General features: G+C 59.6%; 109 protein-coding genes and 1 pseudogene (1 of these 110 only partly in view). 49 read left to right on the top strand and 61 right to left on the bottom strand.

What is annotated here, in order from left to right; genetic code table 11:
- Positions 1-108: 108 nt before the first annotated feature.
- Positions 109-426: pseudogene (locus VY732_RS29920) on the top strand (type II toxin-antitoxin system HipA family toxin); the annotation flags it as partial.
- Positions 427-502: 76 nt separating this feature from the next.
- On the opposite strand, the gene VY732_RS06795 reads toward VY732_RS29920, so the two are convergent.
- Positions 503-865 (bottom strand): DUF6124 family protein, encoded by a 363-nt coding sequence (locus VY732_RS06795; RefSeq protein WP_331695026.1) that lies wholly within the window; start codon positions 863-865, stop codon positions 503-505.
- A 564-nt stretch (positions 866-1,429) separates the two neighbouring features.
- Between VY732_RS06795 and VY732_RS06790 the strand changes: the two genes are divergently transcribed.
- Positions 1,430-2,158, top strand: coding sequence for a class I SAM-dependent methyltransferase (locus tag VY732_RS06790; RefSeq protein WP_331695025.1), 729 nt, complete (start codon positions 1,430-1,432; stop codon positions 2,156-2,158).
- Positions 2,159-2,366: 208 nt separating this feature from the next.
- Here VY732_RS06790 and tam read toward each other — a convergent pair whose 3' ends face one another.
- The gene (tam, locus tag VY732_RS06785) at positions 2,367-3,137 is read right to left on the bottom strand and encodes a trans-aconitate 2-methyltransferase (RefSeq protein WP_331695024.1); all 771 of its coding nucleotides are present in this window, start codon (positions 3,135-3,137) and stop codon (positions 2,367-2,369) included.
- Between the two features lie 164 nt (positions 3,138-3,301).
- On the opposite strand from tam, the gene VY732_RS06780 reads away from it, so the two are divergent.
- Positions 3,302-3,712 carry a low affinity iron permease family protein gene (locus VY732_RS06780; RefSeq protein ID WP_123594790.1) on the top strand — a complete coding sequence of 137 codons (411 nt, stop codon included), beginning with the start codon at positions 3,302-3,304 and terminating at the stop codon, positions 3,710-3,712.
- Between the two features lie 87 nt (positions 3,713-3,799).
- On the opposite strand, the gene VY732_RS06775 is transcribed toward VY732_RS06780, so the two are convergent.
- The 12 genes from VY732_RS06775 to VY732_RS06720 form a co-directional block, all read right to left on the bottom strand.
- Positions 3,800-4,303 (bottom strand): DUF4142 domain-containing protein, encoded by a 504-nt coding sequence (locus VY732_RS06775; RefSeq protein WP_331695023.1) that lies wholly within the window; start codon positions 4,301-4,303, stop codon positions 3,800-3,802.
- Between the two features lie 76 nt (positions 4,304-4,379).
- Positions 4,380-4,535, bottom strand: a complete 156-nt coding sequence (locus tag VY732_RS06770; protein ID WP_007911485.1) for a KGG domain-containing protein — start codon at positions 4,533-4,535, stop codon at positions 4,380-4,382.
- A gap of 117 nt (positions 4,536-4,652) precedes the next feature.
- Positions 4,653-6,002: a sensor domain-containing protein gene (locus tag VY732_RS06765; protein ID WP_116028847.1), complete on the bottom strand. Its 1,350-nt coding sequence runs from the start codon at positions 6,000-6,002 to the stop codon at positions 4,653-4,655.
- Between the two features lie 79 nt (positions 6,003-6,081).
- Positions 6,082-6,720, bottom strand: a complete 639-nt coding sequence (locus VY732_RS06760; RefSeq protein WP_077571496.1) for a LysE family translocator — start codon at positions 6,718-6,720, stop codon at positions 6,082-6,084.
- A gap of 60 nt (positions 6,721-6,780) precedes the next feature.
- A complete protein-coding gene (gene fos / locus VY732_RS06755) occupies positions 6,781-7,197 on the bottom strand; it encodes a fosfomycin resistance glutathione transferase (protein WP_331695022.1) in 417 nt (138 codons plus the stop codon).
- A 4-nt stretch (positions 7,198-7,201) separates the two neighbouring features.
- The gene (locus tag VY732_RS06750; protein WP_331695021.1) at positions 7,202-7,930 is read right to left on the bottom strand and encodes a hypothetical protein; all 729 of its coding nucleotides are present in this window, start codon (positions 7,928-7,930) and stop codon (positions 7,202-7,204) included.
- 29 nt (positions 7,931-7,959) lie between these two features.
- Positions 7,960-8,694 carry a hypothetical protein gene (locus VY732_RS06745; protein WP_137218076.1) on the bottom strand — a complete coding sequence of 245 codons (735 nt, stop codon included), beginning with the start codon at positions 8,692-8,694 and terminating at the stop codon, positions 7,960-7,962.
- A 370-nt stretch (positions 8,695-9,064) separates the two neighbouring features.
- Complete coding sequence (locus VY732_RS06740) at positions 9,065-10,396, bottom strand: MFS transporter (RefSeq protein WP_212622786.1); 1,332 nt, start codon at positions 10,394-10,396, stop codon at positions 9,065-9,067.
- A 172-nt stretch (positions 10,397-10,568) separates the two neighbouring features.
- Entirely contained in the window at positions 10,569-11,495 is a 927-nt protein-coding gene (locus VY732_RS06735) for a hydroxymethylglutaryl-CoA lyase (protein WP_331695020.1), read from the bottom strand.
- On the bottom strand, positions 11,492-12,685 hold the full coding sequence (locus VY732_RS06730; protein WP_331695019.1) for a CaiB/BaiF CoA transferase family protein: 1,194 nt from the start codon (positions 12,683-12,685) through the stop codon (positions 11,492-11,494). The genes VY732_RS06735 and VY732_RS06730 overlap by 4 nt, the downstream gene beginning before the upstream one ends.
- Before the next feature lie 249 nt (positions 12,686-12,934).
- Positions 12,935-13,846 carry a LysR family transcriptional regulator gene (locus VY732_RS06725; protein ID WP_331695018.1) on the bottom strand — a complete coding sequence of 304 codons (912 nt, stop codon included), beginning with the start codon at positions 13,844-13,846 and terminating at the stop codon, positions 12,935-12,937.
- 83 nt (positions 13,847-13,929) lie between these two features.
- Positions 13,930-15,204: a hypothetical protein gene (locus VY732_RS06720; RefSeq protein ID WP_331695017.1), complete on the bottom strand. Its 1,275-nt coding sequence runs from the start codon at positions 15,202-15,204 to the stop codon at positions 13,930-13,932.
- Positions 15,205-15,228: 24 nt separating this feature from the next.
- On the opposite strand from VY732_RS06720, the gene VY732_RS06715 reads away from it, so the two are divergent.
- Positions 15,229-16,053, top strand: a complete 825-nt coding sequence (locus VY732_RS06715; protein ID WP_331695016.1) for a hypothetical protein — start codon at positions 15,229-15,231, stop codon at positions 16,051-16,053.
- A 24-nt stretch (positions 16,054-16,077) separates the two neighbouring features.
- Here the strand turns inward: VY732_RS06715 and yiaY are convergent, their stop codons facing one another.
- Positions 16,078-17,226, bottom strand: a complete 1,149-nt coding sequence (gene yiaY, locus VY732_RS06710; RefSeq protein ID WP_331695015.1) for an L-threonine dehydrogenase — start codon at positions 17,224-17,226, stop codon at positions 16,078-16,080.
- Positions 17,227-17,382: 156 nt separating this feature from the next.
- On the opposite strand from yiaY, the gene VY732_RS06705 reads away from it, so the two are divergent.
- The gene (locus VY732_RS06705) at positions 17,383-18,402 is read left to right on the top strand and encodes a DUF4917 family protein (protein WP_123594798.1); all 1,020 of its coding nucleotides are present in this window, start codon (positions 17,383-17,385) and stop codon (positions 18,400-18,402) included.
- Positions 18,403-18,504: 102 nt separating this feature from the next.
- Here the strand turns inward: VY732_RS06705 and VY732_RS06700 are convergent, their stop codons facing one another.
- Positions 18,505-19,047, bottom strand: coding sequence for a helix-turn-helix domain-containing protein (locus tag VY732_RS06700; RefSeq protein WP_102900220.1), 543 nt, complete (start codon positions 19,045-19,047; stop codon positions 18,505-18,507).
- Between the two features lie 106 nt (positions 19,048-19,153).
- On the opposite strand from VY732_RS06700, the gene VY732_RS06695 reads away from it, so the two are divergent.
- Both VY732_RS06695 and VY732_RS06690 read left to right on the top strand, forming a co-directional pair.
- The gene (locus tag VY732_RS06695) at positions 19,154-19,936 is read left to right on the top strand and encodes an aldolase (RefSeq protein ID WP_077571483.1); all 783 of its coding nucleotides are present in this window, start codon (positions 19,154-19,156) and stop codon (positions 19,934-19,936) included.
- A 22-nt stretch (positions 19,937-19,958) separates the two neighbouring features.
- Positions 19,959-20,840 (top strand): dihydrodipicolinate synthase family protein, encoded by an 882-nt coding sequence (locus VY732_RS06690; RefSeq protein WP_331695014.1) that lies wholly within the window; start codon positions 19,959-19,961, stop codon positions 20,838-20,840.
- 129 nt (positions 20,841-20,969) lie between these two features.
- Here the strand turns inward: VY732_RS06690 and VY732_RS06685 are convergent, their stop codons facing one another.
- The 3 genes from VY732_RS06685 to VY732_RS06675 form a co-directional block, all read right to left on the bottom strand.
- Positions 20,970-21,314 carry a YegP family protein gene (locus VY732_RS06685; protein ID WP_116028834.1) on the bottom strand — a complete coding sequence of 115 codons (345 nt, stop codon included), beginning with the start codon at positions 21,312-21,314 and terminating at the stop codon, positions 20,970-20,972.
- 172 nt (positions 21,315-21,486) lie between these two features.
- The gene (locus VY732_RS06680) at positions 21,487-21,792 is read right to left on the bottom strand and encodes a ribbon-helix-helix domain-containing protein (RefSeq protein ID WP_007916314.1); all 306 of its coding nucleotides are present in this window, start codon (positions 21,790-21,792) and stop codon (positions 21,487-21,489) included.
- Positions 21,793-21,805: 13 nt separating this feature from the next.
- A complete protein-coding gene (locus VY732_RS06675; protein ID WP_331695013.1) occupies positions 21,806-22,387 on the bottom strand; it encodes a DJ-1/PfpI family protein in 582 nt (193 codons plus the stop codon).
- 269 nt (positions 22,388-22,656) lie between these two features.
- On the opposite strand from VY732_RS06675, the gene VY732_RS06670 reads away from it, so the two are divergent.
- The gene (locus tag VY732_RS06670) at positions 22,657-23,562 is read left to right on the top strand and encodes a DMT family transporter (RefSeq protein WP_331695012.1); all 906 of its coding nucleotides are present in this window, start codon (positions 22,657-22,659) and stop codon (positions 23,560-23,562) included.
- Between the two features lie 65 nt (positions 23,563-23,627).
- Here VY732_RS06670 and VY732_RS06665 read toward each other — a convergent pair whose 3' ends face one another.
- The 4 genes from VY732_RS06665 to VY732_RS06650 all read right to left on the bottom strand — a co-directional run bounded on the left by VY732_RS06665 (position 23,628) and on the right by VY732_RS06650 (position 27,184).
- A complete protein-coding gene (locus VY732_RS06665; RefSeq protein WP_331695011.1) occupies positions 23,628-24,845 on the bottom strand; it encodes a class I SAM-dependent methyltransferase in 1,218 nt (405 codons plus the stop codon).
- A 310-nt stretch (positions 24,846-25,155) separates the two neighbouring features.
- Entirely contained in the window at positions 25,156-25,773 is a 618-nt protein-coding gene (locus tag VY732_RS06660) for a TPM domain-containing protein (RefSeq protein ID WP_007916305.1), read from the bottom strand.
- 33 nt (positions 25,774-25,806) lie between these two features.
- Positions 25,807-26,562: a TPM domain-containing protein gene (locus VY732_RS06655; protein WP_331695010.1), complete on the bottom strand. Its 756-nt coding sequence runs from the start codon at positions 26,560-26,562 to the stop codon at positions 25,807-25,809.
- 13 nt (positions 26,563-26,575) lie between these two features.
- Complete coding sequence (locus VY732_RS06650; RefSeq protein ID WP_093438567.1) at positions 26,576-27,184, bottom strand: LemA family protein; 609 nt, start codon at positions 27,182-27,184, stop codon at positions 26,576-26,578.
- A 261-nt stretch (positions 27,185-27,445) separates the two neighbouring features.
- On the opposite strand from VY732_RS06650, the gene bglX reads away from it, so the two are divergent.
- Positions 27,446-29,737: a beta-glucosidase BglX gene (gene bglX, locus VY732_RS06645; RefSeq protein ID WP_077571476.1), complete on the top strand. Its 2,292-nt coding sequence runs from the start codon at positions 27,446-27,448 to the stop codon at positions 29,735-29,737.
- Between the two features lie 126 nt (positions 29,738-29,863).
- On the opposite strand, the gene VY732_RS06640 is transcribed toward bglX, so the two are convergent.
- The 5 genes from VY732_RS06640 to VY732_RS06620 all read right to left on the bottom strand — a co-directional run bounded on the left by VY732_RS06640 (position 29,864) and on the right by VY732_RS06620 (position 34,207).
- The gene (locus tag VY732_RS06640; RefSeq protein WP_331695009.1) at positions 29,864-31,021 is read right to left on the bottom strand and encodes a phospholipase D-like domain-containing protein; all 1,158 of its coding nucleotides are present in this window, start codon (positions 31,019-31,021) and stop codon (positions 29,864-29,866) included.
- Position 31,022: 1 nt separating this feature from the next.
- A complete protein-coding gene (locus VY732_RS06635) occupies positions 31,023-31,613 on the bottom strand; it encodes a YceI family protein (RefSeq protein WP_038358250.1) in 591 nt (196 codons plus the stop codon).
- A 181-nt stretch (positions 31,614-31,794) separates the two neighbouring features.
- Positions 31,795-32,091 (bottom strand): amidase, encoded by a 297-nt coding sequence (locus VY732_RS06630; RefSeq protein ID WP_077571474.1) that lies wholly within the window; start codon positions 32,089-32,091, stop codon positions 31,795-31,797.
- Positions 32,088-33,161, bottom strand: coding sequence for a serine hydrolase domain-containing protein (locus VY732_RS06625; protein WP_331695008.1), 1,074 nt, complete (start codon positions 33,159-33,161; stop codon positions 32,088-32,090). Before VY732_RS06625 ends, VY732_RS06630 begins: the two co-directional genes overlap by 4 nt.
- 167 nt (positions 33,162-33,328) lie before the next feature.
- On the bottom strand, positions 33,329-34,207 hold the full coding sequence (locus VY732_RS06620; protein ID WP_331695007.1) for an acyl-CoA dehydrogenase family protein: 879 nt from the start codon (positions 34,205-34,207) through the stop codon (positions 33,329-33,331).
- Positions 34,208-34,360: 153 nt separating this feature from the next.
- Between VY732_RS06620 and olsB the strand changes: the two genes are divergently transcribed.
- Both olsB and VY732_RS06610 read left to right on the top strand, forming a co-directional pair.
- A complete protein-coding gene (olsB, locus tag VY732_RS06615) occupies positions 34,361-35,116 on the top strand; it encodes an L-ornithine N(alpha)-acyltransferase (protein ID WP_016982801.1) in 756 nt (251 codons plus the stop codon).
- Complete coding sequence (locus VY732_RS06610; RefSeq protein ID WP_331695006.1) at positions 35,116-35,910, top strand: lysophospholipid acyltransferase family protein; 795 nt, start codon at positions 35,116-35,118, stop codon at positions 35,908-35,910. The genes olsB and VY732_RS06610 overlap by 1 nt, the downstream gene beginning before the upstream one ends.
- A 104-nt stretch (positions 35,911-36,014) precedes the next feature.
- Here VY732_RS06610 and VY732_RS06605 read toward each other — a convergent pair whose 3' ends face one another.
- Positions 36,015-36,599: an acyl carrier protein phosphodiesterase gene (locus tag VY732_RS06605; protein ID WP_331695005.1), complete on the bottom strand. Its 585-nt coding sequence runs from the start codon at positions 36,597-36,599 to the stop codon at positions 36,015-36,017.
- 169 nt (positions 36,600-36,768) lie between these two features.
- Between VY732_RS06605 and VY732_RS06600 the strand changes: the two genes are divergently transcribed.
- Genes VY732_RS06600 through VY732_RS06590 form a run of 3 tightly spaced genes read left to right on the top strand, consistent with a single transcriptional unit; the run spans position 36,769 to position 39,350 of the window.
- A complete protein-coding gene (locus VY732_RS06600; protein WP_007917068.1) occupies positions 36,769-37,071 on the top strand; it encodes an ArsR/SmtB family transcription factor in 303 nt (100 codons plus the stop codon).
- 34 nt (positions 37,072-37,105) lie between these two features.
- Positions 37,106-38,272: an MFS transporter gene (locus VY732_RS06595; RefSeq protein ID WP_007917078.1), complete on the top strand. Its 1,167-nt coding sequence runs from the start codon at positions 37,106-37,108 to the stop codon at positions 38,270-38,272.
- Between the two features lie 28 nt (positions 38,273-38,300).
- Complete coding sequence (locus tag VY732_RS06590) at positions 38,301-39,350, top strand: alkene reductase (protein ID WP_077571469.1); 1,050 nt, start codon at positions 38,301-38,303, stop codon at positions 39,348-39,350.
- 380 nt (positions 39,351-39,730) lie between these two features.
- Here VY732_RS06590 and emhR read toward each other — a convergent pair whose 3' ends face one another.
- Positions 39,731-40,363 carry an efflux system transcriptional repressor EmhR gene (emhR, locus tag VY732_RS06585; RefSeq protein WP_077571468.1) on the bottom strand — a complete coding sequence of 211 codons (633 nt, stop codon included), beginning with the start codon at positions 40,361-40,363 and terminating at the stop codon, positions 39,731-39,733.
- Positions 40,364-40,629: 266 nt separating this feature from the next.
- On the opposite strand from emhR, the gene VY732_RS06580 reads away from it, so the two are divergent.
- From VY732_RS06580 to VY732_RS06560, 5 genes are all read left to right on the top strand, one after another.
- The gene (locus VY732_RS06580; RefSeq protein WP_331695002.1) at positions 40,630-41,787 is read left to right on the top strand and encodes an efflux RND transporter periplasmic adaptor subunit; all 1,158 of its coding nucleotides are present in this window, start codon (positions 40,630-40,632) and stop codon (positions 41,785-41,787) included.
- 3 nt (positions 41,788-41,790) lie between these two features.
- A complete protein-coding gene (gene emhB, locus VY732_RS06575; RefSeq protein WP_123594812.1) occupies positions 41,791-44,940 on the top strand; it encodes an efflux RND transporter permease subunit EmhB in 3,150 nt (1,049 codons plus the stop codon).
- The gene (gene emhC, locus VY732_RS06570; protein ID WP_331695001.1) at positions 44,937-46,397 is read left to right on the top strand and encodes an efflux RND transporter outer membrane subunit EmhC; all 1,461 of its coding nucleotides are present in this window, start codon (positions 44,937-44,939) and stop codon (positions 46,395-46,397) included. The genes emhB and emhC overlap by 4 nt, the downstream gene beginning before the upstream one ends.
- 414 nt (positions 46,398-46,811) lie before the next feature.
- Positions 46,812-48,071: an OprD family porin gene (locus tag VY732_RS06565; RefSeq protein ID WP_077571464.1), complete on the top strand. Its 1,260-nt coding sequence runs from the start codon at positions 46,812-46,814 to the stop codon at positions 48,069-48,071.
- 277 nt (positions 48,072-48,348) lie between these two features.
- The gene (locus tag VY732_RS06560) at positions 48,349-49,152 is read left to right on the top strand and encodes a methyltransferase domain-containing protein (RefSeq protein WP_331694999.1); all 804 of its coding nucleotides are present in this window, start codon (positions 48,349-48,351) and stop codon (positions 49,150-49,152) included.
- A 106-nt stretch (positions 49,153-49,258) separates the two neighbouring features.
- On the opposite strand, the gene pcaC is transcribed toward VY732_RS06560, so the two are convergent.
- The 11 genes from pcaC to pcaR all read right to left on the bottom strand — a co-directional run bounded on the left by pcaC (position 49,259) and on the right by pcaR (position 60,269).
- Complete coding sequence (gene pcaC / locus VY732_RS06555; RefSeq protein ID WP_025110738.1) at positions 49,259-49,651, bottom strand: 4-carboxymuconolactone decarboxylase; 393 nt, start codon at positions 49,649-49,651, stop codon at positions 49,259-49,261.
- A 13-nt stretch (positions 49,652-49,664) separates the two neighbouring features.
- A complete protein-coding gene (pcaD, locus tag VY732_RS06550) occupies positions 49,665-50,453 on the bottom strand; it encodes a 3-oxoadipate enol-lactonase (RefSeq protein ID WP_331694998.1) in 789 nt (262 codons plus the stop codon).
- A 12-nt stretch (positions 50,454-50,465) separates the two neighbouring features.
- Positions 50,466-51,830: a 3-carboxy-cis,cis-muconate cycloisomerase gene (locus tag VY732_RS06545; RefSeq protein ID WP_331694997.1), complete on the bottom strand. Its 1,365-nt coding sequence runs from the start codon at positions 51,828-51,830 to the stop codon at positions 50,466-50,468.
- A gap of 46 nt (positions 51,831-51,876) precedes the next feature.
- Positions 51,877-53,172, bottom strand: a complete 1,296-nt coding sequence (locus tag VY732_RS06540; protein WP_095049154.1) for an MFS family transporter — start codon at positions 53,170-53,172, stop codon at positions 51,877-51,879.
- 191 nt (positions 53,173-53,363) lie between these two features.
- A complete protein-coding gene (gene pcaG, locus VY732_RS06535) occupies positions 53,364-53,930 on the bottom strand; it encodes a protocatechuate 3,4-dioxygenase subunit alpha (protein WP_095119179.1) in 567 nt (188 codons plus the stop codon).
- Position 53,931: 1 nt separating this feature from the next.
- Positions 53,932-54,636, bottom strand: coding sequence for a protocatechuate 3,4-dioxygenase subunit beta (gene pcaH, locus VY732_RS06530; protein WP_102902709.1), 705 nt, complete (start codon positions 54,634-54,636; stop codon positions 53,932-53,934).
- Between the two features lie 36 nt (positions 54,637-54,672).
- A complete protein-coding gene (pcaF, locus tag VY732_RS06525) occupies positions 54,673-55,878 on the bottom strand; it encodes a 3-oxoadipyl-CoA thiolase (protein ID WP_331694995.1) in 1,206 nt (401 codons plus the stop codon).
- A complete protein-coding gene (locus VY732_RS06520) occupies positions 55,875-56,654 on the bottom strand; it encodes a CoA-transferase subunit beta (protein WP_064393051.1) in 780 nt (259 codons plus the stop codon). The genes pcaF and VY732_RS06520 overlap by 4 nt, the downstream gene beginning before the upstream one ends.
- On the bottom strand, positions 56,654-57,511 hold the full coding sequence (locus tag VY732_RS06515; RefSeq protein WP_077571457.1) for a CoA transferase subunit A: 858 nt from the start codon (positions 57,509-57,511) through the stop codon (positions 56,654-56,656). Before VY732_RS06515 ends, VY732_RS06520 begins: the two co-directional genes overlap by 1 nt.
- Positions 57,512-57,785: 274 nt before the next feature.
- Entirely contained in the window at positions 57,786-59,132 is a 1,347-nt protein-coding gene (locus VY732_RS06510) for an MFS transporter (protein WP_331694994.1), read from the bottom strand.
- 294 nt (positions 59,133-59,426) lie between these two features.
- Positions 59,427-60,269 (bottom strand): pca regulon transcriptional regulator PcaR, encoded by an 843-nt coding sequence (gene pcaR / locus VY732_RS06505; protein ID WP_007917109.1) that lies wholly within the window; start codon positions 60,267-60,269, stop codon positions 59,427-59,429.
- A 651-nt stretch (positions 60,270-60,920) separates the two neighbouring features.
- Here pcaR and VY732_RS06500 point away from each other — a divergent pair.
- The gene (locus tag VY732_RS06500; RefSeq protein ID WP_008080067.1) at positions 60,921-61,121 is read left to right on the top strand and encodes a hypothetical protein; all 201 of its coding nucleotides are present in this window, start codon (positions 60,921-60,923) and stop codon (positions 61,119-61,121) included.
- A gap of 141 nt (positions 61,122-61,262) precedes the next feature.
- Here the strand turns inward: VY732_RS06500 and VY732_RS06495 are convergent, their stop codons facing one another.
- Positions 61,263-61,436: a hypothetical protein gene (locus VY732_RS06495; RefSeq protein WP_331694990.1), complete on the bottom strand. Its 174-nt coding sequence runs from the start codon at positions 61,434-61,436 to the stop codon at positions 61,263-61,265.
- Between the two features lie 59 nt (positions 61,437-61,495).
- Between VY732_RS06495 and VY732_RS06490 the strand changes: the two genes are divergently transcribed.
- Both VY732_RS06490 and VY732_RS06485 read left to right on the top strand, forming a co-directional pair.
- A complete protein-coding gene (locus VY732_RS06490) occupies positions 61,496-62,971 on the top strand; it encodes an inorganic phosphate transporter (RefSeq protein ID WP_034153067.1) in 1,476 nt (491 codons plus the stop codon).
- A 1,214-nt stretch (positions 62,972-64,185) separates the two neighbouring features.
- Positions 64,186-65,487, top strand: coding sequence for an IS4 family transposase (locus VY732_RS06485; protein ID WP_331695843.1), 1,302 nt, complete (start codon positions 64,186-64,188; stop codon positions 65,485-65,487).
- Between the two features lie 164 nt (positions 65,488-65,651).
- Here the strand turns inward: VY732_RS06485 and ccoM are convergent, their stop codons facing one another.
- The 3 genes from ccoM to VY732_RS06470 all read right to left on the bottom strand — a co-directional run bounded on the left by ccoM (position 65,652) and on the right by VY732_RS06470 (position 66,510).
- A complete protein-coding gene (gene ccoM / locus VY732_RS06480) occupies positions 65,652-65,765 on the bottom strand; it encodes a cytochrome c oxidase subunit CcoM (protein ID WP_003222396.1) in 114 nt (37 codons plus the stop codon).
- 145 nt (positions 65,766-65,910) lie between these two features.
- Positions 65,911-66,072, bottom strand: a complete 162-nt coding sequence (locus tag VY732_RS06475) for a hypothetical protein (RefSeq protein WP_007918490.1) — start codon at positions 66,070-66,072, stop codon at positions 65,911-65,913.
- Between the two features lie 96 nt (positions 66,073-66,168).
- Entirely contained in the window at positions 66,169-66,510 is a 342-nt protein-coding gene (locus tag VY732_RS06470; RefSeq protein ID WP_003222394.1) for a hypothetical protein, read from the bottom strand.
- Between the two features lie 241 nt (positions 66,511-66,751).
- Between VY732_RS06470 and rapA the strand changes: the two genes are divergently transcribed.
- Entirely contained in the window at positions 66,752-69,598 is a 2,847-nt protein-coding gene (gene rapA, locus VY732_RS06465) for an RNA polymerase-associated protein RapA (RefSeq protein ID WP_008082238.1), read from the top strand.
- A 162-nt stretch (positions 69,599-69,760) separates the two neighbouring features.
- On the opposite strand, the gene VY732_RS06460 is transcribed toward rapA, so the two are convergent.
- Positions 69,761-71,110, bottom strand: coding sequence for a spinster family MFS transporter (locus VY732_RS06460; RefSeq protein WP_331694987.1), 1,350 nt, complete (start codon positions 71,108-71,110; stop codon positions 69,761-69,763).
- 301 nt (positions 71,111-71,411) lie between these two features.
- Between VY732_RS06460 and VY732_RS06455 the strand changes: the two genes are divergently transcribed.
- Both VY732_RS06455 and VY732_RS06450 read left to right on the top strand, forming a co-directional pair.
- A complete protein-coding gene (locus VY732_RS06455; RefSeq protein ID WP_007918504.1) occupies positions 71,412-71,780 on the top strand; it encodes a YkgJ family cysteine cluster protein in 369 nt (122 codons plus the stop codon).
- A gap of 149 nt (positions 71,781-71,929) precedes the next feature.
- Positions 71,930-74,212 carry a putative bifunctional diguanylate cyclase/phosphodiesterase gene (locus tag VY732_RS06450; protein ID WP_331694986.1) on the top strand — a complete coding sequence of 761 codons (2,283 nt, stop codon included), beginning with the start codon at positions 71,930-71,932 and terminating at the stop codon, positions 74,210-74,212.
- On the opposite strand, the gene VY732_RS06445 is transcribed toward VY732_RS06450, so the two are convergent.
- Entirely contained in the window at positions 74,103-74,999 is an 897-nt protein-coding gene (locus tag VY732_RS06445) for an NAD(P)-dependent oxidoreductase (protein WP_331694984.1), read from the bottom strand. The two genes, VY732_RS06450 and VY732_RS06445, sit on opposite strands and share 110 nt — an antisense overlap.
- A 197-nt stretch (positions 75,000-75,196) precedes the next feature.
- Between VY732_RS06445 and VY732_RS06440 the strand changes: the two genes are divergently transcribed.
- Complete coding sequence (locus VY732_RS06440) at positions 75,197-77,395, top strand: hypothetical protein (RefSeq protein ID WP_007918508.1); 2,199 nt, start codon at positions 75,197-75,199, stop codon at positions 77,393-77,395.
- A 277-nt stretch (positions 77,396-77,672) separates the two neighbouring features.
- Here VY732_RS06440 and VY732_RS06435 read toward each other — a convergent pair whose 3' ends face one another.
- Complete coding sequence (locus tag VY732_RS06435; protein WP_212622817.1) at positions 77,673-77,993, bottom strand: DUF2288 domain-containing protein; 321 nt, start codon at positions 77,991-77,993, stop codon at positions 77,673-77,675.
- A gap of 352 nt (positions 77,994-78,345) precedes the next feature.
- Between VY732_RS06435 and VY732_RS06430 the strand changes: the two genes are divergently transcribed.
- The 9 genes from VY732_RS06430 (at position 78,346) to VY732_RS06390 (ending at position 86,085) form a co-directional block, all read left to right on the top strand.
- A complete protein-coding gene (locus VY732_RS06430; protein WP_016986598.1) occupies positions 78,346-79,473 on the top strand; it encodes a branched-chain amino acid ABC transporter substrate-binding protein in 1,128 nt (375 codons plus the stop codon).
- Positions 79,474-79,704: 231 nt separating this feature from the next.
- Entirely contained in the window at positions 79,705-80,628 is a 924-nt protein-coding gene (livH, locus tag VY732_RS06425) for a high-affinity branched-chain amino acid ABC transporter permease LivH (protein WP_116028816.1), read from the top strand.
- Positions 80,625-81,881 (top strand): high-affinity branched-chain amino acid ABC transporter permease LivM, encoded by a 1,257-nt coding sequence (locus tag VY732_RS06420; RefSeq protein WP_093438700.1) that lies wholly within the window; start codon positions 80,625-80,627, stop codon positions 81,879-81,881. Before livH ends, VY732_RS06420 begins: the two co-directional genes overlap by 4 nt.
- Entirely contained in the window at positions 81,878-82,645 is a 768-nt protein-coding gene (livG, locus tag VY732_RS06415) for a high-affinity branched-chain amino acid ABC transporter ATP-binding protein LivG (protein ID WP_077571419.1), read from the top strand. The genes VY732_RS06420 and livG overlap by 4 nt, the downstream gene beginning before the upstream one ends.
- Positions 82,646-83,347 carry an ABC transporter ATP-binding protein gene (locus tag VY732_RS06410; protein WP_008082262.1) on the top strand — a complete coding sequence of 234 codons (702 nt, stop codon included), beginning with the start codon at positions 82,646-82,648 and terminating at the stop codon, positions 83,345-83,347. It abuts the gene before it with no gap.
- Between the two features lie 291 nt (positions 83,348-83,638).
- On the top strand, positions 83,639-83,944 hold the full coding sequence (locus VY732_RS06405; protein WP_077571418.1) for a BufA1 family periplasmic bufferin-type metallophore: 306 nt from the start codon (positions 83,639-83,641) through the stop codon (positions 83,942-83,944).
- 25 nt (positions 83,945-83,969) lie between these two features.
- On the top strand, positions 83,970-84,857 hold the full coding sequence (gene bufB / locus VY732_RS06400) for an MNIO family bufferin maturase (RefSeq protein WP_331694982.1): 888 nt from the start codon (positions 83,970-83,972) through the stop codon (positions 84,855-84,857).
- Positions 84,854-85,612, top strand: a complete 759-nt coding sequence (locus tag VY732_RS06395) for an HvfC/BufC N-terminal domain-containing protein (RefSeq protein ID WP_331694980.1) — start codon at positions 84,854-84,856, stop codon at positions 85,610-85,612. The genes bufB and VY732_RS06395 overlap by 4 nt, the downstream gene beginning before the upstream one ends.
- Entirely contained in the window at positions 85,609-86,085 is a 477-nt protein-coding gene (locus VY732_RS06390; protein ID WP_331694979.1) for a DoxX family protein, read from the top strand. Before VY732_RS06395 ends, VY732_RS06390 begins: the two co-directional genes overlap by 4 nt.
- A gap of 109 nt (positions 86,086-86,194) precedes the next feature.
- Here VY732_RS06390 and VY732_RS06385 read toward each other — a convergent pair whose 3' ends face one another.
- A complete protein-coding gene (locus tag VY732_RS06385) occupies positions 86,195-87,109 on the bottom strand; it encodes a LysR family transcriptional regulator (protein WP_331694978.1) in 915 nt (304 codons plus the stop codon).
- A 104-nt stretch (positions 87,110-87,213) separates the two neighbouring features.
- Between VY732_RS06385 and VY732_RS06380 the strand changes: the two genes are divergently transcribed.
- The 3 genes from VY732_RS06380 to VY732_RS06370 all read left to right on the top strand — a co-directional run bounded on the left by VY732_RS06380 (position 87,214) and on the right by VY732_RS06370 (position 90,237).
- A complete protein-coding gene (locus VY732_RS06380) occupies positions 87,214-87,813 on the top strand; it encodes a short chain dehydrogenase (RefSeq protein WP_331694977.1) in 600 nt (199 codons plus the stop codon).
- 59 nt (positions 87,814-87,872) lie between these two features.
- Positions 87,873-88,526 carry a COG3650 family protein gene (locus VY732_RS06375; protein WP_331694976.1) on the top strand — a complete coding sequence of 218 codons (654 nt, stop codon included), beginning with the start codon at positions 87,873-87,875 and terminating at the stop codon, positions 88,524-88,526.
- A gap of 97 nt (positions 88,527-88,623) precedes the next feature.
- Entirely contained in the window at positions 88,624-90,237 is a 1,614-nt protein-coding gene (locus VY732_RS06370) for an NAD(P)/FAD-dependent oxidoreductase (protein WP_122591545.1), read from the top strand.
- A gap of 123 nt (positions 90,238-90,360) precedes the next feature.
- Here VY732_RS06370 and VY732_RS06365 read toward each other — a convergent pair whose 3' ends face one another.
- Complete coding sequence (locus VY732_RS06365) at positions 90,361-91,455, bottom strand: PLP-dependent cysteine synthase family protein (protein WP_331694975.1); 1,095 nt, start codon at positions 91,453-91,455, stop codon at positions 90,361-90,363.
- Positions 91,456-91,705: 250 nt separating this feature from the next.
- Between VY732_RS06365 and nhaA the strand changes: the two genes are divergently transcribed.
- The 3 genes from nhaA (at position 91,706) to VY732_RS06350 (ending at position 94,512) form a co-directional block, all read left to right on the top strand.
- Complete coding sequence (gene nhaA, locus VY732_RS06360; RefSeq protein ID WP_077571409.1) at positions 91,706-92,896, top strand: Na+/H+ antiporter NhaA; 1,191 nt, start codon at positions 91,706-91,708, stop codon at positions 92,894-92,896.
- Between the two features lie 160 nt (positions 92,897-93,056).
- On the top strand, positions 93,057-94,250 hold the full coding sequence (locus VY732_RS06355) for an S-type pyocin domain-containing protein (protein WP_331694974.1): 1,194 nt from the start codon (positions 93,057-93,059) through the stop codon (positions 94,248-94,250).
- 10 nt (positions 94,251-94,260) lie between these two features.
- Positions 94,261-94,512 carry a pyocin S6 family toxin immunity protein gene (locus VY732_RS06350; RefSeq protein ID WP_064119793.1) on the top strand — a complete coding sequence of 84 codons (252 nt, stop codon included), beginning with the start codon at positions 94,261-94,263 and terminating at the stop codon, positions 94,510-94,512.
- A gap of 73 nt (positions 94,513-94,585) precedes the next feature.
- Here VY732_RS06350 and VY732_RS06345 read toward each other — a convergent pair whose 3' ends face one another.
- The gene (locus VY732_RS06345; protein ID WP_016771369.1) at positions 94,586-95,050 is read right to left on the bottom strand and encodes a glycine zipper 2TM domain-containing protein; all 465 of its coding nucleotides are present in this window, start codon (positions 95,048-95,050) and stop codon (positions 94,586-94,588) included.
- Between the two features lie 179 nt (positions 95,051-95,229).
- Between VY732_RS06345 and VY732_RS06340 the strand changes: the two genes are divergently transcribed.
- The gene (locus VY732_RS06340; protein WP_331694973.1) at positions 95,230-95,466 is read left to right on the top strand and encodes a hypothetical protein; all 237 of its coding nucleotides are present in this window, start codon (positions 95,230-95,232) and stop codon (positions 95,464-95,466) included.
- A 5-nt stretch (positions 95,467-95,471) separates the two neighbouring features.
- Here the strand turns inward: VY732_RS06340 and pdxH are convergent, their stop codons facing one another.
- The 5 genes from pdxH to dinG all read right to left on the bottom strand — a co-directional run bounded on the left by pdxH (position 95,472) and on the right by dinG (position 103,456).
- Positions 95,472-96,119, bottom strand: a complete 648-nt coding sequence (pdxH, locus tag VY732_RS06335; RefSeq protein ID WP_077571407.1) for a pyridoxamine 5'-phosphate oxidase — start codon at positions 96,117-96,119, stop codon at positions 95,472-95,474.
- A gap of 24 nt (positions 96,120-96,143) precedes the next feature.
- The gene (locus VY732_RS06330) at positions 96,144-97,244 is read right to left on the bottom strand and encodes an OmpA family protein (RefSeq protein ID WP_077571406.1); all 1,101 of its coding nucleotides are present in this window, start codon (positions 97,242-97,244) and stop codon (positions 96,144-96,146) included.
- A gap of 113 nt (positions 97,245-97,357) precedes the next feature.
- Positions 97,358-98,503, bottom strand: coding sequence for a serine hydrolase domain-containing protein (locus tag VY732_RS06325; protein ID WP_331694972.1), 1,146 nt, complete (start codon positions 98,501-98,503; stop codon positions 97,358-97,360).
- A 232-nt stretch (positions 98,504-98,735) separates the two neighbouring features.
- Positions 98,736-101,216 carry a beta-galactosidase gene (locus tag VY732_RS06320; protein ID WP_331694971.1) on the bottom strand — a complete coding sequence of 827 codons (2,481 nt, stop codon included), beginning with the start codon at positions 101,214-101,216 and terminating at the stop codon, positions 98,736-98,738.
- Positions 101,217-101,311: 95 nt separating this feature from the next.
- Entirely contained in the window at positions 101,312-103,456 is a 2,145-nt protein-coding gene (gene dinG / locus VY732_RS06315; protein ID WP_034154974.1) for an ATP-dependent DNA helicase DinG, read from the bottom strand.
- A 99-nt stretch (positions 103,457-103,555) separates the two neighbouring features.
- Here dinG and VY732_RS06310 point away from each other — a divergent pair, with 99 nt between their 5' ends.
- Positions 103,556-104,020: a DUF2269 family protein gene (locus VY732_RS06310; RefSeq protein ID WP_331694970.1), complete on the top strand. Its 465-nt coding sequence runs from the start codon at positions 103,556-103,558 to the stop codon at positions 104,018-104,020.
- A 195-nt stretch (positions 104,021-104,215) separates the two neighbouring features.
- On the opposite strand, the gene VY732_RS06305 is transcribed toward VY732_RS06310, so the two are convergent.
- The 4 genes from VY732_RS06305 to VY732_RS06290 all read right to left on the bottom strand — a co-directional run bounded on the left by VY732_RS06305 (position 104,216) and on the right by VY732_RS06290 (position 106,920).
- The gene (locus tag VY732_RS06305) at positions 104,216-104,974 is read right to left on the bottom strand and encodes a collagen-like protein (protein ID WP_331694969.1); all 759 of its coding nucleotides are present in this window, start codon (positions 104,972-104,974) and stop codon (positions 104,216-104,218) included.
- Positions 104,967-105,248, bottom strand: coding sequence for a DUF1145 domain-containing protein (locus VY732_RS06300; RefSeq protein ID WP_077571401.1), 282 nt, complete (start codon positions 105,246-105,248; stop codon positions 104,967-104,969). The genes VY732_RS06305 and VY732_RS06300 overlap by 8 nt, the downstream gene beginning before the upstream one ends.
- Before the next feature lie 162 nt (positions 105,249-105,410).
- Entirely contained in the window at positions 105,411-106,133 is a 723-nt protein-coding gene (locus VY732_RS06295; RefSeq protein WP_331694968.1) for an OmpA family protein, read from the bottom strand.
- A gap of 91 nt (positions 106,134-106,224) precedes the next feature.
- Positions 106,225-106,920 (bottom strand): OmpA family protein, encoded by a 696-nt coding sequence (locus VY732_RS06290; RefSeq protein WP_007918596.1) that lies wholly within the window; start codon positions 106,918-106,920, stop codon positions 106,225-106,227.
- 199 nt (positions 106,921-107,119) lie between these two features.
- On the opposite strand from VY732_RS06290, the gene VY732_RS06285 reads away from it, so the two are divergent.
- From VY732_RS06285 to VY732_RS06270, 4 genes are all read left to right on the top strand, one after another.
- The gene (locus VY732_RS06285) at positions 107,120-107,617 is read left to right on the top strand and encodes a DUF6231 family protein (RefSeq protein ID WP_137217580.1); all 498 of its coding nucleotides are present in this window, start codon (positions 107,120-107,122) and stop codon (positions 107,615-107,617) included.
- Between the two features lie 4 nt (positions 107,618-107,621).
- Positions 107,622-108,098 carry a YchJ family protein gene (locus VY732_RS06280; RefSeq protein ID WP_331694967.1) on the top strand — a complete coding sequence of 159 codons (477 nt, stop codon included), beginning with the start codon at positions 107,622-107,624 and terminating at the stop codon, positions 108,096-108,098.
- A gap of 115 nt (positions 108,099-108,213) precedes the next feature.
- Positions 108,214-108,708, top strand: a complete 495-nt coding sequence (locus tag VY732_RS06275) for an LEA type 2 family protein (RefSeq protein ID WP_034154968.1) — start codon at positions 108,214-108,216, stop codon at positions 108,706-108,708.
- The gene (locus tag VY732_RS06270) at positions 108,705-108,908 is read left to right on the top strand and encodes an SEC-C metal-binding domain-containing protein (protein WP_003198420.1); all 204 of its coding nucleotides are present in this window, start codon (positions 108,705-108,707) and stop codon (positions 108,906-108,908) included. The genes VY732_RS06275 and VY732_RS06270 overlap by 4 nt, the downstream gene beginning before the upstream one ends.
- A gap of 397 nt (positions 108,909-109,305) precedes the next feature.
- On the opposite strand, the gene VY732_RS06265 is transcribed toward VY732_RS06270, so the two are convergent.
- Positions 109,306-109,863 (bottom strand): cysteine hydrolase family protein, encoded by a 558-nt coding sequence (locus tag VY732_RS06265; protein ID WP_331694964.1) that lies wholly within the window; start codon positions 109,861-109,863, stop codon positions 109,306-109,308.
- A 146-nt stretch (positions 109,864-110,009) separates the two neighbouring features.
- On the opposite strand from VY732_RS06265, the gene VY732_RS06260 reads away from it, so the two are divergent.
- Positions 110,010-110,654 carry a glutathione binding-like protein gene (locus VY732_RS06260; RefSeq protein WP_331694963.1) on the top strand — a complete coding sequence of 215 codons (645 nt, stop codon included), beginning with the start codon at positions 110,010-110,012 and terminating at the stop codon, positions 110,652-110,654.
- Between the two features lie 191 nt (positions 110,655-110,845).
- Positions 110,846-112,873: the 5' portion of a penicillin acylase family protein gene (locus tag VY732_RS06255; protein WP_331694962.1), read on the top strand. Its footprint extends 423 nt past the window's final position; 2,028 of the gene's 2,451 nt are visible here — the first part of the coding sequence; its start codon is at positions 110,846-110,848; the stop codon falls past the right edge of the window.

The following is a 112,873-nucleotide window of genomic DNA, read 5'->3' as shown; positions in this document are numbered from 1 at the left end:
ACGACGAAAGCCCTGACCGGTCGCCCGCAGGTCATGTTTGAGTACAGCGATGAGGCAAAAAACAGAGGGCTGGAACTCTCCTCCTTGAGGCTTCCATTACAGGGAGCCTTTGCTTACATCATGTCGCCTGGCGGAGACTGGAAATTAGCGCCGGCCTATGACGTCACGTTCTGCGAGGGGCCGGGAGGCTATCACCAGATGGACGTGATGGGTGAAGCCTTGGAAATTGGCAGAAAAAACCTGCTCAACCTTGCAGTGGAGGCTGAAGTAAACGCCGCTACGGCCGCCGACATCATTGACAGATTTTGCGAGGTAGCTAGCCGATTCTCAGCCATGGCTGAAAGTTTGTATCCGGGTGTGATCACCCAGGAAACCTTGCGCACCATTCAACAACGCATCGACCAAAACATCGGGCTACTTGCCTGAATTCGTGCTGCCAGGTAGCCGTCTCGAGAAACCGGCACTCATTGGCCGGTTTCTTTGGCGTCTTAAAGCGATCGGGTTAACCCGCTGGCACGACCTTATCCAGTGCCTGATTCACCGCCAATTCGCCCAGCATGACCACCTGTGCAATGCCGAGTGCAGTCTTGCGGTGTGAGGTGTCGAGCAGCGCGGCGAAGTTGTTGAGCATGGTGGTGGCCGAGCCGAGTGTTTCGCTGGCGTTGGCCAACAGGGATTCGGTGTCGTATTTCGGGTTGGCGAGGTACATCGGTTCGGGTTCGTGGGTGGAACCCATGATTCTGGCCGTGGGGCTGAGATAGTGGTCGAGCGCGCGTTCGGCGGCTTCGTGGAATTTCTTTGAGTTGGGTGATTCGTAGGGGGATGCCGGATCGGTTTCCGGCGGATTTGGCGTTACTTTGAACATTTGGTGTATTCCAAAATAGGGCTACGACCATTCCGCTGCTACACGAAAGGGTGGCGGCTGTACGCAAGTTAGCAGACCGGGCGAATCCACCAAAATCCCGGCGCACCCGAGGGTGCCATGCGCACAGCCACCATTAAGCACAGGAGATCCTGGCTAAATGACGCTCGTACGATTTGGTGGAAACGCGTGGCTGCTAAACCCGATCACTGGAAATCAGTGAAGTGAACCAAGTTACCGACCGCCTCCCAAGCGCACAAGCCGGCGGATTCTGGCGTAGCGGTAGGCAACGGCGCAAGGATTTGTAGGCTTCAGGACGTAACACCGAACGCTTATAAACACTGGCCACCGAATGCGTTTAAGCAGACAAAAACCTTGCAGCATTGTCTGACATTACAGATCCACAACACTCCATCGTTTTTCACCTTCCTCTCGACCGACTAGCATTTCCCTATCAGCCACCACCCTCCCCCTGCGCGGCCATCGACGAATACGCGCCATCACTTTCGAGGGATTCCAATCGCGGCCACGTTGCCGCTGACGATCGAACTCAAAAGAGCCTTCACCATGACGCAAAACATTTACGACGATCCCGAATTCTTCCAGGGCTACAGCCAGATGAACCGTTCAATCGGCGGCCTCGACGCGGCGCCGGAGTGGCCAGCGCTCAAGGCGCTGTTGCCCTCCATGCACGGCCTGAACGTGGTGGATCTGGGCTGCGGTTATGGCTGGTTCAGTCGCTGGGCCATTGAGAATGGTGCGGCCAGTGTCTTGGGACTGGATGTCTCGGAGAAGATGCTGGAGCGGGCGCGGGAGACCACGACGGCGGCGAATATTCGCTATGAGCGCGCCGATCTGGAACAGCTCGATCTGCCCACCTGCAGTTTTGATCTGGCTTACAGCTCGTTGGCGCTGCATTACATCAAGGATTTGCCGGGGCTGTTTGCTCACCTGTACGCGGCGCTGAAACCGGGTTCGCACTTTGTGTTTTCCATTGAGCATCCAATCTTTATGGCGCCGCGTAATCCGGGTTGGTTGATTGACGCTGAAGGTAACAAGCGTTGGCCGCTGGACAGCTATCAGTTGGAGGGTGAGCGGGTGACCAATTGGCTGGCCGAGGGTGTGATCAAGCAGCATCGTACGGTCGGGACATTGCTCAATTCGCTGATCGATGCAGGTTTCACGATTCGACATGTCAATGAATGGGGGCCGAGTGATGCTGAAGTGGCGGCGCAACCGGCGCTGGCAGAAGAGCGGGAGCGGCCGATGATGATGTTGGTGGCGGTGCAGCGGTGACCTTAAAGCCCCTCACCCTAGCCCTCTCCCAGAGGGAGAGGGGACTGACCGCAGTGTCAGTACGATCTACGCCGACGTGCGAAATCGAGGCGAACTCAGGTTTTGGAAGCGACACGCATCGGCTCCCTCTCCCTCGGGAGAGGGCTGGGGTGAGGGGGAGTCCGCAACCGCACCCAAAATCTCCAGCCGAACAATGGTCAAATTTATTTCAGCGAGTCGCAACGATAAACAAGCGTGGAAATGGCAAAAGCACCGAACCATCCGCCAGCGCCGGATAAGCCTTCCCAACCTCAGCCAGATACTGCTCCAGGTACTGCGCCTTTTCCGCCTCGGTCAGCGGATTCAAAAACGGAATCAACCCGCTCCCCTTGAACCACTCCACCACCCCCGCCGCCCCGCCTGACAGTTGATGGTGATAGGTCGTACGCCACACATCGACCCGCGTACAGTGTGGTCGCAGCATCGAGAAATAATCGCTGGCACTCGCCATGTCGGTGCGCTGCCCCGCAGCGCCTGAAAGCTTGCTCGCCCACGGACCATTCGCAGCGACTTCACGCATCAAACGGTGAGACGGTTCATTGAGGTTATCCGGCATCTGGATCGCCAGACTGCCGCCTGCCGACAACTTGCGGGCCAACGCCGGCAACAACGTCGCGTGATCCGGCACCCACTGCAATACGGCATTAGCGAAGATCACATCAAACGGCCCTGCATCGGCCCACTGATCAATCTCGGCGACAGCGAAGCGCAGATCCGGCAAGCGCTTGCGCGCCGCGTCGATCATGTCTGCCGAGCTGTCCAGCCCGCTGACCTTCGCACCGGGAAAACGCTGCACCAGCAGCTCCGTCGAATTGCCGGGACCGCAACCGATATCGACCACTGTTCGCGCTTCAGGCGTGGGAATCGCCGCCAGCAGATCGCGGGCCGGGCGGGTGCGTTCATCTTCGAAAGCGACGTATTGTTTGGCGGACCAACTCATTGCGTTCTCCTGTCGGGACATTTTGGCGGCTCGTCACGATACCGCGATCTAGCGCGCCTGCCTGCCCTACCAAGGTCCGGTGACGTGGGCGGATTTGTAATTAGAATTTTCCACCAGCCACAGATGTCTGAATTTCAAGACTCTTCCCAATAAGGAACACCGCTATGAAATTCGCAAAAATCTCCCAGAAGCTCGCGATGGTGGCCGGTAGTCCCAAGACCTTCATGGGCGCATTGATCCTGATCGGTCTGTGGGGCTTGAGCGGGCCGATTTTTCATTACAACGACACCTGGCAACTGATCATCAACACCTCGACTACCATCATCACCTTCCTGATGGTGTTCCTGATCCAGAACACGCAGAACCGCGACACCGACATTCTCCATTTGAAGATCGATGAGTTGTTGTTGGTGACCAAAGAAGCGCAAAACGCGATGCTTGGGCTGGAGGCGCTGGATTTGAAGCAACTTGAGGCGTTGCGCAGGCACTACCGCTCGTTGGGCGAGGGTGAGGTGTTCAATCTTGAGGGGCTTGGCGAGAAGAGTAAGTCGAAGCAGGATTTGAATGAGTGTTGAGGATTGAAATCAAAAGATCGCAGCCTTCGGCAGCTCCTGCAGAAACAGGTGTAGGAGCTGCCGAAGGCTGCGATCCTTTGATCTTGATTAGCGACTGGCCTGTAACTGGCGAGCCCTTTCCAGATGACTCTGCAGCTTCGGCAGTGTCTCGTCGGCGAAGGCTTTGATCTCCGGCACGTTGGTGGTCTGCGCTTCCTGCTGAATCTGCTCGATGGCCTCTTCAGTGGCTTTGACCTGACTGGCGGCATAGGCCTGATCGAAGGAGGCGCCGTCGGTCACTGGCGGCATCAACTCCTTGGCCTTGTCGGCCAGTTCTTCACGCGGCGCAACGGGCAGGTCGAGCTTCTTGGCGATTTTCGCCAGGTGCTGGTTGGCCGTGGTGCGGTCGTTGATGACGACGATGGTGTAGTCCTTGACCTCTTTCGATTCGGCCTTGCTGTGGGCCAGACGACTGGCCTCGATGTCGGCCATGCCTTTGGCGGAGGCATCGTTGATGAAATCGGCGGGCGACTGGGCAAAAGCGCTGCTGGCACACAGGCCCAACAGCGATGCAAAACTCATGTTGCGTATACGGGTGGCCATCCGGCTCATGGTCGCGCCCTCCTTACTTGCGAAATTCAAGCGGGAGCTTACGCCCCCGCCTCTCAATCAAAACTACCTTCACCGACTATTTCGATTTCTGAGCGGGCTTGCGGCCCATATCGGGTTTTGGCTCTTTGTCGACAGTCGTTGTGGTGGTTTTCCCACCTTTGCGACCTGCTTCAGAGGCCTTGGTTCGATCGTTGGCGAAGTTTCCCGAGTTCGAGTTTCTTGAATTAGGCATGATTCTCTACCTCTTGGTAATGATCGTGGCGAGCAGGTGCCCGCCTAACATTGAGAATTTTCTCGCCGACAAAGGTTTAGAAAAGTTGCAGTTGCCGCGACGAACGGCTCCATCGGATTAGCGACTGAGCGAAAGCTGACTCAAACGTTTGGCGGCGTACATTGCCTGATCGGCATGGCGAAACAGTTGCTGTTCCTCACGGCCGTGCTCTGGATAGCGAGCGACGCCAATGCTCGGTTCGATGTGCAGGTTGTGACCATCGAGGCGCATCGGTTGCACCAGCACCTGTCGGATTTTTTCCGCCACGCTGTCAGCGTCTTCCGAGGCCTGAACGCTGTGCAGCAGCACGACAAATTCATCACCGCCAATTCGAGCCACGGTGTCGGTTTCCCGCACGCAGCCCTTGAGGCGGTTGGCCACGGTTTGCAGAAGCATGTCGCCGACGGCATGACCGAAGGTGTCGTTGACCTGTTTGAAGCGATCCAGATCGACATACAACAACGCCATATGCCCGGATTGCTCGCGAGCGCCGGCCAACGCGGCTTTCAAGCGATCACGCAGCAATTCACGATTGGGCAGTTGCGTCAGTTGATCGTATTGCGCCATGCGCCGCAGCCGGGCGTGCAATTGCTGACGCTCGATGGCCGTGGCGACCTGGGCACAGACGTATTGCAGCAGTTCCTTGTCCTGCTCGGTGTAGCGCTCGCCGCCGGGAAGGCTTTTGACGATCAAGGCGCCGATAGTGCCGTTTTTCGAATTCAACGGCACGCCGAGCCAGCACGGCGCGTTCTGCCCGGCCACCAGTTCGGCGAAATCGGCTGGTGAATCCGCACTGTCCGGCGTCAGAAGAATCGGCTGGCCGCTACGGATAACTTCCGCACACAGGCGCCCGGTGACGGTGCCCGGTCGCTCGGGCTGCAATTCGTGATCGTCGACGTGATACGGGAAATTCAGTTGTGCGCAGTGTTCGTCGTACAGCGCCACGGAAAAATTCATCGCTGGCAGCCATTCGCCGATGATCAGGTGGATGCGCTTGAACAACGCCAGCAGATCTTCCGCCGCATGGGCCGCTTCGGATATCGCGTACAACGCCGCCTGGCGCGATTCGGCCTGTTTGCGCTCGGTGATGTCGCGCGCCACGGCAATGCGCAGTTGATCGACTTCCGACCAGCGCGCCGACCAGAGGATATGCACGACGCTGCCATCCTTGCGCAGGTAACGGTTTTCAAAGTTGAGTTTGGGTTCGCCGCCCATGATTTCGTTGGCGGCAGCCAGAGTGCGCTGACGATCCGCCGGGTGCACCAGCTCGATCATTTGCCGGCCGATCAACTCTTCAGGCGAATAACCGAAAACCCGTTCGCAAGCGGCACTGACAAAAACGAAGCGACCCTGCTTGTCGACCGCGCAAACGGCGTCCAGCAACAGATCGATAAAACTCGCCAACGGCGCGGAATTTCGGCTTTCCATGGTTCAGCGTGGGTGTCCGGGCAATGCAGCACTGATCAACCATCCCTGACCTTTTGATTGCGCATCCCTGCACACACTTTCAAGCCTTGTTCGGCATCAGTCCCGGCAGCGCATGCATCAGCGCGTTGATGGCAAAACCGATGAACATCACGCCGCACAAGCGGGTGATAAGCAACTCATGACGCTGATACAGGGTCCGAACCCGCTGCGCGCCAACCACGCCAATCAGAATAGCGTAGGCCAGCAAGCCACCGAGGAAACTCAGGGCAATCAGCGCCGGCAGCATCGACCAGTTGAGCAGTTCGGCACGGCTCGACAGCAGCGCGGTGAACGTGGCGACCGCCACCGGATAAGCTTTGGGGTTGGTCAAGCCGAACAGAATGCCGTGCCAGAACGGATTGCGCGCCGCGCCCTGGGGTTCGTCACCATTGCGACGCTGGGCCCGCACCGCGCGCCAGCCGAGCCAGAACAGGTACAAGCCGCTGAGCACACCGAGGACATCAAACGCAGTGCTGCCGATTTCCCGGGCGCCGACAATCGCGATCAGAGCCGTGCTGCACCAGACCACATCGCCGAGCAGATGCCCGCAAAGAAACCCCGCCCCAGCCCGCCGCCCATGGGCTGCGCCGATGCCGAACACCGCCAGCACACCCGGCCCGGGCGTTATCCCGTAAATGAAACCCGAGGCCAGCACGGCCATTAGCAACGATGGAGTCATGGAAAACCTGCAAGCGCCAGAACGCGTGGCCGCCAGTCTATAACAGACAAATGTGTCTGATCATGACTCGTCGTAAAAACGCATGCCGGCGTACGGTTTTTGCCGACACGCTGCCAGTCGTGAAGTGAGATCGCCGACATGCGCTTCGAGCTTGTGGCCGTCGGGATCGAGAAAGTAGAACGAGGCACCTTCGCTACGGTTATCTCGCCATTCCTGCACGTTCGCCGCTTTTAGCTTTGCTACGAACGTGGAGAAATCGGCTGCATTGAGGCTGAACGCGTAATGAGTGTAATCGGCGCACGGTTGACTCGAGCGCAGCGGATCAAGCGACAGACACAACCACAGCCCCGGCAGCGACAGGTAGGCACCGGCGTCCCACGTGGCTTCGACGCGCAACTGCAACACATCGCAATAGAACGCCAGGCTGCGCTGCAAATCGTTGACCGCGAGTGTCAGGTGGTTGAGGCCGGTGAGCATCGGGTCAGTAGCCTCTGAGGTCTTCGGGGACGATGTATTGTTGGCCGTCGTAGGTCAAGGTGACGCGAGTTTTCTTCATCTCGATCGTTTTCGAGATGCAGTCTTTGCCCGACAGGAAGGATTTGTAAACTGAACCATTTGAGCTGACGATCAGATCGGCGAAACCATGGTGGCTCGTCGGGCCGAGATCGATAGTTCTGCGGATTTGCGTGTCCTCGGTTCCACACTCATCCGTCCCTTCGCCGAACTCCTTGCGAATCACCAAGCCTTCCAGCACAGGGCGCAATTTGTTGCCTTCGCGCACATACAACGCCAAATCAGTTTTTGCGTAAGGATTGGCTCTGGAGCCGTGACTGGCGAATTTTGAACGCAAACCGAATGCACGGACATCAGCAGCCAATCGGTAACGGGCCGTATCGATCGTCAGATCGTCGAAACTAATGGCATCGGAATTGTAGGCACCCGGCTTTGCATAGGTAGCGAGGCTCTTGCCACTTGTCGAACTGACGAGCGCCAGTTCCAGATCGAATACCCCCATCTCATCGTCGCCCGAATCCGAGAGAAATGAAGATTTCGCCGCAATCGATTGGTCATTGAAAGCAGGCCACGCTTTGCAGCGCGAAAGGGAATGGCCGTCGAACTTCTTCACTTCGCAGGCGGCCTGGGCTTGAGCGGCCATCGTCAAAAGGCCCATCGCGATGAAAGAGCCCAGCAATGTGGAACGCGAAATCATTGTTCTTCCTTGAGTAAAAGACATCGGTCTTAGAGGCCTTTGAAATCTTCAGGCACTACGTAGTTTTTGCCGTCATAGCGAAGTGTCGTCAAGACCGGTTTTTGCGTGACGGTATTGGATACACACGCCTCGCCCTCGCCCTCGCCAACGGTCGAGCTACGGATCGTTTTGATCATCAGATCGGCAAAGCCATGGCTGCTGGTCTTGGCCAAAGCTACGGTTCGCGTAGTCTCGTAGCGCTCTCCCGCACAATTGCCATCCCACTCCCCGCCATATTCATAAACCACCAGCCGATCCATGACAGGACGCAATGCGTTGCCGTCTTTCACATAGAGCGACAACCAGGTTTCATCCAGAGGATTCAGACGGGAAGAGCCTTTGAATCGAACCCGAACGCCAAAAGCCTGCAATTGCGGCGTGAGCTTATAGCGGGCGGTATCGAATTTCAGTTCGTCCAGCGCGATTGCATCTACAGAGAATGCCGAGGGCTGATAAAAGCTCGCTAACGGCTTGGAGTCTGCACTCGCCACCAAGGCCAAACGCAGATCGTAAAGCCCTACAGTCCCTGACTCGCCATACACCGGATCGGGCGAGAAATTGGCAGCAGCGGTGAGCGTCAGCCCGGGATACGCCGGCCAATCCCTGCAGAGGGAAAAATCCACCTCATGCGCCTTTGGCGCCGGCGTGCAATCGGCAAATGCCTGCCCCGCCAGTAGCCATCCGCACAATACCGCACACCCGATCCAGCCAGACTTCACTGTCACTTCCCGCTCCTTGATTACTTTTTCAGCCGCGCACTATCCCCTGCTGTATCGACCCTTTCAACCGAATCATCAGTAAACCAAAGTGCATTTCCCGCTTGGTAGCGAGAAGTCGTTGACGGCGTTGCGGGCGATGTTGGCGATGTTGGCGATGTTGGCGATGTTGGCGATTGCCAGGGTGGTGTCGATTCGTGTGTTTGAGAAAAATGGGGTGGCTGTTAACTGATGGAATCAATCCGTGATTTATCAGTGTCTGGAAGTCAGTCTTCGCGAGCAGGCTCGCTCCCACAGGTGCCGAATTCCAACTGGAGAAATGCGATCACATGTGGGAGCGAGCCTGCTCGCGAAAGCGTCATTGCAGGCGCCGCCAATCTCAGAACTTGTCGAGCGTGCGCAATTTCTGCGGCAAGCCCCACAACAGCAACGCCGCCGCAATCAGCGCCGCCACACCGATCACATACAGCGCCGGCGTGGTGCTGCCGGTCAGGTCTTTGATCCGCCCGACCATCACCGGGCTGACAATCCCGCCGAATTGCCCCAGCGTGTTGATCACCGCAATCCCGCCCGCCGCACCAGCGCCCGCCCCGGCCAGCAACTTCGGTGGCAAGGTCCAGAAGCTCGGAATCGAGGCAATGATCCCGGCGCCGAGCAAGCCAAGAGCGACGATCAGAAACGTCGTGTGGCTGGCGAAAATCCCCGCACTGAAAAAGCCGATCGCGCCCACGATGACCAACCCGGCAACAAACTTGCGCCGCTCACCGGTGGCATCCGACAAACGCCCGATTACTACCATGCTAATCGCCCCGCAAATGTACGGGATGGCCGTCAGCAGACCGATCATCACCGGGCTCTCGGTGCCGGCGCTGCGGATCAATTGCGGCGCCCAGAAATTCAAACCGTAGGACGCGACCTGGATCAGAAAATAGATCAGACCCAAAGTCAGAAAACCTGGAATCTTCAACGCCGCGAGCAGCGAACCACCACTCTTGTGCGGTTCATGTTGAGCGATGCGACTGGACAGCAGTTTCTTCTCGTCCGCAGTCAGCCAGTGCGCATCCTCGATACGATCCTTGAGCAGCATCAGCACCAGAAAACCGAGGCCGATGCACGGTACGCCGCCGAGCAGGAACAGCCAGTGCCAGCCGCGCATTTGCAGCACGCCGTCGAGGTGCTCCAGCACCAGCCCGGAGAACGGCGCGCCAACCAGCCCGGCAAATGCCGAAGCGAGAAACAGCATCGAGGTAATGCGACCACGGAAATGCTGCGGGAACCACAGCGTCAGGTAATACAGCACGCCCGGGGCAAACCCGGCTTCCATCGCGCCGATGACAAAGCGCAGCGCGTAGAACTGCCATTCACTGTTGACGAACACCATCGCCGCCGTCGCCACGCCCCAGGACATCATGATTCGGGCGATCCAGCGGCGTGCGCCAACCTTGTAGAGCATCATGTTGCTCGGCACTTCGAACAGCACGTAACCGACCACGAACAGCCCAGCGCCGAGGCCGTACGCGGTGTCGCTCAGGCTCAAATCGGTCTGCAACTGGAACTTGGCGAAGCTGATGTTGATGCGGTCGAAAAAGGCGAACAGGTAGCAGACCATGATCAGCGGCATCAGGCGCCAGGCGACTTTGCTGACCAGGGCTTTTTCGGCGTCGTGATCGACGGACGGACTAGCGCCCGCCTCCATTACATTGAGGCTCATGGCTTTTCTCCAGGCGGACTGCCGGTGGGCGTCCGATTGTTTTTGTTGTCTGGTATGCGTTTTTAACTGTAGGAGTGAGCCTGCTCGCGATAGCGGTGTGTCAGGCAACATTTGCGGTGATTGATACACCGCTATCGCGAGCAGGCTCACTCCTACAAAGGGATTGGTGTTGTCAGGTCGGGATCGGGTGCAGGTCGCAGTTGCGTCCGGCCTTGGCCAGTTGGCCGGGGACTTCGTGGCCCAGCAGATCCGGCAAGCCACGCGAGAGTTTCAGCAGCAAAGGCAAATCGATGCAGGTGTGAATACCGATCTCATCGCACAGGTTCACCAGATCTTCAGTGCAGATATTGCCCGACGCGCCCGGCGCAAACGGACAGCCACCGAGACCACCGAGCGCCGAATCGAAACGCCGCCCCCCCGCCTCATAGGCCGCCAGCACATTGCACAGACCCAGACCCCGGGTGTTGTGGAAATGCAGGGTCAGATCAGCCGGTGAAACCCGCTGCAACACCCGCCGCACCAAGCGATCTACCTGACGCGGATTGGCCATGCCTGTGGTGTCGGCGAGGGTGATGCCGGCAATGCCGAGTTCCTGATAAGCATCGACGATTTGCAGTACGCGATCCTCGTCGATCTGGCCTTCGAACGGGCAACCGAACGTCGTCGCGATACTGCCGTTGAGGCGCACGCCGGAACCGCTGGCGAACGCGACAATCTCTGCAAACGCCGCCAGCGAATCCTCGCAGCGCATGCGCATGTTGGCCATGTTGTGCGTCTGGCTGGCGGACATCACCAGATTCAGTTCATCGGCACCCGCCGCCAACGCACGCTGCGCACCTTTGAGGTTGGGAATCAGCGCGACGTAAATCACCCCCGACTGTCGTTGAATGCCGCTGAAGACTTGCTCGCCGTCACGCAGCGCCGGAATGGCTTTCGGCGAGACGAACGAGCCGGCTTCGATACGGCTGAAACCGGCCAGCGACAGCTGATCGATCAGGGCGATCTTGTCAGCGGTTTCCACCCAGGTCGGCTCGATCTGCAAACCATCGCGCGGCGAGACTTCCTGGACGATCAGGGTTTGCGAATAGTCCGTGATCATTGCACCACCCCTTGGCTTTTCAGGCGTTCGATGTCGAGTTCAGTCAGGCCGAGGCCGGCAAGAATACCGTCGGTGTGCTGGCCGAGTTTTGGCCCCGACCAGTTCACGCCGCCGGGGGTTTCCGAGAGTTTCGGGACGATGCCGGGCATTTTCACTGTTGCACCGCCGGGCAACTCGGCACTGAGCAGCATGTCCCGTGCCTGATAGTGCGGGTCGGCAACGATATCGGCCACTGAATAAATTCGCCCGGCCGGCACTTCAGCGGCCTCCAGCGCCGCGAGCACGTCGTCGATCGGCAGGCTGCTGGTCCAATGGGTAATCGCGGCGTCGAGCAAACCGCTCTTGGCCGCACGGCCATCGTTGTGAGCGAATTCTGCTGCTTGCGCCAGGTCATCACGGCCAATGGTTTGCATCAGACGTTTGTAGATCGGGTCGCTGTTGCCGGCGATCACCACGTAAGCGCCATCCGCCGTGAGGTAAGTGTTCGACGGTGCAATGCCTGGCAAGGCGCCGCCGCTGCGTTCGCGGACATGGCCAAGCATGTCGTATTCCGGCACCAGGCTTTCCATGACGTTGAACACGCTTTCGGCCAGCGACACATCGACAATCTGCCCGCCGCCCTGCCCGGTCTTGACCCGCAGCAGCGCCATCAACGCGCCGATCACCGCGTGCAGCGAGGCCAGCGAATCGCCGAGGCTGACGCCGACCCGTGCCGGTGGTGAACCGGGGGTGCCAGTGGTGTAACGAATGCCGCCCATGGCCTCGCCGATCGCGCCGAAACCAGGGCGATCGCGGTACGGGCCGGTCTGGCCATAGCCAGAAATGCGCACGAGGGTGAGATTGGGGTTCAGCGCGTGGAGCACGTCCCAGCCGAGGCCAAGTTTCTCCAGCGCACCGGGGCGCAGGTTTTCGATGATGACGTCGGCATCGCTGGCCAGTTGCTTGACCAACTCGATGCCTTCGGCGGATTTCAGATTGAGTGCCAGCGATTTCTTGTTGCGTGATTGCAGGTACCACCACAGCGACGTGCCTTCGTGCAGCTTGCGCCATTTGCGCAGCGGGTCGCCCTGACCCATGGCTTCGATCTTGATCACCTCGGCGCCGAACTCGGCGAGCATGCGCGCGGCAAACGGCGCGGCAATCAGCGTGCCGATCTCGATCACTTTGATCGCACTCAAAGGGGCAGTCATCGCGGGGTACCTCCTGTTCTTGGAATATGCGCCAAGGCTAGAGGAACGATGATCGGGCAATCCAGCCGTCTCTCGGCAATGGGCGTTCGCGAAATGCGAACGCTCAAAGGTGATGTGGTGAATTCAAGTCAGTCATCGCGAGCAGGCTCACTCCTACAGGGTTTTGTGTGGCTCATACATTCGGAGTCAACACATATCCAGTGTAGGAGTGAGCCTGCTCGCGATGAGGCCGGCCCATTCACCGAAAATCTATGAGGCTCGCCCCCGCAAATGCTCAAACAACATCCGGCTCACCGGCGACAATCCCGCCTCATCGCGCACCACCACAATCAACGCGCGATCCGACCAGTCATCCGTCAACGGCACCGCGTGCAACCCCAACGCCTGACCAAACAGTTCATAAGCACGCTGCGGCAAGATGCCGATACCCATGTTGGCCTGAACCATCCGGCACACCGCATCGAACCCCGGCACATGAATGCGAATGCGCAGGACTTTGCCGGCCTGTCGCGCCGCCGCGTGAGTACGCATGTTGATTGAACTGGCGGCATGCAATCCGACGTAGTCGCTGTCGAGCGTTTCAGCGAACGCCACCGACTCGCGCGCCGCCAAGGGATGTTCCGGCAGCATCACCACCAGCAGTTTGTCCTGACGGTACAACACGCTGTGCAGGCCTTTGGTGTCGCTGTCGTTGGAACAAATACCGAGATCTGCCACGCCATCGAGCACGCCTTGAATCACTCCGGCGCTGGGCCGCTCTTCAAGGTCGGTCTTGACCTGCGGGTGCTGCGCGGAGAAGTCGCGCAAGTCTTCGGGAAGAAACTGAATGATCGCGGAGAGGTTCGCCAGCATGCGCACATAACCGCGCACACCGTGGCTGTGTTCGCCGAGTTCCAGGCCCATTTTCTCGACGTTGAACAGCATCTGCCGGGCATGATGCAGCAAGGTTTCCCCGGCCGGGGTCAGCGTCATGCCTTTGGCCTGACGCACGAACAAACTGATCCCGAGCGCCTCTTCCAGCTCCATCAGGCGCTTGCTGGCCGCCGACACCGCGATGGCTTCGCGCGAGGCCGCGCGGGTCAGCGTGCCCTCTTCGTGGACGGCGACAAACAGTTGCAGGGTGATGAGGTCGAGGCGGCGGATCAGGCTTTTTTGCAGCATGGAGGGCTCGCTGACTGGGGTTCGTCCGAGTCGGCAGGATAGCCCGGATTTCAATCACGCCGAAAATGTGATGTACCTGCCCGTCAGCTCGCCGCTGTCAGCAATCGCACCAGATGAGCCGCTTCATTTCTATGCCCCAGCACCAGCACTGACGATCCCTGCAGACAGGCATACTGCGCAATCCACGGGATCTTGGCTCCCTCGACATCGAACAGCGGATCCACGGCACCATCGACCAAAAAGCTCCCCGCAAGCAACCGTCGTGTGCCGTCCGAGGTCTGGCCGACCGTGACGATTCGCGGGTCGGGGGAGCCATTCAGCGCGAATCCTGCGCTCCAGCTTTTCAGATCCAGTGGCTGCGCGGCAACGGTAAGGACTGGTGCCCCGCGGTTGAACGCTGGATCAGTCTTGCCAGTGAGATCGATCCCGCTGATCAAGCCATGCTGACGCTTCTCCCCCGCGGACGACTCGACAGCAGACCCAATCAGCAACAAACGCTGCGCCGATTGCACGACGATACGATTCACTGAGCTTTCAAGCGGTGCGCCGGCATTGTCCAGATTCAACAGCAGGGTACCGTCCTTGCCGAACGGCTTGGCAACCTGGCCGGAACTGTCGTAAGCCATGACCAGTCCCTGATTGGTCACTTCGGTCTTGCCATGGACAAGAATCTGTCCATCGCTTGACTGCGTGACCCCGTGCAACGTGATCGCCACATTTGGAAGCGTCAGGGGTATCCAGCCATTTTCAGCGAAGTCGACATCATCTTTGCCATTCAAAAGGAAGCGCGCCAACAACCCGCTCCCCCGTTGGGACGTGACGAAAAGCAATCTGTCCGGCATCGCTTTCGCTGGAGTGGATTGCGCCAATATCAAACGGCCGCCCGTGGCATTGTCGAGCAGAGGAATACGCATCGGCACGACTCGGTAGCCAGTCTGTCCATCACCAAATTCGGGATCGAGCGTACCGTCCGGTTTGAATCGAGCGATGATTTGCTCAAGCTTGCCTGCTGCATCTGCAAGCACTGCGCACAACCAGAATGCGCCGCTCGCATCAACTAACAGATGCCCGCCTTGTGACAATCGACCACTGACAAACTGACCACTCCGGTAACCGCCCTGGCCAAAGCTGGTGTCGTGATGACCGTCCGCGAGCAGTCGTGCCAGGCCGTAATGCGAGGCTCCCGATGCGTCGATAACCGTTGCGCTGATCATGATCAGACCCGAGGGCAACACGGCCACACTTTTGCCGATCGTTTTGCGCGCGGCAGGAAACTGCAGCGTTTGAAGGCCTGAATGGGCAAACGTCTGATCCAGCTCACCGGCTGATTGTGCTTTACGGGCATTGGCTTTCGGCATGTTCATGTGCTCCTTGAGAGATCGATGTCGACCCCCGTCGTCAGAGCATTCGATCCGAAGCAGCCATGCCGGACAACTGACAGAAATGACAGTTTTTTAGAAGAAAATGAAATTATCCATCAATCGAAAAAAGCTAAAAAACTGGTAGTTCTTACAGGTTCGAAACTGGAGAACCCATGCCAGTCTTCCGTTCAAATCCGTTTGCAACGAGAGACATTCATGAAGGTTCCCAACAAACGCAAACCGAAACCACAACGGGAGCCATGGGCAGCACCGTTCATTGCTTACCCCGAACGCAATAAAGTCGTTGGACCGGCAACTTTGTTCCTCGGCAGCGGTATTCCAGAGGCCACCGTCGAGGTCTGGAGCAGCGACGGAAAACAGTTGCATGCCCACGGCAAAATCAACCAAAACGGGCGATGGGCATTGAGTGCAAGCGGCGACCTGTCACCAGGCCCATCCGTGATAAAGGCCCGGCAAACGTACGAAAACATTGATTCAGTCTGGAGTGACGATCGCGCGTTCAAGGTAGAGGTTGAGGCGGGCGACAAAGTGCCGGCGATTGCTGAACCGCGAGAGGGTCAGGAGTTGGATAAAGCGGTAACTCTCAAAGGCGATGTGTCTGCACCCCATGGCATGGTCGATCTCTTTGATCTGATCCAGCAGAAGTGGATTACTTATGCACCGGTTGACCAGAAAGGCCAATGGACTACTGACCAAGCGGTTGTCTTCTCCGCCGGTAAGCAACAGGTTTCGGCCATCCACCGTATTGACGGCCAAGTCTCGGACTGGGCGCGCGTTCGAACATTTACAGTAACTGCAACACGAAAGGGCAAGCATAGCGATTAAACCTGTTCGCCCAGTCGCGACCTGTCAAAACGCGTTGCGGAAAATCTCCTCGATCTGGCGCTGATCCGCCGCCCGAGGATTGGTCAAACCACAGGCGTCTTTCAGGGCATTGGTGGCCAGCACCGGGATGTCGCTGAGCTTGGCGCCGAGCTCACGCAGGCCACCGGGGATCTCGACATCTTGGGCCAGGCAACGGATCGCAGTGATCGCCGCTTGCGCGCCCTCCTCCGGGCTGAAACCTCGGATATCAGCGCCCATGGCGTGAGCAACATCGGTCAGACGATCGGCGCAAACCAACGCATTGAACGTCTGCACATGAGGCAGCAGCACCGCGTTGCACACACCATGGGGCAAGTCATAGAAACCGCCCAACTGATGCGCCATCGCATGCACATAGCCGAGGGAAGCGTTGTTGAAAGCCATGCCGGCGAGGAACTGCGCGTACGCCATGTTTTCCCGCGCGGCGAGGTCGCTGCCGTCGCGCACGGCCAGGCGCAGGTTGTTGCTGATCAGGGTCATGGCTTTCAGCGCGCAGGCATCGGTGATCGGGTTGGCAGCGGTCGAGACGTAGGCTTCGATGGCGTGGGTCAGTGCATCCATGCCGGTGGCGGCGGTCAGGCCTTTGGGCATGGCGACCATCAATTCCGGGTCGTTGACCGACAGCAGCGGTGTGACGTTACGGTCGACGATGGCCATTTTCACGTGGCGCGATTCGTCGGTGATGATGCAGAACCGGGTCATCTCGCTGGCGGTGCCGGCGGTGGTGTTGATCGCGATCAGCGGCAATTGCGGTTTGCTCGATTGATCGACGCCTTCGTAATCGCGAATCTCACCGCCGTTGGTCGCGCACAGCGCAATACCCTTGGCGCAGTCGTGGGGCGAACCGCCGCCCAGCGACACGACGAAATCGCAGCGACTTTCCTTGAGCAGCCCCAGGCCCGACTCGACATTGGCGATGCTCGGATTGGGTTTGGCGCCGTCGAAGATCACCGAATCGATGTCCTGCATCGCCAGTTTCTCTGCGACCATGGTTGCCACGCCGGCCTTGGCCAGCCCGGTGTCGGTGACGATCAGCGCCTTGCGAAAACCATAGTTGCGAATGGCAACCATGGCTTCGTCGAGGCAACCATTGCCCATGATGTTTACCGCCGGAATGAAAAAGGTACTGGTCATGCGCGCGTCTCCTGACTGGGGCCGAGTCGACTGCTCCGGTTCGGCGGATAGACACAGCATCGACCGATCGGTCACGAGCGATGTTGATCTGGCTCAATGCCCGCTCGTGATAAAGTCGCCGCCCATCAGCCCCTTTGTTTTGAGACCGCCTACGCAATGACCGATTTTCTCGATGTCGACGCCAGCCTTGAAGACTGGAACACCCTGCGCGCCGCGACCGACTTCAACGGCTTGCTGGTGGGCAATGGTGCCAGCCGTGCGGTATGGGACGATTTCGGCTATGACTCGCTGTTCGAAAACGCCCGCACCGTGGAAGAAAAACCACTGAGCCCGTCGGAACTGGCGGTGTTTGACGCCATGCAGACGCGCAGCTTCGAGCAGGTCCTCGGCGCGCTGAAAACCACCAGCCGGGTCAACAAAGCGTTGGCCGTCAGCTCAGCGGCGCCGCGCAACCGCTATTACGCGATCAAGGAAGCGCTGATCAACACCGTGCACGCCGTGCACATTCCGTGGCGGCTGGTTAAGCCTTCGACGCTGGCGACGTTGAACGAAGAACTGGCGCGCTATCGCACGGTGTTCACCACCAATTACGACCTGCTCAACTACTGGGCGCTGCAACACCAAAGCGATGCCATCGACGATCTGTTCAACGGCGCCAATGCGAGTTTCGATCTGAGCGAAACGGCCACCGACAAACCGCGCCTGCTGTACCTGCACGGTGGTCTGCATCTGGTGCGCAACCAGGACGGCACCGCGCGCAAGCTGACCTCGACCGAAGGCACGCTGCTCGGCAGTTTCGCGATCAACAATACGATCAAGACGCTGGATGACGTGCCGCTGTTCGTTACCGAAGGGCCGAGTGCAGACAAGCTCAAGACCATTCGCAGTTCGGATTATCTGTCGTTCTGTTATGAGCAATTGCTCGGGCATGGCGGCAGTCTGTGCATTTTTGGCCATGCGTTGGGCGAGCAGGATGCGCATATCGTTCGGGCGCTGCGCTTGGCGAAACCTGCGACGGTGGCGATCTCGATTTACCCGCGCAGTGCGGCGTTTGTTCAGCATCAGAAGCGGCATTACGCGCAGGTGTTTGAGGGGACGGGGGTTGAGTTGCGGTTTTTTGATGCGAAGAGCCATGCGCTCGGCAGCCCGAAGTTGTCGGTGCCGGTCGAGGTTTGATGGTGGGGCTACCGACGCTATCGCGAGCAGGCTCACTCCTACAGGGGATCGCATTTCAACTGTAGGAGTGAGCCTGCTCGCGATAGCTTTAGCCCAATCAACTCATTCTTCGGCGCTGTGTACCACCACCAGCAACTGCGCCTGCACATCCCCCACCGATCTGATCCGGTGCGGTTTCTGCGCATTGAAATGCAGCGCATCGCCGCGCTCCAGCAGCACCTTCTCGTTCATGAAATCCACTTCGACCTGCCCTTCGTGGACGAACAGAAACTCCTCGCCCAAATGCTCCTTGAAGGTCTTGTCGCTGAACTCTTTTGGCGGGTAGATGATGAACGGCAGCAGGTTGCGCTCGCTGACCTGATGCGCCAGCACGGCATACCCCGGGCTCTGATCATTCGCCGCCAATGACTGACGCTCGTGGCTGCGCACCAGGCTGTAGCTGTCGAGGCTGACGTTGTCTTCGGAGAACAATTCCTCGACTTTCACATTCAGCGCTTTCGCCAGTTTCAACGCAGCAGCAATCGACGGGGTGTTCAGCCCGCGCTCGACTTTCGACAGATAACTCTTGGTCATGCCGGATTTTTCGGCCAATGCCTCAAGAGTAACGCCAAGTTTTTTTCTCAATAATTTCAAACGGATAGACATGCGCGGCGGTTATTCCAGCAAGGAAGCGACGATTTGTGCTTGCCAATGACACTTTGTGTCATATAGCCTCTTTCGTGTCATTTGCTCTCACCCAAAGGACACAGACATGGCCAAGACATTAGCACTACCCAAAGACCAACTGGTCAAGCAAGCGCTGACCCAGATGCAAAAAAGCCTGGCGGATAATACGTGGACGGACCGGCAAAAGCTGGCCCTGACCTGCCGGATTCTCTTCGAGAACGGTCACGACTCAGGTCTGGCCGGGCAAATCACCGCCCGTGGGCCGCAACCCGGCACCTATTACACTCAGCAATTGGGCCTGGGCTTCGACGAAATCACCGCGAGCAATCTGTTGCTGGTCAACGAGGATCTGGAAGTTCTCGAAGGTCACGGCATGGCCAACCCGGCCAACCGTTTTCACAGCTGGGTGTACCGCGCCCGGCCGGATGTGAACTGCATCATTCACACCCACCCGACCCACGTCGCGGCGCTGTCGATGCTGGAAGTGCCGCTGCAGATTTCCCACATGGATCTGTGCCCGCTGTACGACGACTGCGCGTTTCTCGAAGGCTGGCCGGGTGTACCGGTGGGTAACGAAGAAGGCGAGTTGATTGCCGGTGCGCTGGGCGACAAACGCGCGATTGTGCTTTCGCACCACGGTCAGCTGTCGACCGGCACAACGATTGAAGAGGCGTGTGTCATCGCCCAATTGATCGAACGCGCGGCCAAGCTGCAACTGCTGGCGATGGCGGCGGGCACGATCAAGCCGATCATCCCTGAGCTGGGCCGCGAGGCGCACGACTGGATCGCCAAGCCGAAACGCCACGCCGCCGCTTTCAACTACTACGCCCGGCAGAACCTGCGTCAACACGCCGATTGCCTGAACTGAAACCTGTTACGGAGAGATTCCCATGTCCACTATTCACGGCATCATCGGCTACACCATCACCCCGTTCGGCGCCAACGGCGAAGGTCTGGATCTGCCGGCGCTCGGGCAATCGATCGATCGCCTGATCGACAGCGGTGTCCACGCCATCGCGCCATTGGGCAGCACCGGCGAAGGCGCTTACCTGAGCGATGCGGAGTGGGATCAGGTCGCCGAATTCAGCATCAAGCACGTGGCCAGACGCGTACCGACCATCGTCAGCGTTTCCGACCTGACCACCGCCAAAGCCGTGCGCCGCGCGCGTTTTGCTGAAGCCCATGGTGCCGACGTGGTGATGGTACTGCCGGCTTCGTACTGGAAACTTACTGAAGCGGAAATCCTCGCGCACTACCGCGCCATCGGCGAGAGCATCGGCGTGCCGATCATGCTCTACAACAACCCGGCCACCAGCGGCACCGACATGTCGGTGGATTTGATTCTGCGCATCGTCAATGCCGTGGAAAACGTGACCATGGTCAAGGAGAGCACCGGCGATATTCAGCGCATGCACAAGCTGCAATTGCTCGGCGAAGGCCAGGTGCCGTTCTACAACGGCTGCAATCCGCTGGCGCTGGAGGCGTTTGCCGCCGGGGCGAAGGGCTGGTGCACAGCGGCGCCCAATTTGATTCCACAACTGAATCTGGACTTGTATGAGGCCGCCATGGCTGGGGATCTGGATCGGGCGCGGGATCTGTTCTACCGCCAATTGCCGCTGCTGGATTTCATTCTCAAGGGTGGGTTGCCGGCGACGATCAAGGCCGGGTTGCGGCAGACCGGGCTTGAATCGGGCGATCCACGTTTGCCGGTATTTCCGCTGAGTGAAGCGGGCCAGACTCAGCTGCAAGCAATCCTCAAGACCCTGCGCTGATCTTACTGACACCACAAAAAACAATGTAGGAGTGAGCCTGCTCGCGATAGCGGTGGATCAGTTGAGCATGTATCGACTGACCCACCGCTATCGCGAGCAGGCTCACTCCTACAAAGGAATGTGGTGAATTTAGAGGACAGGCAAAGTCTTGTCCTTGATCACCTTGCTCGGCCCGTTCGCCTTGACGCTGGCAATGCCTTTATCGCACGCCGCATCCGATGAATACGCTTCGCTGCTGCCGATGACCTGGTGATTGGCCGCTTTCAGATTGAAGTACGGGTGGCCGTCCTTCGTCGATTTCTTCTCGTAGCGCTCATCCAGCGGGCTGTTGGTTTGCACCGCCGCGATGCCGCCGTCGGCCGCTGCGCGAGTGGTGTACAGCTCGCTGGTCAGAATCGTTTCGGCGTTTGCCGCTTTCAGCACGAACCTGAACTGGCCGTTGCTGCTTTTACTGAGTTCGTACCATCCGGACATGCTCGTTGCTCCTTGGCGATTGAGAGATTTCGCGCTTCAGAGTAAAGACCAGTCCTGACTATCTGTCGCTTGTACCGGCCTCTTCGCGAGCAGGCTCGCTCCCACTTTCGACCGAGTTTTCCAAGGACATGTGGGAGCGAGCCTGCTCGCGAATGAGGCAACTCGGTGCCGGCTATTTCACCACCGCCCGCACCACCGACAACTCCGGCGCACTCACCCGCCGCTGACTCAGATAGCGCATACAACTCACCCGCAGGAACGAGGCGAAGTTCACGACCTCCCCGCGATAATCCATCACCTCTTCATACAGCTTGGCGATCAATTGGTTGGTGGTCATGCCATCGACTTCGGCGATTTCGCTGAGGATGTCCCAGAACTGATTCTCCAGGCGTAACGTGGTCACCACGCCGCAGATGCGCAGCGAGCGCGAGCGTGACTCGTAGAGAATCGGGTCAGCCTTGACGTAGAGCTCGCACATCGGCGAATCCTCGTTACAGGTTGATTTTAGTGCCGAGCAAGCCGAGGAAACCGGCCAGCCAGTTCGGATGTGCCGGCCACGCCGGTGCAGTGGCCAGATTGCCTTGAACGTGGCCGTCCGTCACCGGAATGTCGATGTACGTACCGCCCGCCAGTCGCACTTCCGGCGCACAGGCCGGATAGGCGCTGCATTCGCGACCTTCAAGCACGCCCGCCGCTGCCAGCAGTTGTGCGCCGTGGCAGACGGCGGCAATCGGTTTACCGGCCTTGTCGAAGGCGCGCACCAGATCGAGGACTTTTTCGTTCAGGCGCAGGTATTCCGGGGCACGGCCGCCGGGGATCAGCAGCGCGTCGTAATCGGCCTCGCTGACCTTGGCGAAGTCGAAGTTGAGGGCGAACAGGTGACCGGGCTTTTCGCTGTAGGTCTGATCGCCTTCGAAATCATGGATCGCGGTGCGCACGGTCTTGCCGGCAGCCTTGTCCGGGCATACGGCGTGGACGGTGTGACCGACCATTTGCAGGGCCTGGAACGGCACCATCACTTCGTAGTCTTCGACGTAATCGCCGACCAGCATCAGGATCTTTTTCGCGGCCATGGGGAGGACTCCTCTGGGAATTGCCTGGGAGTGTTCAAGGTAGACCTATTCGAGAATGACGGGTAACAACGGGCTACTACCGAGTTGACGCCATCGCGAGCAGGCTCACTCCTACAGAAGTACGCATTTCAACTGTAGGAGTGAGCCTGCTCGCGATGGCGTCCGCAAACTGTACGCCTAAGTCCGTGCCTAGCTGTAACACCCAGAAATTCGCGGATTATGGCTAGATGAGGACACCTTCCAATTCCCTACGATTCTGGTCTCCCCTCATGTCCTCGCGCGAAAACACCGGCATGGCCCTCGGCCTGCTCGGCGTGGTGATTTTCAGCCTCACCCTGCCCTTCACCCGCATTGTGGTGCAGGAATTGCACCCGCTGCTCAACGGTTTGGGCCGCGCATTGTTCGCAGCGATTCCGGCAGCGCTGCTGTTGTTGTGGCGCCGCGAAAAGTGGCCGACATGGCAGCAAGTCAAAGGCCTGAGCCTGGTGATCGCCGGGGTGATTCTGGGTTTTCCGGTGTTGTCGGCGTGGGCCATGCAAACGTTGCCTGCTTCCCATGGTGCGCTGGTCAACGGGCTGCAACCGCTGTGCGTGGCGCTGTACGCCGCGTGGTTGTCCCACGAACGGCCGTCAAAAGCCTTCTGGGCCTGCGCGGCGTTGGGCAGTGCGTTGGTGCTCGGTTATGCGTTGTACACCGGAGCCGGCAGTATTCAAGCGGGAGATTTGCTGATGCTCGGCGCGATTGCCGTCGGGGGGCTGGGCTACGCCGAAGGCGGCCGATTGGCCAAGGAGATGGGCGGTTGGCAGGTGATCTGCTGGGCGCTGGTGCTGTCGACGCCGTTGTTGATCGGGCCGGTGCTGTATCTGGCGCTGCAACATCAGGGCGCGGTGTCGGCGAAGACCTGGTGGGCGTTTGGCTATGTCGCGCTGTTTTCGCAGTTTCTCGGATTCTTTGCGTGGTACGCCGGACTGGCCATGGGTGGCATTGCCCGGGTCAGTCAGATCCAGTTGTTGCAGATCTTCTTCACCATCGCGTTTTCGGCGTTGTTCTTTGGCGAACATGTCGAGCCGATTACCTGGGTGTTTGCGTGTGGCGTGATTGCCACCGTCATGCTCGGCCGCAAGACTGCGGTGAAATCAAATGTGGGAGCGAGCTTGCTCGCGAAGGGTCCGTAACAGCCAACATCATCGTTGACTGTCAGTCCGCTTTCGCGAGCAGGCTCGCTCCCACAGGGTCTAGGTCAGGCCAGGAAACCGTCGGCGCGCAGCAGGGTTTCCAGGCAGTGCTCGCTGATGTTGTAGAAGGCTTTCAACTCTTCGATCTTCACCAACAGCTGAGCCGGGTCCACCGGCTCGGCGCGCTTCACTGCCAGAATCATCTTGTTCTTGTTGGTGTGATCCAGCGAGATGAACTCGAAGACCTTGGTCTCGTAACCGCAGGCCTCAAGGAACAGCGCACGCAAACTGTCGGTGACCATTTCCGCTTGCTGACCGAGGTGCAAACCATATTGCAGCATCGGTTTGAGCAGCGCCGGGCTCTGGATTTGCAAGCGGATCTGTTTGTGGCAGCACGGTGAGCACATGATGATCGACGCGCCCGAGCGGATGCCGGTGTGGATCGCGTAGTCAGTGGCGATGTCGCAGGCATGCAGGGCGATCATCACATCCAGCTCGCTCGGCGCCACGCTGCGCACGTCACCGCACTTGAACACCAGCCCCGGATGATCGAGCTTCGCGGCGGCAGCGTTGCACAGGTTGACCATCTCTTCGCGCAGCTCGACGCCGGTGACTTCGCCCTCGGCCTTCAAGGTGTTGCGCAGGTAATCGTGAATCGCAAAGGTCAGATAACCCTTGCCCGAACCGAAATCCGCCACGCGCACCGGTTTGCCCAGCGCCAGCGGCGACGAGGTCAGGGCATGGCTGAACACTTCGATGAACTTGTTGATCTGCTTCCACTTGCGCGACATCGCCGGGATCAACTCATGTTGCGCATTGGTCACGCCGAGGTCCTTGAGGAACGGCCGGCTCAATTCGAGGAAGCGGTTTTTCTCGCGATTGTGCTCAGCGGACGGCGCTTCGCGCAGTTGCTGAGGTTTGCTCTTGAACAGCGAACTCTTGCCCTTTTTGCTGTATTCGAGCTGGGCTTCATCAGTCACCGCGAGTAAATGCGCATTTTTGAACGAGACCGGCAACAGCTCGGCAATCGCCGTCACACCGTCAACCAAGGGCAGGTTTTTGGTGATGTCGCGGGTTTTGTAGCGATAAACGAATGACAGATTCGGCTGCGCTTTGACGGTCACCGGTTTGATGATGACCCGCTGCAGATCCGCTTCGTCACCGACGTACTTGGCCAGCACCAGTTTGATGAAGCCGTTCTGCTCAAGGCTGGTTTGCAGCAGCTCGATGAACTGGGCGTGGTGATCGGGCGCAGGCTTGCTGGAAGGGGCAGTAACGGACATGGAAAAGCGGCCTCGGACGGGCGATATCGGGAATGGCGGGTATTTTAGGGGGGATGGGGGTTGGGGACACGCTCTTATTTACCCAACGGTTGGTTAAAGCGGCCCTCACCCTAGCCCTCTCCCAGAGGTAGAGGGGACTGATTGGGGGATATTGACGAGATACACCGACTTGAACGATTTGCTTTGAATCCATAATCGATACGTTTTTCCAAGTCGATGTCCAGCGCAAGACACCTCGGTCGGCTCCCTCTCCCTCTGGGGAGGGCTGGGGTGAGGGTATGGCCCTCAAGCCGAATAAAAAATCTGCAACCTAACCCAAAACCACCAACCGATTCGGCAACTCATTCCTCACCTGCGTCACCGGCACATGCACTTTCAGCAACTCCCCACACGCCTCGATGCAAGTGACAAACCCCTCAAGCGTGCGCCCCTGCCGCACCTGCTCGGTAAACGCCGCAACAATCGCATCCCAGGATTTATTGTCCAGCCGTTTGGAAATCCCCTCATCCACCAGAATCTCCACATACCGCTCAGCCTCGCAAACAAAAATCAGCATCCCCGTACTGCCCACCGTGTGATGCAGGTTCTGTTCGAGAAACTGCCGCCGCGCCAGGTTCGACGCGCGCCAATGCCGCACGCGGCGCGGAATCAGATGGGTGGTGATTTTCGGCAAACGAAACAGCAGGCACAGCACGATAAACGCCCCCCACTGCACCAGCAGCAAGCTGCGCAGGGTCAACCACCCGGTCAGGTAGTGCACAACGCCCGGCACCACCAGCGCCAAAAGGCTCGCCCACAACAGCGGGATGTACGCGTAATCGTCGGCGCGGGCGGCCAGCACCGTCACCAGTTCGGCGTCGGTGTCGCGCTCGACCCGGGCGATCGCCTCGGCGACTTTGCGTTGTTCGTGTTCGGTCAGTAGTGCCATGTTGAAAAGTGCCTGCTCATTATTCTTCTGATATCACCAGCCGCCGGACGAACCACCGCCGCCGAAACTGCCCCCGCCGCCGCTGAAGCCTCCGCCTCCACCGCCGCCGCCAAATCCGCCACCACCGCCGAAGCCGCCCCCTCCTCCGGAGCCACCCCGGCCGGCAGGCAGGATACCGAGCATCTGGCAGACAAACACCGTCAGGATGAACAACATCACCAAAAACACGAACAATGCCGGATGCCGCGAGATGAAATCAGCGGACGGATCACCGCTGGACTCATACACCGTCGACGGCTCGTCGAGCGGATTACCGCCGAGCACCACCAGCATCGCCGCGACGCCATCGCTGATGCCTTTGCTGAAATTGCCAGCCTTGAAGGCGGGCGTAATGACTTGATGGATGATCACTGAAGTCTGCGCGTCGGTCAGCCGGTCTTCGAGGCCATAACCAACTTCGATGCGCAGTTTGCGCTCGTCACGGGCAACGATCAGCAGCGCGCCGTTGTTCTTGTCCTTTTGCCCGATGGCCCAATGTCGACCGAGTTGAACGCCAAAATCCTCAATGGTCGTGCCCTGCAGATCCGGCACGGTAACCACGACCAATTGCTCGCCGGTCGCCTGTTCGTGGGCCTGCAACTGCTGGGTCAGTTGCGTGCGCACCGACGGCTCGAGCATCTGCGCTTCGTCCACCACCCGCCCGCTCAGCGCCGGGAACATCAACTCGGCCCGGGCGCTGACGGCGAACAGCCACAGCATCAGCACCAGGCCCATTTTCAACACACGCATGGACAACCTCGAATCAGAATTTCACTTCCGGGGCCTTTTCCGCGCCGGGCGTGGTGGCTTCGAAGGTTTCGCGGATCGGCAGGTCGCTGTACATCACGCTGTGCCAGAGACGACCGGGAAAAGTGCGGATCTCGGTGTTGTATTTCTGCACCGCCAGAATGAAATCGCGACGCGCCACGGCGATGCGGTTTTCCGTGCCTTCGAGCTGCGATTGCAGGGCGAGGAAGTTCTGGTTGGCTTTCAGATCCGGATAGCGCTCGGAGACCACCATCAAGCGGCTCAACGCACCGGTCAGTTGATCCTGCGCCTGCTGGAACTGTTTGAGCTTCTCGGGATTGTCGAGGGTGCTGGCATCGACCTGGATCGACGTGGCTTTCGCCCGCGCCTCGATCACTGCCGTCAGGGTTTCCTCTTCATGTTTGGCGTAACCCTTGACCGTTTCCACCAGATTGGGGATCAGATCGGCGCGGCGCTGGTACTGGTTCTGCACCTGGCCCCATGCGGCTTTGGCCTGTTCGTCGAGGGTCGGGATATTGTTGATGCCGCACGCGGTCAACAGCGTGGCCAGCACCAGCAGTGTGGCGACCTGCAAACGCGAGCGATTGGTTGGGCTAACATTCATCGCAGTGATGCTCCTTGGCACATTTCATTATAAAAACCGAGCGCGAAACATTCTCAGCGGGCTCTTGGGGCATAATCGGCCGCGTCGCTGGATTACGACGGGGCAATGGGCTAAAAAGTGCCCTGCGTGATCATGCTGGCAAGTGTCGGCTGCCGTTTTTGGCTCTGTTTCTTTGAGCCTGTACCCGAACAACAATAGTCGCTCCCTAAATTTTGGCTGGCCGGCGTTGCATTGCCGCTTGGGCCCTTGAGAAAAATATTCATGAAGAAGCTGTGTTTGCTGGGTCTGTTCGTCAGCCTGGCCAGTCATCAAGTATTGGCCGCCACGACCCCGGTACCCCTGGAAAACAAGGACGCGTTCATCAGCAACCTGATGAAGCAAATGACCCTCGATGAAAAGATCGGCCAGTTGCGCTTGATCAGCATCGGCCCGGAAATGCCTCGCGAGTTGATCCGCAAAGAGATCGCGGCCGGCAATATCGGCGGCACGTTCAACTCGATCACCCGTCCGGAAAACCGTCCGATGCAGGACGCGGCGATGCGCAGTCGGCTGAAGATTCCGATGTTTTTTGCGTACGACGTGATCCACGGTCACCGTACGATTTTCCCGATTCCGCTGGCCCTCGCCTCGAGCTGGGACATGGACGCCATCGGCCAGTCCGGCCGCGTTGCCGCCAAGGAAGCCGCCGCCGACAGCCTCGACATCACCTTCGCGCCGATGGTCGATATCTCTCGCGACCCACGCTGGGGCCGCAGCTCCGAAGGTTTCGGTGAAGACACCTACCTGACCTCGCGCATCGCCGGCGTCATGGTTCGCGCCTATCAGGGCGCCACCCCGAGCGCCGCCGACAGCATCATGGCCAGCGTCAAGCACTTCGCCCTGTACGGCGCGGTCGAGGGTGGTCGCGACTACAACACCGTCGACATGAGTCCGGTGAAGATGTATCAGGATTATCTGCCGCCGTACCGCGCCGCGATCGATGCCGGCGCCGGTGGTGTGATGGTCGCGTTGAACTCGATCAACGGCATTCCGGCCACCGCCAACACCTGGCTGATGAACGATCTGCTGCGCCGCGACTGGGGCTTCAAAGGCCTGGCGGTCAGCGACCACGGCGCGATCTTCGAACTGATCAAGCACGGCGTCGCCCGCGACGGTCGTGAAGCAGCGAAGCTGGCAATCAAGGCCGGCATCGACATGAGCATGAACGACACCCTCTACGGCAAGGAGCTGCCGGGCCTGCTCAAGTCCGGTGAGATCGAGCAGAAAGACATCGACAACGCGGTGCGCGAAGTGCTCGCCGCCAAGTACGACATGGGCCTGTTCAAGGACCCGTACCTGCGCATCGGCAAGGCTGAAGATGATCCGGCCGACACCTACGCCGAAAGCCGTCTGCACCGTGCCGAGGCCCGTGAAGTCGCGCGTCGCAGCCTGGTGCTGCTGAAAAACCAGAATGAAACCCTGCCGCTGAAGAAAGACGCAAAAGTCGCACTGGTCGGCCCATTGGCCAAAGCACCGATCGACATGATGGGCAGCTGGGCTGCAGCGGGTAAGCCTGCGCAATCGGTGACCCTGTTCGACGGCATGAGCTCGGTGATCGGCAACAAGGCGAACCTGATCTACGCCCGTGGCGCCAACATCACCAGCGACAAGAAGGTCCTCGACTACCTGAACTTCCTCAACTTCGACGCGCCGGAAGTGGTCGATGACCCGCGCCCGGCCAACGTGCTGATCGACGAAGCAGTGAAAGCTGCAAAAGACGCTGACGTGATCGTTGCAGCGGTAGGTGAATCCCGTGGCATGTCCCACGAATCCTCCAGCCGTACCGACCTGAACATCCCGGAAAACCAGCGTGAGCTGATCCGCGCGTTGAAAGCCACCGGCAAACCGCTGGTGCTGGTGTTGATGAACGGCCGTCCACTGACCATCCTGGAAGAGAACCAGTCAGCTGACGCGATTCTGGAAACCTGGTTCAGCGGCACCGAGGGCGGTAACGCCATCGCTGACGTGCTGTTTGGCGACTACAACCCGTCGGGCAAATTGCCGGTGACCTTCCCGCGCTCCGTCGGCCAGATCCCGACCTACTACAACCACCTGAGCATTGGCCGGCCATTCACGCCGGGCAAACCGGGCAACTACACCTCGCAGTATTTCGATGACACCACGGGCCCGCTATTCCCGTTCGGGTATGGCCTGAGCTACACCCAATTCGCCCTGAGCGACATGGCGCTGTCGTCGACCACCCTCAACGCCACCGGCAAGCTCGACGCCAGTGTCATGGTGAAAAACACCGGCAAGCGTGACGGCGAAACCGTGGTGCAGTTGTACATCCAGGACGTCACCGGTTCGATGATCCGCCCGGTGAAGGAACTGAAGAACTTCCAGAAAATCATGCTCAAGGCCGGCGAACAGAAAGTCGTGCACTTCACCATCACTGAGGATGACCTGAAGTTCTACAACGCCCAGCTCAAATACGCCGCCGAGCCTGGCAAGTTCAACGTGCAGATCGGCCTGGATTCCCAGGACGTCACGCAGCAGAGCTTTGAGTTGCTGTAACTGACAACGCAGTTCCCTTGTAGGAGTGAGCCTGCTCGCGATAGCGGTCATTCAGCTAATTCAATGCTGACTGACACACCGCTATCGCGAGCAGGCTCACTCCTACATTGGTTTTGCAGCGTTAATTTATCCGCGTCTATCGAGTATGTTGACCACCACCCGATCCACCCAGCCCCACACCCGCTGCTTGACCCGTCGCCACAACGGTCGGCGCTGCCACTCTTCCAGACTCACCTGCTGACTCAGCCCGAAGTCCTTCACAAAACTCGCCTGCACCGCTGCCGTCAACGACGGGTCCAGCGCCTCCAGATTCGCCTCCAGATTGAAGCGCAGGTTCCAGTGGTCGAAGTTGCACGAACCGATGCTCACCCAATCGTCCACCAAGACCATTTTCAAATGCAGAAAGCACGGCTGGTATTCGAAGATCTGCACCCCGGCCTTGAGCAGTCGCGGGTAGTAGCGATGCCCGGCGTAACGCACCGACGGGTGATCGGTACGCGGCCCGGTCAGCAGCAGGCGCACGTCGACACCACGCGCGGCCGCCTTGCGCAGGGAGCGGCGGATTTTCCATGTTGGCAGGAAGTACGGCGTGGCCATCCAGATGCGTTTTTGCCCACTGTTCAAGGCGCGGAACAACGACTGCAGAATGTCGCGGTGCTGGCGGGCATCGGCGTAAGCCACGCGGCCCATGCCCTCGCCCTTGTCCGGCACGCGCGGTAATCGTGGCAGGCCGAAATGCGCGGCCGGGCGCCAGGCGCGGCGGTAGCGGTTGGCGATCCACTGTCGATCAAAGAGTAATTGCCAGTCGATCACCAACGGCCCACGGATCTCGACCATCACCTCATGCCACTCGCTGCTGTCGTGGCCCGGCGTCCAGAACTCATCGGTGACACCGGTGCCGCCGACCACCGCCAGACATTGATCGACCAGCAACAATTTGCGGTGGTCACGATAGAAATTACCGACCCAGCGCCGCCAGTTCAGCCGATTGTAGAAACGCAGTTCAACCCCGGCATGGGTCAGGCGCTGACGCAGATTGAGGGTGAACGCGAGGCTGCCGTAATCATCGAACAGGCAGCGCACACGCACACCACGTTCGGCCGCCAGCACCAGCGCCTGGACGATGGTTTCGGCACAGGCGCCAGCCTCGACCAGATACAACTCCAGTTCAATCTGCTCCTGCGCACCAGCAATCTGCTCGAGCATGCGCGGGAAGAATTGCGGGCCGTCGATCAACAGCTCGAACCGGTTGCCGTCCCGCCACGGGAACACCGCGCCGCGCATGTCAGCGCGCCGTGAAGATCAGCACCGCACCCACCGGCACCGACAGACTGATCGCCGACAAGTCGGCGAGTTTACGCAGGCTTTCCAGCCCCGGCAGCAGATCGAAATCTTCAGCGTTGATCACCAGCGGCTCAAGCGTGACCACTTGAAAACGACGATCATCGAGACGCGTCGCCAGCAGTTCGGCGGGGTATTCGTGTTGCTTGCCGTGCAGGTTGACGGTCAGCGGCAGACGCAACTCCAACTGCGCACCGGGGGCCAGATCGTTGATCGGGCGCAGGTCAATCTGGGTGGTGATGGTCGCTTCGGGAAATTGCTCGATCTGGAACAGCTCCTTGCGCATGCGCTCATCGCGCAACGGGATGCCGCTGTTGATCGAGTCCAGCTCGACCTCGACTTCGGCGCGACCATTTGGGTCGACCTTGCCGTGCAGCACCAGAAAGCGCTGCACTTCGGAGACATTGGCGTTCTTCGTGCTGACGAACGACAGCCGCGACGACTCGCCGTCCAGATACCAATTGGCCTGCGCCGGCAGCGCGACAGCGGCGAGCAACAGGCTGGACAGGGTTGCACAGAGGGAGCGGTTGAACATTGAACACTCGTGGGGCCGATAAACCTGCACGAACCTTAACCGCCCCCGCCGTTATTGCAAACTGAAGATCTAACTCTGTAGGAGTGAGCCTGCTCGCGATAGCGCACTTAGACTCGAAGAACATGTTGGAACTGATACCGCCATCGCGAGCAGGCTCACTCCTACAGGGGAACCGCGTACATCAAAGGCTGAGGCGGCAGCCCTGCCGTTCGCTTTGCCACTGGGCGCGATTGCTGCGGCCCATTCCGCTGACGGTGATGGTTTTGCTGGCAGGGTCATCGGTGAACTGGCTGGTCGGCAGCCACTGTTTCACATAACCACGGCAATACTCGGCGTCGTTGTTCATCACATACCGGCACGAACAATATTCCTTGGCGGTGTAGGCGCTGATGATGTCGGGGAAGGCCCACAGATTTTCGCGCTCGTAAACGACCCAGCCGAGCAACAAAACAAGCAGCAACAGCAAAAAGCGCTTCATGGCTGCACCGCCTTCAACACGCGTTTGAGCAGTTCGTTATGGCGGTAGCTGCCATCGCGATCATCGGCGTAACGCACGATCACCAGGTTGGCGCTGGGGATTACGTACAGCGCCTGGCCCCAATGACCAAGCGCGGCGAAGGTGTCGGGCGGTGCGTCGGGCCACGGTGACAAGGCGCCATCGGCCGGGCGATTGAGCCACCATTGACCGCCGGGCACCGCTTCGTCCTGATGGGCCTTATAGCCGGCGAAGGGCTGCCGATTGAAGTCGACCCAGTCCTTGGGGAGTAGTTGTCGATCATTCCATCGTCCGTCGCGGGCCATCAGCAATCCGACTCGCGCCAGATCCCGCGCAGTGAGATAGACATAAGAAGAAGCGACAAACGTGCCGCTGGCATCGGTTTCCCACACGGCGTGACGGATGCCCAGCGGCTCGAACAACGCCGTCCATGGATAATCCGCATAACGCTGCGGGCCGACGATCGTTTTCAACGCTGCTGCCAAGAGATTGCTGTCGCCGCTGGAATAGCGGAAGGCCCGCCCCGGTTCGGCGTAGGCATCGTGATCGGAGGTAAATGCAGCCATGTCGCGATGGCCACGGGTGTAGAGCATCGCCACCACCGAGGATTTCAGCGGGGCGTATTCATAGTCTTCCTGCCAATCGATACCAGAGGCCCAGTGCAGCAGGTCGGCGATTTTGATCGCCGGGTGTTTGGTCAGTGGCGGGTAAAACTTCGTGGCCGGATCGTCGAGCTTGAACAGGCCCTCGCCGTAGGCCACACCGAGGACGGAGGCCATCAGGCTTTTGCTGATCGACCAGGTCAGGTGCGGGGTTTGTGCTGTGGTCGGGCCGGCGTAGCGTTCGTAGAGGATCTGGCCGTCGCGGATGATCAGCAGGGCATCGGTGCGGATGCCTTGGCGGGTGGCGTCGTCGCGGGGTGGGAAGGCGTAATTCTCCAGCGCTCCTGTATCGGTGATCGTCGTGCCAGTTGGCCATTGTTCGCCGGGCCATGGTTCGGCCTGAACGGTGAAGCAGATCAGCAGCAGAAACAGCGACAGGCCTTTGCGCATGGTGAGGGCTCTGGGAATGAACCTGCTGAGACTAGTCGGGGTTGATGACAAGTATGCGGTGTTATTTAGATTGCTATCGCGAGCAGGCTCACTCCTACAGGGGATCGCATTTCAACTGACGAAACTCGATCAACTGTAGGAGTGAGCCTGCTCGCGATTAGGCCCCTTCAGCCCGCCGCCAAAGCCTTGGCCAACCGCTTTGCCCTGGCCCCCGCCGCCAACTGCATCACCCCCTGATCGCGCTGCCACATCTGCGCCCATTCTGTCGGCCCATCAGCCAGCGCCCGACTCACCTCCCCCTCCAGCGCCTCAAACTGCGCAAACAAACCACCCAGCAACACATGCCCGGCCGGATTGTTCGGTGGCTGCCGACTCGCCTCCGCACACCCGGCCAACAGCGCCAGCAAACGCAATTGCAAGGCCTGCTGCCAGTCACTGTCCTGGCCGACGCCGTACAACCAAGCGGTCATCGCGCTCAGTACATACACGTCCTCAAGCGTGCGAAACGGTTTGACGTAAGCATCCCAACCATCACCGGCGAGCAATTCGCACAACGCGCCATCAAGCTGCAGCCGACCATGACTGATGTCCGGCATCAACGGCAGCGCCGGCAGCTTTTCCACGGTCACGCCGGGCTCGCCGGGATACACCACCGCCAAGCTCAGGCGCGGCGCTTCACCAGGCTCTTCACTGCGCGCAGCAATCAACAGCCAGTCCGCCGCATCGCCAGCGGTGACGAAATCCTTGCGCCCACTCAGGCGTAAATCGGTGAGCCGCGTCTGCATATCAGCCGGGCGCAAACTGCGCTGTTCGGTCGCACACAAAGCACCGAGGCTCAGCGGCGCACTCGGCCACAACATGCGCAATGCCGCCTGATAACCAACCAGAAACGCCAGCCCCGGCGTCGCCATCCGCCGCCCGCCCGCGACCGCCAATTCGAACGGTGTGACGTTGCCCAGTTGCTGCAACAACGTCGCAAAACCCTCGGCCAGGTCAGCAACGGCGGGCAATCGTTCACGGCTGTGCAGCAGATCTGGCCAGGGCATAGGAGGCTCCTTGTGGGCTGTCATATAAGCATCACCGAACGTTCATGGCGATGACACCGGGGCTACATAGCCTGACTTTGCACAACACGGCTGCATAAAGAAAGTCGATCGGCTGCAACCCACGACGGGTTAAAGGCCCGTACGGAGATTCACATGACTCAGATCGCCCGCATCAGCGACACCGGCAATGAACGCCGCCTGCAAGCCGAACGCCTGATCGGCGCCGAGGCCTTGCAGCAAGCCCAAGCCTTGCGCTTCAACGTCTTCAGCGGCGAGTTCAACGCCAAACTGAAAGGCGCGGAACTGGGTCTGGACATGGATGATTATGATGTTCACTGCAGCCACATCGGCGTGCGTGACTTGAACACCGGCCGTTTGGTCGCGACCACGCGTTTGCTCGATCACACCGCCGCCAGCAGCCTCGGCAAGTTCTACAGCGAAGAAGAATTCAGCCTGCACGGCCTCGCGCATCTGCAAGGCCCGATCCTCGAAATCGGCCGCACCTGCGTCGACCCGGCGTACCGCAACGGCGGCACCATCGCCGTGTTGTGGGGCGAGTTGGCCGAAGTGCTGAATCAGGGTGGCTACAGTTATCTGATGGGTTGCGCGAGCATCCCGATGCAGGACGGCGGTATTCAGGCCCACGCGATCATGCAGCGCCTGCGCGAACGTTATCTGTGCACCGAAAACCTGCGCGCCGAGCCGAAAAATCCTCTGCCGACGCTGGATATTCCATCGAACGTGATCGCGGAAATGCCGCCACTGCTCAAGGCTTATATGCGCCTGGGCGCGAAGATCTGCGGCGAGCCGTGCTGGGACGAAGACTTCCAGGTCGCCGACGTGTTCATCCTGCTCAAGCGCGACGAACTCTGCCCGCGCTACGCCAAACACTTCAAGGCGGCCGTGTGATGAGCCGGTTGCGGGTGTACGCGCGGATCGCGCGGGTGCTGCTGGTGGTGGCGCTGGGCTTGACCATGGCCACTGTCTTTGGCGTGTTTGAACGGATTGGCCTGGCGCATTCGATGGAACGGCGTCAGCGCTGGTCGCGCTTCTTCATGGCGCGCCTGAGCAATGCCCTGCCCTTTCGCGTGACGGTGCACGGTGAGCTGCCGAAACAGCCGATGCTGTGGGTCAGCAATCATGTGTCGTGGACTGATATTCCGCTGCTCGGCATGCTCACGCCGTTGTCGTTTTTGTCGAAGGCCGAAGTGCGCACCTGGCCGGTGGCCGGTTGGCTGGCGGCGAAGGCTGGCAGCCTGTTCATCCGTCGCGGTTCAGGTGACAGCCAGTTGATCCGCAAGCAGATGACCCGTCACCTGCAAACCGAGCACGCCTTGCTGATGTTCCCGGAAGGCACCACCACCGACGGCCGTTCGCTACGCACCTTTCATGGTCGCTTGTTGGCGGCGGCGATTGATTCCGAGGTGATGCTGCAACCGGTGGCGATCCGTTATCTGCGCGATGGCGAAATCGATGGGCTGGCGCCGTTCATTGGCGACGACGATTTGCTCTCGCATCTGATGCGCTTGTTCAGCAATGACTGCGGCGATGTCGAAGTGCACCTGCTCAAGCCGCTTGCCTGTCAGGGGCGCGAACGTGCGGCGTTGGCGTTTGAAGCGCAGCAAGCGGTGCAGAAGGCGTTGTTTGGCGAAGTGGCGAAACCGGCCGAACCGCGTCGTGCAGGCGAATTGATTGCCGCCTGAAAACACAAATCCCCTGTAGGAGTGAGCCTGCTCGCGATAGCGCTGTGTCAGTCAATACTAATGTCGACTGACACACCGCTATCGCGAGCAGGCTCACTCCTACATTAGATTTTCTGTGTCTGGGGGTTTTGGGCGAAGTCCTGGAGTTGGGGGTAGAACAAGCGGAAGTCGTCACTCAACGGCTCATACAACCGCCGCAATTCCTCCATCGCCCCCGCCAATTCTTCCGGCCGGGTCAAGCGCCGCGAGATCCCGCGCAACACCTGCTCCAGCACTTCAAACTCCTGATATGAACCCAACCAGTCATTGGCAACCATGTGCGGGGCAATCCTCGCCAGTCGCTCGGGCAGTTGCCGCTCGTGGGTCAGCACCCGATACACATCAGCGGTGAAAACCTCCAGCGGCTGCTCGGCATACAGCTTCCAGTCCCGCGCCAGGCAGTGGTCGAAAAACACATCGAGCACGATCCCGGCATAACGCCGGCGCGTGTCGGAAAATCGCCCCAGCGCGATGTCCACCAGCGGATGACGGTCAGTGAACACGTCAATCCGCCGATGCAGTTGAATGGCCGCCTCCACCTCCGGCGCAAACTGCCCTTGCAGCCGACCTTTGACGAAATCGCCATACAGACTGCCGAGCAGTTGCCCGGGGCGCTGGCCACCGAGGTGTAAATGTGCGAGATAGTTCATGGGCGCAGCTTAGCACTGCGGCCCATAAGCCATACACCCATGTATCGTTATAACGCGATATACCAATTTATGCTGACGTCAGATCAAAATCATATTGGTGTATCGCGATCTAACGATTTATATTTCGCCACATCGCGATATAGCGTTGTACACATTGTGAGCACCTGCCATGAACCTCGACCTCGACGAAATAATAAAAGCCCTGGCGCACCCAGTACGGCGAGACATCCTCAACTGGCTGAAAGACCCGAAGAACGAATTTCCGGAACAGTTGCACAACCACGAGTACGGCATTTGCGCCGGGCAGATCGATCAGCGCTGCGGCCTGTCGCAGTCGACCGTTTCGGCACACCTCGCGACGTTGCAACGCGCCGGTCTGATCAGCAGCCAGAAGGCCGGTCAATGGCACTTTTTCAAACGTAACGAGGACGTGATCCAGGCGTTCCTCAGCACCCTCAGTAAAGAGCTCTGACCCTTAACGTCAGCCAGCCGACAAGGAAACCTGCATGCCCCTCTCGCTCCTCATCCTCGCCTTGAGCGCCTTCGCCATCGGCACCACCGAATTCGTCATCATGGGCCTGCTGCCCAATGTGGCGGCCGACCTCGGTGTGTCGATCCCCGGCGCCGGCTGGCTGGTGACCGGTTACGCCCTCGGCGTGGCCATCGGTGCGCCGTTCATGGCAATGGCCACGGCCAAACTGCCGCGTAAAGCAGCACTGGTCGCGTTGATGGGCATTTTTATTGTCGGCAACCTGCTCTGCGCCATTGCCAGTGATTACAACGTGCTGATGTTTGCCCGAGTGATCACCGCGCTGTGTCACGGTGCGTTCTTCGGTATCGGCTCGGTAGTGGCGGCCAATCTGGTGCCAGCCAACAAGCGAGCGTCGGCGGTGGCGTTGATGTTTACCGGTTTGACCCTGGCCAACGTCCTCGGTGTGCCGCTGGGCACTGCGCTGGGTCAGCAATACGGCTGGCGCTCGACCTTCTGGGCGGTGACTGTCATAGGCGTGATTGCGCTGATCGGCCTGATCCGTTTCCTGCCGGCCAAGCGTGACGAAGAGAAACTCGACATGCGCGCCGAACTCGCCGCCCTCAAAGGTGCGGGGATCTGGCTGTCGCTGAGCATGACCGCGTTGTTCGCCGCTTCGGTATTTACCTTGTTCACCTACGTCGCACCACTGCTCGGCGAAGTCACCGGCGTGTCGCCACGTGGCGTGACCTGGACGCTGATGCTGATCGGTCTGGGCCTGACCGTCGGCAACATCATCGGCGGCAAACTCGCCGACAAAGGCATGGCCGCCACGCTGATTGGCGTATTCATCGCCATGGCCGTGGTCTCCACCGTGCTGACCTGGACCAGCGTCGCGCTGATCCCGACTGAAATCACCCTGTTCCTCTGGGCTACCGCGTGTTTCGCCGCCGTGCCGGCGCTGCAAGTCAACGTGGTGACCTTCGGCAAAGCTGCACCGAACCTGGTGTCGACCCTGAACATCGGCGCCTTCAACGTCGGTAACGCGCTCGGCGCCTGGGTCGGCGGCAGCGTCATCGCCCACGGCTACGGCCTGACCAGCGTACCGCTGGCAGCCGCCGCCCTGGCAGTGCTCGCCCTGCTGGTGACCCTGATTACTTTCCGTCAGAACGGCAATGCCGATCTGGCCCCGGCAACTAACTGATTACTTTCCACTTACGAGGGTTGTAGACATGGCAACTATTTTTGATCCGATCAAACTCGGCGACGTCGAGCTGGCCAACCGCATCATCATGGCCCCACTGACCCGCTGCCGCGCCGACGAAGGCCGCGTACCGAACGCGCTGATGGCTGAATACTACGTACAACGTGCTTCCGCTGGCCTGATCCTCAGCGAAGCCACGTCGGTGACGCCAATGGGCGTTGGCTACCCGGACACCCCGGGCATCTGGTCCAACGATCAAGTGCGCGGCTGGGCCAACGTCACCAAAGCCATTCACGGCGCCGGCGGCAAGATCTTCCTGCAACTGTGGCACGTCGGTCGCGTCTCGCACCCGTCGTACCTCAACGGTGAAGCGCCGGTGGCACCGAGCGCGATCCAGCCGAAAGGTCACGTCAGCCTGGTGCGCCCACTGGCCGACTACCCAACCCCACGCGCTCTGGAAACTGCTGAAATCGCCGACATCGTCGACGCCTACCGCACCGGCGCCGAAAACGCCAAAGCCGCCGGTTTCGACGGCGTGGAAATCCACGGCGCCAACGGTTACCTGCTCGACCAGTTCCTGCAAAGCAGCACCAACCAGCGCACTGACAACTACGGCGGCTCGCTGGAAAACCGTGCGCGCCTGCTGCTGGAAGTGACTGACGCCGCGATCGAAGTCTGGGGCGCAGGCCGTGTGGGTGTGCACCTGGCACCGCGCGCCGACTCCCATGACATGGGCGACGACAATCTTGCGGAAACCTTCACTTACGTGGCTCGTGAACTGGGCAAGCGCGGCATCGCGTTCATCTGCTCCCGTGAGAAAGAAGGCGCCGACAGCCTCGGCCCGCAACTGAAAGAAGCGTTCGGTGGCCCGTACATTGCCAACGAAAAATTCACCAAGGACAGCGCCAATGAATGGCTGGCCAGCGGCAAGGCTGATGCGGTCGCGTTTGGTGTGCCGTTCATTGCCAACCCGGATCTGCCGGCTCGTTTGAAGGCGGATGCGCCGCTTAATGATGCGCACCCGGAAACCTTCTACGGCAAAGGCCCGGTCGGTTATATCGACTATCCAGCGCTGTAAGGCATCACGCAGAAACGCGAAAGCCCCCGACTTGTGAAAGTCGGGGGCTTTTTTGTGTTCGCCTGGAGAGCGATTGCGCGTTTTCGTACGTAGCCCCTCACCCCAGCCCTCTCCCGAGGGAGAGGGAGCCGATTTGTGTGCGTTTCAAATCTGGAGTTCGACCTGATATCTCAGGTCAGCGTATCTCGAAAGAACACCTCGGTCAGTCCCCTCTACCTCCGGGAGAGGGCTAGGGTGAGGGCAAGCGGCTCACACTCATTCACACAGAAGACACAAATTCCCTACAAAATGCCTAGCTCGCTACGTTTAAACTCCCCCCGTTGCGAAGCTATTTAAAGGCAGGCCAACTGACATAAGCTGTGCCAATTACGCATTTTGTTTCATTTGCGCAGGCTGGGGCTCAGGCGCAGCATATCCAACCCTGTATCGACCCAACGCTCGGCCTCGGCATGCAGCTCAAAGCTGTCCGGCGCCAGAAGCCATCCATACAGAAGGCCATCGATATAGCTGTGAATACTGATGGCCGCGCGGGCGGTGTCGAGATCTTCCGGCAACTGGCCACGATTGACCGCATTACGCAACGTCAGAGCGATGCGCTCATTGCAATCGAGACTGACGTCCCGGCGCTGCTGGCGCAAATCGCACATTTCATCGGTGAACTCGCACTTATGAAACAGAATTTCGTTGATACGCCGGGTTTTCGGGTCCAGCGCAACTTGATGAAACAAATGAATCAGCAGTTGGCGCATGCAGCCCAGCGGATCGAGTTCATCCTCACTTTCGCTGGCCTTGGCCAATTCATCCAGCGGCTCACGCAGCGAATCCAGCATGGCCTGGACCAGATCCGCCTTGTTGCTGAAATGCCAGTAGATGGCACCGCGCGTGACGCCGGCCATTGTCGCGATGTCGGCCAGCGTCGTACGGGCGACACCCCTTTCATAAAAGGCTTTCTCCGCCGCTTCCAGAATCTGGCTACGGGTTTCTTGAGCTTCCTCTTTGGTACGACGGACCATGACAGTAAAACCTCAAACAGGATGTTTCAGGGATGGCTGAATATCCGCTGAATAAAGAGGGGGCGATCTCTCACGGATCAGCTCCCCGGCCTACAATTTCAAACCTTGCAACGACTTTTGTAACGGGTTGGGTACGCGGCAAAGGTATTTACAAACAACCATGAACGTAAGTATATTCCTTAGCAAGCTACTTATCCACCCGGTATCCTTTTTTTACCCTTACACACTTCTTGTGCGCTCTTTGCGCGCCTGACCCGAGGATCTTCATGCAATTCAAGCCAGCTGTTACCGCTCTGGTCACTGCCGTCGCCCTGGCATCGCTGCTCAGCGGATGTAAAAAGGAAGAAGCGGCACCGGCCGCTCCACCGCCTCAGGTCGGCGTCGTCACCCTGCAACCACAAGCGTTTACCCTCACCTCCGAACTGCCGGGCCGCACCAGTGCGTTCCGCATCGCTGAAGTGCGTCCACAGGTCAACGGCATCATTCTCAAGCGTCTGTTCAAGGAAGGCGGCGATGTCAAAGCCGGCCAGCAGCTGTATCAGATCGATCCGTCGGTCTATGAAGCGACCCTGAAAAGCGCCGAAGCCAACCTGCGTTCGACCAAGTCGATCTCCGACCGCTACAAGCAACTGGTCGACGAGCAGGCCGTGAGCCGTCAGGAATACGACACCGCCGTGTCCAATCGCATGGAATCGGAAGCGTCGTTGCAGAGCGCGCAGATCAACGTGCGTTACACCAAGGTTTATGCGCCGATCTCTGGCCGTATCGGTCGTTCGTCGGTCACCGAAGGTGCACTGGTCAGCAATGGCCAGACCGACGCGATGGCAACGATCCAGCAACTTGACCCGATCTACGTCGATGTCACCCAGTCCTCGGTTGAATTGCTGGAACTGCGCCGCGAGCTGGAAAGCGGTCGTCTGCAGAAATCCGGTGAAAACTCGGCAGCGGTCAAACTGACCCTGGAAGACGGCAGCCAGTACAAGCTCGACGGTAAGCTGGAATTCTCCGAAGTCACGGTCGACCCGACTACCGGTTCGGTAACCCTGCGCGCGGTGTTCCCGAACCCGGATCACACCCTGCTGCCGGGCATGTTCGTCCGCGCCCAGTTGCAGGCCGGCGTCAACGCTGCGGCCATTCTGGCGCCGCAACAAGGCGTGACCCGCGACCTCAAAGGCACCCCGACCGCACTGGTCGTCGGCGCCGACAACAAGGTCGAGCTGCGTCAGCTCAAGGCCAGCCGCACCGTCGGCAGCCAGTGGCTGATTGAAGACGGCTTGAAGGCGGGCGACCGTCTGATCACCGAAGGCCTGCAATACGTGCGCCCGGGTGTTCAGGTCAACCCGACCGAAGCCACCAATGTCGGCAACAAGAACCCGGCCCCCGCTCAGGCAGCTGACAAAGCCGCCGGCGGCAAAGGGGAGTAATCCATGTCAAAATTCTTCATCGACCGTCCGATTTTCGCCTGGGTAATTGCCCTGGTGATCATGTTGGTCGGGGCACTTTCGATCCTGAAATTGCCGATCAACCAGTACCCGAGCATTGCGCCACCGGCCATTGCGATCTCCGTGACCTACCCGGGCGCTTCGGCGCAAACCGTGCAGGACACCGTGGTCCAGGTGATCGAGCAGCAGCTCAACGGTATCGACAACCTGCGTTATGTGTCCTCGGAAAGTAACTCCGACGGCAGCATGACCATCACCGCGACCTTCGAGCAAGGCACCAACTCCGACACCGCGCAGGTACAGGTTCAGAACAAGCTGAACCTCGCCACCCCGCTGTTGCCGCAGGAAGTGCAGCAACAAGGTATCCGAGTGACCAAGGCAGTGAAAAACTTCCTCTTGGTCATCGGCGTGGTCTCGCGTGACGGCAGCATGACCAAGGACGACTTGTCCAACTACATCGTGTCGAACATGCAGGACCCGATCTCGCGGACTGCCGGTGTCGGTGACTTCCAGGTCTTCGGTGCCCAGTACGCGATGCGCATCTGGCTCGACCCGGCCAAGTTGAACAAGTACAACCTGACCCCGGGCGATGTCAGCACCGCGATCTCGGCGCAGAACGTCCAGGTGTCCTCCGGTCAGCTCGGCGGTTTGCCGGCGCTGCCAGGCCAGCAACTGAACGCCACGATCATCGGCAAAACGCGTCTGCAGACGGCCGAGCAGTTCAAGGCGATTCTGCTGAAGGTTAACCAGGACGGCTCGCAAGTGCGCGTCGGCGACGTCGCTGACGTCGGTCTGGGCGGTGAAAACTCGAGCATTTCCGCGCAGTTCAACGGCAGCCCGGCTTCTGGTCTGGCGGTAAAACTGGCCAACGGTGCCAACGCCCTCGACACCGCCAAGGCGCTGCGCAAGACGATTGACGACCTCAAGCCGTTCTTCCCGCAAGGCATGGAAGTGGTGTTCCCGTACGACACCACCCCGGTGGTGACCGAATCGATCAAAGGTGTGGTTGAAACCCTGGTCGAAGCGATCGTGCTGGTGTTCCTGGTGATGTTCCTGTTCCTGCAGAACTTCCGCGCCACCGTCATCACCACGATGACTGTGCCGGTGGTATTGCTCGGTACGTTCGGCATCCTCGCGGCGTTCGGTTTCAGCATCAACACCCTGACCATGTTCGGTATGGTGCTGGCCATCGGTTTGCTGGTGGACGACGCCATCGTGGTGGTGGAAAACGTCGAGCGGGTGATGAGCGAAGAAGGCTTGTCACCGAAGGAAGCGACCAAGAAGTCCATGGGCCAGATCCAAGGCGCACTGGTCGGTATTGCGCTGGTTCTGTCGGCGGTACTGTTGCCGATGGCGTTCTTCAGCGGTTCCACCGGTGTGATCTACAAGCAGTTCTCGATCACCATCGTTTCGGCCATGGCCCTGTCGGTTCTGGTTGCACTGATCTTCACCCCGGCACTCTGCGCAACCATGCTCAAGGCGATTCCGAAAGGCGAGCATGGCACGCCGAAGAAGGGTTTCTTTGGCTGGTTCAACCGCAATTTCGACCGTGGTGTGCAAAGCTACGAGCGCGGTGTCGGCAACATGCTGTCGCGCAAAGCACCGTACCTGCTGGCCTATCTGCTGATCGTGGTCGGCATGATCTGGCTGTTCACCCGCATTCCAACCGCGTTCCTGCCGGAAGAAGACCAAGGCGTACTCTTCGCCCAGGTGCAGACCCCGGCCGGTTCGAGTGCCGAGCGTACTCAGGTGGTGATCGACGAAATGCGCAGCTACCTGCTGGATAAAGAAGCAGGCGCAGTGTCCTCGGTGTTCACCGTAAACGGCTTCAACTTCGCCGGTCGCGGTCAGAGCTCTGGTCTGGCGTTCATCATGCTCAAGCCTTGGGACGAGCGTAACGCGGACAACAGCGTGTTTGCCCTGGCCCAACGTGCCCAGCAACACTTCTTCAGTTTCCGCGATGCCATGGTGTTCGCTTTCGCCCCGCCCGCGGTACTGGAACTGGGTAACGCCACCGGTTTTGACGTGTTCCTGCAGGACCGCGCCGGTATCGGTCACGAAAAACTGATGGAAGCGCGCAACCAGTTCCTCGGCCTCGCCGCTCAGAGCAAGGTGCTCTATCAGGTGCGTCCGAACGGTCTGAACGATGAACCGCAATACCACCTGGAAATCGACGACGAGAAAGCCCAGGCCCTTGGCTTGAGCCTCACCGACATCAACAGCACGCTGTCGATCTCCTTCGGTAGTAGCTACGTCAACGACTTCATCGACCGTGGTCGCGTGAAGAAGGTTTACGTGCAAGGTCAGGCCGGTGCTCGCATGAGCCCTGAAGACTTGAAGAAATGGTACGTGCGCAACAACGCCGGGACCATGGTGCCGTTCTCCGCGTTCGCCAAAGGCGAGTGGATCTACGGTTCGCCGAAGCTGGCCCGCTACAACGGCGTGGAAGCGATGGAGGTGCTCGGTTCGCCAGCGCCGGGTTATTCCACCGGTGAAGCGATGGCCGAAGTCGAAGCGATTGCCAAGAAGCTGCCGGCCGGTGTCGGTATCTCCTGGACCGGTCTGTCCTATGAGGAACGTCTGTCGGGTTCGCAAGCGCCAGCGCTGTACGCCCTGTCGCTGCTGATGGTGTTCCTGTGTCTGGCGGCGTTGTACGAGAGCTGGTCGATTCCGATCGCGGTTATGCTCGTGGTACCGCTGGGGATCATCGGTGCGCTGCTCGCTACCAGCCTGCGCGGGCTGTCCAACGACGTGTACTTCCAGGTGGGGCTGTTGACGACCATCGGTCTGGCGGCTAAAAACGCCATTCTGATCGTCGAGTTCGCCAAGGAACTGCATGAACAGGGACGCAGCCTGCGTGACGCGGCGATCGAAGCCTGCCGCATGCGTCTGCGACCGATCATCATGACCTCGCTGGCCTTCGTCCTCGGTGTTGTACCGTTGGCGATTTCCACTGGCGCAGGTTCAGGCAGTCAACATGCGATCGGTACCGGCGTGATTGGCGGTATGCTCACGGCCACGATCCTGGCGATCTTCTGGGTCCCACTGTTCTTCGTTACGGTTTCGTCCATCGGCCAGCGTAAGATCGCTGACGAGGATGAAGCTACTGAAACTCCTAAAGAGGCTGGCCAATGAGCAAGTCGCTACTCTCCATCGCAGTCGCCGCCTTCGTGCTGAGCGGTTGCTCGCTGATACCTGACTATCAGCAGCCTGAGACTCCGGTCGCAGGTCAGTTCCCGCAGGGGCCGGCGTACTCGCCGGCCCAGGCTCCGGCGCAGGCCGCTGCCGAGCAAGGCTGGAAGCAGTTTTTCCATGACCCTGCCCTGCAACAGCTGATCCAGGTGTCCCTGGAAAACAACCGTGACCTGCGTGTCGCGGCGCTGAACATCGATGCTTACGCGGCTCAATACCGCATCCAGCGTGCCGATCTGTTCCCGGCGGTTTCGGCCAACGCCAGCGGCAGCCGTCAACGTCTGCCGGCTCGCGCATCGACGACTGGCGACTCGATGATCAGCAGTTCGTATTCCGCCACCGTCGGCATCAGCGCTTACGAACTCGACCTGTTCGGTCGCGTTCGCAGCCTGAGCGAACAAGCGTTGCAACAGTACTTCGCCACTGAAGAAGCACGCCGCAGCACCCAGATCAGTCTGGTCGCCAGCGTCGCCAACGCTTACCTGACCTGGCAGGCGGACAAGGAACTGCTTAAGCTGACCCAAGACACCCTCGGTGCCTTTGAAGAAAGCTACAAGCTGACCAGCCGCAGCAACGAAGTCGGTGTGGCTTCGGCGCTGGATCTCGCGCAGTCGCGCACTTCCGTGGAAAACGCCCGGGCACAACTGGCGCGTTACACCCGCCAGGTCGCGCAGGACGAAAACAGCCTGACCCTGCTGCTCGGCACCGGTATCCCGGCCAACCTGCAAGCGGCCAAACCGCTGGCGGATGACCTGCTCAGCGATGTACCGGCCGGTCTGCCTTCGGACTTGCTGCAACGTCGTCCGGACATTCTGCAAGCCGAGTACAACCTGAAAGCGGCCAACGCCAACATCGGCGCGGCCCGTGCAGCGTTCTTCCCGAGCATCAGCCTGACCGCCAACGCGGGTAGCCTGAGCCCGGACCTGTCCGGTCTGTTCAAGGGTGGTTCGGGAACGTGGCTGTTCCAGCCGCAGATCAACCTGCCGATCTTCAACGCCGGCAGCCTGCGCGCCAGCCTCGACTACGCCAAGATCCAGAAGGACATTGGCGTGGCGAACTACGAGAAGTCCATTCAAACGGCCTTCCAGGAAGTCGCCGACGGCCTGGCCGCCCGCCAGACCTACACCGAGCAGTTGCAAGCGCAGCGTGACTTCGTGCAGGCCAACCAGGATTACTACCGCTTGGCCGAGCGTCGCTACCGCATCGGCGTCGACAGCAACCTGACCTTCCTCGATGCCCAGCGTCAGCTGTTCAGCGCGCAACAAGCGCTGATCACCGACCGCCTCGCGCAACTGACCAGTGCAGTCAACCTGTACAAGGCCCTGGGTGGCGGCTGGAATGCGCAAACCGCGCAGAACGAACCGCTGAAAGAAGAAGCACCGAAGATGAAGTTGTTCTGATCATCAGCTGAATACAAGGAGCCCACCGATTGGTGGGCTTTTTGTTGCCTGTCTGAAAGTTGTGTTGTCTGGGCTGGCCCCTTCGCGAGCAGGCTCGCTCCCACAGGGGATCGCATTCCAAATGTGGGAGCGAGCCTGCTCGCGAAGAGGCCGGCATTAGCACCAAAAAATCCGGCTCAATCTTGCGTTCGATAATCGCCCAAAACCCGCTTTTACCAATTGAATCAAAACATCCGCGCCCCGCACCATTCGCTCCACAAAACCAATAACAACAGGTTCGATACCATGCTCCCGCGCCCTGCCCCGTCCGGCTGATTGCCTTCGTTTCACCCCTGAACACTTTTCATGTCTGCACCCCGAAAACCGGTGGCAGCGCCCCCGTTCGCCTTAAAAAAACAAGAGAGACCCGAGCCCATGACAACCTCCCCTGCGCCTTACGCATTTCCCGGTCTGATCGCCCTGGCCTTGGCCGGCGCGGCAATGCCCGCTGCGGCTGAAGAGGCCGGTTTCATCGAAGGGGCCAAGGTCAACCTGAACCTGCGCAACTTCTACATCAACCGCAACTTCACCAATCCGACCAAAGCTCAGGGCAAGGCTGAAGAGTGGACGCAGAGCTTCATCCTCGACGCCAAATCCGGTTTCACCCAAGGCACCGTCGGCTTCGGCATGGACGTGTTGGGTTTGTATTCGGTAAAGCTTGATGGCGGCAAAGGCACGGGCGGCACCCAGTTGTTGCCGCTGGACCATGACGGTCGTCCGGCGGACAACTTCGGCCGCACCAACGTCGCCTTCAAAGCCAAACTTTCGCAGACCGAAGTGAAGGTCGGCGAGTGGATGCCAGTGCTGCCGATCCTGCGTTCGGACGACGGCCGCTCGCTGCCGCAGACCTTTCGTGGCGGGCAGATCACTTCGAAGGAAATCGACGGCCTGACCCTCTACGGCGGCCAGTTCCGCGCCAACAGCCCGCGCGACGACAGCAGCATGAGCGACATGTCGATGACCGGCAAAGCGGCGTTCACCTCTGATCGCTTCAATTTTCAGGGCGGTGAGTACGTTTTCAACGAAAAACGCACACAGATCGGCCTGTGGAATGCCGAACTCAAGGACATCTACAGCCAGCAATACGTCAATTTGATCCACAGCCAACCGCTGGGAGACTGGACGCTGGGCGCCAACCTTGGCTTCTTCTACGGCAAAGATGACGGCAGCGCCCGCGCCGGCGATCTCGACAACAAGACCTGGTCCGGCATGTTCTCGGCGAAGTACGGCGGCAACACCTTCTACGTCGGCCTGCAGAAGCTCACCGGCGACAGCGCCTGGATGCGCGTCAATGGCACCAGCGGCGGCACGCTGGCCAACGACAGCTACAACGCCAGCTACGACAATGCGCAGGAACGCTCCTGGCAACTGCGTCACGACTACAACTTCGCCGCCATGGGCGTGCCGGGCCTGACGTTGATGAACCGCTACATCAGCGGCGACAACGTGCACACCGGGACGATCACCGACGGCAAGGAATGGGGTCGCGAATCGGAACTGGGCTACACCGTGCAGAGCGGCGCGCTGAAGGATCTGAACGTCCGGTGGCGCAACTCGACCATGCGCCGGGACTTCAGCAACAACGAGTTCGATGAGAACCGCTTGATCGTCAGTTACCCGATCAGCCTCCTCTAAACACCGCATAAAATTGTAGGAGTGAGCCTGCTCGCGATAGCGGTTAATCAGTGACATTTAAAGTGACTGACACACCGCTATCGCGAGCAGGCTCACTCCTACAGGGGTTTTGTGCCATTGGTCAGGAGAAGTGGTGATTTGCCGGCCGGCAGGTAAAGTGACAAAACCTGAAGGACTCAGGTGCTTCACCTTTGCGCTTCCGTCGTCGTAGTCGGTCCTCAAGCTGGGAGCCAGGTTGTCATCGGAAGACACCAACGATCACTGGAGGACCACCTCAATGATCTCTCGTCTCGCAACACCCGACTGGGACGCCAAGGCGTACCAGCAGTTTTCCCGTCTCAGGCAACGCCCGGTCGATGAATTGCTCGACCGTGTCGACTTGCAAAACCCGCAACGCATTTACGATCTGGGCTGCGGCACCGGCATTGCCACGCAGTTGTTGGCCAAACGCTGGCCGCGTGCGCAATTGCAAGGGATCGACAGCTCGGCGCAGATGCTCGCTGAAGCGCGCAGTCTGCCGGTCAAAGCGTTGTGGAAACATTGCGATCTGCTCGATTGGCAACCGGAGCAGCCGGCGGATCTGCTGCTCGCTGCCGCCGTGCTGCACTTTATCGATGGCCATGACACCTTGCTGCCGCGCCTGCTCGGCCATATCAACCCCGGCGGTTGTCTGGCGGCGCACATGCCGGACTGGCGCGATGCGTTGTGGTATCGGCTGATGCTCGACACCCTTGAAGACGGCGGCCTTGGCGGCACGCCATTGGGCACACCTGAACTGCGTCAGCGCATGGCGGCGCGGCCGTTGTTGGCACTGGAGGATTACTACCGGTTGCTCGCGCCCATGACCTCGTCGCTGGATATCTGGGAGACCGAGCAACTGCAAGTGGTCGACGGCAAATCGCCGGTGTATGACTGGGTGAAGGTCTCGGCGCTGCGGCCGGTGATGCAGGCGCTGGATTCAGCGGAACAGGCGCGGTTCATCTACCACTACCTGATGCGGGTGCATAAGCATTATCCGCAGGAGGGGGATGGGCACACGTTGTTTGCGTTCAAGCGGATATTTATTATCGCCACCGTCTGATTTGTCGCGGCCACTATCGCTATCGCGAGCAGGCTCACTCCTACAGGAGAGCGCATTCCAAATGTAGGAGTGAGCCTGCTCGCGATGGCGTCAGCCCGGCCAACGACTATTCTCGGGATTCGACTCCTAGCTCATCCCACACCGATTCAGCCAGATGAAACGTCGCATTCGCCGCCGGAATCCCGCAATAAATCGCACTCTGCATGATCACTTCCTTGATCTCACCACGGCTCACGCCGTTATTGGCCGCCGCACGCAGATGCAGTTTCAGCTCACCCTCGCGGTTCATGCCGATCAGCATGGCGATGGTGATCAGGCTGCGGGTATGCCGAGGCAAGCCCGGACGCGTCCAGATATCGCCCCAGGCATGCCGGGTAATCATCTCCTGAAACTCCGAGTTGAACTCGGTCAGCGTGGTCAGGCTGCGATCGACATGGGCATCACCGAGTACCGCGCGGCGCACTTGCATGCCGTCGTCGTAACGTTGTTTCTCGTCCACGAAAATCCCCTTATCAGGCGTTTAGAAACGCCAACACGCGATCACTGAAATCTGCACCGGCCTGCACGTTGGACAGATGCGCCGCATAGAACTCGGCGTATTCGGCACCGCGTACATGCTCCTGAATAAAGTGCCCACCAGACGGCGGCGTCACCGCATCTTCGGTGCCGGCAATCACCAGCAACGGCACATTGATCGACGCCAGTTGCTCGCGGAAATCGGCATCACGCACCGCCGCGCAGTTGGCCGCATAACCTTGCGGCGAAGTGGCCGCGAGCATGTCGGTAATCTGTTTGGCCGCCGCCGGATGCGCCGCCGAAAAGTCCGGAGTAAACCAGCGGGCAATCGACGCATCACGCAGGGCAACCATCGCCGCTGCGCCGTCGCGCAGCACGGTTTCGATGCGTGGATTCCACACCGACGGATCGCCGATTTTTGCCGCTGTGTTGCAGACGATCAGCTTATTCAAACGATGACCGGCATTGATGCCCAACCATTGTCCGATCAGGCCGCCCATCGACAATCCACAAAAATGCGCACGGTCAATGTGCAGAGCATCGAGCAAGCCGAGCACGTCATGCCCCAGTTGCTCAATGCTGTACGGGCCCGGCGTCACCAGCGATTGGCCATGGCCACGGGTATCGAAACGCAGCACGCGAAAATGCTCGGTGAACGCCGGCATCTGCACGTCCCACATGTGCAGATCAGTGCCCAGCGAGTTGGACAGCACCAGCACCGGCGCATCGACCGGGCCCTCGATTTGATAGTGCAGTTCGCCATCGGCGAGTTGAACGAAAGCCACAGCCCTCTCCTTTCAGTCAGACAATGCGTTGTGTTCGGCCACCGCGCGCTCGACCCAGGTTTTCGCCTGACCGAGGTAATGGGCGGGGTTCAAAAGATGATCGAGTTCAGCGTTGCTCAATTCGGCGGTGACTTGCGGTTCGTCACCGAGCACGGCGCGCAAATGACGCTGCTCGGCCACCGCGCGTTTGCAGCATTGCTCAAGCAGATGATGCGCGGTGTCGCGGCCGACCCGCTGGGCGAGGACGATGCTCACGGCTTCAGCCAGCACCAGCCCTTGGGTCAGTTCGAGATTGCGCGACATACGTTCAGCGTCGACTTCGAGCCCTTGCGCCAACAACCGAGCCTGTTGCAGCGAACCGGAAACAAGGCAGCAAATCTCCGGCAAGGTTTCCCATTCGGCATGCCACAAACCGAGGCTGCGTTCATGTTCCTGCGGCATCGCGCTGAACAGCGTCGAGACCAGACCCGGCACCCGCGTCGCTGCGCCGATCAACACCGCCGCGCCGACCGGATTGCGTTTGTGCGGCATGGTCGACGAACCACCCTTGCCCGGCGCTGAAGGCTCGAAAACCTCAGCGGCTTCGGTCTGCATCAACAGGCTGATGTCGCGGCCGAATTTGCCAAGGCTGCCGGCGATCAAACCGAGCACCGCGCCGAACTCGACCACGCGATCGCGCTGGGTGTGCCACGGTTGTTCCGGCAAGGTCAGTTGCAGTTCTTCAGCCAGCGCTTGGGCAATCGGCATCGCCTGTTCGCCCAACGCGGCAAGCGTCCCCGATGCACCGCCAAATTGCAGCACCAGTAAACGCGGCTTGAGTTCGCGCAGACGCTGACGGCTGCGAGTGATAGCGCCCAACCATCCGGCGATTTTCATACCGAGGGTCACCGGCGTCGCGTGTTGCAGCCAGGTGCGTCCGGCCAACGGCGTCGCCGCGTGGCGTTGTGCTTGAACAGCGAGAGAGTCAGCCAGTTGCGCCAGATCGCTTTCAATCAACTCCAGCGCCTGACGCAATTGCAGCACCAGCCCGGTATCCATCACGTCCTGACTGGTCGCGCCCAGATGCACATAACGCTCGGCTTCTGCATCGGTGGAGGCAATCTGTTTGCCCAACGCCTTGACCAGCGGAATCGCCGAATTGCCCGCCGTGGCAATCGCCTCGCCCAGCGCCACGAAGTCATACAACCCCGCGTTACACGCCGCAGTAATCGGTGCGACAGCCGAAGAAGGAATCAAACCAACCCGCGCTTCGGCCCGGGCCAATGCGGCTTCAAAGTCGAGCATCGCCTGCACACGGCCCTGATCGCAGAACACTTCACGCATATTGCGGGCAGTGAAGTAGGCATCGAACAATTGATTGCCCGGTCGCTGAGTCATAAACAGTCCTTGCCGGCGCGGGCCATGACGGCCCGCGCGCATCGGGTTAGAGATCGTGGTGCAAATACGCCGCCTGTTTCGGCAAGCGCAGACTGAACAGGAAGGCGATCGCCATCATCGCCGTCACGTACCAGTAGAAGGAGTTTTCCATGCCGATGTTCTTCAGGCTCAGGGCGACGAATTCCGCCGAGCCGCCGAAGATCGCATTCGCCACCGCATAGGCCAGACCAACGCCAAGTGCACGGACTTCCGGCGGGAACATTTCGGCTTTCACCAAGCCGCTGATCGAGGTGTAGAAACTGACAATCGCCAGCGCCACGGTGATCAGCACAAAAGCGAGGAACGGGCTGCTGACGCTTTTCAGGCTGAGCAGAATCGGCACGGTGAACAGCGTGCCGAGCGCGCCGAACCAGAGCATCGAATTACGTCGACCGATCTTGTCAGCGAGCATGCCGAACAGCGGCTGCATGCACATATACAGGAACAGCGCGCCGGTCATGATGTAGCTGGCGGTCTTGGCGTGCATGCCGGCGGTGTTCACCAGGTACTTCTGCATGTAGGTGGTGAAAGTGTAGAAAATCAGCGAGCCACCGGCGGTGTAACCGAGCACGGTAATGAACGCGGCTTTGTGATCGCGAAACAGTGCGCTGATGCTGCCAGCGTCTTTGTGCGCGCGGGTTTCCTTGTTGGTGGTTTCTTTCAGGCTGCGACGCAGGAACAGCGAAATCAATGCCGCCACCGCACCGACCACAAACGGAATCCGCCAGCCGTAGGCGCGCAGGTCTTCTTCGGTAAGGAATTGCTGCAGCACTACTACCAGCGACACCGCCAGTAGTTGCCCGCCGATCAGCGTCACGTACTGGAACGAGGCGAAAAATCCGCGCTGCCCCTTGAGGGCAACTTCGCTCATGTAGGTGGCGGTGGTGCCGTACTCGCCGCCGACCGACAGGCCTTGCAGCAAGCGTGCGAACAACAGCAAGACCGGCGCCCAGACGCCGATGTCCTTGTAGGTCGGCAGGCAGGCGATCAGCAACGAGCCGAAGCACATCATCAGAATCGAGATGAGCATCGAGTTTTTGCGACCGTGTTTGTCGGCGACACGGCCGAAAATCCAGCCACCGATCGGACGCATCAGGAAGCCGGCAGCGAACACGCCAGCGGTGTTGACCAGTTGCACGGTCGGGTTGTCGGAGGGGAAAAACGCCGGGGCGAAATAGATCGCGCAGAAGGCGTAGACGTAGAAGTCGAACCATTCGACGAGGTTGCCGGACGAGGCGCCGACAATGGCAAAGATGCGCTTGCTGCGCTCTTCACCGGTGTAATGGGAGGTGGTGGTTGTCATTGTTTTTCACTCGATAGGGACAGTGAGAGTCTAGACATACTTTGCAACAGTCCCGTTCCACAGTTCCATCTGCAACACAGTTCCCTTGTAGGAGTGAGCCTGCTCGCGATGGCGGTGTGTCATTCAGACCATTTAAATCTGACACACCGCCATCGCGAGCAGGCTCACTCCTACAGGGATTGGGGTGTTCTTCAGTAATCGAAGAACACCGTCTCGGCATCAGTGCCTTGCAGAATCACATTCCACTGGTAAACACCCGAGGCGTCCTGCTTGGCCAGCAACGTACTACGACGTTCGGCCGGCACACATTCGAGCAACGGATCATCGACGTTGGCCGGCTCGCCTTCAAAGTAGATCCGCGTCAGCAAATGCTTGACCAAGCCACGGGCAAACACCAGCACCACCAGATGCGGCGCCTGGGTCGAGCCCTTCAGCCCTTCAACCGTGCCCGGTTTGATCGTGGTGAAACGAAAGCGCCCTTCAGCATCCACCGGTACCCGGCCAAAGCCTTCAAAATTCGGATCGAGCGGTTTGTCCTGCTCGTCTTCCGGGTGGTCGTATTTGCCGGCGGCATTCGCCTGCCAGACTTCAAGCATGGCGTCGTTGACGACATCGCCGTTGCCATCCACCACTTGCCCGGTGATCGCCACGCGCTCGCCGAGGGTCTGCTCGACGGTGAGGTTTTCGCGGTTCAGCCAGGTCAGGCCGATGTGGTAGTACGGCCCGACGGTGTGGGACGTGGTCGCAGTCAGCGTCATCTTATTTCTCCATCGGCGTGGCTTCACGCCCGCGCAGCACGATGTCCCAACGATAACCGAGGGCGTAGGACGGAATGGTTTTTTCCAGATCGAAACTGGCGATCAGGCGTTCCTTGGCCGAAGTGTCCGGCACGCAGTTGTAGATCGGGTCGTAGGCCAGCAGCGGATCGCCCGGGAAATACATTTGCGTGACCAGGCGCGTAAGAATGCTCGGCCCGAACAGCGAAAAGTGGATGTGCGCCGGGCGCCAGGCGTTGTGGTGGTTGCCCCACGGGTAGGCGCCGGGCTTGATGGTCTGGAACTGATACCAGCCGTCAGCATCGGTGACGGTGCGGCCGGTGCCGGTGAAGTTCGGGTCCAGCGGCGCATCGTGCAGGTCGCGCTTGTGGTTGTAGCGGCCGGCGGCGTTGGCCTGCCAGATTTCCACCAGAATTCCCGGCACCGGCAGACCGTTTTCGTCGAGCACGCGGCCGTGAACGATGATGCGCTCACCTTGCGGCTCGCCTGCATGCTGGGCGGTCAGGTCGTTATCGGTGTCGCCCACACGCTCGGCGCCGATGGTCGGGCCGGTGATTTCCGACAGCGAGTGCGGCAGAAACACCAACGGCTTCGACGGCGAGCGCAGGTTGGTGGATTGATACGTCGGGTGCAGATACTCAGGCTGAGTGCCTTCCTGCGGACGACGGTAACCAGGCTTGTCAGACATGTCGCTTTCCTCTGTTCTTTTTCGTCACGGCTTGCGTCAGACGCGTTCGATGGCCAGGGCCAGACCTTGGCCGACACCGACGCACATGGTCGCCAGACCTTTCTTGCCACCGGTCTTTTCCAACTGATGCAGCGCGGTCAGCACCAGACGCGCACCGCTCATGCCCAACGGGTGACCGAGGGCGATCGCGCCGCCATTCGGGTTGACCTGCGCAGCGTCATCGGCCAGACCCAGTTCACGCAGCACCGCCAAGCCTTGGCTGGCAAATGCTTCGTTGAGTTCGATCACGTCGAAATCGCTGACCGCGACGCCCAGGCGCTCGATCAATTTGCGCACCGCCGGCACCGGGCCGATGCCCATCACTCGCGGCGCCACACCGGCGCTGGCCATACCGAGCACCTTCGCGCGGGCGGTCAGGCCGTGTTTTTTTACGGCTTCAGCGGAGGCGAGAATCAGTGCCGCAGCACCGTCGTTGACGCCGGAAGCATTGCCGGCGGTGACGGTTTTGTCCGGGCCGTTGACTGGCTTCAGCTTGGTCAGCGCTTCGATCGTGGTATCGGCGCGCGGATGTTCGTCCTGGCTGACCACGGTTTCGCCCTTCTTGTGGACGATCCGCACTTCGACGATTTCTTCGGCGAAGTAGCCCGCAGCCTGCGCGGCGGCGGTACGTTGCTGACTGCGTAGAGCAAAAGCGTCTTGATCGGCGCGCGACACTTTATAGTCGTCGGCGACGTTGTCGGCAGTCTGCGGCATCGCGTCGACGCCGTACTGCGCCTTCATCAACGGGTTGATGAAACGCCAGCCGATGGTGGTGTCTTCCAGCTTCATGTTGCGCGAAAACGCCGCGTCAGCCTTGCCCATCACGAACGGCGCGCGGGACATCGATTCGACGCCACCGGCAATCGCCAGCTCCATCTCGCCGCTGGCAATCGCCCGGAATGCCGTGCCGATCGCGTCCATGCCCGAAGCGCAAAGACGATTGAGGGTCACGCCCGGTACGCTGTCCGGCAGGCCGGCCAGCAGCAGCGCCATGCGCGCAACGTTGCGGTTGTCTTCGCCGGCCTGGTTGGCGCAACCGAGGAACACTTCGTCGATGGCGTTCCAGTCCACCGAGGGATTGCGTTCCATCAGGGCTTTGATCGGCACGGCGGCCAGGTCATCGGCGCGGACGGCGGACAGTCCGCCACCGAAACGGCCAATGGGTGTGCGAATCGCGTCGCAGATATAAACCTCACGCATCATGCTTCTCCCGGCGCCTGGCCGTGGGCGGCGGCGGTGCGCGCTTCGAGATCGCGCAGCGCGGTCAGTTCGACTTCAGTCGGTTCAGCGGTGTTTTCAACATGCTCGGCAAAACGAATCGCCCAACCGGTGGCCGCGACCACTTGCTCGCGGGTCACGCCCGGGTGCAGTGCGGTGACCACAAATTCGTGGGTGCCTTCTTCCGGTTCCATGATGCACAGGTCGGTGATGATGCCGACCGGCCCGGCGCCCGGCAGGCCCAGACGTTTGCGCGAATCGCCGCCCTCGCCGTGACCGACCGAGGTGATGAAATCGAGCTTGTCGACAAACGAACGCGCCGACTGTTTAAGGATGATCAACACGCTTTTCGCCGAACCGGCAATCTCCGGCGCGCCACCGGCACCCGGCAGGCGCACTTTCGGCGAGAAGTAATCGCCAACCACGGTGGTGTTGATGTTGCCGAAACGGTCGACCTGCGCGGCGCCGAGAAAACCGACGTCGATGCGCCCGCCCTGCAACCAATAGCGAAAAATCTCACCGGTCGGTACGACAGTGTCAGCGGTTTCAGCGAGTTCGCCGTCACCAATGGACAGCGGCAGCACGCTCGGCTTGGCACCAATCGGACCCGATTCGTAGATCAGCACCACGTCCGGCGACGAGGTCAGGCGCGCAAGGTTGGCGGCTTTCGACGGCAGGCCGATACCGACGAAGCATACCGAGCCGTTCTTCAGGCGACGAGCCGCCGCGACGGTCATCATTTCATTGGTGGTGTAAGTCATTACTTGGCCTCCGAAGCAGCGGCCAACTTGGCCTGGAACGCGCTGAAGTCAGCGCAGCCATGGATGTATTCGTTGATCCACGCGGTAAACGTCTCACGGTCGCGGGCGATCGGATCCCACGCTTGATAGAAACGATTGTCACGCTCGGTGTAACCGTGGGCGTAGGACGGATGCGCGCCACCGGGTACGTGGCAGACCGCGCTCAAGGCCCAGGTCGGCAGTACGCAGGCGTTCATCGGTGCGTTGAGGTTGTCGACGATTTCTTCGACGGTAACGATGCAGCGCTTGGCGGCCAGCGCGGCTTCTTTCTGCACGCCGAGAATGCCCCACAGCAGCACGTTGCCTTGGCGGTCGGCTTTCTGTGCGTGGATCACGGTCACGTCCGGGCGCACCGACGGCACCGCCGCCAGCACTTCACCGGTAAACGGGCAGGTCACGGTTTTGATCAGTGGATTGACCTTCGGCAGGTCGGAGCCGGCGTAAGCACGCAGCACCGCGAATGGCAGGCCGGACGCACCGGCGACGTAGGCATTGGCCAGGTCGGCGTGACTGTGCTCTTCGATTTCCAGCGCGTGCGGCCATTGCTTCTCGACCGCGTCGCGCAGACGGTGCAGCGAACCCACGCCCGGGTTGCCGCCCCAGGAGAAAATCAGTTTGCGTGCGCAACCGGCACCGATCAGTTGGTCGTAGATCAGGTCAGGCGTCATCCGCACCAGCGTCAGATCTTTCTTGCCCTGACGAATGATTTCATGACCCGCGGCCGTAGGGATCAGGTGAGTGAAGCCTTCGAGTGCGACGGTGTCGCCGTCGTTGACGAATTGCTTCACCGCGTCGTGCAGCGAAAGGATCTCAGCCATGGAGCGGGCTCCTGTTTTTGTAATGAATCGCCAGTGATAAAAAGGCGCGAGGTTCAGCGCCGGAGTCACTGAAGATTAAGCCTGGGGAAATGGCCAAACAATCCGATAATCGACTGAGTGTTCGTTTATCGAACAGATTGTTGTTTGCCTAACAATCAAGAACAAAGGCTTCGCGAGCAAGCTCGCTCCCACATTTTGAAATGCATTCCAATGTGGGAGCGAGCCTGCTCGCGAAGGGGCCGGAACATTCGACGAACATTCCTACGCATGAAACTCAGGTCGCATCCGCATGACTGACCATGCCCTTGATCAGCACCGCAGCTGTCGCCAACGCCGCCGGAATCACCAACGCCGTCAGCACCTGCTCGAAATTCCAGCCCAGCCCCAGCAAGGTAGCGCCCATCCACGCTCCGAGAATCGCGCCAAAGCGGCCAATCCCGAGCATCCACGAGACCCCGGTCGCCCGCCCTTGGGTCGGATAAAACCGCGCGGCCAGCGACGGCATTGCCGATTGCGCACCGTTCACACACATCCCCGCCACCAGTACCAAAGTCGCCAGCAAGGTGATGTTGCCCAGGCTCTGCCCGACCGCGTAGGCAAACACCCCGGCCAACAGGTAGAAAATGCCGATGACCTTGTGCGGATTGAAGCGATCCATCGCCCATCCCACCGCGACCGCGCTCAATACCCCGCCAAACTGGAACAACGCTCCGATAAACGCGGCTTGCTCCATGCTCGCGCCGCTGTCACGCATCAGCGTCGGCAGCCAACTGGTCAGCAGGTAAACGATCACCAGGCCCATGAAATAGGTCAGCCACAGCAGCAAAGTGCCGGTGCTGTAAGTGCCGGAGAAGATCACCGCAAACACGTTGCGCGCCTTGACGGTCTTCTGTTCAGGCACGCTGAAACTGGAGGCTTGAGCGACGGTGACCGGGTCGATCGGTGCCAGGGTCTTGCGCACTTTGTCAGTGCCGCGGTTACGCACGACAAGGTAGCGCGCCGACTCTGGTAGCCAGAACAGCAGCACCACGGCAAGAATCAACGGCAGAATCCCGCCGATCAGCAGCAAACTGTGCCAGCCAAACGCCGGAATCAGCTTGGCGGAAATGAACCCGCCACCGGCCATGCCGAGGTTGAAGCCGCAGAACATGCTGGTCACCAGCAGCGATTTCTTGCGCTCCGGGGTGTATTCCGAGAGGAGTGTTGTGGCATTCGGCATCCCCGCCCCCAGACCGAGACCGGTCAGGAAACGCAGCACCAGCAATTGCTCAACATTGGTGCTGTACGCCGACGCGAGGCTGAAGGCACCGAACAGCACCACCGCGCCGACGAGGACGACTTTTCGCCCGAAACGGTCAGCCAACGGGCCAGAACCCAATGCGCCGAAAACCATGCCAATCAAAGCAGCGCTCATCACCGGGCCGAGGCTGGCGCGGTCGATGCCCCAGTCCTGCGACAACGCCGGGGCAATAAAACCCATCGCCGCCGTGTCGAGGCCATCGAGAAAGACAATCAGGAAACACAGAATCACCACCCGCCATTGATAGCGCGAGATCGGTTGGGCATTGATGAAGGTCTGCACGTCGAGGCATTGACCTACAGCGGACTGAGGCTGGTTCATTATTTTTATTCCACGCAAAAAACGCAGTCGAACAGCGGCCGGCCAAAACGCGGCACGGTCACAAGAATAGAAGGTCTGGATCAGGCGTTGCGGTGAACCCGGCAACAGGGGATGGAGCGGAGACAGTCGGGGAGCATGCGCATGGTGAGTTGCCTCTTGTCATTATTATGGGAGTCGACAGTCCGGCGGGCTCATTCACATCAGCGCCGGATGACGCTGCCGCGACATTAATGATCCAAGGGTTTTAGCGTCAATTCGATAAACGCAACACTGTGCGTTTATCGAACAGCTTCATCAGGCGAATAACTGCGCACTGAGGTCGCGACTGGCACTGAGCAGGCCCGGCAGGAAGCGCTGCTCCAGTTCGGTACGGCTGACGCGACCAGCGTGGGTGCTGACGTTGAGCGCCGCCACCACCTGACCGGAAGCGTCGTAGACCGGCACGGCAATCGAGCGCAGGCCCTGTTCCAGTTCCTGATCGACGATGCACCAGCCCTGCTGCCGCACTTCCTGCAGGCATTCGAGCAATGCATCAGGTGTATGGATCGTGCGGCTGGTCTTAGCGACCAGTTCGGCATGATCGAGGTACTCACGCAGCGACGTATCGTCCAGTGCTGCCAGCAGAATCCGCCCCATCGACGTGCAGTAAGCCGGCAAGCGACCGCCCACCGACAGATCCACCGAAATCAGCCGCTGGGTGGTCGCCGAGCGGGCGATGTAGAGAATGTCGTCGCCTTCGAGCGTGGCCATGTTGCAGGCTTCGTGCAGTTGCTCGCTCATGCGGTCCAGGTACGGCTGGGCGGACACCGCCAACGGCGTCGACGACAGATAAGCGTGGCCGAGAGTCAGCACCTTGGGCAGCAATGAGTAGGTGCGACCATCCGTGGTGGCGTAGCCGAGTTTGATCAAGGTATGCAGGCAACGGCGCACGGCGGCGCGGGGAATTTCCGTGCGGTGACTGATTTGGGCGATGGTCAGATGGCGTTTGCGCTCTTGAAACGCCTGCACCACCGCCAAGCCTCGAGCCAGCGAGGTCATGAAGTCCGGATCACCGGTCAGCGCCTGGATGCGTTTGGCCGGCGAGGCGACGATCGGCGGCGCCACGGAGGTGAAAGAGTTGCGCATTTGATCGTTCATTTCTTGTCCTTCTATACGGCACGGATCAATGGGCTATACAAGCGGCTTGCCGACCAATGCACAAGCGTCGGGCCTGCAAGATTGGGCGATTATCGAACCGTCGACCGATAATCGCAATCCGGCGCAGCCACCTCAACGCCGGCATTGAACGCTTGTTCAACTTCGGTAGCCCGTTCAATCGCGTCTTAGTTGTTCGACTAAATGGCGCCAAAAACACATCGCCGGGTAAATAACGATTTGTCCGCTCGACAACTAGTAACAAAAGTTGCGAATAACAAAACGATCACACATCCCGAACCGTTTTTAACTTGGCAAAGATAGTCATTCCTGAATCGACCGCTATAATGCATCTCAGTGGGGCCGCGTTGTTTGATTCGGTGCGGCGACCACCTGCTGAGGCAATGTCCATTGCCGTCAGCCTGGCCAGCGCCTGATGCGCATTACTTATGCAACGCCAGCGCTTGCTGAAACAGGAAACTGATGCTGCGTCAGTTTTAATCTGGTGTCGTAGCCGCCTGCAACATGGAAGTCTTGATCGCCATGCGATGACCTCAACGCCTGTCCGGGCGCTGAGCACTCGACCGGGCCACTCACTGGATTCGTTGCAGCGCGTTTCACCAGACATTTATCTCAACTCATACAGGTAGCACTGTGACGAAAGACGAACTGCGCGCGGAACTTGAGCGCCAGGAACAACGTTACAAGGAAGTTTACGGCGGGGAAGTCACCACCTACGCCGCTCAACCGGAACCGGAACGCAAGGCATGGCGTAAACGCCCCACTGTTCAGGATCAGGTCTTCAAACAGGAAATCGAAAAGATCGAAAAGGAACTCAAAGCCGAAGAGCCGTGAGCCACGGTTATTTGTATCTTTCGAGGGTTTACGTGCACACCGGTTACAAGCGCGGTGTCGAGACGAAGCCTTGCGCGCCCGCTACCCGCGGGCAGCGGCGATCTCCCCGTCTGGCAGGCTGAAGGGCGCTTCCTACACGTTTCACAGATATTTCAGACAGGCGTTTGAGTCTCTCCTGTGGCGGTAAAAACGCTCATCAAAAAAGTCTTTTTTCATATAAATCAAAGACTTGAAAAACCCTGCGCGACGCTTGGTTTTCATGCGCTGCAACAAATTAAATCGAAGAAGTGTGTAACCGATGAGCAGGTAGGGCATCGATTTCCAGTCTTTTCTGGCATAATCGCGCCCCCTTACGACCGGGTCAGAAAACCTTCATGATCGATTTATTCAGCGGACTGGATGCTTGGGTGCTTGTGAGCCTCTTGCTCGCCCTGACGTTTGTCCTCGCCTTCGAGTTCATCAATGGATTTCATGACACCGCTAACGCGGTAGCCACTGTTATCTACACCAAAGCCATGCCGCCCCACCTGGCGGTGTTCTTTTCCGGTGTGTTCAATTTCCTCGGCGTGCTGCTGGGTGGCGTTGGCGTGGCGTATGCCATCGTCCATTTGCTCCCGGTTGAACTGCTGATCAATGTGAACACCGGCCATGGCCTGGCGATGGTGTTCTCGTTGCTCGCCGCGGCAATCGCCTGGAATTTGGGCACCTGGTACTTCGGTATCCCGGCTTCCAGCTCGCACACCCTGATCGGTTCGATCCTCGGTGTCGGCCTGGCCAATGCCCTGATCAACGACATTCCGTTGGCCGACGGCGTGAACTGGCAGAAAGCGATCGACATCGGCGCCTCGCTGGTGTTCTCGCCAATGGCCGGCTTCCTGATCGCCGCGCTGATCCTGATCGGCCTGAAGTGGTGGCGTCCGCTGTCGAAGATGCACAAGACACCGGAACAGCGCCGCAAGATCGACGACAAGAAGCATCCGCCGTTCTGGAACCGTCTGGTCCTGGTGATCTCGGCCATGGCCGTGAGCTTCGTGCACGGCTCCAACGATGGCCAGAAAGGCATCGGCCTGATCATGCTGGTGCTGATCGGTATCGTCCCTGCGCAGTTCGTTCTCGACCTGAACAGCACTACTTATCAGATCGAACGTACTCGCGATGCGACCCTGCACCTGAGCCAGTTCTACCAGCGCAACGCCGATTCGCTGGGTGAATTCCTGGCCCTGGGCAAGAGCGTAGAAGGCGACCTGCCGGAGAAATTCCGCTGCAACCCGCAGCAGACCGAACCGACCATCAGCGCCTTGCTGCACACCCTCAAAGGTGTAGCGGACTACCACTCGCTGTCGTCGGAGAGCCGCATCGAAGTGCGTCGTTACCTGCTGTGCCTGGACGACACCGCGAAAAAGGTTGGCAAGTTGCCAGGCCTGGAACCGCGTGAAAAGGCTGACCTCGACAAGCTGCGCAAAGACCTGACCACCACCACCGAATACGCCCCGTTCTGGGTGATTCTGGCGGTCGCACTGGCTTTGGGCCTGGGCACTATGGTTGGCTGGAAACGCGTGGTACTGACCATTGGTGAGAAGATCGGCAAGCAGGGCATGACCTATTCCCAGGGCATGTCGGCGCAGATCACTACTGCCAGTTTGATCGGTATGGCCAACATTTTCAGCCTGCCGGTGTCGACCACTCACGTTCTGTCCTCGGGCGTGGCGGGCACCATGGTTGCTAACAAGAGCGGCCTGCAAGGTGGCACGGTTCGCACCATTCTGTTGGCATGGGTGTTGACCTTGCCGGCGACGGTTGCGCTGTCGGCTGGGTTGTTCTGGCTGGCGTCGAAGGCGCTGGGTAGTTGATAGATAGCGGGACATGAGAAAGGCGCGATTCGAGAGGATCGCGCCTTTTTTGTGTCTGGGGTTTGGGATTGGGATTGGGATTGGGATTGGGATTGGGATTGGGATTGGGATTGGGGGCATATCCGTTGCTGCGGGGGTTGCCGCTGGCGGTTTCGCTCTTACAGCGAGTCCCTTTTTCAAACGCCAAAAAGGAACCAAAAGGCTTTGCCCCTGGCGTACGGCACTTCGCTGAGGCTCAGTGTTCCCTCGCTACGGTGTCCATCCGGGGGCATCGCCTACGGTTTGCTTCGCTGCACCTCCTCTCGATGTATGCGGCTACGCCGCACGGCGCTGCGCGCCTCCCCCCGGATGAACACCTACGCTCGGGCTGCCGATGGGGCAAAAGATCAAAAACCACATCAAAAGCCAAAGCCAGATCAAGAGCCCCTCACCCTAGCCCTCTCCCGGAGGGAGAGGGGACTGATCGAGGTGTTTGGCAGAAGTACGCCGACGTGAGATACCGCGCTGAACTCAGGCTTTGAAAAGCACAAAAATCGGCCCCATCTCCCTCGATCGATGGGACTGATCGAGGTGTTTGGGAGAGCTACGCCGACGTGACATACCGAGTCGAACTCAGATTCCGAAACAGATCAAAAGCCCCTCACCCTAGCCCTCTCCCGAAGGGAGAGGGGACTGACTGAGGTGTTTGGGAGAGTTACGCAGACTTGGAATACCGCGTTGAACTCAGATCTTGAAAAGCCCACAAATCGGCTCCCTCTCCTTGGGGAGAGGGCTGGGGTGAGGGGCGAATCCACCACAAAACCAAAGCCGAACACCCGCTCTTCACCACTCAATAGGCCGAGTGTCAGCTCGCCTGCTCTTGATCTTGATCCACGGGCGACGTCGGAAGGCTGAGTGGAGGGATTGATCCGGGCGTGGGAGCGCAGCGACCGTTTGGCGCAGCCAAATACAGCGAGAGGAGGTGCAGCGAAGCAAACCGTAGGCGCTGCGCCCGGATCGATCCCGGAGCGAAGGAACCCCGAGCCCCAGCGAGCGGGCCGCACGCAGGAGCAAGCCCTTTTGGTTACTTTTGGGGCGTTTGCCAAAAGTGACCCGCCGTAAGGGCCATCCCTTTCAAGGTCTTCGGTAAAATCCCCTGAAATTTCATTCAGGGATCCCAAACGATGTGGGCCGATGTTCTAGCGCGTTTCGAGAAAAAAGCACCCGCCAGTGTCATGGCTAAATTGGCGCTGGAGCAGGCTATTGCCCCTGAGTGGGTCGATCAGGTTTTCGAAGAGCATCGGCAACGGCAGTATTCTCGTGAGCTACTGTTCTCGACCATCGTCAAGCTGATGTCCCTTGTTTCATTGGGCTTGAAGCCATCCCTGCACGCCGCCGCGCGGCAACTGGAAGATCTTCCTGTCAGTTTGGCGGCTCTCTACGACAAGATCAGTCGTACCGAGCCGGCGCTGTTGCGCGCCCTGGTTACGGGCTGCGCTCAACGCCTGACTCCAACCATAAAAGAGCTGGGTTGCACGACGATGCTGCCGGGTTGGCAGGTTCGGGTAGTGGACGGTAATCACTTGGCATCCACTGAGAAACGTCTGGGAGCTTTACGTCACGAGCGCGGCGCCGCTCGTCCCGGTTTTTCGGTGGTGGCCTACGACCCCGACCTCGATCAGGTCATCGACCTTCAGGCGTGTGAGGATGCCTACGCAAGCGAGCGTGTTTGCGTGCTGCCGCTGTTGGCTGATGCCGAGCCGGGCCAAGTGTGGTTGGCTGATCGACTCTATTGCACGCTCCCGGTCATGGAAGCTTGTGAGCAGGCCCAGACCTCCTTTGTCATTCGCCAGCAAGCCAAGCATCCACGCTTGATTCAAGAAGGTGAGTGGCAAGAGCCGGTGCCTGTGGAAACAGGCACTGTGCGTGAGCAGGTCATCCAGGTCAGAGGCGGTTACCAATGTCGGCGTGTCGAACTGACGCTTCATTCGCCAACGGACTCGGGAGACAGCAGCTTGATGTTCTGGAGCAACCTACCCCAAAGCGTCAGTGCACAGCAGATCGCAGAGCTCTATCGCCGCCGCTGGAGCATTGAAGGTATGTTCCAGCGACTGGAAGCGATTCTGGAAAGTGAAATCGAAACCCTTGGCAGCCCGAAGGCTGCCTTGCTCGGGTTCGCTACTGCGGTATTGGCCTACAACGTCCTGGCCGTCCTCAAACGAAGTGTCGAGCAAGCTCACCGGGAGACTCAACCTGAAGGATGGGAAGCTTCCATCTATCACTTGGCGGTTCAGGTCAGGAGTGGTTATGAGGGAATGCAGATTGCACTGCCCTCAGAATATCTTCCCGTTGTCCCTCTGGAGCAACTGGCCCAACGCCTGTTGGAGTTGGCCAGAAACATCCAGCCCAAACAAGTTGCGAAAAGCCCCCGCGGTCCCAAGGTGCCTAAACCCAAGACATGGGTTCAAGGTACAGCGGTCCATGCTCATGTCTCAACGGACAGAGTTATCAAGGCTGCCAAAACGAAAAGACCTTGAAAGGGATGGCCGTAAGGGCGGAACCCTAAGCCGCCGTTACCGAAGCAACGGATATACACCCAAAACCCCAAGAACATGGTCGGCCCACAGGCCGCCAAGACACAAAAAAAAAGGGCAACCGAAGTCGCCCCAAAATGCCTTGCGTGCTCATCAATCCAGAAGAATCACTTCTTGCGCTTATTCGCATCCTTCCAGATAAAAAATCCAAACCCTGCAAAAAACAGAACCATCAGCCCTACAGTCAGGACCCCGGCAAACACCACGTTATCGAAAAACATGACTGGCCTCCTGGCCCCTGCTCTGCTGCGATGGGACTAAGTTACCAAACACACAGGCGCACAAATTGACCGGGATCAATACCAGCAACGAAGGGGAGTAAAGGAGGGAAATTAAATGACCTGCATCAACGGATGCAGGGGCAGATCAACGCTTTTTCGGCTTGTTTTTCGACTTTTTCTTGGCTTTTCCCAACGGCATCGCCTGTTCGAAGGCCTGGCGCACTTCGTTCAGCCGCTTCTCTTTAATGTCATGCACGCGCTTGGCGCGTTCAGTACTGAGGTCAATCAGTTTGTCGTCTTGGCTCATGGCGTCAGTACATCACTTGAAAGAATCACAACTGCCACGTCACCGGCAGGACCGCGTCAATAATGCAACGTCACACCAGCGCTGACCAGCCGAAGATCAGATCTCGATATCGACCCACAAGCCCTGACGCGGCTGATCTTCCATCAGCGGCACCACCGGTACAGTGTTGTCGGCATTCAACTCGGTACCCGGCACGGCCAGGTGTTCTTCCGGGTCTTCGTCAGCCTCGCGGCGGCGGCGATCACGTTCTTGCTGGCGGCGCTGTTCTTCGCGCGCCAGCAGTCGATCCTCTTCCGGATCGCGTTTTTGCAGATCGATCGTGCTTTCGTTGGAGCTTTCCTGCACCGGCACCACCGGAGGAATGTCCGGCCGCTGGCGGATCGGATCCTGCTGGGAAGTGATCGGCACAGCGCTCAGGGGGAGCATCGGTGGCAACATATAAAGGGTCTCCTGTCAGCAGGCTATCGGCTGCGGCAAAGGCGCCTTGAGCCGTCGGTCGCAAACTTGTGACCGGGTTAACACTCACCGGTGCCCTGTTTTCTCGTAAAACCGACGCATGACCGCCGCGTGCTTCGACTTGCAGCTTGCAGCTAAAAGCTCGCAACTGCTCCTAATCCTTTGGCCTGAAGCCCGCATTCCGTTAAGATAGCCCGCTTTTTCAAGGTGGGAGTCAGGCAGCATGGCGCAGCAGTATCAACCGGGGCAACGCTGGATCAGTGACAGCGAAGCAGAGCTTGGTTTAGGCACCGTTCTGGCACAGGACGGCCGCTTGTTGACCGTGCTTTACCCGGCCACTGGCGAAACCCGCCAGTACGCGCTACGGAATGCGCCCCTGACCCGCGTGCGATTCTCGCCGGGCGACAGCATCACCCACTTCGAAGGCTGGAAGATGACCGTGCAGCAAGTCGACGATGTCGACGGCCTGATGGTCTATCACGGTCTCAATGGGCAGAACGAAGCCGTCACCCTGCCGGAAACCCAGCTGTCGAACTTCATTCAGTTCCGTCTGGCCAGCGACCGTCTGTTCGCCGGGCAGATCGATCCGCTGGCGTGGTTCTCGCTGCGTTACAACACCCTCGAACACACCAGCCGCCAGCTGCAATCTTCGCTTTGGGGCCTGGGTGGCGTGCGTGCGCAACCGATCGCGCACCAATTGCACATCGCCCGTGAAGTTGCCGACCGTATCGCGCCGCGCGTACTGCTGGCGGACGAAGTGGGTCTGGGTAAAACCATCGAAGCCGGTCTGGTGATCCATCGCCAACTGCTCTCGGGCCGCGCCAACCGCGTGCTGATCCTCGTCCCGGAAAACCTTCAGCACCAGTGGCTGGTGGAGATGCGCCGCCGCTTCAACCTGCAGGTTGCGCTGTTCGACGAAGAGCGCTTCATCGAAAGCGATGCCGCCAACCCGTTCGAAGACACCCAACTAGCGCTGGTTGCGCTGGAGTGGCTGGTCGACGACGAGAAGGCGCAAGACGCATTGTTTGCCGCCGGCTGGGACCTGTTGGTCGTCGACGAGGCGCACCACCTGGTCTGGCACGAAGAAAAGGCCAGCGCCGAATACTCGCTGGTCGAGCAACTCGCCGAGGTCATCCCGGGCGTGCTGCTGCTCACCGCCACCCCGGAACAACTCGGCCAGGACAGCCACTTCGCCCGTCTGCGCCTGCTCGATCCGAACCGTTTCCATGACCTGGCCGCCTTCCGCGCCGAGAGCGATAACTATCGCCCGGTGGCCGAAGCCGTTCAGGAACTGCTCGACAAGGGCCGTCTCTCGGCCAAAGCGCACAAAACCATTCAGGGTTTCCTCGGCAACGAAGGCGAAGCGCTGCTGACCGCGGTCAACGATGGCGACACTGAAGCCAGCGCCCGACTCGTGCGTGAACTGCTCGATCGCCACGGTACCGGCCGCGTGCTGTTCCGTAACACCCGCGCTGCCGTGCAGGGTTTCCCGGAGCGCAAACTGCACCCGTACCCGCTGCCGTGCCCGGACGAATACCTCGAACTGCCGCTGGGCGAACACGCCGAGCTGTACCCGGAAGTCAGCTTCCAGGCGCAGCCGGACGCCAGTGAAGAAGAACGCTGGTGGAAATTCGACCCGCGCGTCGAATGGCTGATCGATCAGCTGAAAATGCTCAAGCGCACCAAAGTGCTGGTGATCTGCGCCCACGCCGAAACCGCGATGGATCTGGAAGACGCCCTGCGCGTACGTTCCGGCATCCCGGCCACGGTGTTCCACGAAGGCATGAACATCCTTGAGCGTGACCGCGCCGCCGCCTACTTCGCCGACGAAGAATTCGGCGCACAAGTGCTGATCTGCTCGGAAATCGGCAGTGAAGGTCGCAACTTCCAGTTCGCTCACCACTTGGTGCTGTTCGATCTGCCGTCGCACCCGGATTTGCTCGAGCAGCGTATCGGTCGTCTCGACCGGATCGGCCAGAAGCACATCATCGAATTGCACGTGCCGTACCTGGAAACCAGCCCGCAAGAGCGCCTGTTCCAGTGGTACCACGAAGCGCTGAACGCGTTCCTCAACACCTGCCCGACCGGCAACGCCTTGCAGCACCAGTTCGGCCCGCGCCTGCTGCCGCTGCTCGAAGAAGCCGACGACAGCGAGTGGCAAGCGCTGATCGACGAAGCGCGGAGCGAGCGCGAGCGTCTGGAAGCCGAGCTGCACACCGGTCGCGACCGTCTGCTGGAGCTCAACTCCGGCGGCGCCGGCGAAGGTGAAGCGCTGGTCGAAGATATCCTTGAGCAAGACGATCAGTTTGCCCTGCCGATCTACATGGAAACCCTGTTCGACGCGTTCGGCATCGACAGCGAAGACCATTCGGAAAACGCCCTGATCCTCAAGCCGAGCGAGAAAATGCTCGACGCCAGTTTCCCGCTGGGCGACGACGAAGGCGTGACCATCACCTACGACCGCAACCAGGCGCTGTCGCGCGAAGACATGCAGTTCATCACCTGGGAACACCCGATGGTGCAGGGCGGCATGGACCTGGTGCTGTCCGGCTCGATGGGCAACACCGCCGTCGCGCTGATCAAGAACAAGGCGTTGAAACCGGGCACCGTGCTGCTTGAGCTGCTGTATGTCAGCGAAGTGGTGGCGCCGCGTTCGCTGCAACTGGGCCGATACCTGCCGCCGGCCGCCCTGCGCTGCCTGCTCGACGCCAACGGCAACGACCTGTCGGCTCGCGTCTCGTTTGAAACCCTGAACGATCAGCTGGAAAGCGTGCCACGCGCCAGCGCCAACAAGTTCATCCAGGCCCAGCGCGATCAGCTGACGCCGCGGATCAACGCCGGTGAAGACAAGATCGCCCCGCGTCACGCCGAGCGCGTGGCCGAGGCCCGTCGCCGTCTGGCGGCCGACACCGACGAAGAACTGGCGCGCCTGACCGCGTTACAAGCGGTCAACCCGACTGTGCGTGACAGCGAACTGGTGGCGTTGCGTGAACAGCGCGAGCAGGGTCTGGCGATGCTGGATAAAGCGGCGTTGCGTCTGGAAGCGATTCGGGTGTTGGTGGCGGGCTAAACCGCCCCGCTCCACCGCTGAAAACAGAAAGGCCCGCAGTGATGCGGGCCTTTTTGTTTGCCTGTTATTTACTTGCCGATGCTAAGGGCCCTATCGCGAGCAGGCTCACTCCTACAGTTGGAATGCGTCCCCCTGTAGGAGTGAGCCTGCTCGCGATAGCGGTTATGCAGTCGCCGCAGCCACTTCTGGCTCAACCACCGCAACCAACCCCTCCTTCATCCGCTGCGCATCGCGCACAAAACACCGCGCTGCCAGAAACAGAAACACCATGGTCAAAAACAGCGCCACCGGAATCAGGTACATCGCATCATGCAGCCCGACTGCTTTGAACGCTTCGGTCATCTGCTCAGCCCCCGCCGCCGCCATCGCGGTATGCGCAAAATGATCGGACAAACCACCGACCACCACCGGCCCCAAGCCACCGCCCAGCAGATACAAACCGGCAAAGAACAACGCCATCGCCGTGGCCCGCAGGCGCGGTTCGACCACGTCCTGAATCGCCGTGTAAACGCAGGTGTAGAAGTTGTAGGCAAACAACCAACCGACGCTGAACACCGCCACGAATACACCGATCTCGATCCGCCCGGCATGCAGCGCCCAAGCCGTGCACAACGTCGAAATAATCAGACTGAACGCCGCGAACAACAACCGACCATTAGCCACACGCTGGTGAATCTTGTCAGCAATCCAGCCGCCCAGCGTCAAACCCACCAGCCCGGTGACGCCGACGATCATCCCGGTGGCCACCGCTGCTTCCTGCAACGGCATGAGGAAATAACGCTGCAGCATCGGCACCAGAAACGAGTTGCAGGCATACGTCGCAAAGTTGAAGCACAACCCGGCCAGCACCAGCCAGAGAAAGGTCGGCACCGCCAGAATCCGCCGGATCGGCCTGTCGACCTTCTCTTGCGAAACCTGCACGGTCTCCGCTGCGCCGCGCTTCGGCTCTTTGATGAAGAACATGAAGATCGCCAGGATCAGCCCCGGCACCGCGGCAATAAAGAACGGCGCGCGCCAGCTGTCGAACGCCTTGACCATCGCACCAATGGTGAAGAACGCCAGCAACAGGCCCAACGGCAAACCGAGCATGAAAATGCCCATCGCCCGCGCTCGACGGTGCGCCGGAAACAAATCACCGATCAGCGAATTTGCCGCCGGCGCATAACTGGCTTCGCCGATGCCGATGCCCATGCGCACGATCAGGAAACTCCAGAAACTGCCGACCAGACCGTTGACCGCCGTCAGCGCACTCCACGTCGCCAGGCCCCAGCCCATCAGTTTGCTGCGCGAACCGGTATCGGCCATGCGCCCCAAGGGCAGGCCGGCAATGGCATAAACGATGGTGAATGCGGTACCGACGATGCCCAGTTGAAAGTCGCTGAGGTGCCATTCCATGCGGATCGGCTCGATGATGATCGCCGGAATGGTGCGGTCGAAGAAGTTGAACAGGTTGGCGAGGAACAGCAGGAACAGAATGCGCCAGGCATTCGCCGCTTGGGTCGAGTTCTGCATGGGTCCGTCTCTTTATTGTTATGGGGCTTCACTGCCAACGCATCCGAGCCCGGAACCTGCAATCTAGTCAGCCGCGCCGAGGCTGTCTGTGATCATTCGTCTGCCTGATATCGGCCCATGGCACTGTAACGAAACGTAAGCCCTTGATAAGCCTGCAATCCCCCGAAAACCGGGGCTTTTGCGGCAAAACCTTGCCACAAAAAAATAGTTTCACGCCCCCCTTCCCAAGTCTGCGGCAAAGCCTAGAATGGCCGCCGGATCCGTCCGGATCTCCCGATCAATCCCTTTGATACCCTCGCCCATGTCTGAAGTCAGTCCGTGTCTGAATTGCGGTGCCTGCTGTTCCCATTTTCGCGTGTCTTTCTTTTGGGGTGAGTGCTCATCTTCCGGCGGCACGGTGCCTGATGAACTGGTCACTCAGATCAGTCCCAGCCGCGTGGCGATGAACGGCACCGACTGCAAATCGCCGCGCTGCACAGCGCTGGTCGGCGAAGTGGGCAGCGAGGTGAAGTGCTCGATTTATGAATTGCGCTCCAGCCCCTGCCGCGAATTCGAATCGTCTTGGGAAAACGGCGAACAGAATGTCGATTGCGATAAGGCCCGCGCGCGTTTCGGCTTGCCGCCGCTGCAACCGGACTGGGCGCAAATCCCTTTCGAACAGATCGCTTGAGCCTTTAGCGCCAATCGCTATGACGCTAATGCCGAAATCATTAGCGCCAATGTGCCACTACCCCTTGCACCCCGAAATCGGCCTCTATACTCCTGACATTCAACTGCGTTCAACGCGCACTCGGGACGACTTCAGAGACGGGGCATGCTATGGAGTGGCTTGGTTTGCAGTTTGTTACCGAGCTGCCGGAGAGCGGGCAGGTCATTTTAGATTGCAGTCACAACCCTTTCCTGGTGATGGTTGCGTACCTAGTCGCCTGCGCAGCCAGTTTCGCCACTCTGGATATGGCTGAGCGCGTTGTAAATGCCGAAGATCCGGGGTCGCGGCGGATCTGGCGCTGGATCGGCGCGACCTGCCTGGCCGGCGGCATCTGGGCCATGCATTTCATCGGCATGCTGGCTTTCCAGACACCGATCGACATTCAGTACGACCTTGGCATCACCCTTTTCTCGTTGCTGATCGCCCTGCTCGCCTCTTGGCTGGCCATGCAAACCCTGAGCGAAGCGCAGCCGAGTGCATTGCATTGCTTGAAAACCGCGTTTGTCATCGGCCTAGGCATCGCCGGCATGCATTACGTTGGCATGGCGGCGATGAAGTCGAGCGCCACCGCCTACTATCAGCCAGGACTGTTCGCGCTGTCTGTGGCGATCGCCATCGGCGCCAGTTTCGCCGCGCTGTGGGTGGCCCGCTATCTGAGCGAAGGCAGTGGCGTGACGCATCAGTTGCTCAAGTACAGCGCTGCGCTGATTCTCGGCGCCGGCATCATCAGCATGCATTTCACCGGCATGGCTGCGCTGGATCTGGTTCTCCCCGAGGGAGGCCTGACAGCGAGCGGCGGCGATAACGGGCATTTGCAACTGGGCCTGACCGTGGCGCTGATCATCCTGCTGATCCTTGGCAGTGCGATCAGTGCGGCGCTGGCCGACAAGAAACTGCAGAACAAAGAAGAGGATCTGCGCCGCGTCAACGCGCTGCTCAGTCAACTCGATCAGGCGCGCATGTCACTGCAGCAAGTGGCCAACTACGACGCCCTGACCAACCTGATCAACCGTCGCGGTTTCAACCAGATCTTCGCCGAAAAACTCAGCCAGAAAACCAGCGAAGGCGGCATGCTCGCGGTGATGTTTCTCGACATCGACCACTTCAAACGGATCAATGACAGCCTCGGCCATGACGCCGGTGACGAACTGCTCAAGGTTATCGCCAATCACATCAAAGGCTCGGTGCGCAGTCATGAAGACGTGGTCGCGCGTTTCGGCGGTGACGAGTTCTGCATCCTCATCAGTCTTCGTGAGCGCGAAGAAGCCCGCAATATGGCCCAGCGCATCATGCTCAAGATGAAAGAGCCGATCGAGTTGGCCGGACGTCGCATGGTGATGACCACCAGCATCGGCATCAGTCTGTTTCCGGAGGACGGCACCACCTGCGAGGAACTGCTCAAGCACGCCGATCTGGCGCTGTATCAATCCAAAGGCGCCGGCCGCAACGGCCTGCATTTTTTCAGCTCCAACCTCAAGACCCGCGCCAGCTTCGAACTGCAACTGGAAGAAGAACTGCGCCACGCCCTGCGCGAGGAAAACGGTCTGACGCTGTATTACCAACCGATCTTCGAACTGAAAACCGGCCGTGTCACCAAACTCGAAGCGCTGATCCGCTGGCAGCATCCGCTGCACGGCTTGCTGACCCCGGATCGCTTTATCACCATCGCCGAAAACAATGGCCTGATCGCCGAACTGGACAACTGGGTGCTGCGCCGCGCGTGCAAGGATCTGGGTGAACTGTCACGGCATGGCTGCGAAGAGCTGAAAATCGCCTGGAACTGCTCACCGCTCAATCTCGCCCGGGAAGAACTGGCCACGGAAATCGAAAGTGCCTTGCGCACTGCCGGGGTCGCACCGGAACGCCTGGAACTGGAAGTCACCGAAAACGCGTTGATGGGCAACATCGCCAACACCCTGGTGCTGCTACGGCAGATCCGTGCGCTCGGTGTGTCGCTGTCGATCGACGACTTCGGCACCGGCTATTCCTCACTGGCCTACCTCAAGCGCCTGCCGCTCAACACCCTGAAGATCGACCGCTCGTTCATCCTCGATATTCCCACGGCGACCGCCGACATGGAGATCGTCCAGGCGATCATCGTCATGGCGCACACCCTGCATTTGCAGGTGGTCACCGAAGGCGTCGAAAGCCTGGAGCAGTACGAGTTTCTTGAGCGCTCAGGCTGCGACTTTATTCAGGGTTACCTGCTCAGCCGCCCCGTACCGCTGGACGAGCTGCGCCCGGTGCTGGAAGAAATCAATCAGCGCAAACATTCACACGCGGTCAATCCGTTGATTCTGGCGCGCGGTACATTTTCACCAGTGTCGCTGGATCCTGCGCCAAATAGCCTTGCGCCCCATGCAGGCGCATCAGTTGTGCGGCCAATCCGCTGATCGGTGTCGCCGAGCCTTGTTCGCGGGAGAACTTCACTGCCGTATCGAGATCCTTGAGCAAGGTGCGTACGTGCCACTTGATTGGCTCGAAGCGGCTTTCGGCCATTTGCGGCGCGAGAATCTGCAACGGTTTCGAATCGGCGAAACCACCGGCCAACGCTTCGGCGATCAGGCTCGCATCGACGCCGGACTGCTCGGCCAGCGCCACCACCTCGGCGATCACCAGCGCATTGCAGGCGACGATCATCTGGTTGCAGGCCTTGGTCACTTGCCCCGCGCCGATGCCGCCCATATGCGTGACGCGTTGACCGAGATTGAGCAGCACCGGGCGCACGCGCTGAAGATCTGCCGCATCGCCGCCGACCATGATCGCCAGGCTACCGGCCTCGGCGCCGACCACGCCGCCCGACACGGGTGAGTCCAGCCAGGCCATGCCGGTTTTCTCCAGCAGTTGCGCCGCCATCTCGCGAGTGGCCGTCGGTTCAAGACTGGAAAAATCCACCAGCAACTGGCCGCTTTTCGCGCCTTCGACAATACCGCCAGCGCCAAAAACCACGTTGCGGACCACCGCCGTATCGGCCAGACACAGCATCACCACGTCGGCGTGTTCGCATAGTTCAGCGGGGCTCGACACCTGGCGGGCACCGGCCTCGACCAGTGGCGCGCACTTGGCCGGGTTGCGATTCCACACGGTCAGCGGGTAACCCGCCGCCAACAGACGCCGGCACATGGGCAGGCCCATCAGACCGATTCCGGCGAACCCCAACGAAGGTAGCGTTGACATCATTTTGCCTCTTTTCGATTAAAGATCGCCGAATAATGGCCGATTCATCAACGATCAGGAAAGGATTCCCCCCAGCGACAGTCAGGCCAAAACCCTGATGCTCGGGCTCAATTCGCGCAAATAAAAGACGCGAGATCTTATTCCGTGAGGTTCGCAGGCAACTGGCCAGCGAGCCAACCAGTCCAGGTATATGGCGCACAATGACTTCTAAAAACAATCCCGCCACTGCGGTATCCGATCTGACTTTGAGCCCCGCCGCCAACAGCCCGTCATCGTCGAAGCCATTGGTCCCGTCGCGCCCGCTGTCGACTCAGCAATACCTGTACTTCACCGAAACCAATACCGACCGCATCCTCGACAACCTCGATGGCCTGCGTGATCTGGTGTTCCCGCGCCCACCGCACCTGGAAGGCGACAACGAACAGCACAACGATCAGGAATTCCCCTCGGTGTGCCTGATCGGCCTCGGTCGCTGCGGCTCGAACATCGCCCTCGACGTCGCGGAGTTGGTGTACAACGCCCGCAAGTTCTACCTCAACGAATTCAACAACGAAGACCGTGCGGCGGATCGGCGTCTGGCCGACAAGGGCTACAGCCCGGCGCAGTGGATCAAGAACAACCTGCGCATCGGCCCGAACAAATCGACCAAACCGGTGTTTCTGGTCGAACCGCTGGTGATGCTCGGCGACCTCGACAAGGACATCGCCGGGCGCATCCGTTTCTCGCGCAAAGGCGAGAAAAGCGGCTTCCTGCGCGACTACAGCAAAATGAAGATCATGGACTTGTCCGAAGTCCACGCCGGTGGCGCCGGTAACGCGCCGATCCTCGGCCAGTACCTGGCGAAGATCATCCTCAACAAGGACACCCAGCGTTTCTCCAGCCCAGACTGGAAAATGATTCACTCGTACCTGATCGACAGCTGCGGAATCAAAGCCAACCAGTCGCGCCTGTACTTCTCGATCTTCAGTGCCGGCGGCGGTACCGGTTCCGGCATGGCTTCGGAATTCGGTCTGGCCCAGCAGCACTCGTACATGAACAAGACGTTCGACACCAAGCCGATGGACGAGCACGACGGCAAGAGCGGTCATTCGTTCGTGTTCGAACCGATCTTCACCAGCGGCATCTGCGTGCTGCCGAACATTTCCGATCACCGCAGCGAAATGTCCGAGGCGCTGCACATCAACGCCGGTCGCCTGCTGTGCAAATACCTCTCGGAAGAATGGGATTTCTCTTACAACTTCGCTAATGAAGACAGCAGCGAAGCCAGCGTCATGGGCCGTATCCGCCCATGGAACGCGATGATGCTGATCTCCAACGACATCATGCGTTACGCCGAAGAGAGCGATGACGGCAACATCCAGAACATTGATGTCAATGCGATGGAAAAGCACGCCAACCAGTACATCTCGCAGCAGATCTTCAACATTCTCACGGCGCAGGCAGTCACCACTGACTACGACCAGAACTACTTCCGCCGCGCCGGCATCGACATTGGCGAAACCATTCGCCTCGACGCCAACGACCTGTTCATGAGCCTGGCCGGCCCGGTGGCGATTGCCTACGCCGAATCGGTGGTGCCGGAAACCCCGCCGCCGAGCAGCGACAAATTCAAGGTGTTCGACAAAGAGCCGCAGCGTCTGAACATCGACGACCTGTTCTTCCGCTCGATCGACCTGCCGCACTTCAACAAGGTCACGCAAGCGATTGAAGGCATCAGCCTGTTGCCGATCGAATCCAAGCGTTATCGCGCGTCGCTTGAGCAGTACAAGAATTCCGGCTACGACGCTGCGGCACTGCACGACCTGCACTTCTTCAAGAACTGCTCGTCGGTGGTCTCGATCGTTTCGCTGCCAAAAGACTACAAGCTGTCGTACATGGACCTGAACCGGTTGAAGACCCACCTCAACAGCCTGTTCCCGAATACCACGCTCAAGCGTTACGCGCTGGTGATCGGCGCCTCGGCCAACCTGTCGCTGACCACCCTGATCGCCAAGAGCCCGTGCCTCTCGGATGACTTCCTGACCCTGATCGTCGCGTTCATCAAGCGCTGCTTCGCGAAGAACCCGTACCGTTTCGACGAGACCCTGGACAACTCGATCCTCGATTTCATCATCAACGAGGAGTTCGACGAAGACCGCATCGACGACCTGCTCAACGAGTTCGAAAACCCGGCGAAGATCCTCGACACCAACTGGTACGCGATCAAACCGATGTACGAGAAGAAGTACCGCGAGCTGATCAACGACAAAGAGAAGTTTGTCTCGATCAATGACATTCGTTTGTCGCGCGATTGTGTGAAGAAGTCGATCAAGTATTTGCGCGAGATCTATCGTCACCGGATTGGCAAGACCAAGGTTATTTCGCTGAATAACCATACCGGCAAGTCGTTCTCGGTCTGATCCAGGACCGAGTCGCGGCAATCGCGAGCAGGCTCACTCCTACAATTGGAATGCGTTCCCCTGTAGGAGTGAGCCTGCTCGCGATGAGGCCTTTTCAGACGACAGAAATCTTAAATCCAATATCCAGAAACAATTAAGCAGCCGTTAGGCTGCTTACTAAACTGTTCCCGTTACGTTTACGTCACCGTGAGCCCACCTTCGCTTGTGGCGTTTCTCTACGGCAACGTGCCATCACGCTACTCCGCTACACACTTTTCGCTGATGACCGGTCGCACCATCAAGGTGCGACGTCGGCGGCGACTGCCCTTTCCTGGATCAGAATCCATGGCGAAACCACTACCGCCCACAACGACGGATCGCGCTCGAAAAGATCCAGCGCCCGCGTTTCAGACAGCTTGGCGACTTTGTCTTCAGCCAGCCAGGCAGCCACTTTCTCGCCATCATCCGAGGCCACGGCCTCGGCAGCTGCGATCAAATCCAGGTCGGGGTCGACCCACAATAGGGCACCCTTGGCGAAGAACGGCTCCAACTCTTTCCAGGTAATAGATGCGGTTTCACCAAGCAGCTTGGCATAGAGGGTGCTAGGTTCTTGATTCATGGGAACTGTCCGGAAAAGAAATCGACGCGAATAATAACGTCGGTGGTCCGCCAGCAAAACCCGGTTGCAAAAGGCTGCACCGAACGAAAAGAGCAGGAACGCCAGGGAATGCTGCTGATTGGGATATATGCCCACGAACGCCCCGCCGCAATTCTGTCTTTTTCATTCAAAAATGCGACACCCCCAAGTTTTGCCCCTCGGCGCCCGCTTCCCAGGCTGACAACCGGCGCTCTACACTGTACCGGTACAGTTGCCGGGGGCATTTCCGGAGGGTATCGCAAAGATATCTGACCCGGTTCTGCTGCTACGGCGCCAGAACTCAAAAAAATTACAACAGTAAGAGTGGAGCACTATGACTAAGGCTACTAAGCAGATTTCCAAACTGTTTGCCGCTATGGTTCTGGCCGGGGTTGCCAGCCATTCGTTCGCAGCTGACACCATCAAAATCGGTATCGCCGGTCCTAAAACCGGTCCAGTAGCCCAGTACGGCGACATGCAGTTCAGCGGCGCAAAAATGGCCATTGAGCAAATCAACGCCAAGGGCGGCGTCGACGGCAAGAAACTCGAAGCCGTTGAATACGACGATGCCTGCGATCCAAAACAAGCGGTAGCCGTTGCGAACAAAGTCGTCAACGACGGCGTCAAGTTCGTGGTCGGTCACCTGTGCTCCAGCTCCACTCAACCGGCTTCGGACATCTACGAAGACGAAGGCGTGATCATGATCACCCCGGCTGCCACCAGCCCGGACATCACCGCCCGTGGTTACAAAATGATCTTCCGTACTATCGGTCTCGACAGCGCCCAGGGCCCTGCCGCCGGTAACTACATTGCCGATCACGTCAAACCGAAAATCGTCGGCGTACTGCACGACAAACAGCAGTACGGTGAAGGCATCGCCACCGCGGTGAAATCGACTCTCGAGAAGAAAGGCACCAAGGTTGCCGTGTTCGAAGGCGTCAACGCCGGCGACAAAGACTTCTCGGCGATCATCGCCAAACTCAAACAAGCAAACGTCGACTTCGTTTACTACGGCGGCTACCACCCGGAGCTGGGCCTGATCCTGCGTCAGGCACAGGAAAAAGGCCTGAAAGCCAAGTTCATGGGTCCGGAAGGCGTGGGTAACGACTCGATCACCCAGATCGCCAAAGACGCGGCCGAAGGCCTGCTGGTGACCCTGCCGAAATCCTTCGACCAGGATCCAGCCAACATCGCCCTGGCCGATGCCTTCAAGGCGAAGAAAGAAGATCCGAGCGGTCCGTTCGTGTTCCCGTCCTACTCGGCGGTTGAAGTGATTGCCGAAGGCATCAAGGCAGCCAAGTCCGAAGACGCGACCAAAGTGGCTGAAGCCATTCACGCCGGTACCTTCAAGACTCCGACTGGCGACCTGAGCTTCGACGCCAAGGGCGACCTCAAAGACTTCAAATTCGTGGTTTACGAGTGGCACAACGGCAAACCTAAAACTGAAGTATCGCCTCAGTAAGGCGCTGCCTGACTGACTGCCAATAAAGCCCACGGCGTGCCGTGGGCTTTGTTTTACGAATGTATTGGGCCGCGCTGGCGTGATCCGCCAGTCTCCCCACCTGAAAATCTCAAAACCGTCATCAGCGGTTCGCTGGCAAAACCCGGATTCGAAGTGGATAAAGATCCACGGGGCCGGGCGGGAAAATGACTCCACCAGTGAAATGCGTATCAGGTTTTTAGGAGCGCTGTAATGCCTGACATCTATCACTTCTTCCAACAGCTGGTTAACGGCCTGAACGTTGGCAGCATGTATGCCTTGATCGCCATCGGCTACACGATGGTCTACGGCATCATTGGAATGATCAACTTCGCCCACGGCGAGGTGTACATGATCGGCTCCTACGTGGCGTTCATCGCCATCGCCGGGTTGACCATGATGGGACTCGACAGTGTCCCGCTGTTGATGACCGCGGCGTTCATCGCCAGCATCGTCGTCACCAGTTCCTACGGTTACAGCATCGAACGGATCGCCTACCGCCCCTTGCGCGGCAGCAACCGTCTGATCCCGCTGATTTCCGCGATCGGTATGTCGATCTTCCTGCAGAACACGGTTCTGCTGGCGCAAGACTCCAAGGACAAAGCGATCCCCAACCTGATTCCGGGCAACCTTGCCTTCGGCCCAGGTGGCGCACAAGAAGTGCTGATTTCCTACATGCAAATCGTGGTGTTCGTGGTGACAGTGATCGCCATGCTCGGCCTGACGCTGTTCATCTCCCGCTCTCGCCTGGGTCGCGCCTGCCGCGCCTGCGCCGAAGACATCAAGATGGCCAACCTGCTCGGCATCAACACCAACAACATCATCGCCCTGACCTTCGTCATTGGTGCCGCGCTGGCAGCCGTTGCGGCTGTGCTGCTGAGCATGCAATACGGGGTGATCAACCCGAACGCCGGTTTCCTCGTCGGCCTCAAAGCCTTCACCGCTGCGGTACTCGGCGGCATCGGCAGCATCCCCGGCGCCATGCTCGGCGGGTTGGTGCTTGGGGTGGCGGAAGCCTTTGGTGCCGATATCTTCGGCGACCAGTACAAGGACGTCGTGGCTTTCGGCTTGTTGGTTCTGGTGCTGTTGTTCCGTCCGACCGGCATTCTGGGCCGTCCGGAGGTTGAGAAAGTATGACTAGGAATCTTAAACAGGCACTGTTCAGTGCGCTCTTGGTTTGGGCAGTTGCGTATCCTGTGCTCGGACTGAAACTGACCATCGTCGGCATCAACCTCGAAGTGCACAACACCAGCCCGGCCGTACTGGCGACCATCGCCATCTGCTCGGTGCTGATGTTCCTGCGCGTGCTGTTCAATCAGCAGATCAGCAAAGCCTGGCGCTCGTCGCCGGGTCTGCCGCTGATTCCGGCCAAGGCCAGCAACTTCCTGACCCTGCCGACCACTCAGCGCTATTTCATCATTGCGCTGATCCTGGTGGCGCTGGTGTGGCCGTTCTTCGGCTCCCGTGGCGCGGTGGATATCGCGACGCTGATCCTGATCTACGTGATGCTCGGCCTCGGTCTGAACATCGTCGTCGGTCTGGCCGGTCTGCTCGACCTCGGTTACGTCGGCTTCTACGCCGTTGGCGCCTACAGCTACGCGCTGCTGTCGCACTACTACGGCCTGAGCTTCTGGATCTGCCTGCCGATTGCCGGCCTGATGGCGGCGACGTTCGGCTTCCTGCTGGGCTTCCCGGTGCTGCGTTTGCGCGGTGACTATCTGGCGATCGTGACCCTCGGTTTCGGCGAGATCATCCGTCTGTTCCTGCGTAACCTGACCGACATCACTGGCGGTCCGAACGGCATCAGCAACATCGAGAAGCCGACGTTCTTCGGTCTGACCTTCGAACGTAAAGCGGCGGAAGGCATGCAAACCTTCCACGAGTATTTCGGCCTGCAATACAACTCGATCAACAAGGTGATTTTCCTCTACCTGGTTGCGCTGTTGCTGGCGCTGGCGGCACTGTTCGTCATCAACCGCCTGCTGCGCATGCCGATCGGCCGTGCCTGGGAAGCGCTGCGTGAAGACGAAATCGCCTGCCGTGCGCTGGGGCTGAATCCAACGATCATCAAGCTGTCCGCGTTCACTCTCGGCGCTGCATTCGCCGGTTTCGCCGGTAGCTTCTTCGCTGCGCGTCAGGGTCTGGTGACGCCAGAGTCGTTCACCTTCATCGAGTCGGCAATCATCCTCGCCATTGTGGTGCTGGGTGGCATGGGCTCGCAGTTGGGTGTGATTCTGGCGGCCGTGGTGATGATCCTGTTGCCGGAAATGATGCGTGAGTTCAGCGAGTACCGCATGTTGATGTTCGGTGCCCTGATGGTGTTGATGATGATCTGGCGTCCACAAGGTCTGCTGCCGATGCAACGCCCACACATGGAGTTGCGAAAATGAGCCGCGAGATCTTGAAAGTCGAGAACCTGAGCATGCGCTTCGGCGGCTTGCTCGCGGTCAACGGCGTGGCCCTGACCGTTAAAGAGAAACAAGTGGTTGCACTGATCGGGCCGAACGGCGCGGGCAAGACCACCGTGTTCAACTGCCTGACCGGTTTCTATCAGCCTACCGGCGGTAGCATCCTGCTGGACGGTGAGCCGATCCAAGGCCTGCCGGGCCACAAGATCGCCCTCAAAGGCGTGGTGCGTACCTTCCAGAATGTACGCCTGTTCAAGGACATGACGGCGGTCGAGAACCTGTTGATCGCCCAGCACCGTCACCTGAACACCAACTTCCTCGCCGGTCTGTTCAAGACCCCGGCGTTCCGCAAAAGCGAGCGCGAGGCCATGGAGTTTGCCGAGTACTGGCTGGAAAAGGTCAACCTGAAGGAGTTCGCCAACCGTACCGCCGGCACCCTGGCTTACGGTCAGCAACGACGTCTGGAAATCGCCCGCTGCATGATGACCCGTCCACGGATTCTCATGCTCGACGAACCGGCCGCCGGTCTGAACCCGAAGGAAACCGAAGACCTCAAGGCGCTGATCAGCGTGCTGCGTGAAGAGCACAACGTCACCGTGCTGCTGATCGAACACGACATGAAACTGGTCATGAGCATTTCCGACCACATCGTCGTGATCAACCAGGGCACGCCTCTGGCCGACGGTACGCCGGAACAGATCCGCGACAATCCTGAAGTGATCAAAGCCTACCTGGGGGAAGCGTAAATGCTGCAATTCGAAAACGTTTCCACCTTCTACGGCAAGATCCAGGCCCTGCACAGCGTCAACGTCGAAGTCCGTCAGGGCGAGATCGTGACCCTGATCGGCGCCAACGGTGCCGGCAAGTCGACGCTGCTGATGACGCTCTGCGGTTCGCCGCAAGCGCACAGCGGCAGCATCCGCTACATGGGTGAGGAACTGGTCGGCCAGGACTCGTCGCAGATCATGCGCAAAAGCATCGCGGTGGTGCCGGAAGGTCGTCGGGTGTTCGCCCGTCTGACCGTTGAAGAAAACCTCTCCATGGGCGGTTTCTTCACCGACAAGGGCGACTATCAGGAGCAAATGGACAAGGTTCTCGGCCTGTTCCCGCGCCTGAAAGAACGCTTCAACCAGCGCGGCGGCACCATGTCCGGCGGCGAACAGCAAATGCTCGCCATCGGCCGTGCGCTGATGAGCAAGCCGAAACTGCTGCTGCTCGACGAGCCGTCGCTGGGCCTGGCACCGATCATCATCCAGCAGATTTTCGACATCATCGAAATGCTGCGCAAGGACGGTGTAACGGTGTTCCTGGTCGAGCAGAACGCCAACCAGGCGCTGAAAATCGCCGACCGCGCCTACGTTCTGGAGAACGGCCGCGTGGTCATGCAAGGCACCGGCGAAGCACTGCTGACTGACCCGAAAGTACGCGAGGCGTACCTCGGCGGTTGATGCATGTCGCTAAACGAAAAACGGCCTTCGGGCCGTTTTTTTGTGCCTGTACGATTTTCAGATTCTCCAAAAATCCCTTGTAGGAGTGAGCCTGCTCGCGATGGCGTAGTGTCATTCAACATCATCGGCGTCTGACACGACGCCATCGCGAGCAGGCTCACTCCTACAGGTATTTGCATTTTTTCAAAAAGATTTTGAGGGGGCTGTAACGTAACCCTACCGCGTTTCTCTAGAGGGGTAAGCAAGCGCAACCGCGCTTGTAAAAACCCTGACAAAGACTGGAGAAACATCATGACTGCTACCACCCGCACCCTGTCCGCTACTGCCCTGGTTCTGGCCCTCGGTTCTGCCCTGAGCATGGCCGCTGTATCGACTGTCAGTGCCGCTGACGCCAACATGGAAAAATGCTTCGGCGTGGCCATGAAAGGTCACAACGATTGCGCAGCAGGCGCAGGCACCACCTGTGCCGGCACAGCGAAAATGGACTATCAGGCCAACGCCTGGAAACTCGTTCCGAAGGGCACCTGCGCCACCACTGAGAGCAAGACTTCGCCGACCGGTTTCGGCCAGATGGAAGCGTTCAAAGCCAAGTCCTGATCGACGATCTGCCTGAGTGACGATCATGTTTATAGCCAACCACCCTGCCCACCCCGCCACTCAGGCAGCCCTGCGCGAGCTCCCGCCCCGTGCCGGGCTGGGGCTCAAGACCGGGCACTTTCGTGAAGTGCTCGGCTCACAACCGGACATCGGCTTCTTCGAAGTCCACGCCGAAAACTACATGGTCGACGGCGGTCCGTTTCATCATTTTCTCGGTTTGATCCGCGAGCAGTATCCGCTGTCGCTACACGGTGTCGGCTTGTCCATCGGCGCTGAAGGCCCGTTGGATAAACAGCACCTCAAGCGCCTCGCCGAACTGATCCGACGCTATCAACCGCAATCCTTTTCCGAACATCTGGCCTGGTCGAGCCATGGCCCGGTGTTTCTCAATGACCTGTTGCCGCTGGCCTATGACACGCCGACATTGAACCGCGTCTGCGAGCATATCGATCAGGTACAAAACACGCTCAAACGGCCCATGTTGCTGGAGAATCCGGCGACCTATCTGGGGTTTCAGCGTTCGACCATCGATGAGCCTGACTTCATCGCCGAGGTCATCCGCCGCAGCGGCTGTGGACTGTTGCTGGACGTCAACAATGTCTACGTTTCCTGCGTGAACCATCAGCGTGATCCGCTGGCGTATCTCGATGCGCTGCCATTACACGCGGTGGGCGAAATTCATCTGGCCGGGTTTGCCGAGGATTGCGACAACCTCGGCGACCGTTTGCTGATCGATGATCACGGCGCGCCGATCGATCAAGCCGTCTGGCGTTTGTACCGGCAAGTGCTGCAACGCATCGGCCCGGTGGCGACGCTGATCGAGCGCGACAATCAAGTGCCGGCGTTCGAGGTGCTATTGGCGGAGGCGCAACAGGCTGATGCGCTTTTGCGGGATGCCGGAGGGTGCACATGAGCAGCCAACGCGATTTCGCTGCCGCGCTCATCGATACGCGGCTGCCCTGCCCCGATGGTCTGTGCAGCGCCAATGGCGCTGATCCGGCGAGCCGTTTCGCGGTGTATCGCAACAACGTGCTGGGTTCGCTGATCAATGCGTTGGGCGACAGTTATCCGGTGGTTGCGCAATTGGTCGGCGATGAATTCTTCCGCGCCATGGCGACCGTTTTCGTACAACAGCAGCCTCCACAGAGTCCGTTGATGTGCCGCTACGGAGAAGCATTTGCGGATTTCATTGCAGCGTTTGAACCGGCCGGCGACGTGCCTTATCTGGCGGACGTGGCGCGCCTTGAGCACTTGCGCACCCTCGCCTACCACGCGGCTGACGCCCAGCCCGTGCGCGCAGAACAGATCACGGCAGCACTGGCTGATGTGCAAACGCTGAGTGAACTGCGCTTCGAATTTCATCCCTCGCTGCATTTGCTCGACTCAGCCTATGCCGTGGTCGCGATCTGGGGCGCACATCAGCATGACTCGACGCTGGCGGGCGTCGACACCCACCAAAGGCAACACGGGCTGGTGTTGCGCAATGGCCTGGATGTCGAAGTGTTTGCCCTCGACCCCGGCGCCATCACGTTTATCCGCAACCTGATCGATGGCCAGCCACTGCTGAAAGCGGCTGAAAACAGCCCTGAGTTCGACCTCGCGCAGACCCTCGGCTTGCTGATCGGGCGCAACGCCATCATCCAATTGAACAACAAGGAACTGCCATGAAAACGTTCATCAACCGTGCCATCACGCTGCTGGAAAAAATCCCCCACAGCCTGATCGCTTTCATTGCACGTTTCTCGATTGCCGCGGTGTTCTGGAAATCCGGGCAGACCAAGGTTGAAGGCCTGGCCATCGATCTGATCGACGGCACCTTTCAACTCGGTTGGCCACGGCTGGCCGACTCGACCATTCCGTTGTTCAAGAGCGAATACCACGTGCCGCTGCTGTCGCCAGAGATTGCCGCGCACATGGCGGCTTTTGCCGAACACTTTTTTCCGCTGCTGATTCTGATCGGCTTCGCTACGCGGTTTTCGGCGCTGGCGTTGTTGGGCATGACATTGACCATTCAGCTTTTTGTCTACCCGGATGCTTATCCAACCCACGGCACCTGGGCGGCGGTGTTGCTGTACTTGATGACGACGGGGCCGGGCAAGTTGTCGATTGATCATCTGATCGCCCGCCGTCTTTCCCGCTAAGCAAAATCCCTGTAGGAGTGAGCCTGCTCGCGATAGCGGTGTGTCAGGTAACTCATCCGCGACTGACACTCCGCTATCGCGAGCAGGCTCACTCCTACAAGGGAACGGTTCAACGCTGAAGTCGATCCAGCGCCTCACCGCTGCGTTTGAACCAGCCGATCAAATAGTCCGCGAGTACTTGCGTGCGCTTCGGCAATCCACCCTGATACGGATGCACGAGGTACATCGGCATGCGTCGGGTCTGAAAGTCACGCAGGAGCCAGCGCAATCTGCCGTCAGCCAATTCCGCCTGCAGGAGGTAGGAAGGCAATCGCGCGATACCGGCGCCGCTAAGCGCGGCTTTCTTCAGCAAGTTGTAATGGTTACTGGCAAACGGCCCTGACACCCGCACCCGCAACAATTCATGCTGCTGGTGATACAACCACTCTTCGCGCCCGCTGTAGTGGCTGTTAAGCAAACAGCGATGCTCGGCCAGAGCCTGTGGCGTCAGCGGTTCACCGAAACGCTCGAGATACGCCGGGCTGGCGCAGGTCATTTCCTGCCAGGCCAGCAACGGTTTGGCCACCAGACGTTCGTCATTGGCCACTTCGCTGCGAATCGCCAGATCAAAACCGTCCCGTGACAGATCGCGGTAACTGTTGTTCAACTCCAGCTCGATCTGCACCTCGGGGTATTTGTGCGAGAACTCCAACAGCAGACCATCAAAGAAGGTTTCTCCCAGCGACACCGGCACCGTCATTCGCACCGGTCCGGCCATATCGTCTTTTAGCCGCGCCAAGGCCTGACGCGCTTTTTCGACCTGGACGACCAACGCTTGCGCCTGCGGCAACAAGGCTGCGCCGGCGGCGGTCAGGCTCAAGCGCCGGGTGGTGCGTTGCAGCAACACCACGGAAAACTGCGCTTCGAGCTGGCTGATGCGCTTGGACAACTGGCCCTTGCTGCAACCCAATTGCTGCGCTGCCAAGGTGAAACTGCCCGCTTCAATCAACACGGCAAACGCCGCCAGATCATCCATTTCGCTCATGGATTGTTTCCAATTGAAAACCAAAGGTTGCCCATTAGCGCGCTTATCCGCAGAAAAAACCACTCTAGACTGAAACCTCGTTCACTCACTTGAGGTACAGCTCGATGAAAATTCTGTTGATAGGCGCTGGCGGCACCATTGGTTCGGCGGTCGACAAAGAACTCTCGCAACGCCACGAAGTCATTCGTATCGGCCGCAGCAGCGGTGATTTGCAGGTGGATATCAGCGACAGCGTGTCAATCCGCACGCTGTTCAAAAAAACCGGCAAGTTCGACGCACTGGTGTGCGCCGCCGGCAACGTGACTTTCGCACCGCTGGGCGAGATGACGGAAGACAGCTTCGCTCTCGGCCTCAAAGACAAACTGATGGGCCAGGTCAATCTGCTGCTGATCGGTCGCGAATTCGCCAATGACGGCGCCTCGTTCACCTTCACCACCGGCGTACTCAGCCACGACCCGATTCGTAGCGGCGCCTCGGCAGCGCTGGTCAACGGCGCCCTCGACAGCTTCGTCCGCGCCGCTGCCATCGAACTGCCACGCGGCCTGCGAGTGAACTCGATCAGCCCGACCGTACTGCTCGAAGCCATGGGCAGTTACGCCCCGTATTTCCGTGGTTACAAGCCGGTTCCTGCGGCGGATGTGGCGCTGGCCTACGCGAAGAGTGTCGAAGGCCTGCAGACAGGTCAGACATTTCACGTGGGCTAAACCCTTGTGATGAACGGTCAGGCTGCGTAACGTGGCGGCACTTGTCTGGAGAGCCGAAGATGCGTGTTGCCCGTTCGTTAGTCGTTGTTGCCCTGCTGCCGTTGTTTGCCGCTTGCCAGTTGTTCGATGGCCAGCGAGAAAGTGCCTCGCACGTCGGGCAGACGCGGATGCAGGGGCAACTGACCGCCGCTGACGGCAAACTGGTGTTTCAGCCGTGTCAGGAGCAGCGCCAGCTCATCGTCAATGACATCGGTGGCACCAGCATTCTGCAAGAAGCCGCGACCCTCGCCGACGAGCAAGGCAAGCTGTTCGCCGATGTGCGCGGCAAGGTCGCCGGTGATCGACTCGACCTGACGCAGCTGTATCGCGTCGAACGCTCCGGCACTGCCTGCGATGACCCCAACTTCAAACTGCTGATCCTGCGCGCCACCGGCCACGGCCCGGAATGGAACGTCAAGGTCAGCGGCAAAGGCATGGTCATCGACCGCGAAGGCCAGCAGCCGCTTGCCGTGCCCTATGTTGAAGAACAACTGGGCGATGGCCGCTTCAATCTCAGCAGCGAAGCCAACAACCAGCGCATCGAATTGTGGGTCGCACCGCAGCGTTGCGTCGACAGCAACACCGGCAGCGTGCAGCACATGAGCGCCGAGTTGCGCATCGACGGCCAGGTGCAGCGCGGTTGCGGGTATTTCGGCGGATCGCGCAACGACTGAGCGTTTTAGCCTCACCGGGTCCGGCCTTTGCGGCTTATAATCGCGGCCTTCAAACGCCCTGGCGCAGTTGTGCGCCCCGCGAACCCGGATCCTCGCCATGTTACGAATCACTGAACTCAAGCTGCCAATCGACCATCCCGAAGAAGACCTGCGCCCTGCCATCGTGCAGCGCCTGGGCATCGCCAGCGATGATCTGCTCGATTTCACCTTGTTCAAGCGCAGCTACGATGCGCGCAAAAAGTCCTCCGAACTGTGCTTCATCTACACCATCGACCTCGAAGTGCGCGACGAGGCCAAGGTGTTGGGCAAGTTCGCCGACGACCGTAACGTCAACGTGGCGCCGGATGTCAGCTACAAATTCGTAGGTGAAGCGCCAAGCGACCTGAGCCAGCGCCCGATCGTCGTCGGTTTCGGCCCGTGCGGGATCTTCGCCGGTTTGCTGCTGGCACAAATGGGCTTCAAGCCGATCGTCCTCGAGCGTGGCACCGAAGTCCGTCAGCGCACCAAGGACACTTGGGGCCTGTGGCGTAAAAGCGTGCTCAACCCCGAGTCCAACGTGCAGTTCGGCGAAGGCGGCGCGGGCACGTTCTCCGACGGCAAGCTGTACAGCCAGATCAAGGACCCGAAGTTTCTCGGCCGCAAAGTCCTGCACGAGTTCGTCAAGGCCGGTGCACCGGAAGAAATCCTCTACGTCAGCAAGCCGCACATCGGTACGTTCCGTCTGACCGGCATGGTTGAAAACATGCGCGAGCAGATCCGCGAACTGGGCGGCGAAGTGCGCTTCCAGGAACGCGTCACCGACGTGCTGATCGAAGACGGCCAACTGGTCGGCGTCGAACTGGCCAGCGGTGAAACCCTGCATTCGAAACACGTGGTTCTGGCCCTCGGCCACAGCGCCCGCGACACCTTCCGCATGCTCCATAGCCGTGGCGTGTTCATGGAAGCCAAGCCGTTCTCGGTGGGTTTCCGCATCGAACACCCGCAATCGCTGATCGACCGCGCGCGATTGGGCAAATACGCCGGCCACCCGAAACTCGGCGCTGCCGACTACAAACTGGTGCACCACGCCAAGAACGGCCGTTCGGTCTACAGCTTCTGCATGTGCCCGGGCGGCACCGTGGTCGCGGCGACCTCCGAGCCGAACCGCGTGGTCACCAACGGCATGAGCCAGTACTCGCGTAACGAGCGCAACGCCAACTCCGGCATCGTTGTCGGCATCACCCCGGAAGTCGATTATCCGGGCGGCCCGCTGGCAGGGATCGAGTTGCAGGAACGTCTGGAATCCCATGCGTTTATCCTCGGTGGCAGCGATTACAAGGCGCCGGCGCAACTGGTTGGCGACTTCATCAACGACATTCCATCGACCGAGTTGGGTGAAGTCGAGCCGTCGTACAAACCAGGCGTGGCGCTGGGTGATCTGGCCCTGGCCTTGCCGGACTTTGCCATTGAGGCGATCCGTGAAGCCTTGCCGGCGTTCGAGAAGCAGATTCGCGGTTACTCGCTGCACGATGCAGTGTTGACCGGGATCGAGACGCGCACTTCGTCGCCGTTGCGCATTACCCGTAACGAAACCCTGCAGAGCATGAACGTGAAGGGCTTGTTCCCGGCCGGTGAAGGCGCGGGTTATGCGGGCGGGATTCTGTCGGCGGGTGTTGACGGGATTCGCATCGCAGAAGCCGTGGCACGCGACATCCTCGGCCTGACTGACTGACTGACTGACACAAAACCCTGTAGGAGTGAGCCTGCTCGCGATAGCGGTAGTCCATTCAACATCAATGTTGAATGTTATTCCGCCATCGCGAGCAGGCTCACTCCTACAGTTGATTTCGGTGTATCAGATATTGGCGCGCAGGACTGAGTCAGGCAGCGCCTCACCCCGCTCGGCACTCGCCGCCACCGCCTCGATCAACCCCGTCAATTCATACCCCTGCGCCTTCAGCCAATCCTGATCGTAATAGGTGTCGGCATACCGCTCGCCGCCATCGCACAGAATCGCCACGATCGACCCCGACTCCCCCGCCGCTTTCATCTGCTGCGCCGCCATCAAGGCGCCGATCAGATTGGTCCCGCTCGACCCGCCAACATGGCGCCCCAGACGCTGCGCCAGATAATGCATGGCCGCCAGCGACAAGGCGTCAGGCACTTTGACCATCGCATCGATCACCTTGGGCAGGAACGACGCTTCGACGCGCGGCCGGCCAATACCTTCAATGCGCGAACCGCAATCCAGACGCAAACTCGCATCGCCGGTCTGGTAGTAATCAAAGAACACCGAACGCTCGGCATCGGCGCACAGCACGCGGGTGCAATGCTGGCGGTAGCGCACGTAACGACCGAGCGTTGCGGTGGTGCCGCCGGTGCCGGGGCTGGAGATCAGCCAGCTCGGTTCCGGATGTTTTTCGTAACGCATCTGCTGGAAAATCGATTCGGCGATGTTGTTGTTCGCGCGCCAGTCGGTGGCGCGTTCGGCGTAGGTGAACTGGTCGATGAAGTGGCCGCCATGCTCGCGGGCCAGACGCTCGGATTCGGCGTAGATCTGCGTGGGATCTTTCACCAGATGACTTTGGCCACCGTAGAACGCGATCTGCGCGATCTTCTCTTTGGACGTGGTCGCCGGCATCACCGCAATAAACGGCAGGCCCAGCATCCGTGCGAAATACGCTTCGGAAATCGCCGTCGAACCGCTGGACGCCTCGATCACCGGCGCGCCGGGTTTCAGCCAGCCATTACACAACGCGTAGAGAAACAGCGAACGAGCCAGACGATGCTTGAGACTGCCGGTCGGATGACTGGACTCATCCTTGAAATACAACTCGATGCCCGCAAAACCCGGTAGCGGCAAAGGGATCAGGTGGGTGTCGGCGCTGCGCTGAAAATCCGCCTCGATGATGCGGATGGCTTCGCGGGCCCACTGTCGGTTGTCGCTCATGGTGATGGTTCTCGTTGAATCGGCAGGAGATGAAGCTGTTCGAAAGGCTCACCCATCAGCTTAGGAAAAATCCTATAGCGCGCACAGATACAGCTGAGTCTCAATATGTCAGACAACTGCTAGGCTCAGCGTGGCTTGAGCCAGACACCTTGTAACGCCATATAACAAAAAAGAATATAACTTTTGTTTTAACAACTAACAGTACGGGTTAGGGTGTTCCACCTTTTGACTTTATCGATGGAGAGCGACCTTGCCTCTGCGTAGCACTTTCACGCGTTTCTTTCAGTTGGAAGCTGCCAGCGGTCTGTTATTGATCGCCGCGGCCATCCTGGCTCTGATTATCAACAACTCGCCGTTGTCGTGGCTGTACACCGGCCTGCTCGACACTCCGGTGGTGGCGCAGATCGGTGCGTTGAAAATCGCTAAACCCCTGCTGCTGTGGATCAACGACGGTTTGATGGCGATGTTCTTCCTGCTCATCGGCCTGGAAGTGAAGCGCGAAGTCCTTGATGGCCAGCTGTCCAAACCGTCGCAGATCGTCCTGCCCGGCGCCGCAGCGATCGGCGGCATGCTGGTGCCGGCGCTGATCTACTGGTTCCTCAATCGCGATAACCCTGCAGCCCTCGACGGCTGGGCAATCCCGACCGCCACCGACATCGCCTTCGCCCTCGGCGTACTGGCGCTGCTCGGCAAGCGTGTGCCGGTATCGCTGAAACTGTTCCTGATGACCCTGGCGATCATCGATGACCTCGGCGCCATCGTGATCATCGCAATCTTCTACTCGGGCGAACTGTCGACCCTGTCGCTGGGTCTGGCGGCAGCGTGCATCGCGGCGCTGGTGGCGATGAACCGGCTCGGGGTGGTCAAACTTGGGCCGTACATGATCATCGGTTTGATTCTCTGGGTCTGCGTCCTCAAGAGCGGTGTCCACGCCACGCTGGCGGGCGTAACCCTGGCCTTCTGCATTCCATTGCGCACGAAAAATGCCGAGCCGTCGCCGTTGCTGACCCTCGAACATGCGCTGCACCCGTGGGTGGCCTACGGCATCCTGCCGCTGTTCGCCTTCGCCAACGCCGGCCTGTCGCTGACCGGCGTCACCGTCGAAAGCTTCACTCACCACGTGCCAATGGGCATTGCGGTAGGCCTGCTGCTAGGCAAGACCGTCGGCGTGTTCGGTCTGACCTGGCTCGCGGTCAAAACCGGCATCGCCGCCCTGCCCCAAGGTGCCAACTGGGGTCAGGTACTGGGCGTGGCGATCCTTTGCGGCATCGGCTTCACCATGAGCCTGTTTGTCGGCTCACTGGCGTTTGAACCGGGTGTGAGTGATTACGCTGGGATGGACCGGATGGGGATTTTGACCGGGTCGATTCTGGCGGCGTTGATTGGTTATGCGGTGACGGCGGCGGCGAGTCGCCGCAATACAGCATTGCCCAACGCATAGAAAACCTGCGGCGAGGGGACTTTCCCCTCGCCCTTCTGATACCACAGCGACAAATCCCCACGTCATTAGAGACGCGTCCTACAGCCACCATTTTCCTGCTTCGTTAACGTTGCGCAGCCCTTTGCGAAGGGCTGTCGATGGATGAACGAAAGGACGATCAGTGGCTGGCAACAAGGACATTCCCCGGGTTCAAAACCCACCGCAAGGTGATGGGCATCACGTCACCTACCGCTACATGACGGCCACGGAATTGGCGGAGCGCGACGCCAGACAAAACGCTTACGACGCCATGCTGGCGCGGCAGGAGGCTTTCGAGCGCAGCCGTGAGGTGGCGGTCAAAAAAGCCGAGCCCATGCGTGCCGGTTGCGTATTTGCCAAGTCCTGCAAATTGCCGGATGCGATTATCGATTACTCCAGTCCTTCGGGGATGGTGCCGACTGACAGCCTGAAGGATTACGGCGAGCTGATTCTGCTGGGCGCGCGTGAGGCCGATGAAAGCGGCGCAGTTCCGCTCAAGAAAATCGGCGCAACCGCTATTCCAGCTGGATTTGGCAGCCTGGCTCTGGCGGGATCGGTGTTTGAAGCACTGCCCGCTGCTGTATCAAGCGCGGCTGTTGCGCCTTTGGTTGGTTTGGTTGCGCTGTTCATGCCATCGAGTCTTGGCGACAGTGCGCTCTATACTGACGAACAACTGCGTGGACTTGAACAGGCGCGAACGCGTGTTCGGCTGAGGGTCGAACAGCAGGCCGACGGCAGCTTGAAGGGCTACGGCTTCTACACCGGCAAGAATCGCGATTGGGAAATGGTTGATGTCGTGCAGTTCAAGTTGCGTGACAGCCGGTTCATTGCTGACTTGGGCGAAGGCGTAGAACTGATCTGGACGCCGGCTGTGGATGGCTCCGACATCCTTGGCATCCCCGCGCTGGAGGCTGCACCGCAAGCGCCGCATATCTGGGTGTATCCGCCGACGAAAGCGGCGGACGGGATTCTGGTCAATCCGGTTTATCCGCCGGATTATCGGGATTTTATTCTAGTGTTTCCACCAGGCTCATTGGTTCGGCCGATTTATATCGTTGTCAGTCGGGCTAGAGACCACGCTTACTACGGCCACCCAAAAACACTTCCTGCGTTCCCCGATGCGATTAGAGTGAAGTCAAAGTCATCGGTTCAAGGTGGCGGAAAGCAGCGAGCACGCTGGGTCGACCGCAAAGGTCGAATATATGAGTGGGATTACAAAAGTAATGCTGTAGAAAAATACGACAAACTGGGAACGACTCATTTGGGTGAGTTCAATCACCTGACAGGTGAACAAACCGGGCCAGCAGAGCCAGATAGAAAAACCTCGAGAAATTAAGGACTGACATATGCTCTACCTTTCTATAACCGGCTTCTATCCTGATGACGTCCAAGATAATTCAATGCAATTCGAGCTGGACGTCACCGGCAGCGAAATGAATGAAAAGGTCGCACAACTGATCGAGTCCAAGCCCTTGAACGAACTGGAGCCCGGCGAATTAATGTTGAGCTCGGATCAGATAACTGCGCTGGAAGTTCTTCTTAACGTTAGCTTCCCGAAGGGACTAGAGTACTTCATGGGAACATGCGCCGATTATTGACTCACCTAGCTGTAAGCAATAAAAAAACCCCGACCAGTCACCTGATCGGGGTTTTCTTTACCCTACATCCCGCTTAGTGCGAAACGCGGCTGGTCCCGCCAACGGTGGAGATGCGCACGCGCTCGCCAACGCGGAACACTTCGTTCTCCTGCACCTGCTGCACATAGGCACGCATGCTGCCGTCGTCCTCACGCACGGTGATTTCCACACCTTGAGTACGGGTCAAACCTTCTTCAGTCGCCGAGCCGAGCAGACCACCCGCCACCGCACCGATGACTGCAGCAACGATGCTGCCCTTGCCGCCGCCGATGGCGCTACCGCCGACGCCGCCGACCACTGCGCCAGCAGCGCCGCCGATCGGGGTTTTGGTGCCTTCGATTTTCACCGGACGCAGGGATTCGATGGTGCCCATGCGAATCGTCTGCACGCGACGCGCTTCGTCACGGGAGTAGGAGTCACCGGTCAGGCTCGATTGGCAGCCGGTGAGCAACATCGCCATCGTGGAAAAGGAAGCAACCAGCAGAACAGACTTACGCATAGCATCAACTCCAAAGAAACATATAGTCATTAAACTCCGTGGCTTGACGCCTGTCACGACACCGCCCGGATAAATTGGCTTTCATTCAGGCGCGGTACAGACACCTGCACGCGCTCCCTGAGGTAGCCCTACAGTAGCGCCAAATTACCGATTCTGCGCCACGGACACCAAGGATTTTCATGGATTACTTCATCATCGTCGTCACCACTGTCGCCGGTTTGTACTTCCACGGATGGTTGTACGTGCGGATCAAACGCTGGATGGATCGCGACCTGGCGCTGTCATTGGCCGGCAAGCATGAAGGCAAACGTGCTTTCATGCTGGAACAGCTGGCTCGCGCTCAGGCGCTGAAGATCAAGCGCCGGGATCTGCCGAAGTGGCTGGAGGCCGCTGCGGTAGGCTATCCCGCTCGGTAGACTGCTCAGGGTGCCAGACGTTCAAGAATCCAGTCGGCGCCCTGCACACGGTAGTTGAGGCGATCGTGCAGACGGCTCGGACGGCCCTGCCAGAATTCGATGCGCTCCGGTAGCAAGCGGTAACCGCCCCAGTGTTGCGGGCAGTCGGGCTGAGTATCGGAGAAGCGCTGCTCGGTGGCCTTGAGCAAATCTTCCAGTTCAGCGCGCCCGTTGATCACCCGGCTCTGCGGTGATGCCCAGGCGCCGAGGCGGCTGCCCAGTGGCCGCACCTGATAATACGCATCCGACTCCGCGGGCGTGACCTTCACCACCCGCCCTTCGATGCGCACCTGACGTTCCAGGGTCGGCCAGAAGAAAGTCATGGCGGCGAACGGGTTGGCCGCCAGGTGCTGGCCCTTGGCGCTGTCGTAGTTGGTGAAGAAGGTGAAGCCCTGCTCGTCCAGGCCCTTGAGCAGCAGAATGCGACAGTGCGGTCGCCCATCCTTGTCGACCGTGGCCAGGGTCATGGCGTTGGCTTCCACCGGCGCCTGTTCGGTTTTCACCGCGTCGGCGAACCACTGGTGGAACAACGCAAACGGCTCGGCCGGGGCTTGCGCCTCGGTCAGGCCATCCCGGGTGTAATCACGACGCATATCTGCCAGAGCCTGGGTCATGGCGCATTCCTTTTCGTTAGCGGATCACTTCTTGTCGGCATCGGTCGCGGCGACTTTCTTGTCGGTCGCGGCGGCTTTGGCGGGAGCAGTCTTTTTCGCTGGGGCCTTGGCCGGGGCTTTTTTGGCCGGTGCCTTGGCAGCCGCTTTTTTCACCGGAGCCTTTTTGGTTGCCGGAACAGCGGCTTTTTTCGCGGCAGGGGCCGGGGTCACCGGTTTGGCGGCTGGCTTGACGTCTTGCGCGGCGACCAGGGTCACTGGCTTCGGTGCCGGCATGTTGTACTTGCTCAACAGGGCAACCATGGTGTTTTGCGGGGTCACCAGCAGTTCGACACGACGGTTGAGGGCACGACCTTCAACACTGTCGTTGGCTGCACGCGGCGCTTCGGAACCCATGCCACGCAGCATCAGGCGATCACGCTGCAAGCCACTGAGACGGAAGATTGCGGCGATGGCCTGGGCACGCTCCTGGCTCAGTTTGATATTGGCAGGCGCGGCACCACTGGAATCGCTATGGCCAAGGACCAGCACGGCAGTTTTCGGGTCGGCTTCAAGGATTTTCGCCACACGGGTGAACGGGCCGAGGGTGACCGGCAGCAGCATGGCTGGACGATCCGGGTTGAACGAGCCTTCGACCGGTGCAGTCACGACCAGCACGTTTTCACGGCGTTCGAGTTGCAGATTGCTGTCCTTGACCGCTTCACGCAGACGCGGCTCGTAGTCGTCGAGCCAGGCCTGGGTGACTTTCGGATCCGGCATCGGCACGGCTTTGGTGGTGGGTTGATCCTTGCCGCCGAACGGCCACCACCATTTGCTGCCGGTGTCGGCATCAGCCTTGGCCACGGCGACCGGTTTCTTGGCTTCAGGCGCTACTTCTGCCTTCATGTCAGCCTTGGCGGCTTCATCATCGGAACCGAACGGCCAGTACCAAGGGTTGCTGCTTTCGGTTTTGGCAACCGGTGCAGTCGCCGCTGGCTTCAAAGGCGCCGGAGCCGGCTCCTTGGCCGCCACTTTGTCGGAAGAGCCGAACGGCCACCAACTGCCGCCGTCCGCATCGTTTTTTGGGGTCTGTGCACAACCGGTGATCGCTACACACAGGGCCAGGGCGAGGGTCTTTTTAGATGACATTGAAAATCCACAAAATGAAGTAATGAAAAATCAGAGCACTTTCGCCCGGATAAACAGCCGTTTTGAAACGAAAAACCGCTTGAGGTTCCGACCCTGGGACCTCGGATGCAACTTTACAGACAAGTGGCAAGCACCCGCGCGAGCTTCTGCGCACGCGGATCCATCAAGACGTACGGCCCAAGGGTATTTGTCACAAAACCGAAGGCGACATCATGCTCAGGATCAGCGAAACCGATGGAACCGCCCGCGCCCGGATGACCAAACGCCTTGGGGCCGAGGCCATAAGTGGCGTTGGGCACGTCCGGCTGATCAAGCATGCAGCCGAGGCCAAAACGAGTCCGGGTCAACAGTGTCTTGTCTTCGCCGAGGCTGTGTTCGCGGGTCAGCTCTTCAAGCATGTCGCTTTCGAGCAGGCTGCCGTCGAGCAGACCCGCGTAGAAACCGGCCAGACTGCGCGCATTGCCGTGGCCATTGGCCGCCGGTTGCTGCATGCGCCGCCATTCCGGTTTGTTGGTGCTGGTGAGCACTGAAGGTGGGTTGGTAAAAGCGCGAGTGGTCATCGCGGTGGGCTCGCGCATGGTCACTTGCAGCAGGAGTTGCGCGGCGGCATCGCCGGCGTTGCCCTTGCCGCGCGCGATGTGCGCCACGCGGTGGAATTCTTCGTCAGCCAGACCGACGTGAAAATCCAGACCCAAAGGTTTGGCGACACGCGCGACGATGGATTCGCCCGGCCCGCGACCGTCAGCACGGCGCAGCAATTCGCCGATCAGCCAGCCGTAAGTGATTGCGGCGTAGCCGTGACCGGTGCCCGGCGTCCACCATGGTGCTTCGGCCGCAAGGGCATCGACCATGGTTTGCCATTCGTAAAGTGCTTCCGGCGCCAGCAGCTCGCGCAGTGCCGGCAGACCGGCCTGGTGGCAGAGCAATTGGCGCAGGGTCACGGATTCTTTGCCAGCGGCGGCGAATTCCGGCCAGTAGCGGGCGACTGGAACATCCAATTGCAGCTTGCCTTCACCGACCAGTTGCAGCGCGGTGACGGCGGTAAAGGTTTTGGTGCAGGAGAACAGGTTGGCAATGGTGTCGCTGTGCCAGGCCTCGGCGCCATCCTTGTCGGCAGTGCCGGACCAGAGGTCGAGGACGGTTTCTCCACCGACCTTGATGCACAGGGCTGCGCCGCGTTCTTGGGGATCGTCGAACAGTGCGGCAAAGGCTTCGCGCACCGCTTCGAATTGAAGCTCGTAATGTCCCTGAATCTGCACCCGCAACTCCCCCGCGAAAACGCTCTACAAAGTGGCCCGCATTGTTCCAGCCCTAGAGGGATTTGGGAACAGCTGCGGGCCGGACGGTTATTTCAGAAATTTCGCTGAGGCGGCTGACGCCTTCGCGAGCAGGCTCGCTCCCACACTGGATCTCTGTATCACTAAAGATCTCCTGTGGGAGCCTGCTCCGGGCGGCGTTCCGACGAAGAACGATGACGCGGTGCCTCAGGACTCAGTGACCATTGCCGGAATGACCACCGGCATGCCCTGCCCCCGGCCCTTTACCCGCCTCGCCTTTGCGCCCGCCTTCAGCCTCATGCCCCGCTGCGGCGGCCGCTTTCTCAGCCTCTTTGCCAAGCTGATCAATCGCCTGCAAATTGCTCTTGCGCACCGATTCGACAAAACCCTGATATGGCAAATCCGTCACGCCCACCAGACCAAAGTGACCATTCTCGCCATCGAGCAGACGCCCGGTCACCGGTTGATCCAGATACTGGAACCAATGCACGCCGACAATCGACGGTTCGTTCAAGGCCTGTTTGAGGAAATTGGCATACGCCGGGCCGCGATCTTCTTCCTTGGCCACTGGCGTCACGCCGCCCCAGAACGGGCCGCGATCGGCCGAGCCGAAGTTGAACTCGGTGATCAGTACCGGTTTGTCCAAAGCGCTCAGCGCGGCAAAGTCATAGCCGTCCTGCGGTTTCAGCGTGTACATGTTGAAGCTCAGCACATCGCAATACTGCGCGCAGGACGCCACGGCTTCCGGAGTACTGATGGCGAAACGGCCGCCAAGCAGCAACTGGTTCGGCGCATGCCATTTCAGCGAGTCGGAGATGGTTTTGAAGTAAGTGTCGGCGAAGACTTTCTGGAAATATTTGAAGTCCGCCTCGATTTCCGGATGCTCGGGATTCGGCAGTGGTGGCACGAAACCCGGGTCTTCCATCAATTCCCACGCCGGCAGATCGATGCCCCACGCCTTCGACAGCCCCGCCTGATTGCGGTACTTGTCGCGCAATTGCTTGAGGAACGCACGCTTGGCCGGCACGTCGGTGGTCATCTTCAACGTGCCGTAAGCCAGCGCATAACGGGATTTCGGATCATCACCGGGACCAGCCCACGCCAGTTCGTTGTCGGCGTAATAGCCGATCAGCCACGGATCGTCGCGGTGATCGCGGGCGGCGATGGCGACGGCGCGCTCGGTGGCCATGGCGAAACGCGGATCAAACGGATCCGGCATACCGCCCCACCAGTCGCTGCCGGTGCTGATGCTGGTGTAGTCACCGACGATCGACAGCGGCAAAGTGTACGGCACGCGCTCGGCATCACTCAGCGAATCGGCACTCCAGTTGCCGACCGTGTTGAAGCCCCAGGCTTGCAAGCGATCAAGCGTGTGGCTGGCCCACTGTTGCTCATCGACAGTGGCCGTGCACGGCTCGGCAGCTTTTTCTGTCGTTGCTTGTACGGTTTCAGTCTTGGCTGCTTCAGCGACACCGGACTTCGGTTCCGCAGGTACAGAGACAGGCTCTGCGGCTTTCACTGCGGCCGTTTCAGCGGCGGCAGACTTGGCCGCTTCGGCGACTCCGGACTTGCTCTCACTGTCGGCTTTGCACGGTTCACCGTACACGCGCTGCAGGTTGGCGCCGTAGAAGTCGTACCAGCGCCCGTTGCCGTAACCCCGGCCCTGATCGACACCGTTGCCACCACGGTTGTCGCCTTCGCCAAAGTGTCTGGCCAAGGGTTCATCAGACTTAGGCAGGGATTCAAACATGTACTCACGACCGGCCACGTAGGTCTGGTTGACCTGGGGGCTGACGGTGTTCACGCCTAAAGAATAAAACGGATGACCTTCAGGCGTGACCAGATACCAGCGGCCATCACGCTTTTCGGTGCGGAAGAAACCGCTGGCCTTGAAGGCCGGGCCTTTGTTCCAGCCACCGAACTTGTCCAGCGAGGACTTCTCACGCTCGGCCAGCCAGGTTTTCAGCTGTTGCTGTTCCTTGGCGGCGGCGGATTTCAGTTGTTCGTCATTACTGATTTTTTCCGGCCACTTGCTGCGGGTCGATTGCCCGTAAGCGTCGACCAGATTGCCGTACACCGCCTGGGTGACCGAATCGCCGTCCTGCACGCCAAAGCGTTCGAGCAGCAGGCTCTGGGCAACTTTCGGCTGATCCATCGACAGGCTCACCGAAACCACTTGGCTGCGATCGATCTCGCCGCTGCTGCTGGCCAACAGGATCCGCTGACCATCGACTGTCATCGGCATCGGCGGCCCGGCCTTCATACCTTGACCAAGCGGTGCGGACGCCACCAGCGGTACCAGCAACGTCTGCGCCGGGCCTGCCGGCAGGTCGACGCGGCTGACCAGTGTGCGACCGTCGTTGCTCTGGATTTGCACGTAGACCGTCACCGCCCAGTCCATTGCGCTCTGCAATCGCAGGGTCATCATGCCCGACTGCGACCAGTCCCAAGCGCCGGTCTGCGGCGTGAGCCGCAAGGTCGGGCGCGCCACCGGATTGAACGTCACCCGGCGCAGCACTTCGCCTTCAGGCGTTTGCTCGGCGTTGGCTTGCGGCAGATCCGCGTTTTCGGTGGCGATTTTCACCACGTCGGCAGGACGGACAAAGTTGAACAGGGTCTGCTGACCCGCAGGCGCCGCGAACAGCGGCGTGGCGAAGATCAAAGCGAATACGGCAGGCAACGAACGGCGGATCATAAGAACGGAGTTCTCCCTAACGACCAACAATGGCCAATGGAAAAGCAATAGCAGAGAGATAGACAACACGGCGGGCAAAACTGCCCACCGTTGTCTCAGGATATTTCACGACGGAAAGGTGGCAACGCATTGAGGATCGCCTTGCCGTAGCGCTGGGTGACCAGGCGCCGATCGAGCAAAGTGATGGTGCCGCGGTCTTCTTCGGTACGCAGCAGACGCCCGCAAGCCTGAACCAGCTTCAGCGAGGCATCGGGCACAGAGATTTCCATGAACGGATTGCCGCCACGGGCTTCGATCCACTCCGACAGCGCCGCTTCGACCGGATCATCCGGCACCGAGAACGGGATCTTGGCAATCACCACGTGCTCGCAGTAGGCACCCGGCAAGTCGACGCCTTCGGCAAAACTGGCGAGACCGAACAGCACGCTGGAATCACCGCCATCGACTCGCGCCTTGTGCTTGTTCAGGGTTTCCTGTTTCGACAGATTGCCTTGAATGAACACTTGCTTGCGCCAGTCGCGGTCGAGGCCGTCGAACACGTCCTGCATCTGTTTGCGCGAAGAGAACAGCACCAGGGTGCCGCGCGAGCCTTCGACCAGATCCGGCAGCTCACGGATGATCGCTGCCGTATGAGCAGCGGCATCGCGTGGATCGGCCTTCAGATCCGGCACGCGCAACACACCGGCATCAGCGTGATGGAACGGGCTTGGCACCACCGCGGTGACGGCTTTTTTCGGCAGACCGGCGCGCATGCGGAAGCGGTCGAAGGTGCCCAGCGCGGTCAGGGTCGCCGACGTTACGAGGCAACCGTAAGCGACATTCCACAAGCTGCGGCGCAAGGTCTCCGCCGCCAGAATCGGGCTGGCGTTGACCTCAATGTCGAACAGCGAACCGCTTTCGGCCAACGTCAGCCAGCGCGCCATCGGCGGGCTGTCTTCCGGGTCTTCGGCGGTGAACGCGGTCCACAGTTCCCAATTGCCGGAGGCGCGGGACAACAGGCTGCCGAACAGCGGATACCACTCTTCAGCCTGATTGCTGGCGATGCCGATGTTGACCTCGCCGTCCATGCCTTCCTTGAGCAGGTCGGTCAGGCGCGTGAACAGATCGTTGAGGCGCGAAAAGCCTTTTTTCAGCTCGATGCCCATTTCGCGCATGTGCTCGGGAATCACCCCGGCGACGAAACGATGGCGCGGACGCTCACGGCCCTCGACGTCTTCGCCGGGTTTGAAATCGGCGACCTGCTCACAGGCGCTGAACATGAACTGCTGCTGGGCTTTGATCTCCCGCGCCAGCTCAGGCACTTGTTCGATCAATTTGCCGAGGTCGCCCGGCAGCGGATGCTGGGCCAGCAGCTTGGTCAGGTTTTTCGCGGTGGTTTCCAGCCAGTCGGCCGTGGAACGCAGGCGCGTGTAGTGAGCGAAGTGGCCGATGGCCTTGTCCGGCAGGTGATGACCTTCGTCGAACACGTAAATGGTGTCACGCGGGTCCGGCAGCACAGCGCCGCCGCCCAAGGCGAGGTCAGCCAGGACCATGTCGTGGTTGGTGACGATCACGTCGACCTTGCCCATGCCTTCGCGGGCCTTGTAGAAGGCGCACTGGCCGAAGTTCGGGCAATGACGATTGGTGCACTGGCTGTGATCGGTGGTCAGGCGCGCCCAGTCGGCGTCTTCCAGCGCATTGGGCCAACTGTCGCGGTCGCCGTCCCATTTATTGCCGGCAAGCTTCTCGATCATGCTGGTGAACAGCTTCTGACTGGCCTCATCGACCTCGATCTTGAAGCCTTCTTCTTCGAACAGCTGGGCGGTGGCGGTTTGCGCGTGACCTTCCTGCAGCAACATGTCGAGCTTGGACAGGCACATGTAGCGACCACGGCCCTTGGCCAGGGCGAAGGTGAAATTCAGCCCGCTGTTGCGCATCAGGTCGGGCAAATCCTTGTAGACGATCTGCTCTTGCAGGGCCACGGTCGCGGTGGCGATGACCAGACGTTTGCCGGCGGCTTTGGCCGTGGGGATCGCCGCCATGCTGTAGGCCACTGTCTTGCCGGTACCGGTGCCGGCTTCCACCGCGACAATCGCGGGGTCGCCACTGCGCCGGCCTTCGTCGTCGGTGTCGATATCCCCGAGGACTTTCGCAATTTCAGCGATCATCAGGCGCTGGCCGTAACGCGGCTTGAGGCTCTTGGCCTCTAGAAAACGCGAGTAGGCGCCCTGGATCGTGGTTTTGAGTTCAGTGCTGATCATGAATTGTCGGGCGCAAAAAACGCTGGATAAATTTTCAGTGGTTTCGGATGGCGGCTATCATACCCCGCTAATTAATCCCGCGCAGAACGGAGTGCCCCAATGACACCTTTTAGCCTCGTTTACCCCTTGCATGTGCTGTCCGCCCTGGTCTGGGTCGGCGGTATGTTTTTCGCTTGGATGGTCCTGCGCCCGGCGGCTGTGAAGGCCCTCGACGGTCCTGCTCGACTGACCCTGTGGGTGGAAGTGTTTCAAGGTTTTTTTCGCTGGGTCTGGGTCGCGGTGATCCTGTTGCCGATCAGCGGTGTGGGCATGCTGCATTTGCAACAGGTCGGTTTTGAGACCGCGCCGAAGTATGTGCAGGTGATGATGGGCTTGTATGTGGTGATGACGGCGCTGTTTATCCGCATTCAGGGGTTGATGCTGCCGGAGCTGCGTAAAGCGGTGGAAGCGAAGGACTGGCCGGAGGGTGCGGCAGTGTTGGGGCGGATTCGGCGGGTGGTGGGGCTTAACTTGATTGTGGGGTTGGTGCTGGTGGCGATTGCGGCGGCGAGGCCGATGATCTGAAAATCAAAAGCCCCTCACCCTAGCCCTCTCCCGGGGGGAGAGGGAACCGAATGGGGGATATTTGAGGGATACGCCGACTTGAGAGACCGGCTTTGAATCCATAATCGACCCGATCTTTCAGGTCGATGTATAACGCCAGACATCTCGGTCGGCCCCCTCTCCCTCCGGGAGAGGGCTAGGGTGAGGGTAAAACTTTCAGAGGCGCTGCACATTTACAGCACCCGCCGCCCCCACCGGCCCAGGCTGTCCATCCGCCCCGGCCTTGCCGTTCTTGCCGCCATCAGCGCGATACACCAGGCAGCCCTTGGACTGGCCGCCCTTCCCTGCTTTACCGCCAACACCCGCCGGGCCTCCAGGACCGCCAGCGACATTGACCTTGATCAGCTCGACCGGAAACTCGCGCGGCACTTCAAGGCGCACCAGCGCACCCGGTGCGCCAGGTTGGCCGTCACTGCCGTTACTGCCATCAAAACCATGCCCGGCCGAGCCATAAGTACAGCCTGGGTCTTCACCATTCCCGCCATCCAGGCCGACAAAACCCGGCGCACCGGTGCCGCCACGGGCGTCGACCAACAGTTGCGGCGCATTCAACGCCTTGAATTGCAGATTCAGATTACGTCCGGCGCGAGCGGCTTTTTCATAAGTGCCCGGCGCACCGCGTGCGGTGATCTTGCTGCCATCGCTCAGCTCGGCGCGCGCGACCTTCATGTCCAGCGCCTGTTCACCCGGAACGATTGCAATGCGCGCTTCATGGCCAAGGCGCAGTTCACCGACGGTCAATTCGGTCACGTTGGCAGGAATCAACAGCGTGCCGTAATCGGCCACTTCCAGTTTTTCCAGCTGCAACGTGCTGGCCGTGTTGGGCAAACGCATCAGCGAATTGGTTTCGACGCTGACCACTTGAGCACAGGCCAATGGGCTGATGAATGCAGCGAGCAAGCAGAGTTTACGCATGGGAAGAAGCCTCCGGAGCGGCCGGGGCCGGGATGGTTTGCAGGTGGAAAACGCCAAACAACAGGATGCGACCACGGTCACGCCAAGGGTGCTCACGCCCCTTGAGGCTGCGATTGCACAGCAGCACTTCGAACACATGGATCAGCAACAGCAAACCGCCGGCCAGATTGACCAGCAGATGCAGCGGATGTACGAAAGGCACCAGTTGATTGGCCAGCACCACGCAGCAGAACAGCAGGGTCAACAACCGCCCCAGCCCCCAGAACACTTTCATACGCCCCCCGTGTTGCGAATTATTCTTTGGGCGCACAGTAACGGCTTCTGCGGGGGATAAGCCAGAGGGATAAATGAAAAAACTTCGATCGTCTGCCAAATGGCTGCCGAAACGACGCTGATCGTCGCCCGGCAGCTCTAGCCTGCACCCTACAGACGCGTCCTAACGATTGATGTGCAACTCCACACGACGGTTCTGCGCGCGCCCTTCATCGGTGGCGTTATCGGCAACCGGCTCGCTTTCACCGCGACCTTCACTGGTGAGTTTGTTCGGCGCCAGGCCCTGGCTCAGCAGATAAGCGGCGACACTGCTCGCACGCCGTTCCGACAATGCCTGGTTGTAGGCATCCGACCCTTTGCTGTCGGTGTGACCGATGACCTTGATGCTCACCACGTCAGCATTGCGCAGTTTGTCCATCAGCGTATCGAGCTGGGCTTTGGCCGCCGGGGTCAGGTCGGACTTGTCGAAATCGAACAGCACGTTGCCGGCATCGCTGAGGGTGATGACCTCGGTTTGCGGTGCAGGCTCCGGCACTTTTTCCGTGACCGGGTACTGTGGCAGCGGGCAACCACGGTGATCGACCGGGGTATTTTCCGGGGTGTCCGGGCAACGGTCGCGGCGGTCGAACACGCCGTCGCCGTCTTCATCGCCGTCCTGGGCATAACAGATCAGTCCGCCGGTAAGAATCCCCAGCGCTGCGCCGCCACCGGCCCAGCCAGCGCTTTCGATAGCGCCGAGGCCGCCACCGACCAGTCCGCCGATAACGCTGCAGATCGGCCATGTACGTTGATTGAGGGGTGCAGTGCCATCGCTGTGGGTGGCGCAACCGGTGAGCAAACTGCCTAGCAGCAGCACCGGCAAGACGGACCTTGAGAAAACAGTCATTGTGAAAGCTCCTGTGTCACCGGCCCATACCGGTTACACAGGAGTAAAGACCCGCATCCGCGACTGCACAAGGCGCGGATGCGAGAGGGGCTTAACGCTGGATTTTGATTTCGGTACGACGGTTTTGCGCGCGACCGTCCGCAGTTTTGTTGTCGGCCACTGGCTGGCTTTCACCCAGACCGGACACCGAAACGAAGCTGGCGCGAGGCACACCTTGCTGGATCAGGTAGTCCACCACCGAGTGCGCGCGACGATCCGACAGTTTTTTGTTGTAGGCATCGCTGCCCACACTATCGGTATGACCAGTCACGGTCAGTTGCGCCGTCGAGGATTCCTGTTTCAGGCGGGTGGCGACCTTGTCGAGCACTTGCTTGTCAGGGCCGGTCAGCGTGGCTTTGTCGAACTGGAAGTGCACATCACGGATAACAATGGTTTCTTCCTTGACCACTACAGCTTCTTCGACCACGGGTGCAGGCGCTGGTGGAGGGCAACCGTCAGCGTCGACCTGTACGCCTTTAGGCGTGCCCGGGCACTTGTCGCGACTGTCCGGCACGCCATCGCCGTCTTCGTCGCCATCACCGTGCACCCAGCAATAGGCCGCTGCCGTGCCACCGACCAGCAGCGCACCGTAGCCGGCCCATGCCGAACTTTCGGTGGCGCCGAGACCGGCACCAACGACACCACCGACCGCCGCACAGGTCGGCCAGTCGGTTTTCTGCAAACCTGCGCAACCAGTCAACACACTGGTTAGCAGAATCAAAGGTAATGCTGTCCGAACTATGCTCATCTGGTTTTCTCCTGAGGGATCGGCTTAGAACCGATTCAGGGAGTAAAGACCGGAGTTTTAATCTCCGCCAGCAATAGGCCATGCCTGTTTGCGACCGTGTTCACAGGACTTCGGCACATTTGCCGCAAACGGGCGGAACAGGGCTCTTTGCCGCCAACGTCAGGCAGGCTAGTCTTGGCGGTCTGATTGAGGAGCTTCGATGAACGTCGCCATTTCTTCCCGCACGCCGCAACAGGCGTTGGCCGCTTTACTGGATCGCTACGCCCCGGCGCGCTTGCTGTTGATCGGCGCCAGCGAGTTTCCGGCATTGAATGCCTTCAAAGAGGCGCATCCGGACACCGTCGTCGCGCATGCAGCGCCGGGCGCACTGCCTGCTGAACTGGCGGCACAGCGTTTCGATCTGGCGCTGGTGGTCGATTGTCTGGAACATTTGCCCAAGCGCGACGGCCTGAACCTGTTGGGCGGGATTCGCAATCTCAACGCCAGCCGCATCGCTGTGCTGGCAGACCTGTCGGCCAGCGGCTGGCAGGAAACCGACTTCTATTCACTGGCGCTGCAAGCCAGTGAACGCTTTCAACGCGACGATCAAGTGCTGACCCTGTTCACCTATGATCTGCTTGACTACAAACAAGTCCCTGACTGGCTCAACTCACGGTTCTGGGCCAATCCGGAAAACTTCGGGAAATACTGGTGGTAATGCAATGAGTACAGCCATTTGCCCCTGCGGCAGCGGCAATCTGCTGGATGCCTGCTGCGGCCATTATCACGAAGGCCATCCGGCGCCGTGCGCTGAGGCCCTGATGCGTTCGCGCTACAGCGCCTATGTGCTGGGCCTGATCGATTATCTGGTGGCGACCACCCTGCCCGCTCAGCAAGCAGGGCTGGATCGCCAGTCGATCAGCAACTGGAGCGCGCAGAGCACCTGGCTCGGCCTTGAGGTGGAGAGTTCGGAAGTCTTTGGCGGTCAGCCGGAACACGCCTTCGTCACCTTTACTGCGCGCTGGCACGACAGCCAAGGCGAACACAGCCACCGCGAACGCTCATCGTTTGTGCAGAATGCCGGGCGCTGGTACTTCATTGATCCGACGGTGCAATTGAAATTGGGGCGCAATGACAGCTGCCCGTGCGCCAGCGGGCAGAAATTCAAGAAGTGCTGTGCGGGGTATTTCGGCGCTTAAGATCAAAAGGTCGCAGCCTGCGGCAGCTCCTACACAGGATTTGCGTTTCCCCTGTAGGAGCTGCCGCAGGCTGCGATCTTTTAGCGGCTAGACTGCCCGCAAAGGGAGTAAAACCATGCTCGGTCGCTGGCGCACACTACATTTTCTGTTTTTGATGCTGATCCTCAACCTCGGCGGCTGCGCGTCGTGGTTCAGCGATGACAGCGTCGACCCCGCCGTGCATCTGGTGAAAGTCGAAGTGGTGCGCGCCAAGCTGCTCGAACAGAAATTCATCCTGCACTTTCGCATCGATAACCCCAACGACAGCGACCTGACCGTGCGCGGGCTGGAATATCGCATTCATCTGGCCGATATGCTGCTGGCCGAAGGCGAGCATGAACATTGGTTCACCGTCGGGCCCAAGCGCAGCGCCTATTTCAAAGTGCCGATCCGCACCAATCTCTGGCCGAAGGTAAAAGACGTGGTGAAAATGTTGAAAAATCCGAACCAGCAGATTCCCTATCGACTACAGGGTGAAATGGAAACCGGTTTATTCATCGCCCACTACGTGCACCTTGAGCGCAATGGCGTGATAATCCCCGCCGATTTAATTCCGGAGCAACACCGATGACCCAGCAACCTCATGTCCATGGCCCTGACTGCAACCACGATCATGACCATCATCACGACCATGACCACGGCCATGTTCACGGCCCGAACTGCGGCCACGCCCACCAGGAACCGGTGCGCAACGCCCTGAAAGACGTCGGCCGCAACGACCCTTGCCCATGCGGCAACGGCAAGAAATTCAAGAAGTGCCACGGCGCGTGATGCCCGGGGCGAAGACCCTCTTCGCCTGACCTGCCGCCTTCGCGAGCAGGCTCGCTCCCACAGTCAATCGAGTTCCTTCAGTTGGAATGCAATACCTGTAGGAGTGAGCCTGCTCGCGATGAGGCCGGCACATTCAACATCCTTGGCAACTGACAGACCGCTTTCGCGAGCAGGCTCACTCCTACAGGTGAGCGGGTTTCTTCAGTTGCAATGCAATCCCCTGTGGGAGCGAGCCTGCTCGCGAAGGGGCCGGCACATGCAACATCGTTGTCGCATGAAAAACCGCTATCGCGAGCAGGCTCACTCCTACAGGTGAGCGGGTTTCTTCAGTTGCAATGCAATCCCCTGTGGGAGCGAGCCTGCTCGCGAAGGGGCCGGCACATTCACTGAGTCCTTTTCAGCCTGCTGCCAAAATCTGTGCACAGCTGACCACCGCCGCATACTCCCCGTGCAAATTCCCCAGCGACATTCCGTGCACCTCTTCCGCCGTGCGCAATGTGCCGAAATAATCGGCCTTGTCGAAGGTGAAGCACGCATCCTCGGCCACCCACGCATCAAACCCCAGATTCCCCGCCGTGCGCGCTGTCGACTCCACCGAGTTGTTGGTCGCCACACCGACGATGATCAACTGGCAGATGCCCGCCTCCCGCAACCGCGCCTCCAACCCGGTGGCACAAAACGCATCCGGCACCTGCTTCTGAATCAGCCATTCACCGTCCTGCGGCAAAAACCTCTCTTGAAATTCCACCCCGTCCTGCTCAGGCCAAAACACCGAATCCGGCTCCCGCGACAGGTGCTGCACATGAACCACCGGCCTCGCGCTATGCCGCCAAAGCCCCAGCAATTCAAGGATTCGCTCTTCCGCCTGAGGATTATTGCGCCGCCCCAAACGCGGCTCGAGGATGCCTTTTTGCTGGTCGATGATGATCAGTGCAGCGTTGGCCTGAAGCTCCATGGCGTTTTTTCTCATGCGGGGTCATTGAATTCTGCGCAGTTCAGCATCACCTCTTCCTGTTAAGCAAGCTATCGAACGCACACGGGACGACCTGACGCCGGCGTTTGCTGTCCACACGCAAGTCCATTTCAGCTTTGGAGTTTTCCATGATCGACCTGTATTACTGGACCACCCCCAACGGCCACAAGATCTCCCTGTTCCTCGAAGAAGCCGGCCTGCCGTACAACGTGCACCCGATCAACATCAGCCAAGGCGAGCAGTTCCAGCCGCACTTTCTGAAAATCGCCCCGAACAATCGCATCCCGGCCATCGTCGACCACACGCCTGCCGATGGCGGCGAGCCGCTGTCGCTGTTCGAATCCGGGGCAATCCTGCTGTATCTGGCGGAGAAGACCGGGAAGTTTCTGCCCAAAGACCTGCGCGGTCGGCAAACGGCGCTGCAATGGCTGTTCTGGCAAATGGGTGGCCTGGGGCCAATGGCCGGGCAGAATCATCATTTCAGCCAGTTCGCCCCGGAGAAAATCCCCTACGCGATCAAGCGCTACATCGACGAGACCGCAAGGTTGTACGGCGTGTTGAACAAGCAGCTGGCCGAGAACGAATTCGTTGCGGGCAACGACTACAGCATTGCCGACATGGCGATTTATCCGTGGATCGTCTCGCACAAATGGCAGAGCCAGAATCTCGAAGACTTCCCCCATGTGCAGCGCTGGTTCAACCACATCAAGGATCGCCCGGCGACAGTGAAGGCCTACGCGCTGGTGCAGAAAATCAATCCACCCAAATCCTGATTTAACGGCAAAAGATCGCAGCCTGCGGCAGCTCCTACATGGGAATGCATGCCTATGCAGGAGTTGCCGCAGGCTGCGATCTTTTCCATTCGACAGAAATACACAAATAACCCCTGCCCCCGCTTGCGCGGCCACCTCCTGCTCACTAACGTAGCGCCTTTACTGACGCTACCCCCCGCAGGAGCTTTGCCATGGCCTCGCCAGCCCTTACTCATTTTCTTCCCCGGTTCGGCGTTGCCGCAGCAGTGGCCGGTGTTTTGGGCCTGTCCGGTTGCCAGACCTGGAACGCTCAGGACACCCTCCCGCCGACCTCCGGCGTGCAACCGCTCAAGGGCCTGGCGCAGAACGTGTCGGTACGCCGCAATGCCATGGGCATGCCGTTGATCGAAAGTAATACTTTCCACGACGCACTGTTCAGCCTCGGCTACGTCCACGCCAGCGACCGCATCAATCAAATGGTCACCCTGCGCCTGTTGGCACAGGGCCGTCTGGCGGAAATGTCCGGCGCGTCGATGCTCGATGCCGACCGCTACATGCGCGCGGTCAATCTGAAGAAAAGCGCCGCTGAGCTGTACAAAGCCTCGTCGCCACGCCTCAAGCGTTTCTTCGAAGTCTATGCACGGGGCGTCAACGCCTATCTGTTCCGCTACGCCGACAAACTGCCGGGCGATCTGGCCTCCAGCGGCTACAAGCCTGAGTACTGGAAACCGGAAGACTCGGCGCTGATTTTCGCCCTGTTGAATTTCAGCCAGTCGGCCAACCTGCCGGAAGAAATTTCCTCGCTGGTGCTCGCACAAACCGTGACCACCGACAAACTTGCTTGGCTAACGCCGTCGGCGCCCGACGAAAACCTGCCACTGGCCGAGGCCGACAAGCTGCAAGGTCTCAAGCTCAACGGGCAAATTCCGGGGCTGACCGAGATGAGCAGCGCCAGCCAGCAACTGTCGGCGCTGAACCTGCTCGGCACCCCGTCTTCGAACAACTGGGCAATCGCCCCACAACGCAGCCGCAGCGGCAAGAGCCTGCTGGCCAGCGACGCCCATGGCCCGCTCGCCGCACCCTCGCTGTGGAGCTTCGTGCAGATCCGCGCGCCGAAATATCAGGCCGCTGGCGTCACGGTTGCCGGTTTGCCGCTGGTCCTCGGTGGTTTCAACGGCAAAGTGGCGTGGAGCATGACCAGCGTGCTCGGCGACAACCAGGACCTGTTTCTGGAAAAAATCCGTCGTCAGGGCAGCAGTTTGACCTACGAGGTCAACGGCAAATGGCAGCCGCTGGGCGTGCGCAACGAAACCTACTTCGTCAAAGGCCAGCGACCGATTCGTGAAGCGGTGTACGAAACCCGCCACGGCGCGCTGCTCAACAGTGCTCAGGCAGCGGCGCAAGGCAACGGTTTCGGCCTGGCCTTGCAGACGCCGAGCTTCACCGATGACAAATCGCTGGATGCGTTTTTTGATCTGACCCGTGCGCAAACTGCTGAACGTGCCTCGGATGCCAGCCGTGAAATTCGCGCTATCGCACTGAATCTAGTGTTCGCCGATGCGAGCAATATTGGCTGGCAGGTCACCGGGCGTTTCCCGAATCGCCGGGAAGGTGAAGGTTTGCTGCCGTCGCCGGGCTGGGAGGGTCGCTATGACTGGGACGGTTACGCCGACCCGATGCTGCACCCGTACGATCAGGACCCGGCGCAAGGCTGGCTCGGCACCGCCAACCAGCGCGTGATTCCTCACGGTTACGGCATGCAATTGTCGAACTCGTGGGCCGCACCGGAACGTGGCGAACGTCTGGCGGAGCTGGCTGGCAGCGGCAAGCACGACAGCCGCAGCGTGATCGCCATGCAATACGACCAGACCACCATGTTTGCCGCCAAGTTGAAGAAGGTCTTCGAAGAGCCGGGCATGAAACAACCGCTGAAACAGGCGATTGATGCCCTGCCGGAGGCAGATCGCAGCAAGGCGCGTGAAGCGTTTACACGGTTGATGGCGTTCGACGGCAAGCTCAGCCCGATCTCGGCAGATGCGGCGATCTATGAGTTGTTCCTGCAGGAAAGCATGAAGCAGATCTTCCTCGACGAACTCGGCCCGGAGTCGAGTCCTGCGTGGAAGGCGTTTATCGCCAATGGTGATTTGTCCTACGCGGCGCAGGCTGACCATCTGTTGGGACGCGAGGACAGTCCGTTCTGGGATGACATTCGTACGCCGCAGAAAGAAGACAAAGCGCTG

The organism is Pseudomonas sp. ZY71 (genome assembly GCF_036542145.1).
GTDB classification, from domain to species: domain Bacteria; phylum Pseudomonadota; class Gammaproteobacteria; order Pseudomonadales; family Pseudomonadaceae; genus Aquipseudomonas; species Aquipseudomonas koreensis_A.
The sequence above is the reverse complement of the archived record's forward strand: the minus strand, read 5'-3'. Positions and strand labels throughout refer to the sequence as shown.

What these genes read in the sequence shown, in the direction of transcription:
- VY732_RS06795 (WP_331695026.1), bottom strand. Translation starts at nt 865, where the DNA reads ATGTTCAAAGTAACGCCAAATCCGCCGGAAACCGATCCGGCATCCCCC.
- VY732_RS06790 (WP_331695025.1), top strand. Translation starts at nt 1,430, where the DNA reads ATGACGCAAAACATTTACGACGATCCCGAATTCTTCCAGGGCTACAGC.
- tam (WP_331695024.1), bottom strand. Translation starts at nt 3,137, where the DNA reads ATGAGTTGGTCCGCCAAACAATACGTCGCTTTCGAAGATGAACGCACC.
- VY732_RS06780 (WP_123594790.1), top strand. Translation starts at nt 3,302, where the DNA reads ATGAAATTCGCAAAAATCTCCCAGAAGCTCGCGATGGTGGCCGGTAGT.
- VY732_RS06775 (WP_331695023.1), bottom strand. Translation starts at nt 4,303, where the DNA reads ATGAGCCGGATGGCCACCCGTATACGCAACATGAGTTTTGCATCGCTG.
- VY732_RS06770 (WP_007911485.1), bottom strand. Translation starts at nt 4,535, where the DNA reads ATGCCTAATTCAAGAAACTCGAACTCGGGAAACTTCGCCAACGATCGA.
- VY732_RS06765 (WP_116028847.1), bottom strand. Translation starts at nt 6,002, where the DNA reads ATGGAAAGCCGAAATTCCGCGCCGTTGGCGAGTTTTATCGATCTGTTG.
- VY732_RS06760 (WP_077571496.1), bottom strand. Translation starts at nt 6,720, where the DNA reads ATGACTCCATCGTTGCTAATGGCCGTGCTGGCCTCGGGTTTCATTTAC.
- fos (WP_331695022.1), bottom strand. Translation starts at nt 7,197, where the DNA reads ATGCTCACCGGCCTCAACCACCTGACACTCGCGGTCAACGATTTGCAG.
- VY732_RS06750 (WP_331695021.1), bottom strand. Translation starts at nt 7,930, where the DNA reads ATGATTTCGCGTTCCACATTGCTGGGCTCTTTCATCGCGATGGGCCTT.
- VY732_RS06740 (WP_212622786.1), bottom strand. Translation starts at nt 10,396, where the DNA reads ATGAGCCTCAATGTAATGGAGGCGGGCGCTAGTCCGTCCGTCGATCAC.
- VY732_RS06735 (WP_331695020.1), bottom strand. Translation starts at nt 11,495, where the DNA reads ATGATCACGGACTATTCGCAAACCCTGATCGTCCAGGAAGTCTCGCCG.
- VY732_RS06730 (WP_331695019.1), bottom strand. Translation starts at nt 12,685, where the DNA reads ATGACTGCCCCTTTGAGTGCGATCAAAGTGATCGAGATCGGCACGCTG.
- VY732_RS06725 (WP_331695018.1), bottom strand. Translation starts at nt 13,846, where the DNA reads ATGCTGCAAAAAAGCCTGATCCGCCGCCTCGACCTCATCACCCTGCAA.
- VY732_RS06720 (WP_331695017.1), bottom strand. Translation starts at nt 15,204, where the DNA reads ATGCCGAAAGCCAATGCCCGTAAAGCACAATCAGCCGGTGAGCTGGAT.
- VY732_RS06715 (WP_331695016.1), top strand. Translation starts at nt 15,229, where the DNA reads ATGTCGACCCCCGTCGTCAGAGCATTCGATCCGAAGCAGCCATGCCGG.
- yiaY (WP_331695015.1), bottom strand. Translation starts at nt 17,226, where the DNA reads ATGACCAGTACCTTTTTCATTCCGGCGGTAAACATCATGGGCAATGGT.
- VY732_RS06705 (WP_123594798.1), top strand. Translation starts at nt 17,383, where the DNA reads ATGACCGATTTTCTCGATGTCGACGCCAGCCTTGAAGACTGGAACACC.
- VY732_RS06700 (WP_102900220.1), bottom strand. Translation starts at nt 19,047, where the DNA reads ATGTCTATCCGTTTGAAATTATTGAGAAAAAAACTTGGCGTTACTCTT.
- VY732_RS06695 (WP_077571483.1), top strand. Translation starts at nt 19,154, where the DNA reads ATGGCCAAGACATTAGCACTACCCAAAGACCAACTGGTCAAGCAAGCG.
- VY732_RS06690 (WP_331695014.1), top strand. Translation starts at nt 19,959, where the DNA reads ATGTCCACTATTCACGGCATCATCGGCTACACCATCACCCCGTTCGGC.
- VY732_RS06685 (WP_116028834.1), bottom strand. Translation starts at nt 21,314, where the DNA reads ATGTCCGGATGGTACGAACTCAGTAAAAGCAGCAACGGCCAGTTCAGG.
- VY732_RS06680 (WP_007916314.1), bottom strand. Translation starts at nt 21,792, where the DNA reads ATGTGCGAGCTCTACGTCAAGGCTGACCCGATTCTCTACGAGTCACGC.
- VY732_RS06675 (WP_331695013.1), bottom strand. Translation starts at nt 22,387, where the DNA reads ATGGCCGCGAAAAAGATCCTGATGCTGGTCGGCGATTACGTCGAAGAC.
- VY732_RS06670 (WP_331695012.1), top strand. Translation starts at nt 22,657, where the DNA reads ATGTCCTCGCGCGAAAACACCGGCATGGCCCTCGGCCTGCTCGGCGTG.
- VY732_RS06665 (WP_331695011.1), bottom strand. Translation starts at nt 24,845, where the DNA reads ATGTCCGTTACTGCCCCTTCCAGCAAGCCTGCGCCCGATCACCACGCC.
- VY732_RS06660 (WP_007916305.1), bottom strand. Translation starts at nt 25,773, where the DNA reads ATGGCACTACTGACCGAACACGAACAACGCAAAGTCGCCGAGGCGATC.
- VY732_RS06655 (WP_331695010.1), bottom strand. Translation starts at nt 26,562, where the DNA reads ATGCGTGTGTTGAAAATGGGCCTGGTGCTGATGCTGTGGCTGTTCGCC.
- VY732_RS06650 (WP_093438567.1), bottom strand. Translation starts at nt 27,184, where the DNA reads ATGAATGTTAGCCCAACCAATCGCTCGCGTTTGCAGGTCGCCACACTG.
- bglX (WP_077571476.1), top strand. Translation starts at nt 27,446, where the DNA reads ATGAAGAAGCTGTGTTTGCTGGGTCTGTTCGTCAGCCTGGCCAGTCAT.
- VY732_RS06640 (WP_331695009.1), bottom strand. Translation starts at nt 31,021, where the DNA reads ATGCGCGGCGCGGTGTTCCCGTGGCGGGACGGCAACCGGTTCGAGCTG.
- VY732_RS06635 (WP_038358250.1), bottom strand. Translation starts at nt 31,613, where the DNA reads ATGTTCAACCGCTCCCTCTGTGCAACCCTGTCCAGCCTGTTGCTCGCC.
- VY732_RS06630 (WP_077571474.1), bottom strand. Translation starts at nt 32,091, where the DNA reads ATGAAGCGCTTTTTGCTGTTGCTGCTTGTTTTGTTGCTCGGCTGGGTC.
- VY732_RS06625 (WP_331695008.1), bottom strand. Translation starts at nt 33,161, where the DNA reads ATGCGCAAAGGCCTGTCGCTGTTTCTGCTGCTGATCTGCTTCACCGTT.
- VY732_RS06620 (WP_331695007.1), bottom strand. Translation starts at nt 34,207, where the DNA reads ATGCCCTGGCCAGATCTGCTGCACAGCCGTGAACGATTGCCCGCCGTT.
- olsB (WP_016982801.1), top strand. Translation starts at nt 34,361, where the DNA reads ATGACTCAGATCGCCCGCATCAGCGACACCGGCAATGAACGCCGCCTG.
- VY732_RS06610 (WP_331695006.1), top strand. Translation starts at nt 35,116, where the DNA reads ATGAGCCGGTTGCGGGTGTACGCGCGGATCGCGCGGGTGCTGCTGGTG.
- VY732_RS06605 (WP_331695005.1), bottom strand. Translation starts at nt 36,599, where the DNA reads ATGAACTATCTCGCACATTTACACCTCGGTGGCCAGCGCCCCGGGCAA.
- VY732_RS06600 (WP_007917068.1), top strand. Translation starts at nt 36,769, where the DNA reads ATGAACCTCGACCTCGACGAAATAATAAAAGCCCTGGCGCACCCAGTA.
- VY732_RS06595 (WP_007917078.1), top strand. Translation starts at nt 37,106, where the DNA reads ATGCCCCTCTCGCTCCTCATCCTCGCCTTGAGCGCCTTCGCCATCGGC.
- VY732_RS06590 (WP_077571469.1), top strand. Translation starts at nt 38,301, where the DNA reads ATGGCAACTATTTTTGATCCGATCAAACTCGGCGACGTCGAGCTGGCC.
- emhR (WP_077571468.1), bottom strand. Translation starts at nt 40,363, where the DNA reads ATGGTCCGTCGTACCAAAGAGGAAGCTCAAGAAACCCGTAGCCAGATT.
- VY732_RS06580 (WP_331695002.1), top strand. Translation starts at nt 40,630, where the DNA reads ATGCAATTCAAGCCAGCTGTTACCGCTCTGGTCACTGCCGTCGCCCTG.
- emhB (WP_123594812.1), top strand. Translation starts at nt 41,791, where the DNA reads ATGTCAAAATTCTTCATCGACCGTCCGATTTTCGCCTGGGTAATTGCC.
- emhC (WP_331695001.1), top strand. Translation starts at nt 44,937, where the DNA reads ATGAGCAAGTCGCTACTCTCCATCGCAGTCGCCGCCTTCGTGCTGAGC.
- VY732_RS06565 (WP_077571464.1), top strand. Translation starts at nt 46,812, where the DNA reads ATGACAACCTCCCCTGCGCCTTACGCATTTCCCGGTCTGATCGCCCTG.
- VY732_RS06560 (WP_331694999.1), top strand. Translation starts at nt 48,349, where the DNA reads ATGATCTCTCGTCTCGCAACACCCGACTGGGACGCCAAGGCGTACCAG.
- VY732_RS06545 (WP_331694997.1), bottom strand. Translation starts at nt 51,830, where the DNA reads ATGACTCAGCGACCGGGCAATCAATTGTTCGATGCCTACTTCACTGCC.
- VY732_RS06540 (WP_095049154.1), bottom strand. Translation starts at nt 53,172, where the DNA reads ATGACAACCACCACCTCCCATTACACCGGTGAAGAGCGCAGCAAGCGC.
- pcaG (WP_095119179.1), bottom strand. Translation starts at nt 53,930, where the DNA reads ATGACGCTGACTGCGACCACGTCCCACACCGTCGGGCCGTACTACCAC.
- pcaH (WP_102902709.1), bottom strand. Translation starts at nt 54,636, where the DNA reads ATGTCTGACAAGCCTGGTTACCGTCGTCCGCAGGAAGGCACTCAGCCT.
- pcaF (WP_331694995.1), bottom strand. Translation starts at nt 55,878, where the DNA reads ATGATGCGTGAGGTTTATATCTGCGACGCGATTCGCACACCCATTGGC.
- VY732_RS06520 (WP_064393051.1), bottom strand. Translation starts at nt 56,654, where the DNA reads ATGACTTACACCACCAATGAAATGATGACCGTCGCGGCGGCTCGTCGC.
- VY732_RS06515 (WP_077571457.1), bottom strand. Translation starts at nt 57,511, where the DNA reads ATGGCTGAGATCCTTTCGCTGCACGACGCGGTGAAGCAATTCGTCAAC.
- VY732_RS06510 (WP_331694994.1), bottom strand. Translation starts at nt 59,132, where the DNA reads ATGAACCAGCCTCAGTCCGCTGTAGGTCAATGCCTCGACGTGCAGACC.
- pcaR (WP_007917109.1), bottom strand. Translation starts at nt 60,269, where the DNA reads ATGAACGATCAAATGCGCAACTCTTTCACCTCCGTGGCGCCGCCGATC.
- VY732_RS06495 (WP_331694990.1), bottom strand. Translation starts at nt 61,436, where the DNA reads ATGCCCTACCTGCTCATCGGTTACACACTTCTTCGATTTAATTTGTTG.
- VY732_RS06490 (WP_034153067.1), top strand. Translation starts at nt 61,496, where the DNA reads ATGATCGATTTATTCAGCGGACTGGATGCTTGGGTGCTTGTGAGCCTC.
- VY732_RS06485 (WP_331695843.1), top strand. Translation starts at nt 64,186, where the DNA reads ATGGCTAAATTGGCGCTGGAGCAGGCTATTGCCCCTGAGTGGGTCGAT.
- ccoM (WP_003222396.1), bottom strand. Translation starts at nt 65,765, where the DNA reads ATGTTTTTCGATAACGTGGTGTTTGCCGGGGTCCTGACTGTAGGGCTG.
- VY732_RS06475 (WP_007918490.1), bottom strand. Translation starts at nt 66,072, where the DNA reads ATGAGCCAAGACGACAAACTGATTGACCTCAGTACTGAACGCGCCAAG.
- VY732_RS06470 (WP_003222394.1), bottom strand. Translation starts at nt 66,510, where the DNA reads ATGTTGCCACCGATGCTCCCCCTGAGCGCTGTGCCGATCACTTCCCAG.
- rapA (WP_008082238.1), top strand. Translation starts at nt 66,752, where the DNA reads ATGGCGCAGCAGTATCAACCGGGGCAACGCTGGATCAGTGACAGCGAA.
- VY732_RS06460 (WP_331694987.1), bottom strand. Translation starts at nt 71,110, where the DNA reads ATGCAGAACTCGACCCAAGCGGCGAATGCCTGGCGCATTCTGTTCCTG.
- VY732_RS06455 (WP_007918504.1), top strand. Translation starts at nt 71,412, where the DNA reads ATGTCTGAAGTCAGTCCGTGTCTGAATTGCGGTGCCTGCTGTTCCCAT.
- VY732_RS06450 (WP_331694986.1), top strand. Translation starts at nt 71,930, where the DNA reads ATGGAGTGGCTTGGTTTGCAGTTTGTTACCGAGCTGCCGGAGAGCGGG.
- VY732_RS06445 (WP_331694984.1), bottom strand. Translation starts at nt 74,999, where the DNA reads ATGATGTCAACGCTACCTTCGTTGGGGTTCGCCGGAATCGGTCTGATG.
- VY732_RS06440 (WP_007918508.1), top strand. Translation starts at nt 75,197, where the DNA reads ATGACTTCTAAAAACAATCCCGCCACTGCGGTATCCGATCTGACTTTG.
- VY732_RS06435 (WP_212622817.1), bottom strand. Translation starts at nt 77,993, where the DNA reads ATGAATCAAGAACCTAGCACCCTCTATGCCAAGCTGCTTGGTGAAACC.
- VY732_RS06430 (WP_016986598.1), top strand. Translation starts at nt 78,346, where the DNA reads ATGACTAAGGCTACTAAGCAGATTTCCAAACTGTTTGCCGCTATGGTT.
- livH (WP_116028816.1), top strand. Translation starts at nt 79,705, where the DNA reads ATGCCTGACATCTATCACTTCTTCCAACAGCTGGTTAACGGCCTGAAC.
- VY732_RS06420 (WP_093438700.1), top strand. Translation starts at nt 80,625, where the DNA reads ATGACTAGGAATCTTAAACAGGCACTGTTCAGTGCGCTCTTGGTTTGG.
- livG (WP_077571419.1), top strand. Translation starts at nt 81,878, where the DNA reads ATGAGCCGCGAGATCTTGAAAGTCGAGAACCTGAGCATGCGCTTCGGC.
- VY732_RS06410 (WP_008082262.1), top strand. Translation starts at nt 82,646, where the DNA reads ATGCTGCAATTCGAAAACGTTTCCACCTTCTACGGCAAGATCCAGGCC.
- VY732_RS06405 (WP_077571418.1), top strand. Translation starts at nt 83,639, where the DNA reads ATGACTGCTACCACCCGCACCCTGTCCGCTACTGCCCTGGTTCTGGCC.
- bufB (WP_331694982.1), top strand. Translation starts at nt 83,970, where the DNA reads ATGTTTATAGCCAACCACCCTGCCCACCCCGCCACTCAGGCAGCCCTG.
- VY732_RS06395 (WP_331694980.1), top strand. Translation starts at nt 84,854, where the DNA reads ATGAGCAGCCAACGCGATTTCGCTGCCGCGCTCATCGATACGCGGCTG.
- VY732_RS06390 (WP_331694979.1), top strand. Translation starts at nt 85,609, where the DNA reads ATGAAAACGTTCATCAACCGTGCCATCACGCTGCTGGAAAAAATCCCC.
- VY732_RS06385 (WP_331694978.1), bottom strand. Translation starts at nt 87,109, where the DNA reads ATGAGCGAAATGGATGATCTGGCGGCGTTTGCCGTGTTGATTGAAGCG.
- VY732_RS06380 (WP_331694977.1), top strand. Translation starts at nt 87,214, where the DNA reads ATGAAAATTCTGTTGATAGGCGCTGGCGGCACCATTGGTTCGGCGGTC.
- VY732_RS06375 (WP_331694976.1), top strand. Translation starts at nt 87,873, where the DNA reads ATGCGTGTTGCCCGTTCGTTAGTCGTTGTTGCCCTGCTGCCGTTGTTT.
- VY732_RS06370 (WP_122591545.1), top strand. Translation starts at nt 88,624, where the DNA reads ATGTTACGAATCACTGAACTCAAGCTGCCAATCGACCATCCCGAAGAA.
- VY732_RS06365 (WP_331694975.1), bottom strand. Translation starts at nt 91,455, where the DNA reads ATGAGCGACAACCGACAGTGGGCCCGCGAAGCCATCCGCATCATCGAG.
- VY732_RS06350 (WP_064119793.1), top strand. Translation starts at nt 94,261, where the DNA reads ATGCTCTACCTTTCTATAACCGGCTTCTATCCTGATGACGTCCAAGAT.
- VY732_RS06345 (WP_016771369.1), bottom strand. Translation starts at nt 95,050, where the DNA reads ATGCGTAAGTCTGTTCTGCTGGTTGCTTCCTTTTCCACGATGGCGATG.
- VY732_RS06340 (WP_331694973.1), top strand. Translation starts at nt 95,230, where the DNA reads ATGGATTACTTCATCATCGTCGTCACCACTGTCGCCGGTTTGTACTTC.
- pdxH (WP_077571407.1), bottom strand. Translation starts at nt 96,119, where the DNA reads ATGACCCAGGCTCTGGCAGATATGCGTCGTGATTACACCCGGGATGGC.
- VY732_RS06330 (WP_077571406.1), bottom strand. Translation starts at nt 97,244, where the DNA reads ATGTCATCTAAAAAGACCCTCGCCCTGGCCCTGTGTGTAGCGATCACC.
- VY732_RS06320 (WP_331694971.1), bottom strand. Translation starts at nt 101,216, where the DNA reads ATGATCCGCCGTTCGTTGCCTGCCGTATTCGCTTTGATCTTCGCCACG.
- dinG (WP_034154974.1), bottom strand. Translation starts at nt 103,456, where the DNA reads ATGATCAGCACTGAACTCAAAACCACGATCCAGGGCGCCTACTCGCGT.
- VY732_RS06310 (WP_331694970.1), top strand. Translation starts at nt 103,556, where the DNA reads ATGACACCTTTTAGCCTCGTTTACCCCTTGCATGTGCTGTCCGCCCTG.
- VY732_RS06305 (WP_331694969.1), bottom strand. Translation starts at nt 104,974, where the DNA reads ATGCGTAAACTCTGCTTGCTCGCTGCATTCATCAGCCCATTGGCCTGT.
- VY732_RS06300 (WP_077571401.1), bottom strand. Translation starts at nt 105,248, where the DNA reads ATGAAAGTGTTCTGGGGGCTGGGGCGGTTGTTGACCCTGCTGTTCTGC.
- VY732_RS06295 (WP_331694968.1), bottom strand. Translation starts at nt 106,133, where the DNA reads ATGACTGTTTTCTCAAGGTCCGTCTTGCCGGTGCTGCTGCTAGGCAGT.
- VY732_RS06290 (WP_007918596.1), bottom strand. Translation starts at nt 106,920, where the DNA reads ATGAGCATAGTTCGGACAGCATTACCTTTGATTCTGCTAACCAGTGTG.
- VY732_RS06285 (WP_137217580.1), top strand. Translation starts at nt 107,120, where the DNA reads ATGAACGTCGCCATTTCTTCCCGCACGCCGCAACAGGCGTTGGCCGCT.
- VY732_RS06280 (WP_331694967.1), top strand. Translation starts at nt 107,622, where the DNA reads ATGAGTACAGCCATTTGCCCCTGCGGCAGCGGCAATCTGCTGGATGCC.
- VY732_RS06275 (WP_034154968.1), top strand. Translation starts at nt 108,214, where the DNA reads ATGCTCGGTCGCTGGCGCACACTACATTTTCTGTTTTTGATGCTGATC.
- VY732_RS06270 (WP_003198420.1), top strand. Translation starts at nt 108,705, where the DNA reads ATGACCCAGCAACCTCATGTCCATGGCCCTGACTGCAACCACGATCAT.
- VY732_RS06265 (WP_331694964.1), bottom strand. Translation starts at nt 109,863, where the DNA reads ATGGAGCTTCAGGCCAACGCTGCACTGATCATCATCGACCAGCAAAAA.
- VY732_RS06260 (WP_331694963.1), top strand. Translation starts at nt 110,010, where the DNA reads ATGATCGACCTGTATTACTGGACCACCCCCAACGGCCACAAGATCTCC.